Source organism: Hyphomicrobium sp., assembly GCF_051860585.1.
Classification (GTDB): Bacteria; Pseudomonadota; Alphaproteobacteria; order Rhizobiales; family Hyphomicrobiaceae; genus Hyphomicrobium_C.
On sequence record NZ_JBHYDS010000002.1, the window covers coordinates 57,314 to 141,533 of the forward strand.

The 84,220-nt window shown below is 65.0% G+C and carries 71 protein-coding genes, 1 pseudogene and 1 riboswitch; of the genes and pseudogenes, 43 read left to right on the plus strand and 29 right to left on the minus strand.

The window, feature by feature from the left end:
• The first annotated feature begins 25 nt into the window (after positions 1 to 25).
• From thiS to ACTIFK_RS03195, 4 genes are all read left to right on the plus strand, one after another.
• Positions 26 to 283, plus strand: a complete 258-nt coding sequence (gene thiS / locus ACTIFK_RS03180) for a sulfur carrier protein ThiS (protein ID WP_439541601.1) — start codon at positions 26 to 28, stop codon at positions 281 to 283.
• Between the two features lie 7 nt (positions 284 to 290).
• The gene (locus tag ACTIFK_RS03185) at positions 291 to 1,139 is read left to right on the plus strand and encodes a thiazole synthase (protein ID WP_439541602.1); all 849 of its coding nucleotides are present in this window, start codon (positions 291 to 293) and stop codon (positions 1,137 to 1,139) included.
• A 7-nt stretch (positions 1,140 to 1,146) separates the two neighbouring features.
• Positions 1,147 to 1,785 (plus strand): thiamine phosphate synthase, encoded by a 639-nt coding sequence (locus ACTIFK_RS03190; protein WP_439541603.1) that lies wholly within the window; start codon positions 1,147 to 1,149, stop codon positions 1,783 to 1,785.
• Between the two features lie 186 nt (positions 1,786 to 1,971).
• Positions 1,972 to 3,585, plus strand: a complete 1,614-nt coding sequence (locus ACTIFK_RS03195; RefSeq protein WP_439541604.1) for an arylsulfatase — start codon at positions 1,972 to 1,974, stop codon at positions 3,583 to 3,585.
• A gap of 212 nt (positions 3,586 to 3,797) precedes the next feature.
• On the opposite strand, the gene ACTIFK_RS03200 is transcribed toward ACTIFK_RS03195, so the two are convergent.
• Together ACTIFK_RS03200 and purD are read right to left on the minus strand one after the other, a co-directional pair.
• On the minus strand, positions 3,798 to 4,265 hold the full coding sequence (locus tag ACTIFK_RS03200; RefSeq protein ID WP_439541605.1) for a hypothetical protein: 468 nt from the start codon (positions 4,263 to 4,265) through the stop codon (positions 3,798 to 3,800).
• Positions 4,262 to 5,548 (minus strand): phosphoribosylamine--glycine ligase, encoded by a 1,287-nt coding sequence (gene purD / locus ACTIFK_RS03205; protein ID WP_439541606.1) that lies wholly within the window; start codon positions 5,546 to 5,548, stop codon positions 4,262 to 4,264. The genes ACTIFK_RS03200 and purD overlap by 4 nt, the downstream gene beginning before the upstream one ends.
• Positions 5,549 to 5,673: 125 nt before the next feature.
• On the opposite strand from purD, the gene xseA reads away from it, so the two are divergent.
• Both xseA and ACTIFK_RS03215 read left to right on the plus strand, forming a co-directional pair.
• A complete protein-coding gene (gene xseA, locus ACTIFK_RS03210) occupies positions 5,674 to 7,431 on the plus strand; it encodes an exodeoxyribonuclease VII large subunit (RefSeq protein WP_439541607.1) in 1,758 nt (585 codons plus the stop codon).
• A gap of 108 nt (positions 7,432 to 7,539) precedes the next feature.
• Entirely contained in the window at positions 7,540 to 7,767 is a 228-nt protein-coding gene (locus ACTIFK_RS03215; protein ID WP_439541608.1) for a DUF2093 domain-containing protein, read from the plus strand.
• Positions 7,768 to 7,818: 51 nt separating this feature from the next.
• Here the strand turns inward: ACTIFK_RS03215 and lpxK are convergent, their stop codons facing one another.
• Both lpxK and ACTIFK_RS03225 read right to left on the minus strand, forming a co-directional pair.
• A complete protein-coding gene (lpxK, locus tag ACTIFK_RS03220; RefSeq protein WP_439541609.1) occupies positions 7,819 to 8,862 on the minus strand; it encodes a tetraacyldisaccharide 4'-kinase in 1,044 nt (347 codons plus the stop codon).
• Positions 8,852 to 10,891, minus strand: coding sequence for a glycosyltransferase N-terminal domain-containing protein (locus tag ACTIFK_RS03225; protein WP_439541610.1), 2,040 nt, complete (start codon positions 10,889 to 10,891; stop codon positions 8,852 to 8,854). Before ACTIFK_RS03225 ends, lpxK begins: the two co-directional genes overlap by 11 nt.
• Positions 10,892 to 11,184: 293 nt before the next feature.
• On the opposite strand from ACTIFK_RS03225, the gene ACTIFK_RS03230 reads away from it, so the two are divergent.
• Entirely contained in the window at positions 11,185 to 11,865 is a 681-nt protein-coding gene (locus ACTIFK_RS03230) for a fused DSP-PTPase phosphatase/NAD kinase-like protein (protein ID WP_439541611.1), read from the plus strand.
• A 22-nt stretch (positions 11,866 to 11,887) separates the two neighbouring features.
• On the opposite strand, the gene ACTIFK_RS03235 is transcribed toward ACTIFK_RS03230, so the two are convergent.
• The gene (locus tag ACTIFK_RS03235) at positions 11,888 to 13,714 is read right to left on the minus strand and encodes an ABC transporter ATP-binding protein (protein WP_439541612.1); all 1,827 of its coding nucleotides are present in this window, start codon (positions 13,712 to 13,714) and stop codon (positions 11,888 to 11,890) included.
• A gap of 101 nt (positions 13,715 to 13,815) precedes the next feature.
• Positions 13,816 to 14,088, minus strand: coding sequence for a DUF4170 domain-containing protein (locus tag ACTIFK_RS03240; RefSeq protein WP_439541613.1), 273 nt, complete (start codon positions 14,086 to 14,088; stop codon positions 13,816 to 13,818).
• 705 nt (positions 14,089 to 14,793) lie between these two features.
• On the opposite strand from ACTIFK_RS03240, the gene ACTIFK_RS03245 reads away from it, so the two are divergent.
• Positions 14,794 to 16,422 carry an acyl-CoA synthetase gene (locus ACTIFK_RS03245; protein ID WP_439541614.1) on the plus strand — a complete coding sequence of 543 codons (1,629 nt, stop codon included), beginning with the start codon at positions 14,794 to 14,796 and terminating at the stop codon, positions 16,420 to 16,422.
• Between the two features lie 665 nt (positions 16,423 to 17,087).
• Here the strand turns inward: ACTIFK_RS03245 and ACTIFK_RS03250 are convergent.
• The gene (locus ACTIFK_RS03250; RefSeq protein ID WP_439541615.1) at positions 17,088 to 17,261 is read right to left on the minus strand and encodes a YdcH family protein; all 174 of its coding nucleotides are present in this window, start codon (positions 17,259 to 17,261) and stop codon (positions 17,088 to 17,090) included.
• A 269-nt stretch (positions 17,262 to 17,530) separates the two neighbouring features.
• On the opposite strand from ACTIFK_RS03250, the gene ACTIFK_RS03255 reads away from it, so the two are divergent.
• The 3 genes from ACTIFK_RS03255 to ACTIFK_RS03265 all read left to right on the plus strand — a co-directional run bounded on the left by ACTIFK_RS03255 (position 17,531) and on the right by ACTIFK_RS03265 (position 20,502).
• Entirely contained in the window at positions 17,531 to 17,737 is a 207-nt protein-coding gene (locus tag ACTIFK_RS03255; RefSeq protein WP_439541616.1) for a YdcH family protein, read from the plus strand.
• Positions 17,738 to 17,822: 85 nt separating this feature from the next.
• The gene (locus ACTIFK_RS03260; protein ID WP_439541617.1) at positions 17,823 to 18,836 is read left to right on the plus strand and encodes a ligase-associated DNA damage response exonuclease; all 1,014 of its coding nucleotides are present in this window, start codon (positions 17,823 to 17,825) and stop codon (positions 18,834 to 18,836) included.
• Positions 18,837 to 18,843: 7 nt separating this feature from the next.
• Positions 18,844 to 20,502 (plus strand): cisplatin damage response ATP-dependent DNA ligase, encoded by a 1,659-nt coding sequence (locus tag ACTIFK_RS03265; protein ID WP_439541618.1) that lies wholly within the window; start codon positions 18,844 to 18,846, stop codon positions 20,500 to 20,502.
• A gap of 355 nt (positions 20,503 to 20,857) precedes the next feature.
• Here ACTIFK_RS03265 and ACTIFK_RS03270 read toward each other — a convergent pair whose 3' ends face one another.
• Together ACTIFK_RS03270 and ACTIFK_RS03275 are read right to left on the minus strand one after the other, a co-directional pair.
• Complete coding sequence (locus tag ACTIFK_RS03270) at positions 20,858 to 22,618, minus strand: L,D-transpeptidase family protein (protein ID WP_439541619.1); 1,761 nt, start codon at positions 22,616 to 22,618, stop codon at positions 20,858 to 20,860.
• Positions 22,619 to 22,712: 94 nt separating this feature from the next.
• Complete coding sequence (locus ACTIFK_RS03275; RefSeq protein ID WP_439541620.1) at positions 22,713 to 24,320, minus strand: class I SAM-dependent methyltransferase; 1,608 nt, start codon at positions 24,318 to 24,320, stop codon at positions 22,713 to 22,715.
• A 348-nt stretch (positions 24,321 to 24,668) separates the two neighbouring features.
• On the opposite strand from ACTIFK_RS03275, the gene purE reads away from it, so the two are divergent.
• The 4 genes and pseudogenes from purE to ACTIFK_RS03295 all read left to right on the plus strand — a co-directional run bounded on the left by purE (position 24,669) and on the right by ACTIFK_RS03295 (position 28,684).
• Positions 24,669 to 25,163, plus strand: a complete 495-nt coding sequence (gene purE, locus ACTIFK_RS03280) for a 5-(carboxyamino)imidazole ribonucleotide mutase (RefSeq protein ID WP_439541621.1) — start codon at positions 24,669 to 24,671, stop codon at positions 25,161 to 25,163.
• Positions 25,160 to 26,236 carry a 5-(carboxyamino)imidazole ribonucleotide synthase gene (locus tag ACTIFK_RS03285; protein ID WP_439541622.1) on the plus strand — a complete coding sequence of 359 codons (1,077 nt, stop codon included), beginning with the start codon at positions 25,160 to 25,162 and terminating at the stop codon, positions 26,234 to 26,236. Before purE ends, ACTIFK_RS03285 begins: the two co-directional genes overlap by 4 nt.
• Before the next feature lie 267 nt (positions 26,237 to 26,503).
• Positions 26,504 to 26,818: pseudogene (gene rpsU / locus ACTIFK_RS03290) on the plus strand (30S ribosomal protein S21); the annotation flags it as partial.
• Positions 26,819 to 27,058: 240 nt separating this feature from the next.
• The gene (locus ACTIFK_RS03295) at positions 27,059 to 28,684 is read left to right on the plus strand and encodes a zinc metalloprotease HtpX (RefSeq protein ID WP_439541623.1); all 1,626 of its coding nucleotides are present in this window, start codon (positions 27,059 to 27,061) and stop codon (positions 28,682 to 28,684) included.
• Positions 28,685 to 28,687: 3 nt separating this feature from the next.
• Here the strand turns inward: ACTIFK_RS03295 and ACTIFK_RS03300 are convergent, their stop codons facing one another.
• A complete protein-coding gene (locus ACTIFK_RS03300; RefSeq protein ID WP_439541624.1) occupies positions 28,688 to 29,518 on the minus strand; it encodes an alpha/beta hydrolase in 831 nt (276 codons plus the stop codon).
• A 146-nt stretch (positions 29,519 to 29,664) separates the two neighbouring features.
• Between ACTIFK_RS03300 and ACTIFK_RS03305 the strand changes: the two genes are divergently transcribed.
• Positions 29,665 to 30,252, plus strand: coding sequence for a LysM peptidoglycan-binding domain-containing protein (locus ACTIFK_RS03305; RefSeq protein ID WP_439541625.1), 588 nt, complete (start codon positions 29,665 to 29,667; stop codon positions 30,250 to 30,252).
• Positions 30,253 to 30,404: 152 nt separating this feature from the next.
• Positions 30,405 to 30,812 carry a hypothetical protein gene (locus ACTIFK_RS03310; RefSeq protein WP_439541626.1) on the plus strand — a complete coding sequence of 136 codons (408 nt, stop codon included), beginning with the start codon at positions 30,405 to 30,407 and terminating at the stop codon, positions 30,810 to 30,812.
• Positions 30,813 to 30,951: 139 nt separating this feature from the next.
• Here the strand turns inward: ACTIFK_RS03310 and ACTIFK_RS03315 are convergent, their stop codons facing one another.
• Together ACTIFK_RS03315 and ACTIFK_RS03320 are read right to left on the minus strand one after the other, a co-directional pair.
• Positions 30,952 to 31,479 carry a hypothetical protein gene (locus ACTIFK_RS03315; protein ID WP_439541627.1) on the minus strand — a complete coding sequence of 176 codons (528 nt, stop codon included), beginning with the start codon at positions 31,477 to 31,479 and terminating at the stop codon, positions 30,952 to 30,954.
• A gap of 99 nt (positions 31,480 to 31,578) precedes the next feature.
• Entirely contained in the window at positions 31,579 to 32,223 is a 645-nt protein-coding gene (locus ACTIFK_RS03320) for a TetR/AcrR family transcriptional regulator (protein WP_439541628.1), read from the minus strand.
• Between the two features lie 427 nt (positions 32,224 to 32,650).
• Here ACTIFK_RS03320 and ACTIFK_RS03325 point away from each other — a divergent pair, with 427 nt between their 5' ends.
• Complete coding sequence (locus tag ACTIFK_RS03325) at positions 32,651 to 35,431, plus strand: cadherin-like beta sandwich domain-containing protein (RefSeq protein ID WP_439541629.1); 2,781 nt, start codon at positions 32,651 to 32,653, stop codon at positions 35,429 to 35,431.
• 134 nt (positions 35,432 to 35,565) lie between these two features.
• On the opposite strand, the gene ACTIFK_RS03330 is transcribed toward ACTIFK_RS03325, so the two are convergent.
• The 4 genes from ACTIFK_RS03330 to ACTIFK_RS03345 form a co-directional block, all read right to left on the minus strand.
• Positions 35,566 to 36,972 (minus strand): NAD(P)(+) transhydrogenase (Re/Si-specific) subunit beta, encoded by a 1,407-nt coding sequence (locus tag ACTIFK_RS03330; protein ID WP_439541630.1) that lies wholly within the window; start codon positions 36,970 to 36,972, stop codon positions 35,566 to 35,568.
• A 38-nt stretch (positions 36,973 to 37,010) separates the two neighbouring features.
• Positions 37,011 to 37,382, minus strand: a complete 372-nt coding sequence (locus ACTIFK_RS03335) for a proton-translocating transhydrogenase family protein (protein ID WP_439541631.1) — start codon at positions 37,380 to 37,382, stop codon at positions 37,011 to 37,013.
• 56 nt (positions 37,383 to 37,438) lie between these two features.
• A complete protein-coding gene (locus ACTIFK_RS03340; protein ID WP_439541632.1) occupies positions 37,439 to 38,575 on the minus strand; it encodes a Re/Si-specific NAD(P)(+) transhydrogenase subunit alpha in 1,137 nt (378 codons plus the stop codon).
• Positions 38,576 to 38,726: 151 nt separating this feature from the next.
• Entirely contained in the window at positions 38,727 to 38,870 is a 144-nt protein-coding gene (locus ACTIFK_RS03345; protein WP_439541633.1) for an aa3-type cytochrome c oxidase subunit IV, read from the minus strand.
• Between the two features lie 212 nt (positions 38,871 to 39,082).
• Between ACTIFK_RS03345 and ACTIFK_RS03350 the strand changes: the two genes are divergently transcribed.
• Complete coding sequence (locus tag ACTIFK_RS03350) at positions 39,083 to 39,904, plus strand: hypothetical protein (RefSeq protein WP_439541634.1); 822 nt, start codon at positions 39,083 to 39,085, stop codon at positions 39,902 to 39,904.
• On the opposite strand, the gene ACTIFK_RS03355 is transcribed toward ACTIFK_RS03350, so the two are convergent.
• Positions 39,901 to 40,488: a DUF1285 domain-containing protein gene (locus tag ACTIFK_RS03355; RefSeq protein WP_439541635.1), complete on the minus strand. Its 588-nt coding sequence runs from the start codon at positions 40,486 to 40,488 to the stop codon at positions 39,901 to 39,903. The two genes, ACTIFK_RS03350 and ACTIFK_RS03355, sit on opposite strands and share 4 nt — an antisense overlap.
• Positions 40,489 to 40,722: 234 nt before the next feature.
• Between ACTIFK_RS03355 and ACTIFK_RS03360 the strand changes: the two genes are divergently transcribed.
• The 4 genes from ACTIFK_RS03360 to ACTIFK_RS03375 are packed head-to-tail and all read left to right on the plus strand — an operon-like array spanning position 40,723 to position 47,846.
• A complete protein-coding gene (locus tag ACTIFK_RS03360) occupies positions 40,723 to 41,724 on the plus strand; it encodes an AAA family ATPase (protein WP_439541636.1) in 1,002 nt (333 codons plus the stop codon).
• Between the two features lie 5 nt (positions 41,725 to 41,729).
• Entirely contained in the window at positions 41,730 to 42,737 is a 1,008-nt protein-coding gene (locus ACTIFK_RS03365) for a DUF58 domain-containing protein (protein ID WP_439541637.1), read from the plus strand.
• Positions 42,734 to 45,679 (plus strand): DUF4159 domain-containing protein, encoded by a 2,946-nt coding sequence (locus ACTIFK_RS03370; protein WP_439541638.1) that lies wholly within the window; start codon positions 42,734 to 42,736, stop codon positions 45,677 to 45,679. Before ACTIFK_RS03365 ends, ACTIFK_RS03370 begins: the two co-directional genes overlap by 4 nt.
• Before the next feature lie 46 nt (positions 45,680 to 45,725).
• On the plus strand, positions 45,726 to 47,846 hold the full coding sequence (locus ACTIFK_RS03375; RefSeq protein ID WP_439541639.1) for a hypothetical protein: 2,121 nt from the start codon (positions 45,726 to 45,728) through the stop codon (positions 47,844 to 47,846).
• 783 nt (positions 47,847 to 48,629) lie between these two features.
• Here ACTIFK_RS03375 and ACTIFK_RS03380 read toward each other — a convergent pair.
• Positions 48,630 to 49,886: a threonine ammonia-lyase gene (locus ACTIFK_RS03380; RefSeq protein ID WP_439541640.1), complete on the minus strand. Its 1,257-nt coding sequence runs from the start codon at positions 49,884 to 49,886 to the stop codon at positions 48,630 to 48,632.
• A 62-nt stretch (positions 49,887 to 49,948) separates the two neighbouring features.
• Between ACTIFK_RS03380 and ACTIFK_RS03385 the strand changes: the two genes are divergently transcribed.
• Entirely contained in the window at positions 49,949 to 50,887 is a 939-nt protein-coding gene (locus ACTIFK_RS03385) for an NAD(P)-dependent oxidoreductase (RefSeq protein ID WP_439542065.1), read from the plus strand.
• A 95-nt stretch (positions 50,888 to 50,982) separates the two neighbouring features.
• On the plus strand, positions 50,983 to 51,378 hold the full coding sequence (locus ACTIFK_RS03390) for an MAPEG family protein (protein WP_439541641.1): 396 nt from the start codon (positions 50,983 to 50,985) through the stop codon (positions 51,376 to 51,378).
• A gap of 18 nt (positions 51,379 to 51,396) precedes the next feature.
• Here the strand turns inward: ACTIFK_RS03390 and ACTIFK_RS03395 are convergent, their stop codons facing one another.
• The 3 genes from ACTIFK_RS03395 to ACTIFK_RS03405 form a co-directional block, all read right to left on the minus strand.
• Positions 51,397 to 51,891 (minus strand): Lrp/AsnC family transcriptional regulator, encoded by a 495-nt coding sequence (locus ACTIFK_RS03395; RefSeq protein ID WP_439541642.1) that lies wholly within the window; start codon positions 51,889 to 51,891, stop codon positions 51,397 to 51,399.
• A gap of 106 nt (positions 51,892 to 51,997) precedes the next feature.
• The gene (locus ACTIFK_RS03400; protein WP_439541643.1) at positions 51,998 to 52,609 is read right to left on the minus strand and encodes a uracil-DNA glycosylase family protein; all 612 of its coding nucleotides are present in this window, start codon (positions 52,607 to 52,609) and stop codon (positions 51,998 to 52,000) included.
• A 28-nt stretch (positions 52,610 to 52,637) separates the two neighbouring features.
• On the minus strand, positions 52,638 to 53,381 hold the full coding sequence (locus ACTIFK_RS03405) for an MBL fold metallo-hydrolase (RefSeq protein ID WP_439541644.1): 744 nt from the start codon (positions 53,379 to 53,381) through the stop codon (positions 52,638 to 52,640).
• 248 nt (positions 53,382 to 53,629) lie between these two features.
• Here ACTIFK_RS03405 and ACTIFK_RS03410 point away from each other — a divergent pair, with 248 nt between their 5' ends.
• From ACTIFK_RS03410 to ACTIFK_RS03435, 6 genes are all read left to right on the plus strand, one after another.
• Positions 53,630 to 55,264, plus strand: a complete 1,635-nt coding sequence (locus ACTIFK_RS03410; protein WP_439541645.1) for a sensor histidine kinase — start codon at positions 53,630 to 53,632, stop codon at positions 55,262 to 55,264.
• A 166-nt stretch (positions 55,265 to 55,430) separates the two neighbouring features.
• Entirely contained in the window at positions 55,431 to 55,604 is a 174-nt protein-coding gene (locus ACTIFK_RS03415; RefSeq protein ID WP_439542066.1) for a DUF1289 domain-containing protein, read from the plus strand.
• A gap of 2 nt (positions 55,605 to 55,606) precedes the next feature.
• Entirely contained in the window at positions 55,607 to 56,314 is a 708-nt protein-coding gene (locus tag ACTIFK_RS03420; protein ID WP_439541646.1) for a retropepsin-like aspartic protease family protein, read from the plus strand.
• A 92-nt stretch (positions 56,315 to 56,406) separates the two neighbouring features.
• Positions 56,407 to 56,985, plus strand: coding sequence for a retropepsin-like aspartic protease family protein (locus ACTIFK_RS03425; protein WP_439541647.1), 579 nt, complete (start codon positions 56,407 to 56,409; stop codon positions 56,983 to 56,985).
• Between the two features lie 281 nt (positions 56,986 to 57,266).
• The gene (locus ACTIFK_RS03430) at positions 57,267 to 58,766 is read left to right on the plus strand and encodes a phosphomannomutase/phosphoglucomutase (RefSeq protein ID WP_439541648.1); all 1,500 of its coding nucleotides are present in this window, start codon (positions 57,267 to 57,269) and stop codon (positions 58,764 to 58,766) included.
• A gap of 203 nt (positions 58,767 to 58,969) precedes the next feature.
• Positions 58,970 to 59,602 carry a hypothetical protein gene (locus ACTIFK_RS03435; RefSeq protein ID WP_439541649.1) on the plus strand — a complete coding sequence of 211 codons (633 nt, stop codon included), beginning with the start codon at positions 58,970 to 58,972 and terminating at the stop codon, positions 59,600 to 59,602.
• Position 59,603: 1 nt separating this feature from the next.
• Here the strand turns inward: ACTIFK_RS03435 and ACTIFK_RS03440 are convergent, their stop codons facing one another.
• The 3 genes from ACTIFK_RS03440 to ACTIFK_RS03450 form a co-directional block, all read right to left on the minus strand.
• A complete protein-coding gene (locus ACTIFK_RS03440) occupies positions 59,604 to 60,461 on the minus strand; it encodes a sulfite exporter TauE/SafE family protein (protein ID WP_439541650.1) in 858 nt (285 codons plus the stop codon).
• A 10-nt stretch (positions 60,462 to 60,471) separates the two neighbouring features.
• On the minus strand, positions 60,472 to 61,491 hold the full coding sequence (gene dusA, locus ACTIFK_RS03445; RefSeq protein WP_439541651.1) for a tRNA dihydrouridine(20/20a) synthase DusA: 1,020 nt from the start codon (positions 61,489 to 61,491) through the stop codon (positions 60,472 to 60,474).
• Positions 61,492 to 61,695: 204 nt separating this feature from the next.
• Positions 61,696 to 63,213, minus strand: coding sequence for an FMN-binding glutamate synthase family protein (locus ACTIFK_RS03450; protein WP_439541652.1), 1,518 nt, complete (start codon positions 63,211 to 63,213; stop codon positions 61,696 to 61,698).
• Positions 63,214 to 63,484: 271 nt separating this feature from the next.
• Between ACTIFK_RS03450 and ACTIFK_RS03455 the strand changes: the two genes are divergently transcribed.
• The 9 genes from ACTIFK_RS03455 to ACTIFK_RS03495 all read left to right on the plus strand — a co-directional run bounded on the left by ACTIFK_RS03455 (position 63,485) and on the right by ACTIFK_RS03495 (position 73,355).
• Positions 63,485 to 63,631 carry a hypothetical protein gene (locus tag ACTIFK_RS03455; RefSeq protein WP_439541653.1) on the plus strand — a complete coding sequence of 49 codons (147 nt, stop codon included), beginning with the start codon at positions 63,485 to 63,487 and terminating at the stop codon, positions 63,629 to 63,631.
• A 1,211-nt stretch (positions 63,632 to 64,842) separates the two neighbouring features.
• Positions 64,843 to 65,865 (plus strand): sulfate ABC transporter substrate-binding protein, encoded by a 1,023-nt coding sequence (locus tag ACTIFK_RS03460; RefSeq protein ID WP_439541654.1) that lies wholly within the window; start codon positions 64,843 to 64,845, stop codon positions 65,863 to 65,865.
• Between the two features lie 402 nt (positions 65,866 to 66,267).
• Positions 66,268 to 66,879, plus strand: coding sequence for an RBBP9/YdeN family alpha/beta hydrolase (locus ACTIFK_RS03465; RefSeq protein ID WP_439541655.1), 612 nt, complete (start codon positions 66,268 to 66,270; stop codon positions 66,877 to 66,879).
• 203 nt (positions 66,880 to 67,082) lie between these two features.
• Positions 67,083 to 68,462, plus strand: a complete 1,380-nt coding sequence (locus ACTIFK_RS03470) for a porin (RefSeq protein ID WP_439541656.1) — start codon at positions 67,083 to 67,085, stop codon at positions 68,460 to 68,462.
• Positions 68,463 to 68,735: 273 nt separating this feature from the next.
• Positions 68,736 to 69,365 carry a helix-turn-helix domain-containing protein gene (locus ACTIFK_RS03475; protein WP_439541657.1) on the plus strand — a complete coding sequence of 210 codons (630 nt, stop codon included), beginning with the start codon at positions 68,736 to 68,738 and terminating at the stop codon, positions 69,363 to 69,365.
• A 233-nt stretch (positions 69,366 to 69,598) separates the two neighbouring features.
• Positions 69,599 to 70,429 (plus strand): sulfate ABC transporter permease subunit CysT, encoded by an 831-nt coding sequence (cysT, locus tag ACTIFK_RS03480; protein ID WP_439541658.1) that lies wholly within the window; start codon positions 69,599 to 69,601, stop codon positions 70,427 to 70,429.
• Positions 70,429 to 71,322 (plus strand): sulfate ABC transporter permease subunit CysW, encoded by an 894-nt coding sequence (gene cysW, locus ACTIFK_RS03485; protein WP_439541659.1) that lies wholly within the window; start codon positions 70,429 to 70,431, stop codon positions 71,320 to 71,322. Before cysT ends, cysW begins: the two co-directional genes overlap by 1 nt.
• Positions 71,322 to 72,407, plus strand: a complete 1,086-nt coding sequence (locus tag ACTIFK_RS03490) for a sulfate/molybdate ABC transporter ATP-binding protein (RefSeq protein WP_439541660.1) — start codon at positions 71,322 to 71,324, stop codon at positions 72,405 to 72,407. Before cysW ends, ACTIFK_RS03490 begins: the two co-directional genes overlap by 1 nt.
• A gap of 6 nt (positions 72,408 to 72,413) precedes the next feature.
• Positions 72,414 to 73,355: a CysB family HTH-type transcriptional regulator gene (locus ACTIFK_RS03495; RefSeq protein WP_439541661.1), complete on the plus strand. Its 942-nt coding sequence runs from the start codon at positions 72,414 to 72,416 to the stop codon at positions 73,353 to 73,355.
• A 9-nt stretch (positions 73,356 to 73,364) separates the two neighbouring features.
• Here ACTIFK_RS03495 and ACTIFK_RS03500 read toward each other — a convergent pair whose 3' ends face one another.
• The 3 genes from ACTIFK_RS03500 to ACTIFK_RS03510 all read right to left on the minus strand — a co-directional run bounded on the left by ACTIFK_RS03500 (position 73,365) and on the right by ACTIFK_RS03510 (position 77,831).
• Positions 73,365 to 74,465: an SAM-dependent methyltransferase gene (locus tag ACTIFK_RS03500; protein ID WP_439541662.1), complete on the minus strand. Its 1,101-nt coding sequence runs from the start codon at positions 74,463 to 74,465 to the stop codon at positions 73,365 to 73,367.
• A 232-nt stretch (positions 74,466 to 74,697) separates the two neighbouring features.
• A complete protein-coding gene (locus ACTIFK_RS03505) occupies positions 74,698 to 76,068 on the minus strand; it encodes an HlyD family type I secretion periplasmic adaptor subunit (protein ID WP_439541663.1) in 1,371 nt (456 codons plus the stop codon).
• Positions 76,065 to 77,831 carry a type I secretion system permease/ATPase gene (locus ACTIFK_RS03510; RefSeq protein ID WP_439541664.1) on the minus strand — a complete coding sequence of 589 codons (1,767 nt, stop codon included), beginning with the start codon at positions 77,829 to 77,831 and terminating at the stop codon, positions 76,065 to 76,067. The genes ACTIFK_RS03505 and ACTIFK_RS03510 overlap by 4 nt, the downstream gene beginning before the upstream one ends.
• On the opposite strand from ACTIFK_RS03510, the gene ACTIFK_RS03515 reads away from it, so the two are divergent.
• Positions 77,830 to 78,018 (plus strand): hypothetical protein, encoded by a 189-nt coding sequence (locus ACTIFK_RS03515; protein WP_439541665.1) that lies wholly within the window; start codon positions 77,830 to 77,832, stop codon positions 78,016 to 78,018. The two genes, ACTIFK_RS03510 and ACTIFK_RS03515, sit on opposite strands and share 2 nt — an antisense overlap.
• 160 nt (positions 78,019 to 78,178) lie before the next feature.
• On the opposite strand, the gene ACTIFK_RS03520 is transcribed toward ACTIFK_RS03515, so the two are convergent.
• A complete protein-coding gene (locus tag ACTIFK_RS03520; protein ID WP_439541666.1) occupies positions 78,179 to 79,591 on the minus strand; it encodes a DUF6513 domain-containing protein in 1,413 nt (470 codons plus the stop codon).
• Between the two features lie 57 nt (positions 79,592 to 79,648).
• A complete protein-coding gene (locus ACTIFK_RS03525) occupies positions 79,649 to 80,404 on the minus strand; it encodes an adenosylcobinamide amidohydrolase (protein ID WP_439541667.1) in 756 nt (251 codons plus the stop codon).
• A gap of 140 nt (positions 80,405 to 80,544) precedes the next feature.
• Positions 80,545 to 80,779: riboswitch (cobalamin riboswitch) on the plus strand.
• Positions 80,780 to 81,110: 331 nt separating this feature from the next.
• Here ACTIFK_RS03525 and ACTIFK_RS03530 point away from each other — a divergent pair.
• The gene (locus tag ACTIFK_RS03530) at positions 81,111 to 82,967 is read left to right on the plus strand and encodes a TonB-dependent receptor plug domain-containing protein (protein WP_439541668.1); all 1,857 of its coding nucleotides are present in this window, start codon (positions 81,111 to 81,113) and stop codon (positions 82,965 to 82,967) included.
• Positions 82,968 to 83,165: 198 nt separating this feature from the next.
• The gene (locus ACTIFK_RS03535) at positions 83,166 to 84,065 is read left to right on the plus strand and encodes an energy transducer TonB family protein (protein WP_439541669.1); all 900 of its coding nucleotides are present in this window, start codon (positions 83,166 to 83,168) and stop codon (positions 84,063 to 84,065) included.
• Positions 84,066 to 84,220: the final 155 nt, after the last annotated feature.

The following is an 84,220-nucleotide window of genomic DNA, read 5'->3' on the forward strand; positions in this document are numbered from 1 at the left end:
GCTGCTTTCGAGCGCCTACCTGATCATGGAGGCGCGAACCACCACGGCCGAGGACATGGACACCACCGCCACCAAGACCAGAGAGCGCGAGATCATCGTCAACGGCCAGCCGCTGGCGACCGCGGCCGCCACGCTGGCGGACCTCATCCACGAGCAAGGCTTCGCCGGCGTCAAAGTTGCGACTGCGGTCAATGGCGATTTCGTGGCCGAGCGCCTGCGCGCCGGCACGCCGCTTGAAACGGGCGACCGCATCGAAATCCTCACCGTCCGCCAAGGCGGCTAGGCACGTCATGAACCAGACCGAGCCTCTGCGCCCAGCCGCGGCGTCACCCGATCGCAAGCCACTCTCCTTCTACGGCGTGGACGTCGCCTCGCGGCTCCTGCTCGGCAGCGCGCTCTATCCGTCGCCCAAAATCATGAGCGACGCCATCCACGCCTCGCGCGCCGGCATCGTCACCGTCTCGCTGCGCCGGGAACAAGCGCGCGGGCGCACCGGCACGCGCTTCCTCGATCTCATTCGCGCGCTACCGGTGCACCTGCTGCCGAACACCGCCGGATGCCGCACCGCGCGCGAAGCCATCACGACCGCCGAGATGGCGCGCGAGCTTCTGGAAACCGATTGGATCAAGCTGGAGGTGATCGCTAACGACGACACGCTCCAGCCCGACCTCTTCGGACTAGTCGAAGCTGCGACCGAACTTGCCAAGCGCGGCTTCAAGGTCTTCCCGTACACGACCGAAGACCTCTCGGCCGCCGAGCGCCTCGTCTCCGCTGGGTGTCGCGTCCTGATGCCGTGGGGCTCTCCCATCGGCACCGCGCGCGGCCTGTCGAACCCGCATGCGTTGAGAACGCTCCGCGCCTATTTCCCCGAGCTTCCGCTCGTCATCGATGCCGGCATCGGCGCGCCCTCCCACGCCGCGGCCGCCATGGAACTGGGCTACGACGCGGTGCTCCTGAACACCGCCGTCGCCCGCGCGCACGATCCGGTCCGCATGGCCGCCGCCTTCGCCGCCGCCATCGACGCGGGCCGCGAGGCGTTCGAGGCCGGATTGATCGCGCCGAGCGACCGCGCCTCACCCTCCACGCCCGTCGCGGGCACGCCGTTCTTCGATTTCGGCGCCGGCGATGAGAGCCGATGAGGCGCCCATGACAACGCCCCGCGCCGCCGCTCTCGCAGCCTCTCCCGACGTCTTCTATCCGATCGTGCCGACCGCCGCCTGGGTCGCGCGCCTGGTTCCGCTCGGCGTGCGCACGATCCAGCTCCGCGCCAAGGACATCGCGCCCGAAGAGGCGAGACGCGAAATCGCGGCCGCCATCGAGATCGCCCGGACCGCCGGCTGCCGGTTGATCGTCAATGATTTCTGGCAGGCCGCCATCGACCTGGGCGCGACGGATGTCCACCTCGGCCAGGAGGATCTCGCCGAAGCCGATGTCGCCGCGATCCGGCGCGCGGGCATCGCGCTCGGCCTCTCGACCCACAGCGAAGAGGAACTCGAAACCGCCCTCGCGGCCGAGCCGAGCTACGTCGCCCTCGGTCCCATCTACGAGACAAAACTCAAGGCGATGAAATGGGCCCCGCAGGGCCTGGAGCGCATTGGCACATGGAAACGGCGCATCGGCGCGCTACCCCTCGTCGCCATCGGCGGCATTACGCCCGAGCGCGCGACGGCGGTGAAGGCAGCCGGCGCCGACAGCATCGCCGTCATCACCGACTTCATGACCGCGCCGCATCCGGAAGCGCGCGTGCGTCTGTGGCTCGATTGGGCGGCAACCGTCCGCGCTTGAGCTCCAGCCAACGCCCTCGTTAAGGTCCGCGAGTGACCCAAAGCGGACAAAGGGGTTCTATCGATTATCTGAGGCGTTGGACGAGGATCTTCACCAACAACCTGCCTTAGAACTTGCCGCCTAGAGCTCTGACGTTCAATCTTATATCGCGGCTGGGGAGCTGCCATATCGTGCCGGAGGCCAGATATGGGCAATTGGATGGTGGGCGCGCAAGGAGCGTCAGCCAGTAGAGCGTTGCTCGCGTCGCTCGTCATCGCATGCCCCAGCATCTGCTTCGCTCAGGCGTCCACTCTGAGCAAGGCCGTGCGTACCAGTGAAAGCATGGAGCCAGCGCTCGCTCGGCCCGAGCAGGATCAGGCCGCACGTAAGATGCTCGCTGACCTGCAGGCAAAGACCGGCAAGCGCCCCAACATCGTGTGGCTGGTGATCGATGACATGGGCTGGGGAGATCCCGGCGTTTATGGTGGTGGAGCTGCTATAGGTGCTGCCACGCCTAACATCGACCGGCTGGCTCATGAGGGTCTCAGGCTTACATCGTGCTACTCGCAGCCGACCTGCACCCCCACACGCTCAGCAATCCTCACCGGACGGCTGCCCGTGCGAACTGGCCTCACGCGCCCGATCCTCGCCGGCGACAAGCTCACCAAGAACCCTTGGGCTGACGAGGTCTCGCTGCCGAAGCTATTGAGCGATGCCGGCTACACAACCGTGCTCTCCGGGAAGTGGCACGTCGGCGAAGCCGAAGGAATGCGCCCGCACGACATCGGCTTCGACGAGTTTTACGGCTACTACCCTGCACAGAAGGAGCTTTCACAATCTTTCGACAAGCGGCGATATCCCGACCTCGTGCTCAACCCGGAGCGGCTGGCGCAGTTGCACGAGACCGGCGCAAGCGAGGCGCTCGTTCACGGTTTCAAGGGCGGCAAGACGCAAGAGGTCTCGAAGGTCACTAGCATCGAGGACGTCGCAGAGGCCGACAGGAAATTGAAGGAGTTCACGGTCGCCAAGATCAAGGATCTTGGAAAGGACGAGAAGCCGTTCTTCCTCGAACACGCTTTCATGAAGGTGCATGCCGACAACTTCCCTTCCAAGGACTTCGAAGGAAAGAGTGCCAGCAAGTACCCCTACAAAGATGCGGTCATGGAAGTCGATGCCTACGTTGGCGAGATCGTAGCGGCGCTCGATGAAGCCGGTCAGCTCGACAACACCTTGATTTTCGTCACGTCTGACAACGGTCCTCAGATGGATAGCTGGCCCGACAGTGGTTACTCGCCATTCCGGGGTGCGAAGACCACGCCTTGGGAAGGTGGCGTGCGCGTGCCCGGCATTGCCTACTGGAAGGGAATGATCAAAGCAGGTCGCGAGAGCGACGACCTGTTTGACCTGATGGACCTGTTCAATACGTCATTGGCGATTGCGGGCGCTTCAGACAAAATTCCGACGGACCGCTACATCGACGGAATTGACCAGACCTCGTTCCTTCTGGTCGACGATGGTCGGTCGTTGCGGGAGAAGGTCTACATCTGGGCACAGGCAGATCTGATGGCGATGCGCATGTACGAGTACAAAATTCACGTGAAGGTGGTCGAGGCAAAGGCGCAGTGGCTCTGGACCGATATGTCGACGATCACCGATGTTGGCTTGGCGCCATGGCTATTCAATCTCTACATCGATCCCAAGGAAGAGTACCCGGTCGGGCACCGCCAGAATGCCTGGCTGGCTTCGATGGCGGCAGAGCTGAAGGCTCATGCGGCGACTTTCAAGAGGTACCCGCCGAAGAATATTGGGTTGGGTCAATAGCTGGGGCGCGTAATACGTCAGCCTAGCGGTCCGATGTCGGCATGTGGACTTGTCTTGCTTCGGGCGCTGACGTCCGGCCTAACGGCTATCCGCTCCTGGCCCAAAGCGGACATCATCCGAGAGGATCAACGTCGCAACCATGGGGGTAGGCCGCATATGTGATTTGCGCACACAGAACCCCGGCCTTCGTTTCTAGAAATGAAAGGAAGTCGCTACCGCAGCGGCTCCCAGGCCGGGTCGTCGAACAGCGTGCCGTACCGCGCCAGTGCATCGTCGATGAGCACGATGCCGTCGATCGGCTCCGTCGACGCGTCCTTTCCGGCGATGGCCGCAGCACCTGCGGAAATATCCTGCACTAGCGCCGTCAGCGAGTCCCGCGGTTCGCCGATCAACATCGTCCCCGCTTCGATCCTGCCGAGAGACGCCTTGATCTTTTCCTGGAAGGTCCGCCCCGCGGCAGGCGACAGCCTGCGGTGCGTGACGAGCGAATGAATATCGAGCGTCAGGTCGCGAATGATCTTCATCTCGGTGATCAGCACCGGATCGGGGCGGATCTTTTTCTCTTCGGCGATCATGTCCTCGCCGAGACCGAACGCAGGTCCCATCAGCGACGGGAGAAACAACCCGGCGACGCAGAGCGCAGCCAGAACATGGAGCCCGGTTCGCAGAGACGCAATCATCCGCGCCTGCCTTTCTCGCGCGCAACCGCGCGCCAGCCGATGTCGTGACGCCAGAACCCGCCCGGCCAGTCGATCTTCGCGATGGCCGCATACGCGCGCTGTTGCGCCTCCGCCACCGATGCGCCGACAGCCGTGACGTTCAGCACGCGCCCGCCATCGGCGAGGACGCGGTCACCGTCCCGTTTTGTGCCCGCATGGAAGATTTCCACGCCCGGCGTCTGCCGTGCCGCATCGAGCCCGCGAATTTCGGTGCCCTTGAGCGGCGACCCAGGATACCCCTTGCCCGCAAGCACGACGGTCAAGGCCGCATCGTCCCGCCAATGCAGGTCCAGTTGGCCGAGCCCGCCGTCCGCCGTCGCGAGCATCGCGGCCAAGAGATCGGAATTGAGCCGCACCATCAGCACCTGCGTTTCGGGATCGCCGAAACGGACGTTGTATTCGATCAGCTTCGGCCCGTCGGCCGTGATCATGAGCCCGGCGAACAGCACGCCTTTGAACGGTGTGCCGCGGGCCGCCATCGCCGCCACCGTCGGCCGGATGATCTCGCGCATCGTGCGTTCGACCAGCGCCGGCGTCATGACAGGAGCTGGTGAGTAGGCGCCCATGCCGCCGGTGTTCGGCCCGGTATCGCCGTCGCCGACCCGCTTGTGATCCTGCGCCGTCGCCAGCGCCACCGCATCGCGTCCGTCGCAGAGCGCAAAGAAGCTCGCCTCCTCCCCGTCGAGAAATTCCTCGATCAGGACCTCCGCACCCGCCGCGCCGAACGCCCCCGCGAAACACGCGTCGACCGCGGCATCCGCCTCGGCCCGCGTCGTCGCCACGACGACGCCCTTGCCGGCCGCGAGCCCGTCCGCCTTGACGACGATCGGCGCCGGATGCGTGTCGAGATAGCAGCGCGCCGAATGCGCATCGCTGAACCGACCATAGGAGCCGGTCGGAATGCCCGCCTCGCGGCAGAGATCCTTGGTGAACCCCTTCGAGCCTTCGAGCTGGCTCGCGGCCCGCGAGGGACCGAAGTGCTTGACGCCGACGGCCGCCAGCGCATCGGAAAGGCCGGCGACCAGCGGCGCCTCCGGCCCGATGACGACGAAGTCGATCGCCTGGTCCTTGACGAAGCGCAAAACCGCACAGTGGTCTGCCGTATCGAGCGCGACGCATTTTGCAACGTCCGCGATGCCCGCGTTCCCCGGCGCGGCATAGAGCCTGGTCAACAGCGGGCTCGCATTCAATGCCCACGCGAGCGCGTGCTCGCGACCGCCTCCGCCGATGAGAAGTACGTTCATGTGTGCGAAGGGTCCTTATTGTCGTTGAATTTTCTTGGCGTGTTCCATCCTGATGTCAAAACCGGCATCAAAATGCAAATGACGCTGTATCATGCTTGCTCCCCTCACCAAGCAAGGACCGATTCGTGGCCGCTTCTTCTCCCGCCGGAAACGTCGCCGAATTCACTGTCTCCGAGCTGTCAAACGCGGTCAAGCGCGCGCTGGAAGATGGTTTCGGACATGTCCGCCTGCGCGGCGAGGTGTCGGGATATCGCGGCCCGCACGCCTCCGGCCATTGCTATTTCTCCCTTAAGGATGACAAGGCGAAGATCGACGCCGTCGTCTGGCGCGGCGTCTGGAGCAAGCTGAAGATCCGCCCCGAGGAGGGCATGGAGGTCATCGCCACCGGCAGGATCTCCTCCTTCCCCGGCTCATCGAAATATCAGATCGTCATCGACAGCCTGGAGCCCGCCGGCCTCGGCGCGCTGATGGCGCAGCTCGAGGAGCGCAAGCGCCGGCTCGCCGCGGAAGGCCTCTTCGCGGATGCGAGAAAACGCCCGCTGCCGCATCTACCCAAGGTCGTCGGCATCGTCACGAGCCCGACCGGCGCCGTCATCCGCGACATGCTCGCCGGTTTCCGCGAGCGCTTCCCGACGCGCGTGATCGTCTGGCCGGTCCGCGTGCAGGGTGACGGCAGCGCCGCCGAGATCACCGCCGCGATCCGCGGCTTCAACGCGCTCGATCCAGCCGGGCCCATCCCCCGGCCCGACGTGCTGATCGTCGCGCGTGGCGGCGGCAGCCTGGAAGATCTGTGGGGCTTCAACGACGAAGCCGTCGTCCGCGCCGTCGCAGAAAGCACAATTCCCGTCATCTCCGCCGTCGGCCATGAAACCGATTGGACGCTGATCGATCTGGTCGCGGACGCGCGCGCGCCGACACCGACCAAGGCCGCCGAATGGGCCGTTCCGAAGCATTCCGACCTGCTGCAGGAGACAGGCAAGCTGTCGCTCCGGCTGACGATCGCCGTCCGCCGCGTTCTCGAAGCCCTGCGCCGCGACCTGAAATCGGCCGAGCGCGGCCTGCCCCGCGCCGAGGACCTTGCCTCCCTCCCGCGGCAAAGGCTGGATTCGATCGCGCATCGCCTGGACGGCGCGCTGCGCGCTCGCGTCCAGCGCGGCCACACGCGTTTCGCCCAAGTCGCAGGGCGGCTCCCGAGCCCCCGCTCGCTCGTCGCCCAGCCGCGCCAGCGGATCGACACAGCCGGCGCCCGCCTCGGCCGCGCGCTGGCGTCCAACACGCAGACCCATCACACGCGCCACGTCCGCGTCACCTCCCGCCTGCACACCGGCCTGCTCGCGAACCGCCTCGCCCGCGCGGCCGACCGGCTCGATAGCTTCGAGCGGCGCGCCCGCGAATGTCTGCGCCAGACGGCCGCCGTCCGCCGCGCCCACCTCCAGCATGCCGCCGGACGCCTTCAGCCCGCGCCGGTCCGCCACCGCATCGACCGCTGCGGCGAACGCCTCGACACCCTCGCCTCCCGCGCGCGCCGAGCCATGTCGGCCGGCCTCGACCGGCGCCACAGGCAGCTCGACGGCCATGGCAAGTTGCTGGGCTCGCTCGGCTACCAGAGCGTGCTGGCCCGCGGCTTCGCCCTCGTGCGCGACGGCACGGGCGCGATGATTCGGCAGGCCACCGCCACCCACTCGGGACAAGCGATCCAGATCGAGTTCGCCGACGGCCGCATCGCCGCCGAGGTCAAGGGACCAGCCGGACCGGACCGCCCATCTTCCGGAACGACGTCTTCCGGAACGACGTCTTCCAGCGCGCCGTCTTCGGCCGAGGGCGAAAAAGCCCCGTCCACCCCGCGTCAACGCGCGACAAAAGGCCAAGGCAGCCTGTTCTGAGGCCGATTCCGCCGCCCAAGCCTTGACGGCGTCCCTCCAATTGGCAATTTCATGCGCGAGGCCGAGGGCGGTACAGTCCCGAGGCAAAGGATTCCGGGACACAGAGTGATGAACCGCTTCGACAAGCTCTTCGGCATGCGCGGTGAAGCCCAGGTGCGCTACCTGGACGGCGAGTTCCAGGTCGTGGCGCCCGGCGACTACGTGGTCTGCGCGGTGACGGGACAGAAGATCGCGCTGCCGGACCTGCGCTATTGGAGCGTCGAGCTGCAGGAGGCCTATACGTCCGCCGACGTCTCGCTCAACCGATACCTCGAAGCGGTGCGCAAACCCGCCTGATCGTCAGCCGCGCCTCAGCGCCTGATCCGTGTCGGCCTATCGCATCCAGCTTCAACGCCGCGTGACCGTCTTGAGGGCTCCGTCGATCAGCGCGTCGAGCCGCAGCAGATCTTTTTCGTCGAACGCAACGCGAATGGGAAGCGTACGCGATCGCGCGGCGAGTTCGGCGCGCGCGCCCGCGGCGCCCTTGAGCCGTATGGCATCCTTTTCGGTCGTCACCAGATCGGCGTCGAGACGGTCCGCTTCCGCGATCAGCGCGCGCGCATCCTGCTCCGAAAAGGCATGATGATCGGCAAAGGCGCGGCGCACCATCGCCTGCGGCCCGAAGCTTTCGACAAGCTCGAAAAAGCGCTCCGGATTGGCGATGCCCGCGTAGGCGATGACGATGCGCTCCGCCAAGCCGCCCAGAGGCGCCACCGGCAAGACATCGGCCTGCAACACCGGACCATGAAAACGGCTCCGCAGCCGCTCGAACAGGCCGCCGTCCTCGGCACCCGCTCCGCCCATCACGACGATAGCGTCGACCAGGCCGAGCTGAAACCCGAGCCGCGCCCGCAGCGGCCCAGCCGGAATCACCCGGCCGTTGCCGAGCCCGCGCTGAGCGTTCACGACGGCGAATGAAAGATCCTTGGCCAGCGAAGGGTTCTGCAATCCGTCATCCATGATCACGGCGTCGATCCCGCTGCTCTCCGCAATCGCAAGAGCGGCCGCCTTCCGGTCCCGTCCGACCATGACGCGCGCATCCTGCGCGATCAGCAATGGCTCGTCGCCCACCTCCCGCGCCGTATGACGTTCGGCATCGACCCACACCGGGCCTGTGAGCGAACCGCCGTATCCGCGCGACAGGCACGCCGCTGTCATATCCCGCTCGCGAAGCCGCTCGATCAGGAAGCGCGTCAGCGGCGTCTTGCCCGTGCCGCCCGCCGTGAAATTACCGACGCAGATGACGGGCAGCCCGCATTGAAACGGCGTTGCCTTGGCGAAACGGCGCTCTGCAAGCGCCGCGTAGATGTGTTCGACTGGCGTCAGCAGGCGCGCGGGAAGGCTCTCCGCCCCGTCGCCGGCGTACCACCACGATGGCTCATCAAGACGCACGGCGCGCCTGCGGGCTTTCGGGCAGCATGGCCAAAAGCGCTTCCACCGTGCGGTCCAGCGCACCCGCCAGCGACGCAACCGCCGACTGTGCGCCGTCGCGCATGCGCGCAAGCTCCGCCTCGTCCGTCAGAAGTGTGGACACGGCGTCCGCGAGTTGCTCAGCGGTCTCGACTTCGCGCGCACCCTTGTGGCGCAGGAGCGCTTTGTAGAAGTCGCGGAAATTGGTCCAATGGGGACCCGTCAGCACGACCGCGCCGTGCGCAATGGCCTCGACCGGGTTCTGCCCGCCGTGGGCAATGAGCGAGCCTCCGATGAACGCCACAGGCGCGAGCGAATAGAATGTCCCGAGTTCGCCGATGGTGTCGGCGATGTAGATGTCCGTATCGGCGGCCGGCAAATCGCCGGTCGAGCGCAGCACCACGCGCAGCCCTTGCCCGCCGAGCATGTCCGCGATGGCCTTCCCGCGGCCCGGATGGCGCGGCACGAGGATGGTGCAGAAGCCCGGAAGCTTCTCCGCGATGAGCTTATGGGCGCGCCCGACGATCCCTTCTTCCGGATCGTGCGTGCTGGCCGCAACAGCCACCGGCCGCCCGCCGAGCGCGCGCTTGAGGCGCTCGAGTTCGTTCGTATCGACGACGGGAGGCGGTGCATCGATCTTGAGGTTGCCGAGCGCCTGCACATGCCGCCCGCCCAATTCCTGGAACCCGCGCGCCATCGGCTCGTTCTGCGCCAGCACGAGGTCGAAACGGGAGAACAACGGCCGCGAAACGCTGCTGAGACGCTTCCACCGCTGCGCGCTGCGCGTCGACATGCGCGCGTTGACGAGCGCGAGGAGAACGCCCCGCGCCGACGCCTCGATGATAAGGTTGGGCCAGATCTCGCTTTCGGCAAACACCGCCAGATCAGGCTTCCAGTGATCCAGGAATGCCCGCACGTAGGCCGGCACGTCGAGCACGATGTATTGGTGGAACGCGCGCGGCCCGAGGCGCTTCTGCGCCAGCGCCGCCGAGGTCAGCGTGCCTGTCGTCAGCAGCACGGAAAGATCGGGACGCTCGGCGAGCAGGCGCTCGATGACCGGCAGCACCGCGTTCGTTTCGCCGACGCTGGCTGCGTGAAACCACGCCAGCGGACCGGCTGGACGCGGCCGGCTCGCCCGCCCGTAGCGCTCGCCGCGCCGCGCGGGATCTTCCTTGCCCTGCCGGGAACGCCAGCTGAGCAGCATCGGCGCCGCCATCCCGAACGCGGCCGTCGCACCGCGGTAGACCTTGAGTGCGTGGCCCGGCTGAATGGGCCCGGTCGCCGGTTCCGGCGGGACAGGCGGCGTCACCCGCGCAACATTGCCGCCGACCAGCGCATACGCGCGATCCGTCACCCGGTTGAGTTCCGCTTCGACTTTCCCTTGGTAGATCACGAGAGCGTCCGCGTCCGCTTCGGCCGGAACCCAGATCGGCTCGCCGATGACATAGGCCAGCTTGGAAAACGGCAGATTGATCGTCATCCGGCTCCAGGTCGGCAAGGCGACGAACTTCGAGGTCGCGACCGCGAACGGCACGATCGGCCGTCCCGAGAACTTCGAGATTGTGACGATGCCGATGCCCGAACGGCGCGCCGGCCCGGGCGGCACGTCGGCCGTCATCGAGAAGGTGCTGTTGCCTTTTAGCAGCCGCACCGCCGTGCGCAGCGCATAGGCCCCGCCACGGTCGCGTTTCCGGTTACCCGCGCCCGCGCCCTGCACCACCTCGATATCGAACTCGCCAAGCAGGGCCCGGATCAGCACGGCGTCTTTGTGCCTAGCCGCAATGGCCGACACCCGGTAGGCGCGCCCGTGCAACTCGCGCAGCGTCGGCATGAGCGAAAATTGCCCGTGCCACATCGCCAGGATAAACGGGTGGTACTCTTCCAGCAGCCGTGGTGCGTCAGGCGGTTCGATGACCACCGTGGAGGTGGCGCGCACGAACCGCGTAAAGCGCGCGGCGCGCCGGCCCACAAAGCTGCGAAATTTCGAGTCTTGCTGTGGCGATTGTGCCATCGATCGGCTTCTCTCGCCCTTTTTCGGTGGGGCCGCCTCGCGTCGCCCCCGCGTCCAGTCCGGCAATTTTCCTATAGTGAATAAGCGAGTGACGCAACCATCTGCCCGCTGATGCCAACATGGGGTTCGACAGGGCACACAAGATGATGGTACCCCACCGGATGAACGTGGCCGCGCCCCAATTGCCGCGGAGTGCTAGGGGCGGGCTGAGAGAACGGCTGGATTTCCGAACGCAGATGTCATCCATCACGAAACGGGCACGGCGCGCAATTCGCCGCTCTGCTTCAGCGGGGATGAAAACAGCTTCCTCGGTTCTTCCCGCGTCATGGCAGACCCGCGCCGCGCCGCTTCTTCGCTACGGCGACATGCTCCTCTTCGACCACCTTTTCATCCGCTTGGTCTTCCCGAACCGCCACAAGCTCTCGGATGAGGCTTGGCGGGCGGCACAGCCACTGCCGCACCAGATCCGCGATGCGGCGCGGCGCGGCGTCCGCACGATCGTCAACCTTCGCGGCCAGGTTGACACCTCCACCTACGCCATCGAGACCGAAGCCTGCCGGGCCGCCAACGTGACGCTGCGCGACTTCCGCATCCGCTCACGCGCCGCGCCGAGCCGCGCTGAGGTTCTCGCCGCACGCGAGCTGTTCGCAACCGTCGAATACCCGATCCTGATGCATTGCAAGTCAGGCGCGGACCGCGTTGGCCTGATGAGCGCGCTCTATCTGCACACGCGCCGCGGCGTCCCGATCGACGAAGCGCGCCGCCAGCTCTCGCTCGCGTATGGCCACATCCGCCACGCCGACACCGGCGTCCTCGATCACTTCCTCGACGCCTATGTCGAATACGCCGCCGAAACGCCGATCGAATTCTACCAGTGGGTGGAAACGGTCTACGATCCGGACGAGGTCACGCGCCGGCTGCATTCGCTCCGCTGGGCCAATCGGATTGTCGACGGCATCTTCCGGCGCGAATAAGCGAACAGCCGAACACCCAATCCTAATTGAGCGGAATCCCAGGCGGCGGGGTGTCGGAATCGGAATCCGAAAGCAACTGCGCGCGCACGAGCCGTGAGTATGCGCCGCCCCGGCTGACCAGTTCGGAATGCGTGCCTGTCTCGATGATCGTGCCGGCATCCATGACGCAGATCATATCCGCGTTCTGGACCGTCGAGAGCCTGTGCGCGATCACGATCGACGTCCGCCCGCGCGTGAACTCCGCGAGCGCCTGCTGCACCAGCCGTTCGGACTGCGTATCGAGCGCGCTCGTGGCTTCGTCGAGCAGCAGAATGGGCGCGTTCTTGAGGATCGCCGCCGCCAGAGCAAGACGCTGGCGCTGGCCGCCCGAAAGCCGCACGCCCCGATCGCCGATCACCGTGGCATAGCCCTGCGGCTGGCTGAGAATGAATTCGTGCGCCGCTGCGGCTTTCGCGGCCGCTACGATCTCATCGTCCGTCGCGTCGAGCTTGCCGAGCGCGATGTTGGAGCGAATGGTATCGTCGAACAGCGTCACGTCCTGGCTGACGATGGCAACCGCATGGCGCAACGACGCCAATGTCACTTCGCGGATGTCCTGTCCGTCGATGCGGATGCTTCCGCCCGTCACATCGAACAGCCTCGGTACCAGATTGACGATGGTCGATTTGCCGGCGCCCGAGCGCCCGACCAGCGCAACCGTATGCCCGCCCTTGACCTGAAGCGAGAAATCCGTGACGGCCGGAATGTTCGCGTCGCCATAGTGGAACGACACGTGGTCGAACGTGACGTCTCCCACGCCGAGAGCGAGCGGCTTGGCGCCCGGCAGATCCCGGTTGGACGGCTTCTCGTCGAGAATCTCGTAGATGCTCTCGATGGCCGCCAGTCCCTCCTGCAGACGGGCCATCAGACCCCCGATAGCCTTGAGGGGCTGCGCCGCCATCAGCAGCGCTGCCGTGAGGCCCATGAAGTCGCCGACGGTCGCCGCCCCGCTCGATATGCGCCAGTAGGCGACCCAGATGACCCCGGCGACCGCAAGACCGCCCAGCGCTTCGAGCAGCGACTCGAGGCGCGCCTTGACCTGCACGCCCTTGATCTTCAGGCGGAACACTTCCTCGAAGCTCCGGCTGACGCGGTTCGACGCGAACTCCTCGAGGCGGAACGACTTGATCAGCCGCGTCGCGCCGAGATTTTCCGCGAGCAGCGATGTCATGCCGCCGAGTTCGGCCTGCGTCTGCGTCGAATTCCGCCGCACGCGCCGCGCGATCGTCGCGATCGGAACCACTGCAAACGGATACACGCCCAGAACAACGAGCGAGATCATCCAGTCGAGATAGAACATCGAGCCGACCAGCGCGACGACCGAGAGCGTGTCGCGCATGATGGAGTTCATCGAGGCGAGCGACGCCTGCTGGATGAATTGCATGTCGTTCGTCAGCTTCGACAGCAGGCGGCCCGGCGTGTCGCGCGTCAAGCGCGCGTAGTCCGCGTTGATGAGGTGGCGGAACGTATGGTTCTGCATGTCGGTCTGCAGCCGCAGCACGATGCGCTGCGTCTTCACGGTCTGCATGTAGAGAAACGCGCTGCGCGCGGCTGTGATGCCGATAATGCCGACCAGCACCCACGGCAGCCACGTCACGTCGCCCTTGAGCAGGCTGTCGAACGAGAACTTGATGACCATGGGGTAGGCGCCCGTCGCGGCGGCAAGCCCGGCCGTGAGCGCCAGAGCGACGAGAAGCTCGCGCCATCTCGGGCGCACCCAGTCTTCCAGAAACCGCGACAGCAGCAGGCGCGACTGCGCATCGAAGGCCACCCCTCGCGCGCGGTCCTTTTTCAGTTTCTTCTGGTTCACGAGCGCCATCCTGAATTCAAGCCCTTATGCGTCGCGCGGGCAGGCGCGAAAGCTCGACCGGTGCGGCCGCGCACCCCAGCTTGCAATCCGGAACATGGCGGTTAGGCCCCAACTTTGGACCCTGAGCGTCCGGCAAGAGCCGCGGGCTCAAGAAGATGATGCATATGCACGATGAAGTAGCGCATCGACGCATTATCGACGCTCTTCTGGGCTGCGGACTTCCACGCCGCATAGGCTTCGGCATAATTCGGGAAGATGCCGACGATATCGAGTCCATCGAGGTTGGTGAACTCGATTCCCTCGAGATCCTTCAATTCGCCCCCGAAGACCAGATGCAGCAGCTGCTTGGGAACTGTTTCGCGATCGGCGCTCATTGTCGTCTCATCTCCTGGACCGACGGTCGGCACGGCCCCTTCGGTGTCTTCCTGCACTAACGGCGCGACGGGTTCAAGGCGCAGTGGCCGCGCGGAAATCCATCGTCCTCGATCGCCGCGCCAAAACTGGCGCTTTCTAGCATCTTGGAGGATCCGCCGGCGGACTGTAGCGGCGCACGCAATTACGCGAAATTAAGCAGTCTTTTTAAGGGGATCTCTATCTCCCTATGGCACATTTGAAGCATGGTCGCGCAAGACGGCTGCTCAGAAGTTGACAGGGTAATCAAAGGCACGGCGCGGACAGAGGGAAACCTTGCCGCGCCGAAGTCTTATCGGGTGGCACACCACCGCCGGGCCGGGGCCCACCCCGCCGGCGTCTAGAGCAGCGCCCACGGTGTCATCAGCACCAATATGGCCACCACCCAAAGCGCGAAAACTTCCGCCTTTCGTTCCGTCACTTTCGCCTCCCTGCAGGGCGCCTGACGACACGCTGCCGGGAGTCTACTGGGCGCGCGGCGGCTTTCAAGTCCGATCGGCGTTTTACGCACCCATTCGATGAAGCGTATGGCGCGCAATCCCCTCTCCCGGCGAGCGTGAACGGCCCACAGGGGCGCCGCTTATTTATATCGCAGCGCGGAACGGCGTTGCCCGCGCGCGTGCCCTTCGTTAGCGTTGCGGGAAACGCCAGATCAAGAACATCCGCACATGATCGAAAACCCCTATGCCATCGGCCTCGCCAAGAACCCGGCGAACTATCAGCCGCTGACCCCTTTGGGCCTGCTGGAACGCGCCGCGTCGGTCTATCCGAACCACACGGCCATCATCCACGGGTCGCAGCGCATCAGCTACGCCGAGTTCTACGCCCGCGCCCGGCGCTTAGCGTCGGCCCTCGCCGGCCGCGGCATCGGCCCCGGCGACACGGTGTCCGTGATGCTGCCGAACACGCCGGCGATGCTTGAAGCCCATTACGCCGTACCCATGACCGGCGCGGTCCTCCACTGCCTGAACACCCGCCTCGACGCGCCGATCGTTTCCTTCCAGCTCAATCACGCCAGCACCAAGCTGTTGATTACGGACCGCGAGTTTTCGCCCCTCATGAAGCAGGCGCTGGCCCTCTCCAAGGTCCGCCCATTGATCGTCGACTACGACGATCTCGAGTTTCCCCAGCGCGGCGAGCCGCTGTCCAGCCTCGACTACGAGGACTTCGTCGCGGGCGGCGATCCCGACTATCGCTGGCGCATGCCCGCCGACGAATGGGATGCCATCAGCCTCAACTACACCTCCGGCACCACCGGCAATCCCAAGGGCGTCGTCTACCACCATCGCGGCGCAGCCCTCATGTGCTACGCCAATGCGCTCGCCACCGGCATGACGCGCCACCCGGTCTATCTCTGGACCCTGCCGATGTTCCACTGCAACGGCTGGTGTTTCCCGTGGACGATCTCGCTCGTCGCCGGAACGCATGTCTGCCTGCGTTGGGTGCGCGCCAAAGCGATCTACGACGCCATCGTCGACCACAAGGTGACGAACCTGTCCGGCGCGCCGATCGTGATGTCGACGCTGCTCAATGCCAAGGACGACGAACGGCGCGAGATCACCCACCGCGTCGCGTTCAACCACGCCGCCGCCCCGCCGCCCGAACAGGTGATGGCGGCGATGGACGAAGCGGGTTTCGCGCTCACCCATCTGTACGGCCTCACCGAGACATACGGTCCGGCGACGCTCAACGAATGGCACAGCGCCTGGGACAGCCTCCCGAAAGCCGAAAAGGATGCGCTGCGCGGACGCCAAGGCGTGCGCTATCCGGCGCTCGAGCAGCTCACGGTCATGGACCCGCTGACCATGACACAGGTGCCGGCCGACGGCGAAACCGTCGGCGAGATCATGTTCCGCGGCAACATCGTCATGAAGGGCTACCTGAAGAACCCCGAGGCCACCGCCGAAGCCTTCGAGGGCGGCTGGTTCCATTCGGGCGACCTTGGCGTGCTGCATCCGGACGGCTACATCCAGATCAAGGACCGCTCGAAGGACGTGATCATTTCCGGCGGCGAGAACATCTCCTCGATCGAAGTGGAAGATGTGCTCTACAAGCATCCCGCCGTCGCGCTCTGCGCCGTCGTCGCCAAGCCGGACGAAAAATGGGGCGAGACCCCCTGCGCGTTCGTGGAGTTGAAGCCCGGCGCGGCCGTTACGGAAGCGGAGCTGATCGATTGGTGCCGCGAGCATCTCGCCAAATTCAAGGCGCCGCGCCGCGTCGTCTTCGCCGAGGTGCCGAAGACGTCGACGGGGAAGGTGCAGAAATTCAAACTGCGCGAGATGGCAAAGACCGCCTGACGACAACGACCGCTACCGAGAGCAACCGCGACCTACCCGTGCCATCGCGGCTGACCCTTCCCTCATCTTGCCAAGCAAATCTCCACCCAAACGTCATCCCGGCGAAGGCCGGGACCCACGCCAGATTCCATTTCTTCAACGTCGCTTTGGCGAACGCCGTAGCCGCGGTGGGTCATCCCTCAACCGACGAGTTCGTTGATGCTTGCGTGGGTGCCGGCCGTCCATGCGAAGCATGGCTCCACCATGACGCCGGCATGACGGAGATAAAGCAGCTCTCCGCGGTGTGGTGGCAGCCATGGTTGGTGGGAGTGTTCGCTAAGAGCCGGCAGCACATATCAACTGCGGTTGCAGAACAGTTTTCCGCATCGCACCCAGAGCAATAAACATGATGGCTGACGCTCCAGCCGAGCGCGATCTCGGCGTCATGCGCACAGCCGTGATCCGCGTCAAACGACCCATGCTACGAAATGGCACGGCTGTGACCGACGCAGGCTCACCGCGCGCAAGCAGCCGTTCGCACCACGCGATCAGACTGGCCAACGCACAAAACGTGCGCCTCGCCTGACTGGCGTGACCGAAAACGATAGGGCTATGTCGGGGATTGGAGGCTGGAACGTGCGATCACGGCAGTCTGAACTGCCGCGCTCGCAGTTCCTAAAAGACCTCTAATGCCGGGTGACTTCCAAGCGGAGGATTTCGTCTTTGAGTTTCAGTTTTTCTTGTTTGAGCCGACGGATCGCGAGGTCGTCGGAACCTGGGCGGAGCGTCTCCTCTTCAATCCGACGCTCGAGTTGCCGATGCTTTTCTGAGAGTTCCTGCAGATGAGCCGATAGCGCCATCCTGACCTCCTTTTCAAAGCTTAAGACAGAAGCATTGTTACAGATATGCCACGATTTGTCCAACGTAAGAGCGGTTGTTACAAACGTTTCATTAAAGCGCCCCGCGTTCGCAGTCGCGCCGTAAGCGTCCGTTATTTCAGGATGATTGCTCCGCAGACAGTGCGTGTTGCTTGCGCGGTGAAACAAATGAGAGGATAGTCCCGCGCGCCCGCCCTGAGAATTTTAACCTCGAGCGTGCGAGCGGGCCAAAAATCTAAACGAGCAACGACATGCAGCGTCAGAACGACAGGGAGCTTCGCGATGAGCTGGTTAAGCTCCGCGCCGAGCACCGATTGCTGGATGACGAGATCCTCAATCTCGAGATCGCAGGCTCTGTCGATCAGCTCACGATCCGGCGCCTGAAGAAGAAGAAGCTCGCCCTCAAGGATCAGATCACCAAGATCGAAGACCGGCTCCTGCCCGATATCATCGCCTGACCCGCACCTTGCGGGCGGATTTGCGGCACTTGAAACCTCTCCCTCGGGGCCCACGTTCATTCGTCCCGAGTGTAGGGAGAAATTGATGCGCGCCGCCGGTATCGATCAATGGCTCTACCCGACCCCGCGCGGTCTCTTCTGTGCGCCGGCCGGCGTCTATATCGACCCTGCCCAACCGGTCGAACGCGCGATCATCACCCACGGCCACAGCGACCACGCCCGCCCCGGCCACGGCGCGGTTCTCGCGACCGCCGAAACGGTCGAGATCATGAAGGTGCGGCTTGGCGAAGAGGCCGCCGGCCGATTCGAAACCACGGCCCTCGGAGTAGCGACCTCGATCGGCGGCGTCATCGTCCGCCTCGTCCCTGCGGGCCACGTGCTCGGCTCGGCGCAGGTCGTCCTCGAATGGAACGGCCAGCGCGCCGTCGTCTCGGGCGACTACAAGCGCTGCCCCGATCCCACCTGCGCAGCCTTCGAACCAATCCCCTGTGACGTGTTCGTCACCGAAGCCACGTTCGCGCTGCCGGTCTTCCGCCACGAAGTGGCCGCGAGCGAGATTGGCCGCCTGCTCGCCTCCATGCGCCGCAATCCCGAGCGAGCGCATCTCGTCGGCGCATACGGCCTCGGCAAATGCCAGCGTGTCATCCGCCTCGCCCGCGACGCAGGTTACGACGCGCCGATCTATCTGCACGGCGCGCACATCGCGATCACCGAACTGTATCAGAGGCTCGGCATCGCCCTCGGCGACATCCGCCCAGCCGCCGACGCCAAGCCCGCGGACCTCGCTGGCGCCCTTGTCATCGGCCCGCCGTCCGCGATTGCCGATCGCTGGTCGCGCCGCTTTCCGGATCCCGTTACCGCGTTCGCATCGGGCTGGATGCGCATAAAGGGCCGCGTCCGCCAGAGCGGCGTCGAGTTGCCGCTCGTGATCTCTGATCATGCGGACTGGCCCGAGTTGATCGACACCATCATCGAGACCGGCGCCGAGGACATCTGGGTGACGCACGGCCGCGACGACGCCCTCGTGTACGAACTCACCCGCCGCGGCCTCAAGGCGCGAGCGCTCGCCCTCGTCGGCTTCGACGACGAAGGGGAGTAGCGACCAGGTGCAACCATTCGCCCTCCTCCTGGACACGCTCACGACAACACCGTCGCGGAAAGGAAAGCTTGCCCTCCTCACCGAATATTTCCGCGCCGCGCCCGATCCCGATCGCGGCTTCGCCCTCGCTGCGCTGACCGATGGATTGTTTCCACGGTTGCCGTTGCGGCGCAGCCTTGCGACGCTGCTCGAAACGCGCGTCGATCCCGTGCTCTATGCCCTCTCGCGCGATTACGTTGGCGACACCGCCGAGACGGTCGCGCTGATGTGGCCGGAACCCGACGATCATCCGCCGCCCCCACGTCTGGCAGAAGTGGTCGCCGCCATCGCCACCGCCGCACCCTCCGAAATCGCCGCCACGCTCGGCCACCTGCTCGACCGCCTCGACACGCGCGGCCGTTGGGCCCTTCTGAAGCTCGTCGGCGGCGCCCCGCGCGTCGGCGTCTCGGCACGCCTCGCCAAGACGGCGCTGGCTGAGTTGGGCGCAAACGCCGGTCCCACAATCGGCGTCTCGGACGTCGAAGAAATCTGGCACGCGCTCGAGCCGCCCTACACCGATCTCTTCCTCTGGCTCGAAGGCAAGGGTCCGCGCCCCGACGCCGGCGGCAAACCCGTGTTTCGCCCGCTCATGCTGGCGCACGCCATCGAGGATCAGGACTGGGCGAGCTTCGCGCCCGAGGACTTCGCAGCCGAATGGAAGTGGGACGGCATCCGCGTGCAGATCGCGGCGCACGGCGGCCGCGTCCGCATCTTCTCGCGCACCGGCGACGACATCTCGCGCTCATTCCCCGAGATCTTCTCCGCGTTCGAGGGACGCGACGTTCTGGCCGACGGCGAATTGCTTGTCGCCCGCCGTGGCGTCGTCGCGGCCTTCAACGACCTGCAGCAGCGCTTGAACCGGAAGGTCGTGACCGGAAAGATGCTGAAGGACCATCCCGCCCACGTCCGCCTCTACGATCTCCTGATCGTCAACGGCGAAGACCTGCGCGAGCTGCCGTTTCGCGAGCGCCGCATGCGCCTCGAAGCCTGGCACGGCGCCGATGGCCCGCCGCTCACCGACATTAGCCCGCTGGTGCCGTTCGAAACGCGCGAGCAGCTCGACGCGCTCTGGGCCGACGCGCGCGAAGCGAGCATCGAAGGCTTGATGCTGAAGCGCTGGACGAGCCCGTACCTGTCGGGACGTCCCCGCGGCCACTGGTTCAAATGGAAACGCGCGGCCCTCACGCTCGATTGCGTGCTCATGTACGCCCAGCGCGGCTCGGGCAAACGCTCGTCCTACTATTCAGACTACACGTTCGGCGTCTGGCGCGAGATCGAAAACCCGGAGGCGGAAAGTCCACGCGGCGATATCTTTCCGGCGCACGAGTTGGTGCCCGTCGGCAAGGCCTACTCCGGCATGACGGACGCCGAGCTGATCGAGATCGATCGCTTCGTGCGCAATCACACGGTGGAGCAGTTCGGGCCGGTCCGCGCGGTGGAGCCGCACCTGGTGCTGGAAGTCGCGTTCGATGCAATCTTTCCGTCCGCGCGCCACAAATCCGGCCTCGCCATGCGCTTTCCACGCATCCACCGCATCCGCTGGGACAAACCGGCCGCAGAGGCCGACACGCTGCAAACTGCGCAACGGCTCGTCATGCCTACCGGAGACGCCTTGCTGTCATCCTGACACCGGAAAATCGCTTCCGCCTCTGCCTGAGCCGGCAGGAAGGGCGAGCTTGTCCGATTTCGATAATAACGTATACGCCCCCTCACCCTGTCCCTCTCCCCAAGGGGAGAGGGTACGCAAGGCGCTACCCCTCGTGCCTACGGACTCCTCTCCGCTCGGGAAGAAGGATGCAAGGTGCGGCCCCTCGCGCTGACGAACTCCCTCTCCCCTTGTGGGAGTGGGTACGCAAGGCGCTTACCCCTCGTGCCTACGGACTCCTCTCCGCTCGGGGAGAAGGATGCAAGGTGTGACCCATCGTGCTGACGAACTCCCTCTCCCCTCGGGGAGAGGGTTGGGGTGAGGGGCCGGGAGACGCTTAAAACCCGCTGCCGAAGAACCCGCTGAAGAAGTCGTCGTTGGCGGATTGCGAAACCCGCGCCGGCCTCTGCTGTGGCTTATCCGCGAGATGCGTACGGTTCGGCTCGACCGGCGCCAGATGATCGCGCCCCTTGGCGATCTTGTCCCACTGGCCTTCGAGCGCCTGCGTCACGCGCTTCTCATGGCCGTAGATGTCGCTGTAGGTCTTGAGCGCCCCGCCGTCATCCACCCACGCCGTGAAATAGGCGAGGTGCATGCGGATGCGCTTCTCCATGACGATCTCGTTGTTCATCGGACCGGTCTTGGCGAGATCCTGCACCTTGCCCGGATCCCAGCCCTTGTCATGGGCGAGGATGATCTCCGCGACGCGCAGCGGATTGCGCAGCCTGAGGCAGCCGTGGCTCAGCGTGCGCTGCTTGGAATTGAACATCCACTTGTCGGGCGTGTCGTGCATGAAGATCGTGTGCTGGCTTGGGAACGAGAACTTCACGTAGCCCATGACGCTCTTGCGTCCCGCCGGCTGCACGACTTCGTAATTGCGGATGTCGAGATTGCGCCAGTCCATCGTGCGCCAATCGAGGCGGCGTCCGTCTTTCGTCTCCACCTCGAGCCCGTACTGGCGCATGAGGCCGCCGCCGCGCAGCAGGCTCGGCCACAGCTCGTTGACCTTGATGCTCTCCGGCACGCGCCACATCGGGTTCAGCACGATGTTCTTGAGCGACCGCGTGAAGATCGATGTCTGCTTGCCGATCTCTCCGACGACGATGCGCTCGGTGTGGATCGTCTGGCCGTCCTTGACGATCTCGATCATGTAGGCCGGCACATTAGCCATCAGATACATCTCGCCGAGGTCGTCGTGCATCCAGCGCCACATTTCCATGTTGGCCTGCAGCTTCTTCGCCAGCGCATTGGGCTTGCCCTTGCCGCCCTTCGCCAGCGCTTCGGCATACTTTTCCTTGAGGCGCTTGAACTGCGGGTGCTGCGGATGCGTGCCGGTCAGGTACGCGCCCTTGTCCGACGCTGCCGCCAGCCCGTCGAGCACCTTGTCCGGCGCTATGAGCTGCGGCTTGCGGTCGAGATTGGAATTGAGATCGCCGGCCGGATTCATGATCCGCCCGCCGCGCGCAAAACGCGCGTACTTCAGCACGGCGAGCGACAGCTCGACTTCCGCTCCCGCCTCCGCTTCGGGCGACAGATGACCGGCGCCCGCTTCCGATGCATCGAGCTTCGGCGCGACGAAATCTGCGGGATCGAGACCCCATTCCGCCGCCGCGCCGAACACATCGGCAATGGCGTTCGCGTCGGCAACAAAGCCCTTGTCGTCGGTCCAGAGCGGCTGGTAGCCGCGCGCGCCGTAAAACGCGATCAGGGCCGCGCGCTCGTTCTTCTCCTCGTCGGAGCCGGTCTCGGGGATGACGTGCAAGCGCGCCTTGAGCGCGACGCCGAATGGGGTTGTCGGATCTGCTGCCGGAACGGCGGGCGCGGCAGCAGCATCGCTTGGCGAACTCGGCGCAGCGGCGGGAGCCTGATGAGCAGCGGCCGGAGCTTGCGGCGCGGCGGACGGCTCACCAACGCCATCTTGCCGGTCTTCGGGTTTGACGTCTTCGGGCCTGACCGCGGCCGCATCCGATTCGGCCGACATGGCGGACGCGGGCCCGGCGGTCGCAAACTGCTGAGGAGGCGCCGTTTGCGCATGCACGTCCGCGTTGGCGCCAGCGAGCAGCACCCACGCGATTGCAAGCAGACACAAGCGACCCATCCACGCCTCCGACTCTTTCAACGACCTTAAAACCAAGACTTTGTGAGCACCAAGGCAAGCCGCGCCCGCCCTGCCAGTTATGCGCGGAGTGTGGTTATGCCGCCGCAATGCTCAACCCGGCGGAAACCACGGCATCATCGCGAGAACGCTCAACGACGCCCATGGCGTCGAGCAGCGGCAGCCGTTTTTCGGCGAAGTCCTGCCCCATGGCCGACAGCTCGGAGATGTTCTCGGTTGCCGTCGGGATCGGCTTCCCGTCCCGCATAAGCCGCTGGCCTTGTTGCTCCATCGACGGCCAGATGTCGACCGCCCACTCCTGTGGCGTGCTCCGTCCGCGCGCGATCGAGCGCAGGAACAACTGCTGGATGCGCCCGATGGAAACGCCGGCGCCGGTCACCGGACTAGCGATGAAGCCGACTTCGCCCGAGAACACGGCCCGCTCGATGAGCGCCTTGTTGAGCGCCCGCGTGAGCGGCCTTGCCGCCTGGATCTGCCGCTCGTCGTACGCCGCGCTTGCGTGGCCGAGACCCGTCAGCACGAACAGCGCCTGCGCCATCTGTGCACCCGAAACAGCCCGAAGCGTCGGATGCGCGGCCAATTCCGCGAAGCTCTTCGGCGCGTGCCGCCCCTCGGCCAGCGCCGCCACGATCGGCCGGTAGACATCGCCCTGCAGCTGCGCTTCGCCCACGGGCCCCGTGATCTTGTACTGCACATCGCGCTCCGGCGTGATCAGCATGAACCGCCAGCTTTTCAGCAGGTCGATCTGCTGCGCCTGCGTCATCGTCCGCGGACCTTTGACGAAGATATCGCGACGGAATTGCTGGTTCTCGCAGTAATCGCGCACCGATTCCTTCAGCATCGGATGCGCGATCGAGGCGAGCAGCTGCTGCTGCGGGGCCGTGAGATGCAGGGCATCGATGTGGGAGACGAGATTGGACGACGCCGCGAACGTCAGCTTGGCCTGTTCCAGATAGCCGGCCGCTTCCGAGAACGGCATCGGATGCCAATCGGCGTTGAAGAACTCGTGCGCCAGATAGTTGCGGTTGTGGGTCTTGATGCCCTTGAGGCGCTCGGCGACCGCCGGATTGGCGCGGAAATAGAGCGCGTTGCTGTCGATGACCTTTTCCGCGAAATCGACCGCCGCGTCGATGCGCGAGCCGAGCCCGTTCGCTTCCCCCGTCGCGAGATTCAGATGTAGCGACATCAGGTGGCGCAACGGGATCGCCGGCGACCAACCGGGCGTCGTGTTGTAGCTCATGTACAGGATGCCGCCGACGGCGAGCCGGTTGCGGGCAATGTCCGCGATGACGCGCCGGTTCTCGTCCGATATCCAGCTCCAGATCCCGTGCAGCACGATGACGTCGAACTCCGGCAAGTCGTCCCGCGCGCGCAGCTCTTCGAACGACTGATCGAGCGCGCGCACGTTGGCGCCCGAGGCCTGTGCCAGCTCGCGCGCGTTGGCGGCCTGGGTCGGATTGAAATCCGTCCCCCAGAATTCGCCTTCGTTCGCCGCGGCGTGAATGTTGAGCGAAAGCCCCTGCCCGAAGCCCAGTTCGAGATAGCGCACCGGCCGCCCGACGCTGTGCGCCTGCAGCCGCGACAGCATGGCCAGCTCGAGGTTGAGCGGGCTCATTTCCCGATAATAGCCGTGCGTGTAGTCGAGCTCGGATACGTATCCGGCGGTCCAGGAAGGGGATGTCATGTGTCTACCGTAACCAGGAGTTCCCCGTGGCGACGCCGCACGCCGCCTGCGACGGGACGGCAGGCCGCGGAAAGATAGGCGATTCGTGCACGGACGGGAAAAGCGGCATGGCATTGAGCGAAGCATCGCGACTCCTTAAGGCCCACCCTGTTCCTTAAGGCCCGCGCTGTTCCTTAAGGCCCGCGCTGTTCCTTAAGGCCCGCCTGTTCCTTAAGGAAAGACCGTGTATTCCTGGCCTTTCGCCTTGCAAGCCATGCCGTCCTCCTCTAAATGCCCCGTTTCCCGATGGCCTCGGCCCGGCAAAGCCTGTGTTGACGGCCGCCCGAGCCCCGTTGAACTGTAAGGTCAATGACCCAGCGAAACGCCGAAGTGGGACTGATCATGGGCAGCCAGTCCGACTGGCCGACCATGAAACGCGCCGCCGCCGTCCTGGACGACCTCGGCGTTGCCTACGAGGTCAAGATCGTCTCGGCCCATCGCACGCCGGACCGCCTCGTCTCCTATGCGCGCTCCGCGGCGGACCGCGGTCTCAAGGTCATTATCGCGGGCGCAGGCGGGGCAGCCCATCTCCCCGGCATGACGGCGTCCATGACCCTGCTTCCGGTGCTTGGCGTGCCGGTCCAATCGAAGAGCCTCGCCGGCCTCGACAGCCTCTATTCGATCGTCCAGATGCCGGGCGGCATTCCGGTCGGCACCATGGCCATCGGCGAAGCGGGCGCGACCAACGCCGGTATTCTCGCCGCCCAGATCCTTGCCCTGTCCGACAACGACCTCGCCGCGCGCCTCGCGGCTTTCCGCGCCCGCCAGACCGCGAGCGTCGCAGAAGAGCCCGAGCGCGAATGACCGCACTTCCTCCCGGCGCGACGATCGGCATTCTCGGCGGTGGCCAGCTCGGCCGCATGCTGGCGCTCGCCGCCGCGCCCCTCGGCCTCAAGTGCCACATCTATTCCGACGTTCATGGCCCCGCCTGCGACGTGGCGGCCGCCTCGACCATCGCGCCCTACGAAGACACGGCCGCGATCCGCGCCTTCGCGTCCGCCGTCGACGTCATCACCTATGAATTCGAGAACGTGCCGCTCGAGGCCGCGGCCGCCGCAGAAGCCATCAAGCCCGTTCGTCCGGGCCCGAAAGCCTTGGCCGTCGCGCAGGACCGCCTCGAGGAAAAGACCTTCATTCGCGGCATCGGCATCCCGGTCGCGCCCTTCGCCGCCGTCGACAGCGAGGCGTCGTGTGCCGACGCCGTCCGCATCATCGGCGACGCCGGCATCCTGAAGACGCGCCGCCTCGGCTATGACGGCAAGGGTCAGGTGCGCGTCAAATCCGGCGCCGATCTTCCAGCCGCATTTTCCGCGCTCAAGGGCGCGCCCTCCGTGTTCGAAGGCCTCGTGCCGTTCGCGTATGAAGTGTCGGTGCTGGTCGTTCGCTCGGTCGCCGGCGACATACGCTTCTACGACATCCCGCTCAACACGCATAAGGACGGCATCCTAGACACATCGACCGTGCCCTCGCCCCTCCCCGCCCATCACGCGGCGCGCGCTCAGGACATCGCGGGCGCCATCGCCACCGCGCTCGGCTATGTCGGCGTGCTGGGCGTCGAGCTCTTTTATCTGCCGGACGCGGCCGAGCCCCTGGTGGTGAACGAGATCGCGCCGCGCGTGCACAACTCCGGCCACTGGACCATGGACGCCTGCCTTTGCAGCCAGTTCGGCAATCACATCCGGGCCGTCGCCGGCTGGCCCCTGGGTCCGACAGATCGCCATTCCGACGTCACCATGACGAATCTGATCGGCGCGGACGTGAACGCCTGGGAGCAATTCGCCGCCGAGCCGGACACGGCCGTGCATCTCTACGGCAAGCCAGAGGCCCGTCCTGGCCGCAAGATGGGCCACATCAACCGGCTGAAGCCGCGCCGCTAGGCGGTCGCGCGGGCCCCTGCCAAATCGCCAAATCCCCCGTCACGGCGTGGGTACGCGGCGTGCGGACGCATATTTCGTCGGCCCACACAGCAAAATCAGGCCCGGCCCTTGCGAAATTGCGCCAAATCCTTAAGACCGCCCGTGGACAACGGCCGCGACGTTTGATAGAAGCCAGCCAAATCCATTCTGCTCGAAGCGCCGTGGGGTCCGCCCCCGGAGCTTGGGGCTTGTATTATTTCTGAGATCCATAAACTCTAGAGGTCACCTTTGCAGGTACTCGTTCGCGACAACAACGTCGACCAGGCCCTCAAGGCGCTCAAAAAGAAGATGCAGCGCGAGGGTATTTTCCGTGAGATGAAACTCCGGAACTATTTCGAGAAGCCGTCTGAGAAGAAGGCGCGCGAAAAGGCTGAAGCCGTTCGTCGCGCCCGCAAGCTTGCGCGCAAGAAGTTGCAGCGCGAAGGCCTCCTTCCCGGCAAGCCCGCAGTTGTGCGCGGCGGCCCTGGCGGCGCCCGCGGTCCTGGTGGTCCCGGCCGTGGTCCTGGCGCAGGTGGCGCTGGCGCTGGTGCTGGCGGTGCACGTCCGAGCGGCGGTGGCTTCGGCGGTAGCGGTGGCTACAGCGGCGGCGGTGGCGGTGGCGGCGGTGGCGGTTACGGCAGCCGCTAAGTCGACCACGGCTCTACGAGCCCGATAGAATTTCAAACGCCGTCGGATGAACATCCGGCGGCGTTTTCTGTTGCGCGCCGGCGACGCTGATGCGCCATCGTGGAAAGTCGAAAAACGCGTCTGGCTCTCATTCATCCGCTCGCTTATCGTCCGTATATGGCCAAACTCTATTTCGCTTCCCTCATCACCCTCTCGCTCCTCACCGCCATGGTGGCGGGCGTGGTGATCGCCGCGCTCGTCGCAATGGGCTCGCTCGACGTCGGCTTGGCCCTCGTCATGGTGTTGATCATCAATTCGGTGATCTTCTTCGTCAGTCCGTGGCTCACGGACCTGATGCTGAAGTGGATCAACAAGATCGCCTGGATCGACGAGTCCGACCTCAAGGTTCGTTATCCGCACGTCCACCGCATCGTCAACGACGTCGCTCGCGAATACCGCTTCAAGGCGCCGTCAGTCGGCATCATCCCGGACCGCAATCCGACCGCGTTCACGTACGGCATCTTCCGGCCCGGCGCGCGCATCGTGCTCACCGACGGCATCTTCGAATTCCTGAACGAGGAAGAGACGCGCGCGGTCGTCGCCCATGAGCTGGGCCACATCGTCAACCGCGACTTCCTCGTCATGACGGTCGCGGGCACGCTCGTGCAGATGCTCTACGTGATCTATTCGAGCCTAACGCGGACCAAGTCCGGCGGTGGCGATTCCAAGGGCAAGAACCAGCTCTTCCTCATCGGCATCGCCGCCTATGTGATGTACCTGCTCGGCACCTACATCCTGCTCTACCTGAGCCGCACGCGCGAATACCTTGCCGACAGCTTCGCCGCCGAGCGCGTCGAGGCGCGCCATCTTGCCAACGCCCTCGTCAAGATCGCCTACGGCATCGCGGAAGCCACCGACAGCGACCAGACGCGCGAGCTTCTCGCGTCGACCCGCCACATGGGCGTCATGGACTTCAAGGGCGCGAGCCAGCTTGGGCTCGTGGTCGAGGCCGCAAAGAAACGCCCGGACGCGACGGCGAGAGCGATGCTGTTCGACATCTACAATCCCTGGGCCAAGCTCATCGAGCTGACATCCACGCATCCGCTCACCGGCAAGCGCATCCAGGCCCTCGCGGCCATCGCGCGCAACAAGCGCCAGCCGTTCCAGGACATCGACGTCGAGGCGGCAGCCCACGCCGCCAACGTCAATCCGGCGGCACTGTGGCGCAAGTTCCTGCGCGAGCTCGCCCTCCCGATCCTGCCGACCCTCACGCTCATCATTCTCGTCGGCGTCGGCCTCGCGACGGGAGCCGCAAGCATTGCGCTGATGGCCGTGCCTGCGATGCTTCTCGTCTGGGCCGCCCTGATCCCGATCATGTATCCCTTCACGCAGCCGGTGGACACCGATGTGGTGGAACTCATGGGCGACGTCGCGGCCTCGCCGATGGTTGGCCGTCCGGTCCGCCTGCACGGCGAGGTCATCGGCCGCGCCAACGCCGGCTCCATCATCGGAGAGGATACGATTTTCGCCGATGCGTCCGGCCGCACCACGATCGATTTCCGCTCGCTCTGGGGTTCCGCCGGAGACATCTGGGCAGGCTGGCGGCGCGTCAAGCCGCACATCGGCGCCAAGGGTGAAGTCACGGGCTGGTTCCGCCGCGGCATGGGCGGCTACATCATCATGAGCGAGCTCAAGACGACTGCCGGACGCCTGAAGGCCTATCCCTACCTCGTCGGCGTTATCGTTCCGCTGGTGATCTACACCGTGCTCGCGCTGATCGGCATCGCGACCTACGACGGCTGATCTCTAGGGCGCTTCGGCGGTCAGCTTGCCGGCGCGCAGCCGGTCGATCCACGCGTAGAGCACGTCGTAGGACCCGTAGCGGTAATGGTCCGCGTGGCCGGCGCCGGGAAACGTCTTGATTTCCTTCGGTGCGTTGGCGAGATCGAACACCTCGCGCCCTTCTGAAACGGGCACGATGTCGTCTTCCTCGCCATGCAGAATCAGCAGCGGCACTGTCACGGCTTTGATGTGCTGGCGCGTGTCGTAGCGGTCGGTCATGAACCAGCGTCCCGGAATGGCCGGATAATGCAGCGCGGCCAGATCCACCATCGACGTATAAGGCGCATCGAGCACCACGCCCGCGACCTTGCGCGCGCCCGCCACCTGTACCGCCACGCCCGTGCCGAGCGACTCCCCGTACACGATGATGTCGTCCGCCGGCACGCCTGACGCGACGAGCGCATCGTAGGCCAGCTTGGCATCGGCGACGTTCGCCGCTTCCGACGGCGATCCCGTGCTTCCGCCGAAGCCGCGGTACGTCATCATGAACACACCGAGCCCCTGCGCCATGTACTTCTTGATGCGCTCGATGCGCGTTTCGAGCGATCCGGCATTGCCGTGGAAATAGAGCATCGTCGGACGCCCCGGCTTGGCCTTCGCCTGCCACACGAGCACGCGCGCGCCGTCCGGCGTCTCGATCCACCGCTCCGTCACGCCCGTGAGCCCCGCGCGCACCGGCGTGAAATACTCGGTGTCGGGAAAATACATGAGCCGCTTCTGGAGCCCGTTCACCGCCAACGCCAAGAGGCCCATCGCCACCGCCACTCCAACCAGAATTTTGAAAACCAACCTCAAACTCGGCCACTCCCTGCGCGTCCGCCCCAGCCTCCCGCAGCCTAAGAAAGTACGCCGCAAACGCGGCTGCGGATCGAAGTCTTTAAGACGTCATTAACCTAAAGCTGTGCTTTTAGAGTCAATATGCGTTTGCGGAGTATTTAGTCATGCGTTTCCGTTTGGGCTCGGTCCGCGCTCCTGCGCTGATCCTGTCGATTATGAGCGTCGCTCTCACCGGCTGCAGCGCCGGAAGTCCCGAAAATTCCGTATCGACCGCAGGTCTCGCGCCCGTTCGCGATGAGCCCGGTTACGCCGCCAATCGCGGCCCAGGCAGCCCCTACGCTTTGCCGCCGCGCCAGGGCGAGCGCTCCTACTCGGCTGCGCGCCAGTACTCGGATCCAGGCTCCCCCACCCCGCGCGAATACGCGGCCTACGACAGCGGTCATACGTACGCGAATACCCAAACGATCCAGACGGGCAGCGTCGGCGCAACGAACCGCGGGCCCTACGCCTACGAGCCGGATACGCGCTGGCGCCAGCCCGCCAACCTGCCCCCACGCCAGGCCGCGTATGCTCCCCAGCCCGCCTATGCCCCGCAGTCTCCGAACATGATCGAAGTCCGCGAAGGCGATACCCTGTTCGGCCTCTCGCGACGCTACAACGTGCCGGTGGGCGACATCGTGGCCGCCAATCGCCTTCCGAACGAACGCATCGCCATCGGCCAGCGCCTCGTCATCCCGACGCGCTACCGCTAGCGGACTGCCGCCGGGCGATTTTCAGCGTTAATTTCCTGACATGAAAACAAGGGCGTGCGGTGATCCCCGCACGCCCTTCGCGTTGACCTGCTTGCGGAGTCACGCCACTCTTTCCCGGTGTAAAAAACAAAACACACAGGGGAGCTACGAGAATGGCAGCACGCAGCGGCACGACTTCGATGAGCATAATTATTCTTGTCCTGATCGCGACGGCAGTCGGAACGTTGGTTGGCGTGGCGTTGGATGGCGTTGTGCCCGGCACGCGGACGCTGGCCATCGCAGCCGGCTTTATCGCCACGGTGATCGCATCGATTGCACGCTATAAGCTCGTGTTTCTTGGCGCGGGCATGGGCACCGACGAACGCAAGGTGCCGATGGTCCTCCTCGTCAACGCGGCCATCGCCTCGATTGCGGGCAGCCTCGCCGCGCACGATCTCGCTGGCATCATCGCGAGCCCGCCCTCGTCGGCCATCATCGGCACCTTCGCCGGACTGCTCTCGGCGGTCCTGATGGCGATGCTCATGATCACCTACCACACGAACTCTGCGACGACGCGCTAACGCGGCCGATCGCGCGCCGGGGACCCTTTAAGCCCCGGCGCGCGTTGCGCGGCGTTCGTACTGGATCCGGACGGCAACAACATCGAGGCCGGCGCGCGGAGCTGAGAACGGATCGCAACGCGCCAGACCCGCATCTCCATCATCGCGAGAACGAATACGCGACCGGCTCGCTGTCGGGCTTGTCGAAACAGTTGAGGATGTAAGCCTGCCGCTCGGCACCGGGAAGATGGCCGAATTTGGAGCCGTTGCTTGTTGCAAAGAACGGCGCAAAACCCTCCACGTCCTTGCGTGAGAACAGCCCGGCCCATCGCCCATAGTTGGCCGACCAGCAATCGGCATCGCGCTCGCTCTGCAGCGTCGGTTTGATGATGTGTCCGAGCACATGGTGCGCGCACTCGTGCATGAAGAAGAAGATCTGCAGCTTGGGCGGCAGCTTGGCGAGACGCTCGCTGTCGAGCTGGATGATCGGAACGCGCGCGACGATCGACGCGCGCCCCACGTCGCCGAGTTCCGTCGTCTGCAGCGTTCGCACCACGGTGCCGCGGAAATCGTGGCACCGCATCGGATAGCCGGCGATCAGCGGCTGCACTTCGAGCCCTGCGGCCATCGACTGAGGCACGCCACCGCCCACAACAAATAGGAACACCAGGAATGCGAGTGCTTTCATGCGAGCCTTTGCCGATGCGCGCGTGCTGAACCCAACCTCATACGCAGCCTAAAGTCTCTCCGATCTGCGCAGCAAGGGGATAAGTCGCCGCTGGCGATGTCACGGCTGCTCGTCCTTCGCCTCGGCAAGCCGCAGTTCCAGCACAGATACGAGCAATTCAATGGCTTCGCGGCGGAACCCCTCATAGACCGCACCATCCCGCGCCCGATTGTAGAAAATCGAAGACGTGCCTTCGAGCACCGTGCCCAGCACATAGAGCGAATCCCGAAGTCGGAGGGCGCTTGGTGACCGGGATGTCACCCCCAGCGACCGCATGCAGACATCGACGGCGCCGTCGTAGAGGCCGGCAAGTCCTTCCGCCACCTTGGGATTGTGCGTCGCCATCGCCCACAGCTCAAGCAGAACCGGCGCCGTCTCCGGATCGACGGCATCGTCCATCAGCCACGTCACGAGCCGCCGGATCTGACTTTCGCCGGGGCTGTCGAGCGACGCCGCCAGGGCATCGAAGCGCGCGCGATACCGCTCGAGAATGGCCTCGAGCATCGCCTCCACGAGCTTGTCCCGGGAGGGATAATGGTGCGTGAGATTGCCGTACACGACCTCCGCCCGCGCGGCCACTGCCTGCAGCGTGAAGCCGGAAAACCCCTTCTCCGCGAGCACGGCAATGGCCGCGTCGATGATTTTGGTGCGGGTTGCCGCGCCGGTGCGGTTGGGCCGGCCCGATGGCTGCGATGTGGTGGACATGACCGACGTATTCCACGCCTGAAAGTGGGTCGCAAGTCACCGCGCAACCCGAGACAGTCACACCGCTGAACAATTGTTCGGTTGTTCTACCTAAAACAGTTGACCGGTATTACAACCAATTCTAGGCAGAAATAGCAGTAAAGCGTGATTCGATCCGACCCCGGCGCGGCAGCGGACGGTGCCGGGTCAAGCGCAGCGTACCGACCGAATTCCAATTTTCAATCGATGACCGATCTGCAAACGGGGCGTTTGCGGAAACGGGTGAGGTTTGTCTGCGGCCACCGCATTGCGGGCCGCGAGCGATGCCGGGGGGCACATGAGAAGTCACGGGCGCGGGATTTTCGGAGTCATCGGTCGCAGCGCACGCGGCGTGACCTCGCGGTTGTCGAGGTTCGCGTCAGTCTTTGCCCTTGCCGTTGCAGCTTTCTTGGCAGCGCCGACGCTTGCTTATGCGTCGCCCGGCTGCAATGCGCTCATTGGCACGCGGGGACCGAGCTTTGCCGTCACCGGATCCCAATCTGGCACGGGCTTCACTGCCGGTGACGTCGTCACGGTGACATTTGTTGCCGGCGTCGGATCTGTCACTCTCTACGACAGTGGCACCTTCGCGGCATTGACCGGGATGCTCAGTGCTCCCGGCTCCCAAACCTACACTGTTCCGTCCGACACGACGGCCAGTTTTTTTGTTGGCGGCAGCACCTTGGGGAGCACCGAGGTGAGCTGGTCGTGCGCCTCCGTCGTGTCCAGCAATGCGGACTTGTCGGGCCTTGTCCTGTCTCCCGATACATTGAGCCCGGCATTTTCCAGCGGCACGACGAGCTACACGGCGTCGGTCACGAGCGGAACGTCGTCGATCACCGTGACGCCGACGAACGACGACACCAACGCAACGACGACGGTCAACGGCACTCCGGTCGTCTCCGGCAACGCGTCCGGCAGCATTCCCCTCAACATCGGCGACAACACCATCACTGTTGTCGTCACGGCCGAAGACGGCACCACGACGAAGACGTATTCGGTGACGGTAACCCGCGATGCTTCGAGCATCGCCGATCTCTCAAACCTCTCGCTGAGCCAAGGCTCCCTATCCCCGACCTTTTCCGCAAGCACGACGGCTTACACCGCGTCGGTCGCAAGCTCGGTGACGTCGATCACCGTTGCGGCAACACTTGTCGAACCCAACGCCACGATCACGGTCAACGGCAATCTGGTTACCTCCGGCAACCCCTCAGGCGCCATCGCGCTCAACGCCGGCGACAATACGATCACCGTTGTGGTCACGGCTCAGGACGGCACGACGACCAAGACGTTCACCGTGACCGTGAACCGCGCACTGTCCGCCAATGCCGATCTGTCCAGCCTGTCATTGAGCCAGGGCTCGCTCTCACCGGCGTTTCGCTCAGGCACCACGAGCTACACGGCTTCGGTCGCCAACTCCGTGACCTCATTCACGATCAAACCGATGGTGGACGATGCCGGCGCGACCGTGACGGTCAATGGCTCATCTGTCGCCTCCGGCAGTCCGTCCGGCCCGATCTCGCTCAACGTCGGCGCAAACACCATCCCGATCGTCGTGACAGCAAGTGACCACACGACAACGAAAACCTATAGCATCGTCATCACGCGCGCCGGCACATCGACGATCTCGTTCACACCCGCAAGCGGTCTCCTGAAGCACGCGATGGCGGGCGAAGACTACACCGCGGGCATTACCACCACCGCGAATGCCGCCAACACGCCGATCTTCACGATCAGCTCAGGCGCATTGCCTCCCGGTATGATCCTCAATGTCTCGACAGGCGAGCTGAGTGGCCCGCTGGCGGCAAACGCCCTGGGCCTCTACACATTCACGATATCTGTTACGGATTCGGCCAATGGTGGAGGCTCAGTAACCTATGCGCTGCTTGTCGTGCCGACAGCCGTGACCGTGGCCGACAAGGTTCAGACTGTTCCGGTAGGTTCGCCCCCGCCCAACGTTTACCTCAACCGCGACGCAACCGGCGGACCGTTCACGTCGGCCCAACTGGCGAGCGTCCAGCCCGCGAATGCCGGAACGGCGACGATCATCCAGGGAGAGTTGGCACAAGCCGGACCGCCGGCGGGACCGTTCGGTTACTACCTGAAATTCACGCCCGCGCCGGGTTACACCGGCACGGTGAAGATCGGCTACAAGCTGATCAGCGCCCTCGGCACCTCCAACACGGGCACGGTCAGTTATATGATTGCCGCCAATGCCGCCGCGGTTGCGAGCGACGTTGACCGCGATGTCAAAAGTTTCGTGCAGGCACGCCAGAACCTCCTGTCCTCTACGGTCAAGACACCTGGCCTCGTCGAGCGGCGTCGCATGACCAAGGCTGCCGATGGCCTATCGACACGCGCGACACCCAATGGCGACGGCGTGAAGCTCGGCGTATCCACCAGCCTCGCCGAGCTGCGCGCCGCCAGCAGCGGCGGCAAAGCGGGCGCGCAGCCGGCCAACATCTGGGTCGATGGCACGCTGCTGGCGCATCGGCGCGACGACACGAACGGCGAATGGGGCAGCTTCGGTATGCTGTCGGCGGGTGCCGACTACCTGCTCTCGCCGAGCCTGCTCGTCGGCGTATCTCTGCACCTCGATCGCATGACCGATCCCACGAGTGCTGGCACCGAACTCTCGGGCAACGGCTGGCTGGCGGGTCCCTACGTCTCGCTCGAAATCGGCCGCGGCGTCTTCTTCGACACCAGCCTGCTCTATGGCGGCTCGTCGAACGATATCGACACGGCATTCTTCGACGGCAGCTTCGAGACCGCGCGCTGGATGTGGTCCGGCGAGGTGTCGGGGCAATGGAGCATCGACGACGGAACGACGGTCACGCCGCGCCTCAGGGCGCTCTACCTCAACGAGCAAGCGGACGGCTACGACGTGGCCGACGGCATCGGCGGCGTCATCCTTCTCGACGGCTTCACGCAGGAGCAACTCCGCTTCAGCGTCGGAGCCGACGTCGAGAGACAGGTGCTCCTCGAAAACGGCCTGGTGCTGACACCCAGCTTGGGCATAACAGCGGGCGTGGCCTCACTCGACAACAGCGGGCTGTTCGGCTCGCTGAGCACCGGCCTCAGGCTCTCCGACGGGATGAGCTGGGATGTCGAAGGCGCGCTGCTGTTCAGTCTCGAAGGCGACGGCGAGATCGCCACAGGCGGCAAGCTCGGTGGCAGCGTCCGGTTCTGATGTGACGACGCGCAATCGTCGCGCCGCCCCGGACAGGCCCGCTGCTAAAACCGACCCGGGCTATCCGGACACCGCTAAACAAAAAGGCGCGCCGAACGGCGCGCCTTAAACTTTTCGAAGCGTAGAGGCGCGGATCAGTGCGCCATCGCCTTGGCGATTTCCTCGGTCATCTTCTTCGCGTCGCCGAGCACCATCACCGTGTTGTCGCGATAGAACACCGGGTTGTCGATGCCCGCATATCCTGAAGCGAGTGACCGCTTGTTGAAGAACACCGTCGCGGCCTTCCACACCTGCAGCACGGGCATGCCGTAGATCGGCGAGGTCTTGTCGTCCTCGGCGGCCGGGTTCACGACGTCGTTGGCGCCGATGACGTAGACGGCATCCGCTTGTGCGAATTCCGAGTTGATGTCCTCGAGCTCGAACACTTCGTCGTAGGGCACGTTCGCTTCCGCGAGCAGCACGTTCATGTGACCGGGCATGCGGCCCGCCACCGGGTGGATCGCGTACTTCACCTCGACGCCGGCCTTCTTCATCGCATCGCCCATCTCGCGCAGCGCGTGCTGGGCCTGGGCGACAGCCATGCCGTAGCCCGGCACGATGATGACTTTGGAGGCGTTCTTCAGGACATAGGCCGCGTCTTCGGCCGAACCAAGCTTGACCGGCTTTTGCTCTCCGCCGCCGCCGCCAGGTCCCGCCGTCTCGCCGCCGAACCCGCCCGCGATCACCGAGATGAAGCTGCGGTTCATGCCCTTGCACATGATGTAGGACAGGATCGCACCCGACGAACCGACCAGAGCGCCCGTAATGATGAGCGCGATGTTGCCGAGCGTGAAGCCGATGCCGGCGGCCGCCCAGCCCGAGTACGAGTTCAGCATCGACACGACGACCGGCATATCCGCGCCGCCGATGGGGATGATGATGAGCACGCCGAACACGAGCGCGATGGCCGTGATCGCCCAGAACAGCGTCGGATCGCCGCCCGAGATGCAGAACTGGTAGATGAGATATGCGAGCCCGCCGAACAGCGCGAGGTTCACGATGTGGCGCAGCGGCAGAATGATGGGCGCGCCCGACATGCGCCCCGAAAGCTTGGCGAACGCGATCACCGAGCCCGTGAATGTGATCGCGCCGATGGCGAGACCGAGGCCCATTTCGACGAGGCTGGCGGCGCCGATCTGCCCCGGCTGTCCGATGCCGAACGCATCCGGCGCGTAGACCGCGGCGGCGGCGACGAACACGGCGGCGAGACCGACGAGCGAATGGAACGCGGCCACCAGCTCCGGCATCTGCGTCATTGGGATCTTCTTGGCGATCACGGCGCCGATCACAGCGCCGATGCCGAGCCCACCGAGGATCAGCGCCCACGTCAGCGTCTCTTTCGGATCGGACACGGCGAGCGTGGTCAGCACGGCGATCGTCATGCCGATCATGCCGTAGAGATTGCCTTTGCGGCTGGACTCGGGATGCGAGAGCCCGCGCAGCGCGAGAATGAACAGCACACCCGAGACGAGATAGAGGGCGGCAGCGATGTTGGCGGTCATGACGGAGAGTCCCTCTACTTCGCGGCCTACTTCGCGGCCTACTTCGCGGCTCTGTCTTTTTTCTTGTACATGGCGAGCATGCGGCTCGTGACGAGGAAGCCGCCGAATATGTTGATCGAGGCCATGACAAGCGCCAGGAAGCCGAAGATGCGCGCGAGCAGCGTGCCTTCCGTGATCGCCTCGACGCCGACGGCAAGCAGCGCACCCACCACGATCACGGAGCTGATCGCGTTGGTGACGCTCATGAGCGGCGTATGCAGGGCGGGCGTGACGCTCCAGACGACGTAGTAGCCGACGAAGATCGTTATCACGAACACCATCAGGCGATAGATGGCCGGATCGACCGGGCCGCCGACCCCTTCAGCGGATGCCATCGCAGCCGTCGGCAAAAGCGCCGCCAGTGCTGCCATCGGCAAGAGCCACCTCAGGATTGAGAAACTGCGACGTGGCTGCATGGCTCGGCTCCTCAGGCAGGTTGCGGGGCGAGGCTGGGATGGACGATCTGACCGTCGCGGGCCACGAGCGTGCCCTTTACGATCTCGTCGTCCCAGTTGATGGCGAACGTCTTGTCCTTCTTGTCGAAGAACAGCTCCAGGAAGGCGTAGAGGTTCTTGGCATAGAGGCTCGACGCGTTGACCGGCACCGATGCAGCCAGGTTGACCGCGCCGACGATCGTGACGCCGCCCACCTCGACCGTCTGGCCGGGCACGGTTGCCTCGCAGTTGCCGCCGCGCTCTGCCGCGAGATCGATGATCACCGCTCCCGGCTTCATGTTGTCGACCATGGCGCGCGTGATGAGACGCGGCGCCGGGCGGCCCGGAATGAGCGCCGTCGTGATCACGATGTCCTGGGTCTTGAGATGGTTGGCGACAAGCTCGGCCTGCTTGGCCTGATACTCGGCCGACATCGGCTTCGCATACCCGGCCGCCGTCTGCGCCTGCTTGAACTCGTCGTCCTCGACCGCGACGAACTTCGCGCCAAGCGACTGAACCTGTTCCTTCGTCGCCGGGCGCACGTCGGTTGCGGTGACGACGCCGCCGAGACGGCGCGCCGTGGCGATCGCCTGCAGTCCCGCGACGCCGACGCCCATGATGAAGATCTTGGCCGCGGGCACAGTGCCGGCAGCCGTCATCATCATCGGCAGCGCCTGGCCGAACAGCGACGCCGCATCGACCACCGCCTTGTAGCCCGCGAGGTTCGCCTGGCTGGACAGAACGTCCATCGACTGCGCGCGGCTGATGCGCGGCATGAATTCCATCGAGAAGAGATTGACGCCCGTGCCGGCGAGCGGCTCGATGCCGGCGCGGTCGTAAGGGTCGAGAATGGCGGCGGCGATGGCGCCCTGCTTAAGCTGCCGCAGTTCGTCCGCCGCCGGGCGGCGGACCTTGAGCAGGATGTCGGCCCCTGCGAGCGCGTCACCGGCCGACCCTGCGATTTCGGCGCCGGCCGCCGTCAGCGCGTCGTCCGAGAAGCGCGAGCGAAGGCCCGCTCCGGACTGGACGCGAACTTTGGCCCCGAGCGCCGTGAATTTTTTGACGGTCTCCGGCGAAACGGCGAAGCGTGGCTCGTCCGGCCCTTCGGCCGTCACTGCTATGGTAACCATCGAAGCATCCCGTGGACAGGCTCGCGTTTAGGCCGGCGCGCCGGCCCGGTGGCATCCTCAACGGCAAGGATGGTGTGCAATCCGGCCGGAAGCGGCGGCGCGGGCCGATGATGGACCGCGCACCGGTTCCGGAACCAGACTGTCGCAGAGACTAGACGAGGAAGAACGCCATGCCAGCGAGCAGCACGACGAGAAACACGATGATGGCTTTCGACCAGCCGAGGAAGTTCGCGTAGGTGCGATTGTGCTCGGCGTAGTCCATGGCCGGATGCCCGCCAGACGTGTTAACCCCCATAGTGTCCTCCAAGTGAGATTGTTGCTTCGTTGCAATGCTTGGTACCGCAAGCGCCGCGGCCCTTCAAGCCTGCCGCGCACCGGCCGAGCGCTCCTTCGGCCACTAGGCCGGGATACGCCGTCCGCGGATCGGTTCAAAAGCCAAATTCTAGGCTCATTCGAATGTCACACCCCAAAACCTCGCAGTAGCCCGACCAAAGGCCAAGGAGCGCCATGATCCCACGCGTCGCTGCCATCCGCGCCCGGTATTGCCGCCTCCCCGGCGGAGCCGCCGCATGGGCCTTGTACGCCCTTGCGATATCGACGCTTCCGGCCGCCGCCCTCGAGCAGTCGGACGCGGAAATGGCCGCTCTCAAGGCCTGCGAGAAGCAGATCTGCACGATGATTCTCGGCAAGCAGCCGAAGGGCGCCGACCTCGCCTGCGGCGTCCAGAAGACGTGGGCCAAGTCCAGCCTAGAAGAGGGCAACAACAAGGGCGTGTCCTGGGGCTTCGGCGACGCGCGCTGTTCGGTGGATCTGAAATTATCCCGGGCCGAAGTCGTCAACGCCCTCACCAAGCCGAAGCACAAGGTGTTCGTTCCGGCCCACGACGTGAAATGCGTGATCGAGCGCGACGGAGCGCTTCAGCCCGTCACGGCGCGCCTCGCACCCAAGCTCGTGTTCAAGAACGGCAAGGCGGAAAAGGTCTGGATCAACCTCGAAAGCATCGAAGGCCCGGCGGACGTGAAATCCACCATCTCGGCCGCCGCCAAGCTCGAGGATTCGATCGGCGTCTTCCATGGGCCGATGATCAAGCAGATCAACAAGTTCATGTATCAGCAGTGCGCCAAGCGCTACGGCCCCGGCGCTGTCGCGCAAGACCCCGCCAAGAAGAAGGCCGACGCCACTAAGAAGCTCGCCGCGAAGAAGTCCGCCGACCCAGCCGCCGTCAAACCTGCGCCCGCCGCGGCAGCGGCCGCTGGCGCCGCGCCGGCCGCGAAGCCGCCCGCTCCCACCGCGAAACCGGCGGCAGAGGCCGCACCGAAAGCGCCTTAGCCGCCGGAGCCTTCAGGCAACAGAAAAAACGCGCCGTCGCTCCAGATGCCGGCCCGGCCGGCGTCATCTTCGGCCGCCAAATCGGCGAGTTCGACAAGGTCGTAGACCAGGCTTCGCGACACCAGCGCTTCGAGCCGTCCGCGAACGCGGACATAGGGCTTGAGACCGTCGTCCGCCGCGCCTGTGCCGAATCGCAGCGGATGCTCGGCCCCGCAGCGCACGACGTCGTCCACATTCGTCCGGAACATCAACACTTGGCCGCGTCCGCTCCCCGTGACTTCGAGTTCAACGGCCACGAACGGCGCATCCTCGACGGCGATGTCGATCTTCTCGGCAGGCGTGACCAGATAATACCGCTCATCCGGATCGCGCCGCAGCACACGCGCGAACAGCTTCACGAGCGCCATGCGGCCGATCGGACTGCCGCGATAGAGCCACCCGCCATCGCGTGCGATGGCGAGCCCGATGTCGCCGCAATGGGGCGGATTCCAAGTTTCGACGGGCGCGGCCCCTCGCGCCTCCGCCTCTTTGAGCAAGTCTGCAAGCTTGTCGATCACGCGCGCGCTTTCGCCGGGAACCGGCATTCCGTGTTGTCGCTGAGAACCTTAGAGCAAACGGCCATCGTCCGGGCAACTTGCGCCTCCAGGTTGGCCCTCGCCCGCGTCAATGGGTATACTGGCCGCTGGAGGGCAATTACGGAGGTTTAACTTGACCGCGCCCCCTGCCAGCCGGTCACAATCAGCCCCATACGCGCCCCCCACATGCGCTAAGCGTCGTCACCGCGCCCCCAGCAACTCGCGATCCGGACAAAAATCTTCATGAGCACCGTGATTCAGACTGACGAAGCCATCGTTCCGCGCTTGGAAGCCGCGGCCGAACGGGTGAAGCGCGCGCACAAAGCCGCCGCCGCCGTCATCTTCGGCCAGGACGTCGTCATCGAACGAACGCTGATCACCATCCTCTCCGGCGGCCACGCGCTACTCATCGGCGTGCCCGGTCTCGCCAAGACGCTGCTCGTCGACACGTTGGGCCGCGTGCTCGGCCTCGACGCCAAGCGCATCCAGTTCACGCCCGACCTCATGCCGTCCGACATCATCGGCTCGGAAGTGCTCGAAGAAACTCCCGGCGAAAGCCGCCGCAGCTTCCGCTTCATCAAGGGTCCGATTTTCACGCAGCTGCTGATGGCCGACGAAATCAACCGCGCCTCGCCCAAGACGCAGTCGGCGCTGTTGCAGGCCATGCAGGAGCATCATGTCACCGTCGCCGGCACGCGCCACGACACACCTCAGCCGTTTCACGTCCTCGCGACCCAGAACCCGCTTGAGCAGGAAGGCACCTATCCGCTTCCCGAAGCGCAGCTCGACCGGTTCCTGTTGGAAATCGACGTCACCTATCCGGATCTCGCCGCCGAGCGCCGCATGCTCTACGCCACCACCGGCAGCGAAGAACGCCACGTCGAATCGGTTCTCAACGCCGGCGAGCTCCTGAGCATCCAGCGCCTCGTGCGCCAGATCCCCGTGCCCGACAAGGTGGTGGAAGCAATCCTGAAACTCGTACGCTCGGCGCGCCCCGGCACCGGCGCCAGCGCCGACACCGATCGCTTCGTCGCCTGGGGCCCCGGCCCGCGCGCCAGCCAGGCCTTGATGCTCGCCGTGCGCGCCAAGGCGCTGATCGACGGCCGCCTCGCGCCCTCCATCGACGACGTCATCGATCTCGCCGAACCCGTCCTCAAACACCGCATGGCGCTGTCGTTCGCGGCCCGCGCCGAAGGCGAGGAGCTTGGACCCTTGATCCTGCGTCTCGCCCACGCGGCGGAGTGACGGGGATGGCAGCACCCCGCGGGGCGCGCCCGGGAAGTTCTGATGACACCGGCGACGGGCGCATCTTCACGCTCGAACGCGACGCGCACAGCGTCGCCGAGCGCCTGCCCGATCTGTTGCTGGAAGCCGATCGCATCGCCCAGACGGTCGCGCACGGCATCCACGGCCGCCGCCGCGCAGGACCGGGCGAAACGTTCTGGCAGTTCCGCACCTATGAATCGCAGGACGCCGCCCAACTCATCGATTGGCGCCGCTCGGCAAGCTCCGACCATCTCTACGTGCGCGAGCGCGAGTGGGAGGCCGCCCATACGCTGTGGCTGTGGCCTGATCTTTCGCCGTCGATGAATTTCAAGAGCCACCTGTCTCAGCTCACAAAGCGTGACCGCGCGCTGATCCTGATGCTGGCCTCGGCCGAGCTTCTGGTCCGCGGCGGCGAGCGCGTCGGCCTGCTCGGCGTGACGCAACCGACATCGAGCCGGCGCGCGTCCACGCGCCTCGCCGAAGCCATCGCCGCCCACAGCGCGACCGCGCAACTGGCCTCCGGACAACCCTCGAAAGAACGTATCAGCCGCTTTTCGAGCGTGATCCTGTTCAGCGACTTTCTCGATCCCGTCGAGAGCATCCGCGAGCACGTCGAGATGCTGGCCGCACGCGGCGCCAACGGTCATCTCGTCCAGATCCTCGACCCCGCCGAGGAAACGCTCCCCTACGAGGGCCGCACCGAATTCCTCGGCCTCGAAGGCGGCGAGAGCTGGATTGCCGACCGCGCCGAAAGCCTGCGCGGCCGCTACCAGGCGCGTCTCAAGGCCCACCGCGAAGAGTTGCAGGCACTCGCCGTGCGTCTCGGCTGGTCGTTCCTCGTCCATCACACCGATCGCCCGGCGACGGAGCCCTTGCTGACGCTGATCATGCGGCTCGAAGGCCGGGAAGGCCATTACCGCTGGCAGACGCCTGCGGCTTCGAAAGAACCGGCCTCCGATGAGCCGCCGCGCCGCCCCGGAGTAAAATCATGAGCTTCGGCGCGTTGGCGTTTCTCAATCCCTGGCTGTTGGCCGCGCTTGGAACGCTGCCGCTGATCTATTGGCTGCTGAAGACGGTTCCCCCGCGCCCGAAGCAGGTCGCGTTCCCGGCGACCCGCATTCTCGTCGGCCTCGAAAACGAAGAGAAGACGCCCGCCAAGACGCCATGGTGGCTGCTCCTGATCCGCCTGCTCGCCGCCGCCCTCGTCATCCTCGCGCTCGCCGAGCCGGTGCTCAATCCCGTTCGCGATCGCGCCCTCACCGGCGCCGGTCCCGTCGTCCTCGTGATCGACAACGGCTGGGCCGCCGCCTCCGGATGGGAACGGCGCACGGCCCTCGCCGAGGAAATCCTGTCCGACGCGCATCGCCAGAACCGCGCCGTCGTCATCGCCGAGACCGCACCGGCAACGAAAGTACGGACCATCAAGCTCGAGGCTCCCGCCGACGCGCGCGCAACCCTCGCCGGAATGGAGCCACGCCCTTACGCTCCGGACCGCAAGGGCACACTCGCGACGTTGAAGGACCAACTGGCCGCGCTCAAGATTGCATCTCCAAACATTCTCTGGCTCGCCGACGGCATCGACCATCGCGGCGACGCGGCGAGCTTTGCCGACGGCCTCGTCGCGTTGGCCGGCGATGGCGGCTTCTCCATCGTCGAGGACACCGGCGGCCACGAACCGTTGGGCCTGACGGCCGGCGTCGGCGCAGACGGCAAGCTCATCGCCAGCGTGGTGCGCACGGGCGGACCGGCGCGCGAGGGCCGCATCGACGCCTTCTCCGCCCGCGGCCAGCGCCTGGGCGAAGCACCCTTCTCGCTTGCCGCCGGAGCCGGCGCGTCCGAGGTGACGTTTGGACTGCCGCTGGAATTGCGCAATCAGGTGACGCGCCTCGAAATCGCGTCCGAGCGGTCCTCGGGCGCCGTCAGCCTGCTCGACGGCCGCTCGCAATGGCAGCGCGTCGGCATGATCTCAGGCGAAAGCCAGGAGCAGTCGCAACCCCTGTTGGCCCCGCTCTATTACCTGGAAAAGGCCGTCCAGCCTTACGCGGAAATCATCCGGCCGAAAGACCACAACCTCGCCAAGGGCGTCGAGGCGGTGTTGAAAGACAAGGCGAGCGTCCTGATGCTGGCCGACATCGGCACGCTCTCCGGCGAAGTGAAGGATCGCGTCCGCGCCTGGGTCGAACGCGGCGGCGTCCTCGTCCGCTTTGCCGGCCCGCGCCTCGAAAGCGGCGGCGACGACTTGCTTCCCGTCGCGCTTCGCATGGGCGGCCGCACGCTTGGCGGCGCGCTGTCGTGGTCGAACCCGCAGCCGCTCGCCGCCTTCGACGACGCGAGCGTGTTCGCCGGCATCCCCGTACCGAAAGACGTGACCGTCAATCGTCAAGTTCTCGCCGATCCCGCGCAGCTCACGCCCGCCATCAAGGTCTGGGCCCGGCTCGCCGATGGCACGCCGCTGGTCACGGCCTCGACCATCGGCGCCGGACAGATCGTGCTCTTCCACGTCACCGCGAATTCGGACTGGTCCAACCTTCCGATTTCGGGCCTGTTCGTCGAGATGCTCCGCCGCGTGACCTCGCTGGGGAGCTTGGCGCCGGTTGGCGCAGCGGAAGGCACCGAAGCGGACACGGCAGCCCCCGAACAGCCCCAGAACGGCACCGTCGAAGCCTTCGCTCCTGTCCAGACGCTGGACGGCTACGGTGTGCTGCGCTCACCCCCGCCGACGGCCGAAGCCATTCCCGCCGCGAAGATCACATCAGCCGAGGCTGGCCTTACGCACCCGCCGGGTTACTATGGGGCTCAGGGAGCGCCGCGCGCGCTGAACGTCCTGGCGGCCAAGGCAACCCTCTCGCCGCTTCCGCCGCGTCCCGCAGGGGCCACCCGTATGCTGTACGACAGCCTCCCATCCACGCCGCTTGCACCCGCCCTGCTGTCGAGCGCGCTTGCGCTCGTGTTCGCCGACATCCTCGCCGTGCTGGCGCTCCTCGGCGTGATGGGTGCCGCGCTGCGCTGGATCAAGCCGCGCACGCCGGCCGCCGCCGCGCTCCTGGCCCTCTCCCTGTCCGCGTCGGCCATGTTCGGCGAGCAGGCCCGCGCCCAGACACCGCCACCCGCACCGGATGCGGCGACGTCCGCGCCCGATGCATCTTCCACCCCGGACGCTCCTGGCGCGCCGCCGAGCGCCGCCGTCGCCCAGCGCGCGACGGAGAACGTGACGCTCGGCTACGTGCTGACCGGCGATCCTGGCGCGGACGCGACAAGCAAGGCGGGCCTGTCCGGCCTGTCGCGCATCCTGGCCGTCCGCACCGCCGTCGAGCCCGGCGAACCGCTGGCCGTCGACATCGTCAAAGACGAGATCGCATTCTTTCCGGTTCTCTACTGGCCCATCCTCGACAGCGCCCGCCCGCTGCCGCAGCCCACGCTGGCCAAGATCGACGCCTACATGAAGCAAGGCGGCATGATCATCTTCGACACCCGCGACTATGGCACCGGCCTGCCGACGGGCTCGGGCTTCGAAGGGCGCAACGGCATGGCGTTGAAGCGCGTGCTCGGCTCCCTCGACGTGCCGCGCCTCGAACCCGTGCCCGAAGATCACGTGCTGACGAAATCGTTCTATCTGCTGCGGTCGTTCCCAGGCCGCTGGGAAGGCGGCCAGCTTTGGGTCGAAGCGGGCGCTGGCGCGGCTGCCGACGGCGATGGGCGCAAGGCCCGGCGCGCCGATGGCGTCACGTCGATCATGATCACATCCAACGACTTCGCGTCCGCCTGGGCGCTCGACGCAAACGGCCGGCCGCTCTACCCCGTCGTGCCCGGCGGCGAAAGCCAGCGCGAGATGGCGCTGCGCACGGGCATCAACATCGTCATGCATGCGCTGACCGGCAACTACAAAGCCGATCAGGTGCACGTCCCCGCGCTGCTCGAGCGCCTCGGACAATGAGACAACTGCAAACGGCCGCGCGGTGCCCCGCGTGGCGGAGTAAGCCATGAACTGGTCGATCGATATTGCGCCGCTGGTGCCCGTGCCCCTGATCTGGGCAGCCGGGCTTGCAGCGCTGGCGCTCGTCGCCGTTCTGATCTTCCGCAAGAGCCGCGGCGCGCTGTGGCGTGGCCTCGCCCTCGCCGCCCTCATCGCCGCCCTGTTGAACCCGACCCTGCGCGAAGAGGAGCGCGAAAGCCTCGCCAACGTCGCCCTCGTCGTCATGGATGAAAGCACCAGCCAAGGCCTCGACAAGCGTCCCGAGCAGAAGGCGGCCATCCGCAAGGATCTTGAGAAACGCCTGGCGGGGATCAAGAACCTCGAGGTGAAGTGGGTCACGGCCGCCAAGCAGGACACCGCCATCGGCCAGGGCACACAGCTCTTCGCCGCGCTTACGCAAGCCCTCACCAGCACGCCACCCGATCGCATCGCTGGCGTCATCCTCGTCACCGACGGGCAAGTCCACGACGTTCCGAAATCGACCGCCGCCCTCGGGTTCGATGCGCCCATCCACACGCTGCTGACCGGCACGCCGGACGAGTTCGACCGCCGCATCGAAACGCTGGAAGCCCCGCGCTACGGCATCGTCGGACAATCGCGCGACATCAAGATCGCCGTCCGCGAGAGCGGCAAATCGATGAGCGCCGGCAGCCCCGCCACGTTGAAGGTGCGCCGCGAAGGACGCCCCGACGAAGTCCGCACCGCCTCAGTCGATCAGCCCGTCACCATCGAGATGCCGTTCCCGCACGCGGGCAACAACATCGTCGAAATCGAGCTGGAAACCGCGCCGGGAGAACTGACACCCGCCAACAACCGCGTCGTGCTCGTCGCCGAAGGCGTCCGCGAGAACCTGCGCGTGCTGCTCGTCTCCGGTGAACCGCACGCCGGCGAGCGCACCTGGCGCAATCTCTTGAAATCCGACGCCGCCGTCGACCTCGTCCACTTCACCATTCTGCGTCCGCCCGAGAAACAGGACGGCACGCCGATCAACCAGCTCTCGCTGATCGCCTTCCCGACCAAGGAACTGTTCTCGGACAAGATCAAGGATTTCGATCTCATCATCTTCGATCGCTATGAGCATCGCGGCATCCTGCAGCTGATCTACTACGACAACATCGCGCGCTACGTCGAAAGCTACGGCGGTGCGGTCCTCGTCGCGGCAGGCGATGACTACGCCGGCATGACGAGCCTCTACCGCACGCCGCTGTCGCCGATCCTGCCGGCGGCACCTACCGGTCGCGTGCTCGAGGAACCGTTCCGCGCCAAGATCACCGAGGAAGGCTTCCGCCATCCCGTGACGCAAGGCCTCGCAGGCGCCAACGCCCTTCAGCCGAACCGCGAAGCAACCTGGGGCCACTGGTTCCGGCAGGCCGAAGTTCGCCCCGATCGCGGCCGCGTCATCATGGAAGGCGCCAAAGATCAGCCGTTGCTCATACTCGACCGCAAGGGCAAGGGCCGCGTCGCGCTCCTCACCTCCGATCACGCCTGGCTCTGGGCGCGCGGCTACGAAGGCGGCGGACCGCATACCGATCTGCTGCGCCGTCTCTCGCACTGGCTGATGAAGGAGCCGGATCTCGAGGAGGAACGCCTGATCGCGTCCGCTCGCGGCCTCAAGCTCACGATCGAGCGCCGCACGCTCGAGGACAAGGTCGCCCCGGTCACGATGTCGGCGCCGGGCGGCGAGCGCTCCGAAGTGACCCTCGAACGCGACCGGCCGGGCGTCTGGAAGACGACGCTCGATGTGAAAATCCCCGGTCTCTACAAGGTCGAAACGGTGGGCACCTCGGGACCGCTGACCGCCGTCGCGCATGCAGGCGTCGAGGATCCCCGCGAGATGAGCGAAGTCGTCGCGACCGAGGCGAAGCTGAAACCCCTGACCGAGCAGACGGGCGGCGGCGTGTTCTGGACCCGCACCGACCGCGCGTCCGCGGGCGACGCCGTCACCGTGCCGCGCGTGAGCCTCATGTCGGGAGCACGCGTGCTTGCCGGCTCCGGCTGGATGGGACTGCGCGACCGCGAGGCATTCGTCACCAAGGGCGTCAAGCTGACGCCGATGTTCACCGGAGGCTTCGCCCTCGCGGTGCTGCTCGCGCTCATGGCGATGGCATGGTGGCGCGAAGGCCGCTGATCTCACCCTCTCCCCGTTTTGCCTTCCTTCAGCCGCTCACCCGAGGAAGCTTGCGTGGGCCCCGACCTGCGTCGGGGTGACGGAGAGTTTACGCAGTCCGTTGTCCTAATATTTCCGTCATGCCGGCGTCATGGCGAAGCCATGCTCCGCATCGACAGCCGGTACCCACGCAAGCTTGCCAAGAGCAGGCCGCTAACATGCTTGGTGCCAGACGCCGCAACGTCTCGCCCGCTGAACCTTGCTTAGGCCCCGACCTACGTCGGGGTGACGTTGAGTTTAGGCACGCCACTGATCTCCCCCTCTCCCCATTCGCCCTTCTCTTGCGAATGGGGAGAGGGTCGGGGTGAGGGGCAGCCGCTTGCGCCGGGCCTAGACCTGCCTGCCGAACGTCACGCCCGCTGAACCTTGCGTAGGCCCCGACCTACGTCGGGGTGACGCAGAGTTTAGGCAGTCCGTTGACCCGAATAAATCCGTCATGCCGGCGAAGGCCGCTGATCTCCCCCTCTCCCCATTCGCCCTTCTCTCGCGAATGGGGAGAGGGTCGGGGTGAGGGGCAGCCGCTTGCGCCGAGTCCAGAACCTGCCCCTCACCGTCATGGCGAAGCCATGCCCCGCATGGACGCGGGGAGGGGTTCAGAGCGGGGGGAGATAGAAAAACTTACGCGTGTTCTTCGGCTTCGCCCCACCCCGCGCTTTCGCGCGACCCTCCCCGTCATGGCGAAGCCATGCTTCGCATGGACGGAGGAGGGCAAAAAACTGCGGATCTGTTTGATCGGCAAATGAGCTAACCCAGCGCGGGCGGCGCGCCGGTGCTCTTCACGATCACCCGGTAACCGACCGCTTCGAGCTGCGCCAGCACCGCTTCGAGATGCGAGCGATCCCGCGTCTCGATGACGAGATTGAGTTCGGTGCCGCGCGCGGGCAGATCGGTGAACACCCGCTGATGATAGACCTCGACGATATTTGCGCCCACGTCGCCGAGCACGCCTGACACGCGCGACAACTCGCCCGGCCGGTCCGGAATGTCGATCGTGAGCCTCGAGAGCCGCCCCTCGCGCGCGAGTTCGCGCGTGAGCACGCTCGCGAGCAGCCTCGGATCGATGTTGCCGCCGGTGAGAACGAGGCCGACCTTGCGGCCGGCCCAGCGCTTGCGGTCGGCCATCAGCGCCGCGAGACCCGCAGCGCCCGCGCCCTCGACAACCGTCTTCTCGATGATGAGCAGCGCAAACGTGGCCCGTTCGAGATCGGTTTCGCTGACGAGCACGATGTCGTCGACGTACTTTTGCACGAGCCGCGCCGGAATGGCGCCGGGATGCACCACCGCGATGCCCTCCGCCAGCGTGTCCCCGCGCGCCGGAAGCTGCGTGCCCTTGATCACGTTGTACATCGACGGATAAAGCGCGGCCTCGACGCCGATGATTTCGATGCTGGGCTTGATCGCCTTGGCCGCGACTGCGATGCCCGCGATCAAACCGCCGCCGCCCACCGGCACGAGGATCACGTCGAGCTCCGGCACCGCTTCGAGCATTTCCACGCCGACCGTGCCCTGCCCGGACACGACCAGCGCATCGTTGTAGGGATGCACGAACACCAGCCCGTGCTCCTCGCCATAGGCGCGGGCAAAGCGCGCCGAATCTTCCAGCGTCGCGCCTTCCAGGATCACGCGCGCGCCCCAGCGCTTCGTATTCTCCGCTTTGACCGCGGGCGTACCCTTCGGCATCACGATCGTCGCCGGAATGCCGAGACGGCCGGCATGATAGGAAACGCCCTGCGCATGATTGCCGGCCGACATCGCGATCACACCGCGCCGCCGCTCGTCGTCGGTCAGCGCCGACAGGCGCACCAGCGCGCCGCGCTCCTTGTAGGACGCCGTGAACTGCAAGTTCTCGAACTTGAGCCAGATCTCCGCTCCAAGTTCGTGGCTGAGCGAGAAGCTCCGGTCGCAAGGCGTTTTGACGACATGCCCCTCGATGATGCGCGCCGCCCGTGCGATGTCGTCGGGCGTCACGGTCGGGAGAACGTCGTCGGTCGTGTCGGCCATTGGATCCTTGCCTTGATGTTGTCCGCGGGGCATTGACTGCGGGAGCAGAGGCGCTGCCTTCAATACAGCAGTGGCGCCGCCTCGATACACCGGATCGCAACTTTAGCAATAGGCTCAGACGCATGGCCAAAGTGGCATGGATCGGCTTGGGCGTCATGGGATACCCCATGGCGGGGCATCTGCGAGCGGCGGGCCATACGCTGGCTGTCTATAACAGGAACGCCGCCAAGGCCGAGGCATGGGTTGCGGCCAATCCTAGCGCCACGCGCCACGCCACGCCCGCCGAAGCCGCGCACGACGCCGACCTCGTGTTTACGTGCGTCGGCAACGACGACGATTTGCGCCAGGTCACAGTCGGACCCGATGGCGCATTCGCCGCCATGAAGCCCGGCGCGATCCTCATTGATCATACGACGGCCTCGGCGGATGCTGCGCGCGAACTTCATGCCGCAGCTCAAGCGCGCGGGCTCGCCTTCATCGATGCTCCCGTCTCCGGCGGCCAGGCCGGCGCGGAGAGCGGCAAGCTCACCGTCATGTGCGGCGGCGACAGCGACGCCTATGCCACGGCGGAACCGGCGATCCGCTGCTTTGCCCGCGCCGTGCGCCTCATGGGACCGGCCGGATCGGGACAGCTCACCAAGATGGTCAACCAGATCGCCATCGCCGGCCTGCTGCAGGGTCTGTCGGAAGCCATCGCCTTTGCCGAGAACGCAGGCCTCGATGTGGCGGCCGTGATCGACACCATTTCGAAGGGAGCCGCGCAATCCTGGCAGATGGAGAACCGCTGGCAGACCATGCACGAGCGGCGCTTCGACTTCGGTTTCGCTGTCGACTGGATGCGCAAGGATCTCGGCATCTGTCTGGCCGAGGCCCAGCGCAACGGCTCGAAGCTGGACGTCGCCACCCTCGTCGATGGCTACTACGGCGAAGTGCAAGGCGGCGGCGGCGGCCGTTGGGATACGTCGAGCCTCATCGCGCGCCTGCCGTCGAACAAGGCTTGAGAACCGCCGCGCAGTCACGAATTCTTCTCAAATCGCCGTCACCAATAACCGGCGCCCTCGCAGGCACGACGACGCCGAACGGATAGGTCAACACCATGCCCATCACGGCCCTCTATGCGTCGCTGCTGGCCTTCCTCTTCCTGCTGCTGTCGGCGCGCGTCATCTCCCAGCGACGCGAAGCCCGGGTCGAGATCGGCCACGGCGAAAGCCGCGAGTTGATGCGCCGCGCCCGCGTCCACGCCAACTTCACCGAGTACGTCCCGATGGCGCTCGTTCTGCTCTTGTGCGCCGAAAGCCTCAAGGCTCCCGCGCTCGCGCTGCATGTGCTTGGCTTGGGGCTCGTGACCGGTCGCGCCGTTCATGCGTACGGATTGTCTCAGAACCCGCACAACTTCCGGCTCCGCGTTCTCGGCATGTGGATGACGCTCGCCACCATCGCGCTCCTGGCGACGCTCTGCTTCGCCCTCGCCGGCCTGGACCTGATCGTCTGAGGCGGCCTGGCGCGCGCGTTACGTCCCGCTTTTGCGCTTGTCGGACGGCGGGCGCGCGAACGTCAGCGGCAGCGCCGTCGTATGCTTGATCTCTTCCATCGCGAAGGCGGACGACACTTTCGCGATCTCCACCTGCGAGATCAGCTTTTTGTAGAACACGTCGTAGGCCGCGATGTCCGGCACGGCGACGCGCAGCAGATAATCGACATCGCCCGACATGCGGTAGAATTCCACGACCTCCGGAAATTCCGCCACCGCGCCATGGAACCGTTCGAGCCACGCCAGGCTGTGCTTGTCCGTCTTGATCGAGATGAAGACGGTGACGCCGGCGTTCACCTTCACCGGGTCGAGTACCGCGACGCGACGTTGAATGACACCCAGCTCCTCGAGTTTCTGGATCCGCCGCCAGCACGGCGTCGTCGAAAGCCCCACTTCCTTGCCGATCTCGGCGACGGGGCGCGTGCAATCCTGCTGCAGGATGGCGAGAATCTTGACGTCCATTTCGTCGAGCATGTACGACCGGCCGGAGTGGATGAATTTTCTACCTTTTGCGCCGATGCAAGATCATTTTTTCGCGTGCCGCGGTCAAGCGATTTGTTGCGCGCAATTTTTAACCCTTCTAGAGCAGTCCCCGCACCTCCCGCTGCAGAGTCGGCACCAGTTCGGCGTCGAACCAGCTGTTGCGGGTCAGCCAGGCGTTGTTTCGCCAGGACGGATGCGGCAGCGGAAAGAAGCGCGGCGACCCCGGGCGGGCCAGCACACGCTCGTAATTCCGCACCGTCTCCGCGAGCGGTCCCGCCTCGCGGCCGAGGTGCCACTTCTGCGCATAAAGACCAACGAGCAACACCAGTTCGAGTTGCGGCAGCAGTGAGAACAGCCGGGGTCGCCAGTGCGGCGCGCATTCCCGGCGCGGGGGCAGGTCGCCTCCGGCGCGGTCCTGCCCAGGGAAGCAGAAGCCCATCGGCAGCACCGCGATCCGCGCCTCGTCGTAGAATTCCTGTTCGCTGACCCCCATCCAGGCGCGCAGCCGCAGCCCGGACGCATCGCTAAACGGAACGCCCGACGCGTGCACCCTCGTGCCCGGCGCCTGGCCGACGATGGCCAACCGCGCCGTCGCGCTCACGCGCAGCACCGGTCGCGGATCATGCGCCAACGGCGGCCCGATGGGATTTTCGATGCACAAACGGCAGCGGCGAATGTCGCCCACCAGCTTGGAAAGCGCGCGTGTCACGTCTCGCCTCGATTGCGACGTCGATCCCTCAGATATCGAACTCGAGGCCGTCGTGTGCAATGGAAACGCGCTCATGCCGCATCGCGTTCTGGTTGGCGAGCGCTTCCGGCCCGAGGTGGGTCAGCAGGATGTGCTTCGCCTCAAGCCGCGGCAGGTTGGCTTTAATGGTCCGCCAATTGAGGTGGAAGCGCGCCTCGCGCTCGAACGCAAAGCATTCGCAGATGAAGAGGTCGGTTCCCTGCGAAAGCGGCACGAGGTTCTCGACCCACTCCGTATCGCCCGAGAACGCCAAGGTTTTGCCGTCCACGTCGAACCGCAGCCCATACGAGGTCGCGCCGGACGGATGACTAACGACGAACGGCTTGACCGTCACGCCGCCCTCCGAAAGCGGCACATAATCTTCGTAGGTGCGAAACACGAGGGGAAACGGCCGGTTGCACGCGGACGTGCCCGGGAACAGCGCCTCGGTCGCGGTGACATACCGCTCCTCGATGCCAGCCGGCCCGACAACGGTGAGGGGCGCTTCCCGCTTCGCCACGTGCACCGCGTGGATCATCCACCAGATCAGGCCGGAGAAGTGGTCGCCATGCAAATGGCTGACGAAAATCGTCGAAATAGAATTCGGATCAAGGCCTTGCCGCTCTAGCCCGATGAGCGCCGTCGCCCCGCAATCGATCAGAAACGCGCCGGATGCATGAGCGACATGAAAGCAGGTTTGGAGGCGTCCGCCAGAACCGAACGCATCGCTCGAGCCGATGATCGAAAGTTTCATGCCCGCTCCCGGACGCGCCACTGCCAGTTAATCGTCCACCATGCAGCCTAGTCCGTCCCCGCGCCTGTTCCCAAGGGAACAGACGCCGCGGTTGCCCGGGCATCGCGGTAAACGCAACGTTAGCGAATTCTGAGGGACAGTAGCGGCGGGCAGGCCCACGCCTAACACTCCCGAACCGCTCGCGACAAGTTTTCAGTTGCCGTGCGCGGATGATGGAGGTCGGCTGGTGTGGCCCGCACGGCGGGAGCATGGATAAAGAAACGCGTTCTCAGATACTTGCCGAACTCCGGAGCCGTCACGCCGCGCGCAAGCGCGCCGATGAGGACGTGAAAGCCGCGCGCGATCGCCTGACGCGGGGAACCGAGATCAAGCCCGAGTTCGAATACGAGCTGATGGGCCTGTTTGCGCGCAACGAGTTGAGCGCCGCCGTCACGATCTGGGCCTTGGCCGCAATTTTTTCGCTCGCCTCGATGTTTTGGGCGCCTTGGGCCGAGGGCTGCCTCTGGCTGATCCTCGTCATCGTGTCGAAAGTCGCGCTGCTGGAGCTGTGCCGCCGTTACGTCGCCCACGCGCGCCCCGACAGCGACCTCCGCCGCTGGCGGCGCATGTTCATTCTCGCCGAGCTGTTCTGCGGCATCGTCTGGGCGGGCTTTGCGCTTGTCGGCATCGGCGAGACATCGGCTACGTTCGAAACGGCAGTCTTCTCGTCGCACGTTTTCATCTTCGCCTCGCTGATCGTCCTGCTCGCCGTGCGCATGACGTTCACGTCGCCGATGATGAGCCTGCTCTACGTCGGCACCATCCCGATGACGTTGGCCGTATCGGCGCGCCTCATCATGCTGCAGGAGCCCTTCTATTACGCGCTCGCGACGATGGCCGTGGGTGTGCACATCTACTTCGTGTTTCTCGCCAAGGGCCTCCAGCAAACCACTCTGCAGATGCTGGCCTTCCGCGCCCAAAAGGACATCCTGATCGCCGAACTCGATGAGGAGCGGCTCGTCAGCGAAGAAGCACGCCGCCGCGCCGAGGCCGGCAGCAAGGCGAAATCGCGTTTCCTCGCCACCATGAGCCACGAGCTTCGCACGCCGTTGAACGCCATTCTCGGCTTCTCGGAAGTGATGAAGGACGAGATGTTCGGTCCGCACACGACGCCCGTCTATCGCGAGTACGCCAAGGACGTCTTCGACAGCGGCCGCCACCTCCTCCAGCTCATCAACGAGATCCTGGATCTCTCCCGCATCGAGGCCGGCCGTTACGACCTTGTCGAGGAGCGCGCGCACTTGGGCGACATCGCCCAGGATTGCCAGCGCCTCCTGATGCTGCGTTCCAACGCCAAAGGGCTCACCGTCACGCTGGCGATCGCGGCCGATCTTCCGCAGGTCTGGATCGACGTGCGCGCCATGCGCCAGATCTGCCTCAACCTGCTGTCGAACGCGATCAAGTTCACGCCGAAAGGCGGCAGCGTCGTCATCACCGTCGCGCCGACCGCCGATGGCGGGCAGTTCCTCGCCGTGCGCGATACGGGGCCAGGCATTCCCGAGGACGAGATCCCGCGCGTTATGCAGGCGTTCGGCCAGGGCTCGCTGGCCCATGAGGCGGCTGAAGGCGGCACCGGCCTCGGCCTGCCAATCGTCAAAAGCCTGATCGAGCTGCACGGCGGCGCATTCGATCTCGCCTCCGAACTGCGCAAAGGCACCGAAGTGCGCGTCACGCTGCCGCCGAAGCGCGTACTGGCCAGCGTCTCCCCGCTGCAGCCTTTGGGCGCCGAGCGCCATCGGCAGGCGACCCCGCCGCCGACGCGTCAGCCGCGCCTCCGCATGACCGCGCCGCACGGCGGAGCGGGCGCGCCACCGCCGCCGTCGCGGCCCCCGCGCGTCGCATAATGCGGCCCCCGCGCGTGGCATAGTGCTTGGGTCCCGCGGGTGGCCTAGTGGCGCCTCCACGCAGAGCCTGAGCCTGTTTTGCCGCGGACCGGCGCGTTGAGGGAGCCGCCCGGACCTCCTAGATTGCCGTCTGCTCCTGACCATGACCCACGACACCGAGAAGAAGATGGAATCGCCCTGCATCGCCATTTGCGTCATCAGCCTTTCTGACGGCCTGTGCGAAGGGTGCCGCCGATCTCGCCATGAGATCGCCCGGTGGTCCTCCTACAGCGACAGTGAACGGCGCGCGATCATGCAGGAATTGAAAACGCGCGGCCCGCCAACCCGCACAACACGGTAGCAATGCTCGCCATCCTCCTCGCCATCCTCGTCGGACTGGTCGTGCTCTTCTGGACCCTCAGCGGAGATCCGGGTGAACTGTCCGCCGTCGCGAGCGAGCATGCGGGCTACATCGTCGGCGTCCTGGCCTTGGGCGGGCTCTACCTCGCCACCTTGAGCGGCGACTACCAGGGTCGCGCCCGCGACGCGGTGCGCCACGCCGTCGTCTGGATCGGCATCGCCCTGGCCCTCGTCGTCGCCTACACCTATCGCGAGGACCTGAAGACCGTCGTCACCCGCGTCGCCGGCGAAGTTCTGCCGCCCGGGCATTCGATCCTGATCGAAACGACGCCGACTGGCGAGCAGGCCGTCCGCCTCCGCCGCCAGGACAACGGCCATTTCGTCGCCCGCGCCGCGGCCAACGGCGCCAGCATATCGATGCTGGTCGACACGGGAGCCTCGACCGTCGTCCTGACCCCCACCGACGCCGAGCGCGCCGGGATCGACACAGCCTCCCTCTCCTTCACCACCCCCGTCTCGACCGCCAACGGCACCACGTTCGCCGCGCCCGTGCGCCTCAAATCCGTCTCGGTCGGCCCCCTCGAGGTCCGCGACGTCGAGGCCCTTGTGGCCAAACCGGGCGCCCTCAGCGAGAACCTGCTCGGTATGAGTTTCTTAAAGCGTTTGCGCTCCTATGAGTTTTCCGGCGACTTCCTGACGTTGCGCGGCTGACGCCTTCGGCGCGCCTTCCGACAGTCAAAAGCCCGCCAGAACTGGTCTTACAGGGCCGCCCGAAGGCGGACCCAGCGTGGAGCGTTGCGTTCATGGCCCTTTCGTCCGGTACGCGGTCGTTGTTCGGCGAGCTTGCAAGCTGGGGGGCCGCCGCCGCCATCCTCATCGTCGGTGTCGTCCACTACGACACGCTGCGCGGCGGCCTCAACGAAGCCCTCGGCATCGCGGATCTGCCCGCCACGTCCGAACCTCAATCCGCGAACGCCCTCGTCGAAAGCACCAGCACCCCCGTCTCACACAGCGGCCGCGAGGAACTGCGCGCCCAGCAGGACGGCCACTACTACGCCCGCGCCGAGGTTAACGGCCGCCTCCTCGACGTGATGGTCGACACCGGCGCCTCGATGGTTGCATTGACCTACGAGGACGCCGAGCGCGCCGGCCTCAACCTCAAGCCGTCCGATTTCACCGGCCGCGTCAGCACCGCCAACGGCACGGCCGCCGTCGCCCCCGTCATGCTTGACCGCGTCAGCATCGGCCACGTCCAGGTCCGCAACGTCCGTGCAGCGGTCTGCGAGCGCGGCAAGCTCGAAAAGACCCTCTTGGGCATGAGCTTCCTGTCCCGCCTGGAACGGGTGGACATCAACCAGGGCCGCCTGACCTTGATCGAGTAACCTTGATCGCGTGACGCCAACCGAACGACGCGGCCTCTGAACATTTTCACGCCCGATACGTTGTAGCTCGGCCGCCCGGGGCGTCTTGGGCGGGGTGTCTTTGGGCGGACGTCATGATCGTGCATAATAAGCGACGCAGACGGACATCACTGTGCGAAGCACCGAATTGACTGCGCGCCGCACTGGATTTTGCCGTATTCCCGCCTCATGAGCCGCACGTGGCGCCCTCGCACGTCTTCCCGCCCACGCCACCGGATTCCGCACATTTAAAAGGCCCCTGAATGTTTCCCAAACCCCGCGCCGATCTCGTCCCCAACTCCGCCGATTTCGAACGCCTGCCGCTGGTAAAGCCGACCGGCTTCCGCGAGTACGACGCGCGCTGGCTGTTCCCGCAAGAGATCAACCTGATGGGGCTCAACGCAATCGGCCTCGGGCTCGCGGTCCTGTTCGACGAACGCGGCGTGAAAAAGCGCATCGTCGTCGGCCACGACTATCGCTGGTATTCGGGCTCAGTGAAGCAGGCGCTCATCAACGGCCTTCTCGCCGGCGGCTTCGAAGTGCACGACATCGGCCTCGCTCTCTCGCCGATGGCCTACTTCGCCCAGTTCGAGCTCGAAGTCGAAGGCGTCGCCATGGTGACGGCGTCCCACAACGATAACGGCTGGACCGGCATCAAGATGGGCCTTTCGCGTCCCCTCACCTTTGGCCCCGACGAGATGGGCCGATTGAAGGAGATCGTGCTCTCGGGCGACTTCAAAACGGGCACAGCCGGCCGCTATATCTTTGTGCCCGATCTCGCCGAACGCTACATGCAGGACCTCGCCAAGCGCCCGCGCTTCAAGCGCAAGATGAAGGTGGTCGCCGCGTGCGGCAATGGAACGGCGGGCGCCTTCGCCCCGCAGGTGCTCGAAGCCGTCGGCCTCGAGGTCGTGCCGCTCGATGCGGATCTGGATCACAGCTTCCCGCGCTACAATCCCAACCCCGAAGACATGAAGATGCTGCACGCCATCGCCGACGCGGTGGTGAAGCACGGCGCCGATGTCGGGCTCGGCTTCGATGGCGACGGCGACCGCTGCGGTGTGGTCGACAACGAGGGCCACGAGATCTTCGCCGATACGGTCGGCGTCATGCTCGCCCGCGACCTCGCGACCCAATTCAAGAACCCGGTCTTCGTCGCCGACGTCAAGTCGACCGGCCTGTTCATGACCGACCCTGTTCTGCAGGCGTCGGGCGCGAAGGCGCTCTACTGGAAGACCGGCCACTCGTACATGAAGCGCTATACCTTCGAGCAGAAGGCGCTCGCGGGTTTCGAAAAGAGCGGGCACTTCTTCTTCCAGCCGCCGCTCGGACGCGGTTACGACGACGGCCTCGTGGCGGCGCTGGCGGTCTGCGACATGCTCGAACGCGCCGAAGGAAAAACCATCGCCGACCTGCGTCGCGCGCTGCCGAAGACCTACCAGTCGCCCACCATGTCGCCGCATTGCGACGACGAGAAGAAATACGGCGTCGTCGACAAGGTCGTCGCCGACTACGAGGGCATCGCCAAGAACGGCGGCACGATTGCGGGCCAGACGATCCGCGACCTCGTCACGGTCAATGGCGTGCGCGTCACGCTCGCGGATGGCACGTGGGGCCTCGTCCGCGCCTCGTCGAACAAGCCTGAGCTGGTGATCGTCGTCGAAAGCCCGGTCTCGGAAGAAAACAAGATCGCCATGTTCCGCGATATCGAAGCCCGCCTCGCCAAATTCCCGGAGGTCGGCGAATACAATCAGAAAATCTGAGCCGGCTCCAACTCTCTTCCCACCCATCGACTGAGACGGGTTCAACTCAGACGGGTTCGGCCGCTGGAATTGAGAAAATTTTAGACGCCGATTTAAGATTCCATCCACCGGCCGCGCTGAAATCGCGTCTGCCCGTTGCACCCGTTAAACGAACGCACGCATCTCCTTGGCCATGATCGCGGCTTCGGCAGGGAGCGCGTGCGATGACGTTGGGGAAACAGACGAAATCTCAGACGCAGGGCTTCGGCAGGCGCTCCGTCACGGCGCCGGCCAAGGCATCCGCCAAGGCCTCCGAACGCCCGGCTCCGCAGCGTCAGCCCACGGTCTCCGCCAGGCCGGAGCAGCGAACGCACGATGCGCTCGGCCAGACCGCCAAGTCCGTCGGCGAGCAGGTGAGCACGTCCGCATCGCGCGGCAAAGCCTACCTCAAGGCTTGCCTCGCTGGCACGACGGCCTTCATCGCCGTGCTCTTCATGCTGACAGGCGTGGACAACCGCGTCTTCGAGGCCGGGCCGATGCTCATCGTCCTCGCCGTCCCGGTTCTGCCGACTCTCGCGCTCATCCTGTACATTCCGACGGTAGTGCTGTCCGATGTCGCCCGCCTGCTGTCGGTTCCGCGCGGCTGGGCGGATCTCGCAATCGGTTTCCTGCTTGGCGCGGGTCTCGGCGTCGGCATCGCCACCACCAGCCCTGATGAAAAATCGATGATCATGGCCATCGCAACCACGGCCGGCGGCCTCATGGGCGGCTTCGCGTTCTGGCGCGCCCAGGGCTATCCCGGCACGTCGTCCGGCACGGCCGCGGCGCTCGACCTGACTTACGAGAAGCTGACGTAGATCACAGCGTCGAGATGAACAGCCGCGTCGCGACCAGCGCCAGAAACGCCGCGAAGGCGAGTTCGAGCGCGCGCCGCGAAATGCCGTGCGCCACGCGCACACCGAATGGCGCCGCAAACACGCTCGCCGGAATGATGATCGCCGCGCCGATCAAGCTGACGAAGCCGAGGCTCACCGGCGGCAGCTCAGGATTTCCCCACCCGGCCCAGATGTAGCCGATCAGCCCCGGCACCGCGATCAGCGGCCCGAACCCGCTCGACGTTGCGACGGCGCGCAGGATCGGCCATCCGCACAGCGTAAACAGCGTGACGAGGAACATGCCGCCGCCAATGCTCATCAGCGTCGAGACGAGGCCGATCGCGAACGCCGCAAACCGGATCAGCGCGTTGTTGGGCACGGCATCAGCGATGCGCCAATCCTCGCGCCCCAGCGCCATCTTCACGGCGAGCAGGCTGCCGCACACGATCCACACCCACTTGAGAGCGCCGCCGCTGACGCTCGACACAAGCGCGACGCCCGCCAGCACGCCCGCGACCACGAACGGCGCCAGCCGCCGCACCACCGCCGTGTCCACCGATCCCTTCGCGAGATGGGCCCGAAACGACGAAATCGCCGTCGGCACGATGACGGCGAACGACGTGCCGAGCACCATGTGCATGCGGATGTCGTCCGGCACGTGGAGAAACGTGAAAACCTCATAGAGGATCGGCACGAGAATGCCGCCGCCGCCGATCCCGAGCAGACCCGCGAGAAACCCCGTGGCGAGGCCGCCCGCGAGCAGCGCGATCACGAGCCAGAAAAGCGCGCCGTCGGTGAGATCGAAGACCGTGAGATCGAAGACCACGAGATCAAGGACCATCGGAGCGGACCTACTCCGCCGCCTGCGCGGCCTCGGCGGCGCCCGCGCGTTCGCCCTTGCGGCCTTCCGCAATCGCGATCGCTTCGATCAGCACGTCGAGGCCCGGCCCCCCTCCGACACCATTCTCGGACAGGTAGCGCCGGAACTGACGCGCTCTCGGCTGCCCATGATAAATCCCGAGCACATGGCGCGTGATGGAATTGAGCCGTCCCCCGGCCTCGAGATGGCGCGCAACATAGGGCAGCAGGCGTTCCAGCACCTCGCCTCGCGACAGCACAGACGCATCCGAGCCGAAGAACGCCGCATCGACTCCTGCGAGGAGATACGGCGTCTGATACGCAGCGCGCCCCAGCATGACGCCGTCCACGTGCTTGAGATGCTCGGCACTCGCCTCGAGCGTTTCGATGCCGCCGTTGATCACGATGGTAAGATCCGGGCGCGCAGCCTTCAACCGGTAGACGCGCGCATAGTCGAGCGGCGGCACCTCGCGGTTTTCCTTCGGCGAGAGACCGTTCAACCACGCCTTGCGCGCGTGCACGATGAAGGTCGTGATCCCCGCTGCCGACACCGTTTCGATGAAGCGCGTGAAATCCGCTTCGCTGTCTTGATCATCGATCCCGATCCGGCATTTTACGGTGACGGGAATGGCGACCCGTGCCGCCATGCCGGCAACGCACCGCGCCACGAGATCCGGCTCCGCCATCAGGCAGGCGCCAAACCGGCCCTCCTTCACGCGCGACGACGGACAGCCGACGTTGAGATTGATTTCGTCGTAGCCGAGCGCCTCGCCGATGGCGGCCGCATCCGCAAGCTTGGCGGCATCGGACCCGCCGAGCTGAAGCGCCAGCGGCCGCTCGTCCGCGCCGAACCCCAGCAGCCGCGCGCGCTCGCCGTGGATCACGGCGTCCGCCGTCACCATCTCGGTATAGAGGCGCGCATGGCGCGACATCTGGCGGTGGAAGAACCGGCAATGCCGATCCGTCCAATCCATCATGGGCGCGATGCAGAATTTGTGAGTTAGGTGGTTCACAGTGCTCGCAATTTCTCCGAGGGGCTGTCCCCAATTCAGGATTGGAGAGGCAGAGAAGTGCCCGACTTCGCGCGATACTTCAATCCGGTATCGCCGGTCATGAGCGCGCAGGAGCGCCCATTTCATTAAGACGTAGCGCCCGCCGCGAATGCAAATCCGCAATTCCGACGAGGGCGCACAAGGTGGATCGGCCGGTGAAGCGCGCTAAATGGCCGGCCTTATGGACCGTGTCGAGCGGATTGGCGGATAGAGTTCGTCCAACGGAACCGAACGCCCGTTCGACTGAACGATCCTGCAATGAAACCGCTTCAAGGCGCGCGGATGCCCGACCCCGCAGGAATGAGCGATGGTGTTGAGATCCTTGGTCATCTTGTCGACGAAATTCTTGACCCGCACCGCCTTGTCCATCGGATTCAGGCCGCGTTGCAACCGCAGATCATGAGTAGTGATACCGGTCGGGCAGGTGTTTTTGTTGCATTTGAGGGATTGGATGCAACCGAGCGCGAACATAAAGCCGCGAGCGGAATTCACGCTGTCTGCGCCGGCGCAATAGGCCCAACCGACTTCTGCCGGCGTGATCAACTTGCCGGAGCAGAAAACCTTGATGCGGTCACGCAGCCCATAAGCGCAAAGCAAATCGACGACCATCGGGAGCGACTCGCGGATAGTCAGTCCGACATTATCCATGAGCGGCATGGGCGCAGCGCCTGTGCCTCCGTCACCGGAATCGATGGTGATGAAATCCGGCGCGCTCTCGATGCCGCGACGGTGGATCTCCTCGAACATCGTTTCCAGCCAGCCATACGCCCCAATAACCGATTTGAACCCGACCGGCTTCTGCGCGATGGCCCGGATGTAGCCAATGCGGTCAAGCAACTCCGTGACGTTGCCGATCTCCGGATGGCGATTGGGAGATATGGAATCCCGATAAGCCGCGATGCCGCGGATCTTTGCAATTTCCGGAGTGACCTTGACCGCCGGCAGGATGCCCCCCTTGCCGGGTTTGGCGCCCTGGCTCAACTTGAGCTCGAACATGCGAACCTGCGCCAGACCTGCGACCTCAGCGAGCTTTGCGTCATCGAGCATGCCATCGCTCGTGCGCACGCCATACTTCGCGGTTCCGATCTGAAACACGATGTCGGCGCCGCCTTCCAGGTGGTAGGGAGCAAGACCGCCCTCTCCCGTATTCAACCAGCATCCCGCCGACTTCGCCCCGAACGACAACGCTCTGACAGCCGGCTTCGAAAGCGCGCCGAAACTCATCGCGGACACGTTGATGATCGAGTTGAACTCATAAGGGTGACGCGTCGCGGGGCCGACCAAGATCGAAGGTGTCTCGACGGCATCCTCGTCGAGAGTGGGGAACGGGCAGTTGATGAAAATAACCGTACCGACGGGCGTCAGGCTTCTCGTTGAGCCGAACGCGACCGTGTTGTCTCCGCCGGACGCGGACAGGTTCACCCAATCGCGTTCTGCACGATTGAACGGCAGCTCCTCGCGGTCCTGAGCGAAAAAGTATTGCCGGAAGAACTCACCGAGCGTGGTGAACAAGTAACGAAAGCGGCCGATGACAGGGTAATTGCGCCGGATCGCATCCTTGGTCTGGGTGATGTCGCGCAAAAACAGAACGACGATCAGAAGGGCGAAGAGGCCGACGACGAAAACAAACAACGAGGACAGATATCCGAGGACTTCCGACGTGAGCATGCTGAAAGGATTCATGCGCTGCCTCCCGCGAGGGCCCCGCCATTGCAAGAGAGAAATCTCCGGGCGCGGGTTGCACTAAGTACGGGCGGCTGGTGTTGTAGTTTCGCAGGCCTGCGTCGGCGCTATAGGCAGGTTGCCAACAGCCGTGCCTTAAGACCAAGCCTCGTAGGACTTTTTCTCGCTTGAGATATCGTGAAGGCGATACGCTTTCGGCCCCTTCCCCGGCCGGCGCAAGAGGCGTATTATCTGAACCTGCACATTTCGAACCGAACTCGACGGGCCGCACATGATCAACGGGCTCCGCGTGCTTCTCATCCTTGGCTGCCTCGCCGCCGTGATGGTGGCGGGACATCCGGCGCGCGCGACGATCCAGGAAGAAAGCTGCATGGAGCCGGATGTCGAATATCCGGTCCCCTGCGACGACGACGATTAAAGACGACGGTGATCGAACAAGTCGGACGAGCGCGGCTCCGCGTCCCCGAAGGACGAGCCCGACTCCGCTACTCCAGACGCCAGCTCCACTGCCATGTTGACAGCATTTCCCTTGTTTCCGGCAATCGCCTGGAACGTGCGGAGACGTGACGCGTTCCCGTGCCAACACAGTTGCAACACGGGACACATTCCCATGCTCGACGATGCGCTGAACGAAACGCCCACGCGTCACGAACGCAACACGCGCGAAACGATCCCGGCAGCAAACGGGAATCGCCGCATAGGCCCTGTTTTCCGCGCATACCCTTGGGTTAAACGGGCTCTCGGCGCGGCCGCATTCGCCCTTTTGGCCGCGTTGCCTGTCGCGCTGCACGCCGTCCCGGCCGCAGCCCAGACCGGAGGCAGCTCCGGCGGGTCGAGCGGCGGCGGATCGAGTAGCGGCGGAGGTGGAGCCGGATCGCCCAGCGCCTCTCCGGGTGCAGGCGCTGGCGTAGGCGGCACAACCGGAGCCGGAACTCCGTCCGCGCGTTCGCCATCAACGACGATGCCCGCAGCCCCGTCGGGGCCACAAGCCAATTCCCCCGCCAACCCGCCCTCAACGGTTCCGCCACGCGACACCGGAATCTCCCCCGTCCCTTCCGCTGGCAACGCCGAACCGAATTCGCCCATTTACCGTCGGGATCAGGAAGCTTCCCCAGTCGAACGCGTCCCCAGCGGAGACCCGACCGCGGCGGGGAACCGGCAACCACAAACCGGCGAGATCCCCGACAGCACAGGGAACGCCGCTGCAAACGGCACGAGCACCGGCACCAGCGGTGACGACCTGGGCGGCACAGAAATCGAAGCGTCGAGGAATGCCTCGTCGATCAGCGATGAACCGAACCGGATCAAGCGCGGCGGCGGCGCCGCAGGTGCAAACATGGAAGAGTGCATGAAAATTTGGGATCCCACGACGCACATGTCCAAGGACCAGTGGCGAACCACCTGCCAACGTCTCGGGCGTTAACAAGAACAAGCAAGAGAGCCGTGGGCGCGCTACGGAAACCGGCCTGCAATTTGAACGGCATACGCGGCCACGCTAGCTCTTAAGGACAGAGCGCCTGTCCGTCATCTTCCGCAATCTTGATAAGCTCAGCAGGTCTTCTTAGTTCGTTGGGACGGAACAGCCGCCTACCTTTGGCCTCAGTTAACGATTTCCAGAGGAAGGACCCCATGTCGATCACCCGTATTTCGCGCCGAGCCGCTATTGCCCTCGGTATCTCGGCAACGCTCGCTGGCGCTACGTTCGCCGCCAATGCAGTCGAGCTCCTCAACGTCTCCTACGATCCGACGCGCGAGCTCTACCAGGAGTACAACGCCGCGTTCATCAAGCATTGGAAAGCCGAGACCGGCGAAGATCTGACGATCAAGCAGTCGCACGGCGGCTCGGGCAAGCAGGCCCGCGCAGTCATCGACGGCCTCGAAGCCGATGTCGTAACCCTCGCTCTCGCCGGCGACGTCGACCAACTCGCCTCCAAGGGCCAGTTGATCTCCGCCGACTGGCAGAAGAAGCTGCCGCAGAACTCCGCGCCCTACACCTCCACGATCGTGTTCCTGGTCCGCAAGGGCAACCCGAAGGGCATCAAGGATTGGGCGGATCTCGGCAAGGAAGGCGTCGAAGTCGTAACGCCGAACCCGAAGACCTCGGGCGGCGCGCGCTGGAATTATCTCGCAGCCTGGGGCTATGCGCTGAAGGCGGACGGCGGCAGCGAGGAGAAGGCGAAGGATCTCGTCACCAAAATCTACAAGAACACGAAGGTTCTGGACTCGGGCGCTCGCGGCTCGCTGACCACCTTCACCGAGCGCGGCATCGGAGACGTGCTGATCTCGTGGGAAAACGAAGCTTATCTCGCCACCAAGGAACTCGGCCCCGACAAGTTCGAGATCGTGACGCCGCCCGTCTCGATCCTGGCTGAGCCCAGCGTGACCGTCGTCGACAAGATCGTCGACAAGAAGGGCACCCGCAAGGTCGCCGAGGCCTACCTCACCTACCTCTATTCGCCGGAAGGCCAGGACATCGCTGGCAAGCACTACTACCGCCCGCGCGATGAGAAGGTCGCCGAGAAGTACAAGAGCCAGTTCTCGCCGGCCAAGCTGTTCACCATCGACGAAGTGTTCGGCGGCTGGACGAAGGCAACCGAAGTCCACTTCAAGGATGGCGGCTTCTTCGACCAGATCTACGGCTCGAAGAGCTAACGAACGTCACGGATCCTGCCGCTTCGGCTCGCCTCTCTCTCCGAGAGCAGCCGGCCGGGGCGGCAGGCCCCACTTCGAACCCTCACCCTCCTGCAATCCCTGCACCCGATCAAGCTGCGAAACCGCGCAAACGCAATCCACCCGACGTTCGACATTCGATTTCAGGAGCAACCGGCCATGGCCCCATTGAGCGCGACAGCACTTGTTTTCGCAGCCGCAGCGGGCCTCGCCATGACAGCCCTGCGCACCCGAATTCTTCACGGCCGTTTGGCGGCCGTTGTTCTCCCGACGACCGCGAAGACCGAGATGTCGTCGAACACGTTGTCCCAGCTCTGTCGATGCTCGCGCGCAGCCTGACGCAACCCGCGACGACATCCACACGAGCATTGCAGGACACCCATCATGACGACCACCCTGATCATCCCGGGCCTCAACTCCAGTGGCCTGGCCCATTGGCAAACTTGGTTTGAAACCCGCTTGCCCGACGCCGTCCGCGTCGTCCAGAGCGACTGGAAAAGCGCCGATCTTCCGCAATGGTCGAGCCGCGTACGCCGCGAAATTTCTCGTCAAAAAGGCCCGATCCTGATTGCCGCGCACAGCTTTGGCGTCCTTGCCGCCGTGCAGGCCGCCGAGGACTACCGCGAGCGCATCGCCGGAGCTCTGCTTGTTGCTCCGGCCGACCCCGACAAATTCGGCATTTCCGATCACTTGCCCCAAGGCCCGCTGAGCTTTCCGACCACGATCGTCGCCTCCCTCAACGATCCGTGGCTGAGCATCGACAAGGCGCGACGCCTTGCTGCGCAGTGGGGCTCGACTTTCATCGACATTGGCGCCGCCGGACACATCAACGCCGACACCGGGTTCGGCCCCTGGCCGTACGGGTTGGCGCTACTTCAGCAGTTCGGTTCGCAGAGCGCCCCTGTTGTCGAAATACCCTCGAGCGCATCGGCCTCGTGGCAATCGGCGCAGAACGTTCTCAGCCACCAAATTGGGGCCAGCTCGAAAGCGGCCTGAAGAGATCGAAGGTGTGAAAACGCCCACGATAACGGACCTAAATCTCGCCAGAGCAACAGTTTCGAGACAATAAAACAACACCGGCAGATCAATACGAAAGGGCAACACAAACAGCACTTGAGACTCACCGCAGGAATCAAGAAAAATACAATAAATATCAGAACGTTATAGCAGATCACATATCCAACATAGTGGAGACGAAGATGGTTGGGGGAGTTTGGGCACGCGGGGGAGCGCTGGCGGTATTGACCGCCGGACTGCTCGCCTCTGCAAGCATGACCACGGCGAGCGCTGCGGATCTCGGGGGAGATTGCTGCGCGGACCTGGAAGAGCGGATCGCCGAGCTTGAGGCGACCACCGCTCGCAAGGGCAACCGCAAAGTCTCGCTTGAGATCTACGGTCACGTCAACCAGTCGGTGCTCTATTGGGACGACGGGTTTGAAGACAACGTCTATGCCGTCACGAACGACAACGCGCGCACGCGCGTCGGCTTCCGCGGCAAGGCAAAGATCGACTCCGACTGGGAAGCTGGCTACCGCCTCGAGATCGGTATCCGTACCGCAAACTCGAAGCGCTTCACGCAAAGCAACCCGATCGGCAACGACACGGCGACCGACGTTGGCCTGGATACACGCGACGCTTATTGGTACGTCAAGAGCAAGACGTACGGCGCTGTCTCGCTCGGCACGCAGGCTGCGGCAACCGACGCCATCACCGAAACCAACCTGACCCAGACCAAGGACTTCTCGAAGTACTCGGACGTCGAGGACACGGGTCTCGGCCTGTTCCTGCGCTCGAGCGGCGGCGGACTGTCGGCGCTCTCCTATCGCCGCCTTCTGATCGACTCCGGTGACCAGCCCGGCGACGGCGATCGCCGCCAGGACTCGGTGAAGTACGAATCTCCGACGTTCGCCGGCTTCTCGGCTTCGGCCTCGTGGGGTGGCGACGACTACTGGGATCTCGCTCTGCGTTACGCCGGCGAATTCGGCGGCTTCAAGGTTGCAGCCGGCATCGGCTTCTTGCAGATCACCGACGGTCCCGAAACGAAGCATGAGTGCCAGTCGCGCGGCGGCGGCATTCCCCGCGACGAGGATTGCCAGCACTTCGGCGGTTCGTTCAGCGTCGTGCACGACGCGACGGGCCTGTTCGTGAACGCCGGCGCCGGTACCGTGACCGACGACGTGCTCAACACGACGGCGCGCTTCGCCGGCACAAATGCCGATGACCAGGCCAGCTTCTGGTCGGTCCAGGCGGGTATCGAGAAAAAGTGGCTCCCGCTCGGCAAAACCACGATCTACGGCGAGTACTACGACTATAACGGCGGCGCCATCAATCGCGGTGTTGCGGCTGGCGACGCGATCAACATTGCGGGCTTTGGGGCGTCCTCGATTTGGAACACCGGCCTGCAGGTCTACGGCTTCGGCTTCGCTCAGGGCTTGGACGCCGCCGCGACCGTGCTCTACGTGTCTTATCGCCACGTCTCGGCCGACTTGACCTTGCGTGACAATGCCACTGGCGTCTTGGGCAATGCCGATATCGAAGATCTCGATCTCGTCCAGGCCGGCGCGATCATCAAGTTCTGATACCGCTTCTCCCGGTCTTCAGACGAAGGAAGGGGCCGCGCCGCAAGGTGCGGCCTCTTCTGTTTTGGCATTGACCTGATCGGTTGAAAACATGTGGCCAATCGCGTGGCGCTCCTCGCCAGTCCTGAAACCGGTTCGCCGCCGTCGCCGTCTTTGCTTTTCCCCACGCATACGCACCTATTTGCATAAGCTCAGAAGATCTTCTTGGTTCTGTCCCATCGAGCGCCCCATTAGCGTGTTCACATGTCGGAACCACAATCCCAAAATATCCAGATGCCGCCTGCACGACCACGCGCCAAGCAGGCGAGCGCTTCAAAGCCGGTCGACCCGGCGACCCAGGTCGCCAAGCTGGTTGGCGACAGCCTGCGCGCGATCCGCCGTCAACAGGGCCATTCCCTCGACACGTTGGCGCGCGCGTCCGGCGTCAGCCGCGCCATGCTCGGCCAAATCGAGACCGGCAAAAGCGCGCCCACGATTACGCTGCTCTGGAAGATTGCCAAGGCACTCGGCGTGCCCGTCGCCATGCTCATCGCTCCGCAGGATGAGCCCAGCTATCAGATCGAGCGCAAGGATTCGGCACGCGTCGTCAGCGCCGGCAACGGCCGGTTCGAGGCGCGCCAGATTGCGCCAGCGGACGATCCGGCCGAGACGGCCTTCAAGCAGCTCCGTATCGGCCCCGGCCACCGGGAGCGCATCGCCGCATCGCGCACCGCAACCCGCATCAGCCTGGTTGTCGGTCGCGGCACCCTGGAAATCACCGTCGGTGACGAGCCTCCCATGCGTCTCGCAGAAGGCGATGCCGTTTTCTTTTCTTCGACGCTCAAGCACACGCTTTCCAACATCGGCCCCGAGGAGAGCATTCTCTACCTCGTGGTCTCGCCACAGCGCTCGTGTCGTTCCTGACATTTGCCCCGCGGTCTTCGCCGCGGCTTAGCGCTAATCCCTATATCGAATGCACTTCTTATTGTTTGGCCGTGCGTGGGCTCCATCATAGTCCTACGCACAGATGACTATCTCAGAGGGGGAGACGATGCGGTTCAACACCAGAGCGGTCGAAATGATCGTCGCGTGGAGCGGGCTGATCGGCTCCCTCGCCGTCGTCGCCGCCATCGCCTTGACTTGACTAGGAACCTAACATGCCGCGTGCACACAGGGTCTTGCCGGGGTTCGGGCTTTCGCTCGGATTTACGCTCGCCTACCTCTCGCTGATCATTCTCATTCCGCTCTCGGCGGTGTTCATCAAGACGGCGGGCATGGAGCCCGCGCGATTCTGGCACGTGGTCACCTCGGATCGCGTGGTGGCCTCCTACAAGCTGTCGTTCGGCATGTCGCTGCTGGCCGCCGCGATCAACATGGTGTTCGGCCTGCTGTTGGCCTGGGCCATCGTCCGGTACTCGTTTCCGGGCCGCAAGCTGATCGACGCCCTCGTCGACCTGCCCTTCGCCCTGCCCACCGCCGTCGCCGGCATCTCGCTGACGGCGATCTATGCACCGAACGGCTGGATCGGACAGATCCTCGCGCCCTTGGGCATCAAGATAGCCTTCGGACCGGCGGGCGTCTTGGTCGCTCTCATCTTCATCGGACTGCCGTTCGTGGTGCGCACCGTGCAACCGATCCTGGAAGATTTCGAATCCGAATTCGAGGAAGCGGCCGCTTCTCTCGGCGCATCACGCTTCCAGACTGTCCGACGCGTCGTGCTGCCGGCACTCGTGCCGGCCCTGCTGACCGGCTTCGCGCTCGCGTTTGCCCGCGCCGTCGGGGAGTACGGCTCCGTCATCTTCATCGCCGGCAATATTCCGATGGTCTCGGAAATCACGCCTTTGATGATCATCACGCGGCTTGAGGAATTCGATTACGAGGGCGCTACTGCGATCGCCAGTGTCATGCTGCTCGTGTCGTTCGTGCTTCTCCTGGTCATCAACAGCCTGCAAGGCTGGATGTCTCAACGCGGCCGGAGGGTCTCATAATGTCTGGCGCTGCAGCAACCTTGTCCGGCCGTGCCTCGCGCGAGACCCGTTTCGAAAGCCGGGTGGCCACGCGTGACAGCACGTGGGTGAAGACGATCGTTCTTACCGTTAGCCTGTCGTTCTTCGCGCTCTTCATCCTGCTGCCCCTGGTCGCCGTCTTCGTCGAAGGGTTGCGCAAGGGTTTCGGTCCCTATTTCGCCGCGCTCGTCGAGCCGGATGCCGTCTCCGCGATCAAGCTCACGCTGCTCGCGGCCGCGATCGCGGTGCCGCTCAATCTGATCTTCGGCCTCGCCGCCGCCTGGGCCATCGCGCGCTTCGAGTTTCGCGGCAAGCAGTTCCTCATCACGCTCATTGATCTTCCATTCTCGGTTTCGCCCGTCGTGGCGGGTCTCGTCTACGTGCTCGTGTTCGGCGCTCATGGCTGGTTCGGAAGCTGGCTGTCGGACAACAACATCCGCATCATCTTCGCCGTGCCGGGCATCGTGCTGGCCACCATCTTCGTGACGGTTCCCTTTGTCGCCCGCGAGCTCATCCCACTCATGCAGTCGCAGGGACGTGAGGAGGAAGAAGCGGCCATCACGCTCGGGGCCTCCGGCCTCAAGACCTTCTGGCGCATCACGCTGCCGAACGTGAAATGGGCCCTCCTCTACGGTGTCATTCTCTGTAACGCCCGCGCCATGGGCGAATTCGGCGCCGTGTCGGTCGTCTCAGGCCATATCCGCGGCGAAACGAACACGATGCCGCTCCATGTCGAAATCCTCTACAATGAATACCAATTCGCAGCCGCCTTCGCTGTTGCTTCTGTTCTCGCCCTTCTCGCTCTGGTGACCTTGGCACTCAAGACCTATGTCGAATGGCAGACCGAACGCAACGCCGCTCCGGAGAGCAAATAATGAGCATCGAGATCCGCAACATCGTCAAAGCCTTCGGGAATTTCCGGGCTGTCGACAACGTCTCGCTCGATCTGCCGAAGGGTGAACTCGTCGCCCTCCTGGGCCCGTCCGGCTGCGGCAAGACCACGCTTCTGCGCATCATCGCCGGACTTGAGAGCGCCGACGAAGGCCACGTTCTATTCGAAGGACAGGATGCCACGTGGAAGCATGTTCGCGAGCGCCAGGTCGGCTTCGTGTTCCAGCACTACGCCCTTTTCCGCCACATGAGCGTGTTTGAGAATGTCGCGTTCGGCTTGCGCGTCAAGCCGCGTAAGACCCGCCCGACCGAAGCACAGATCCGTGAGCGCGTGCTGCGCCTGCTCGATCTCGTCCAGCTCGAGTGGCAGAAGGACCGCTTTCCCGCCCAGCTCTCCGGCGGCCAGCGCCAGCGCATCGCGCTTGCACGCGCCCTCGCCGTGGAGCCGCAGGTGCTGCTGCTCGACGAGCCGTTCGGCGCGCTCGATGCCAAGGTCCGCAAGGAGCTGCGGCGCTGGCTGCGGCGCCTGCACGACGAACTTCACATCTCGTCGATCTTCGTCACGCACGACCAGGAAGAGGCTCTCGAGGTCGCTGACCGCATCGTCCTGATGAACAAGGGCCACATTGAGCAGATCGGCACCCCACGCCAGATCTACGAAGAGCCGGCAACCTCGTTCGCCTACTCGTTCATCGGCAACGTCAACGCGTTCCGCGGCAAGGTCGAAGGCGGCTACGTCCGCGTCGGCTCGGATCTCCTGCCCCACACCCGCACCGATCTGTCGGACGGGCAGCCGGTGGTCGCCTACGCGCGTCCGCACGACACCGAGATCGTCGCCGACGGCCCGGCCGCCAACGGCGTCGCCGCGCGCGTCAATCGCGTTCTCACAAATGGCAACATCTCGCGCGTCGAATTGATCGCCAATGGTCCAGACCGCGGCGTCGCGAAGGATTATTTCGAGGTTGAGATTGGCGCGGAGGAGCTGGCCCAGCTTAAGCTTGCCAGTGGCCAGCGTGTGCGCATACAAAGCCGCCGGCTCAGCGTGTTCGAAGATCAGCCACTAGGATAATCCTCCGTGAACTTCCAGCAGCTTCGCATCATCCGCGAAACCGTTCGGCGCAACTTCAACCTCACCGAGGTCGCGAACGCTCTCAACACCTCTCAATCCGGCGTGTCCAAACACATCAAGGATCTCGAGGACGAGCTCGGCGTCGAGTTGTTCGTACGCCGCGGCAAGCGCTTCCTCGGGCTGACCGAGCCGGGGCGGGAGCTTGTTGGCATTGTCGAGCGCATCCTCCTCGACACGCAGAACATCAAGAAGCTCGCCGAGCAATTCTCGAACAAGGATCGCGGCCAGCTCTCGGTCGCGACCACGCACACTCAGGCGCGCTATGCGCTGCCGGCGGTGGTCACCGCCTTCAAGAAGGAGTTTCCGAAGGTCAATCTCGTGCTGCACGAAGCGAGCCCGATGGAAATCGTCTCGATGCTCCAGGATGGCCGCGCCGACATCGGCATCGCCACCGAAGCGCTGCAGGATGTGCCCGAGTTGGCGGCCTTCCCGTATTACTCGTGGCACCACGGCGTAATCGTGCCGCCGTCGAGCCCCCTCGCCTCGGAAAAGAAACTGACCCTCGACGCAATCGCCGACTGGCCGATTGTCACCTATCAGCAGGGCTTCACCGGACGGGCGCGGATCGACGAAGCCTTCGAGCGCGCCGAGGTGGTACCGGACATCGTCATGACCGCCCTCGATGCGGACGTCATCAAGGCCTACGTCGAATTGGGCCTCGGCATCGGCATCATCGCGTCGATGGCCTTCAGCGCCGAGCGTGACCCGCATCTGCGCCTGCTCGACGCCCGGCACCTGTTCGCCGCCAATACCTCGCGCATCGCCGTCCGCCGCAGCACCTATCTGCGCGGCTACGCCTATCGCTTCATCGAGCTGTGCTCATCGGATCTGACCGAGGCGAAGATCCGCGACCAGGTGAATGCCGGCAAGCCCGACGGCGCGCACTGAGCCGCCGACTTACGAGCTTCCGGCGCCGGCCGTCACGCGCTGGCTTGGAGCCTGAACGGCCGCCGCGGCCGGGCGCAAAAGGTACTGATTGACGCCCCAATCATTGCCGCGGCGATGTCCGAACAGCCCTGCCGTCGCCAGGAAGAACACCCGCCAGCGCCGCTGCCACAACGGCGCATCCGCTCCGTAGGCGTCCTCAAAGATCGCTCGGATCTCGGCGCCATGCCGATCGAAGTTCCGCAGCCAGTCTTCCGCAGTGCGCGCGTAGTGCTCTCCGCCCCACCGCCAGCTCTGCTCGACCGTGACACTCGATGAGAATTCATGGATCAGCCGCTCGCTCGGCATGAGACCGCCGGTGAAAAAATGCTGGCCGACCCAATCCCCCGGGTCCGTATGATCGAAACGGTAAGGCGTCGTCGAATGGGCGAACACGTGAAGCAAGAAGAGCCCATCGGGCGCCATCCACGTCCGCACGCGCGCCAAAAGCTCAGCCCAATTCGAGATATGTTCGAACATCTCGACCGACACCACCCGGTCGAAGCGCTGCGACGGCGCAAACACGTTGGCGTCCGCCGTGACCACGCGCAGGTTTCGGATGCCGCGCTCGGCCGCGCGCGCTTCGATATACGCGCGCTGCGAATTGGAGTTCGAGACGGATACGATCTTTGAAGCGGGGTAGTGGCGCGCCATCCAAAGAGAGAACGCGCCCCAGCCGCAGCCTAGCTCCAGCACCGTCTGGCCGTTGCGCAACGCCGCGTGGCGCGCGGTTTCGCACAGAGCCGCCTCCTCGGCTCCCTCTAGCGTCGTCTCCGGCGACGGATAGAGGCAGCACGAGTATTTCCGCTGCGGACCCAGCACCAGTTCGAAGAACGCCGCCGGCACGTCGTAGTGCTGCGCATTGGCTGCATCGGTATGCGCCGCGATAGGAAAACCTGCCATGGCGCGCGCAAACGTCGCTGTCGCCGACGGATCGGCGTTGACCAGCAATTGGCGCCTGCGCCCCACGAGCGCCCGGACAGCCAGCCGCAACGCCGCATCCGGCACCGGCATCTTCTCGATGGCGCGAATGGCCGCGGGGATCAGGCCATCGCCCGAAGCTTCATCAGGCATCGTGAGTACATCCCGGAAAAACGCGTTCGTGCGCTGCTGATAAGCCCGGTACGGGTCTCCGTACCGGCGCACCATAGGCTCTTCCGGCGGAGGCACCCCCGAGACGTAGCGAAGCAGCCAGCCTGTCGCGACCGGCGGAGAAGCCAGCCAATACGGCTCTTCGAAAAAATGTGGGAGCTTCTGCCCCGGCACCCGCGATGTCAGGCTCTACCGGCACCGGCGTGCCGACGCCTCAGCGCTCGCGGAACGCGCGCACGAACTGGTCTTCGAGCGGTTTGAGGATGTAGGACAGCGCCGTCCGGTCGCCGGTCTTGATGAGCACTTCAGCCGGCATTCCAGGCACGAGATGTTTGCCCTCGAGATGTTCGGCGGCGTGTTCCTGGAGCGAGAGGCGCACGACGAAATAAGCCGCAACCCCCATCGGCACGCCCGCACCCGACGCGGGCCGCCCTTGATTTTCGATCGTCAGATCCGCCGAGACACGGGTGACCTCCGCGTCGAGCTCAGGTGTCGTGCGCTGATCGAACGCGGCGAACCGCACACGCGCATGCTGGCCGACCTGGATCTGCGCGATATCCTGCGGCGCCACCTTGACCTCGATCACGAGACGGTCGGCATTCGGCACGATCAGCATGATCTGCTCGCTGGGCCCCACCACGCCGCCCACAGTATGGGCCGCGAGCTGATGCACGATGCCGTCCTGCGGCGAGACAAGATGCACGCGCTTCAACTGATCCTCAGCCGCAATCCGCCGTTCCGAGAGCTCCGCCCGCTTGGCCTGCAATTCCCGCAGCTCCTTGCCGACGTCGGATTTCATATCCTGGTCGAGTTGCAGGATCTGAAGATCGGTCTCGGCGATCTTGCCGTTCGTCTGCGCGATCCGGGACCCGACCTGCGCCACGCTCCCCTCGATCTGGGCCACGAGACGCCGCGAGGCCGTGATCTTTGTCACGTTGATGAGTTTCTGCCCCTCAAGCTGCTCGAGGCCGCCGAGTTCGAGCTTGGCCAGCTCGAATTCCCGCTTCCCGGCGCGCTGCTCCGCGAACAACCCGTTGACCTCTTCCGCAAGCTGCTCGATCCGTTTCTCAAGCTGCTTCTTGAGACCTTCGCGGCCCGAGCGCCGGCTTCGGAAAAGCTCCTCTTCCGTGCTCATGATGTCGGAGAGATGCGGCTCGTCTTTGCGCGCGAGAATTTCTTGCGGATAGACGAGAGCGTCCGCGCCCGACAATTCCGCGCGCATCCGGGCATAGCGCACCGCAAGTTCATCGAGCTGCCGCGTCACCAGTTGCAGATTGGCGGTGAGCACGGTCTCGTCTAGCCGCAAAAGCAGATCGCCGGCCTTGACCTTCTGGCCTTCCGTGACCGCGATTTCCGCGACCACGCCGCCGGTTGGATGTTGCACCTTCTTGACGTTGCTATCGACGACCACGAGGCCGGAAGCCACCACCGCTCCCGATATCTCGGTCTCAGCGAGCCAAACGCCGGTGGACCCAAGCAGGCCGATGACCGTCACGAAGCCGAGCAGCAGATTCGCGCGCACGCTCCACCCGCCGACGGCTTTGTCGGCGTGCGTACCGTCATCCACGGGCGCCTTGCTTTTCATGGAGTGTTGCCCAACCCCGACTGCACGACCTTGAGCGCATTGCCCTGCTGTGTCGCGTGCGCGATCAAAGGTGGCGGCTTCGTGATGCGCGCCAGCACCTCCTCCTTGGCGCCAAAGGCCACCTGCTGGCCATCGGACAACGCAAGCACCATGTTCAGCGAGGCCAGCGCCGAAGCGCGGTGCGCGACAACGACAACGATCCCCCCGCGTTCGCGGACGCCGACGATGGCCCGCGTCAGGCCTTCATCGCCCTTGGCATCCAGATTCGAGTTCGGTTCATCGAGAATGACGAGGAAGGGATCGCCGTAGAGCGCACGCGCTAGGCCAACGAGCTGGCGCTGCCCCGCGGAAAGCTTTAGGCCGCCCTCGCCGATCGGCGTCGCGTAGCCCTCAGGGAGACGCACGATCATGTCGTGCGCTCCGGAGAGCTGGCCAGCACGCACGATAGTCTCGCCCGCCGCATCGGCATCGAGGCGCGCGATATTCTCTCCGATCGTCCCCTCGAAAAGCTCGATATCCTGGGGCAGATAGCCAACGTGGCGACCGATTTCCTCGCTGCTCCATTGATCCAGCGTCGCGCCGTCGAGCCGGACGGAGCCCGCGCGCGGCAACGTCGGCCAGACGCCGGCCAGACCTCGCACCAGCGTCGATTTGCCGGATCCGCTCGGCCCGATCACCCCCACGCCGTCGCCGGCCCGAAGAGCGAATGCGATGTTGGTTAGGGTCGGCATCTGCTCGCCCGGAGGGGCAATCGCGATCCCTTCCACGGAGAGCATCTTCGTCGGCGCCGGAAGCCCCGTGCTGGTGGCCGTCGTGGGCACCTGCGCCAGAATCCCGTCGAGCCGCTTGGCGCTGATCCTCATCAGCGCAAAGCCTCGCCAATGCGCGATGGCCAGCTCGATTGGAGCGAGCGCGCGCGCCATGACGATCGAGCCGGCGATGATCGCGCCGCCCGACACCTGATCGTGGATCGCGAGGTAGCCTCCGAGCCCGAGCATGCCGGACTGAAGCAATAACCGCATGACCCTGGAAAGCGCGCCGAGCGAGTTCGAAACGTCGCTCATGCCGAGATGATCACCGAGATAGCGTTCGTTGATGCGGTTCCAGCGCATCGCGACCTGACGGTCGAACCCCATGGCCTTGACGACTTCGGCGTTGCGCTGCGCGGCGAGTCCGAACGCGAGCCTCGCTCCCGAGCTTTTCGCCGTCGCCTCGGCCGGAGCGCGTGTCCTGTATTCCGTCAGCGCGGCCAGCGTGACGAGCATCACCGCACCCCACAGCGCGAACAGCCCCATCACGGGGTGCAGGATGTAGACGAGAGCGAGATAGACCGGCAGCCACGGCATGTCGAACAGCGCCGTCGGCCCGACGCTTGAAAGGAACGCACGCACTTGGTCGAGGTCGCGCACCGGCTGCAGCGCATCGCCGCCCTGGCGCGTTCGTAGCGGCAGCAGCAACACCGCATCGAGCACGCGGCGGCGGAGCTTCCGATCGAGCTCGACGCCGACCCGGGTCAGAATGCGGATGCGCACGTAGTCGAGCAGCCCGAAGGCGATGTAGAGTATCACCAGGAGAACGGTGAGGCCGATCAGCGTCGGCACGCTGCGCGACGGCAGCACGCGATCGTACACCTGCAACATGTACATGGAGCCCGTAAGCGCCAGCACGTTGATGACGCCTGAAAAGATGCCGACGCCGATAAACGCGGCTCTGGTAAGTCTCAGCTCCTTCTTGATGGTCGGCGGAGCGGCTTTGAAAAACATGGATCAGGCCATCCGCACAACATTGCGGCGGCACTCGGCCGCCGGCTGGGGTTCCGCATTGGTGCATGCAGCCCGCAAATCGTGGCCGCGCGGCGCGAATTCGGGGGCTCGGTTGACCGTAACGATCATTGAAGCGCTTGAACTCGAAACCGATAACAACCGTAAGCAAATAAGTAATTCGGCATGACCCGAACGGCGCCCCTTTTGAATGAAGGGCGAAAAGCACTGTACACATATTTTGGCGGAAACGACTAGAGGAAGGCAGATCGCGGACAAAGTCCGTGGCACTTGGGCCGCAGGACGTCGAACCCGGTGTCCACAGCGACCGTCCAAACCGGTGACAAGGCTCAATCCCCGGCTTTGGTGTCCCGTTTCAGGGTCGCGCCAGCCTCTTTGAACTTCATGAGATGCGCGTCGTCCGCCGACCCCCTGGTCTCCGCCACGATCCCGAATTCCAGCGGCTCGTCCTGCGCGTAGCGCTTGCCGAGCCGGTAGGCGATCTCCGCCCGCGCCGTCTCGACGCCGAGGTAGAACGCGTGCCCCGCATCCGCCCGCGTATCGAGATGCGGAAACAGCTTGAACGGGTCGTCGGCCACATGGTGACCGGCCTTGTTGTAGATGTGGATACCGTCCTCCGCGACCTCGATGCGGTAGTTGGCATCGCGGATCTGTCCCGCCAGCGTCTTGATCTCTTCGGAGGTCGTCGCGAACCCCTTGCGGTCGCGCAGCGCCATCAAGCCGCCGCCGAAGCCTTGCGGCAGCGAATTGGCCTTCTTGGCGGCATAGAATTCGCGCCGCGCCCGGTCGAATTCGCGGATGGCCGTCCGGCAATGCGGGCTGACTTGCACGGCGAGCACGGCCGTGATGTCGAGCTCCGAGCAGAGACCCATGAGCACGGCATTGATACCGGTCGTATCGGCGTCCGTCAGCTCGGTCACATTGCCGATGCCCATCAGGATCGGCACATCCGGCCGCCGCTTGCGCAGATCGATGTAGCGCGCGACCGAGGCCGCAAACCCATAATGGATCGGATCGAGAATGGGATCGGCGTAGTAGGGCTTTCCCTTCGCGATCATGATGTCGATCACGCGGTCGAGCGAGTCCATGTCCGCCGTGCCCGCCGACACGAGGATCGGAACCGCAGGCCCCTCGTCGGCGATCGCGATGGTCTTCTCGGACAGGCTGAGCAGGAAATCCGCGCCAGCCTTCGTCGCCCGCGACAGCTCCTCCGCGTTGAAGGAATCGACGCTCACCCGCACGCCGTCGGCATGCAGCGCCGCGATGGCCTCTTCGAGATGCGGGAATGGACTGTCCGGCAAGCACCCGAGATCGATGACGTCCGCACCGTCCGCGCGCATCGCCCGCGACCGCTCGACGATCTGCGCCGGGGTCAACAGAGTTGCATCGACGATCTCCGCGAAGATCGTCATGTTGTGCTGCGAGAGGTCGACCTGCTCTTTCGCGTGCCCGAGATACTCCGGCAGATCCGCGACCTCGTCCGGCCCGCGTTCGAAGCGCGTGCCGAAGTGGTCCGACAGCCGGTCGAGATCGCCGCGAAAACGGCCCGGCATGACGACGCGATCCGCCCCTTCCGGCAAGGTCAGCCGCCGCTCCACGATGTCGGTCGTCATCAGCGCCGCAACCTTGACGCCGACGTTGGCGACGATGGGTTCGAGCGTATCGCTTGCCACCTGGTCGGCGACGCGCTGCACGCGTGGCTCCGCCAGCGACCCCGTTACAAGCACCACGCGCTCGGCCATCTTCAGCCTCTCAAATTCCGAATCGAATGTCCTTATTGCGCGCCTCGGGCCCAGGTCTCAAGTGCGCTTGGCCGTGCGCGAGCGGTCAAGCCCGAAGAAATGCTCACGCCACACGGCGATACCCTCCCGCATGACGTGGTAAACGGCCCTGCCGACCGCCTCTCCGATACCCGTGTGAAGCCCGGCGAAGTTTGCGGCCTCTCCGTCCGACGGCGCCGCGACCACGATGCAGTCCGTACCGGTGCCCGTCACCTGGACCCCGGCGCGCGGAACGAACGCCTCGATCACGGCCAGCGTGCGCGCTTGCGTGACGATCGAGACCGTCTCGATCATCGCCGCCTGCGAGAGCGCCTGCGAGACATGCAGCAGAATGTTGATCGTGCCCGGCACGCGCACCGGCTCGGTCGAGCGCTGCCCCACGCGCTCGCCGTTCGAGAGTCCGACCGTTGCAAGGCATGTCGCCGTGCAGCCATCGACAGTCGCCTGAGCGAGATGGTGCTGCGCGATGGAGCGCGAGGTGACCAGCGTCACGGCATCGGAGAGATTGGCATCTGAAAATTGACGCCCGATCCAGACCAGCGGATCGGCGCCGGGCGGAAGATCCGCATTGCGCACTTCGAGCCATGCCACCTGCCGCGCGGTCTGAAATCCGGGTTTGGTCAGGGACCAGCTCAGCATCGCCTGCGGCGCGCCGAACGAGGCGACCAGGAACGGTGCGCGACAAGAGAGCGCAAACGGCAACCGCGGCCCGCCATCAAGTGATGATGATTGGGCCTGACCGCCCGGCTGGTTTTCGTCCGCATTGTCGAGCAATTGATGCAATTTCCTTCTGCAGAACGAAGCGGCGGATTGCACTCCGCGCGTGCCGTCCACGATGTGCCACGTCTGTATCCTAAATGAAACGACGCTCGACCCGTTTGTGCAAAGCACCTTGACAGACGGCCACACATGCGGCGCTTTAGAGGCGTGACGGTGTTGCCACGCATGCAAGTGCGTGGATGACTAAGAGGGAACACGGTGAGACGCGCCTGTTGTTTGGCGTAAAGTGTCGATCCCGTGGCTGCGCCCGCAACTGTTAGCGGCAAGTCCTTTCCAACGACGCCACTGAGGCTCTCCGGAGCTTCGGGAAGGCTGGAAAGCGACGTTTGAGCCGTGAGCCAGGAGACCTGCCTTCACAAGTCGCCCATCCTCCGTGCGGTGCGCTCGGTGGAACGGTTACCCGTAGTGGCGGCTGATGTGCAACCGATTGGGAGCAACGTCAGGCATGGCACGGGGTATCGATCACCCTCTGAATTAGAGACGACGGCTCGACGGAGACCAGCAGCGCAAACCGTGGCGAAATCGCCAGGATTTGCACAGCGGTCGCATTTTCGAGCCTGTTGCGCGCCGCACCTTACGGGGCTCCCGTCCATCATTCGCGACGGGGGATTCTTTGTCTTATTCAGATTGCAGCACCACGAGACGAACGCCGAGAAGCATCGCCAGGCAGGCTCTCCTCTCCTCGGCAGCCGGACTTGCCGTGCTGGCCGTCATCGCACCGGCTCACGCCCAGGGCGTGACCCAGCTTGAAGGCATCACGATCTACTCCGCCAACCGCACGCCGACGGACGCCGCCAAGGTCGGCTCGTCCGTCGAGGTGATCACGGAGAAGGAACTCGCCAAGCAGTCCCGCACCTATGTGAAGGACTACCTTGAGCAGCTTCCCGGCGTGAACTTCTCCCAGAACGGCCCGCCCGGCTCGACGACCTCCATCAGCTTGCGCGGCGCAAACGGCTCTTACGTCAAGGTGCTCATCGACGGCATCGACGTCAGCGATCCATCCGCCACCACCACCCAGACCGCCTTCGAGCATCTTCTGGTCGGAGACGTCTCGCGCATCGAAGTGCTGAAGGGCTCGCAAAGCGGCCTCTACGGCGGCGATGCGGTTGCCGGTGTTATCAGCATCGAAACCAAACGTGCGACCAAGCCGGGCTTCTCGCAGAGCGGGGGCGGCGAATACGGCGCTTACAACACCTTCCGCGGTGCCTATAACGCCGGCTACGCTGCTGCCGACGGCAGCAACATCTCGTTCACGTTCCAGGGCGTCGACACGGACGGCTTTTCCTCCGCCGCCGTCGGCACCGAAGACGACGGCTACGACAACATGACGTTCTCGGGCCGCGGTGAATATTTCATCTCGCCGACCGCCAAGGTGTTCTTCGCCGCCCGCACGCTCGACGCGACGTCCAACTACGACGGCTTCCCGCCGCCGTTCTTCTCGCTCAACGACACCTTCGACCGTGGCGACACGGTGCAGCACGCCGGCCGCGTCGGCACCGAATTCTCGCTGCTCAATGGCGCGTTCGTGAACACGTTCGCGCTCCAGGGCACCAAGATCGAGCGCGACAACTTCTCGGGCGCCGTTTCGACGGGCTTCTTCGACGGCGATCGCATCAAGGGTGAATACAAGGGCGTCCTGACGTTCAACGACAAGCTGTCGTTGCTCGCCGGCGCGGATTGGGAGGAAACGGGCGCGCTGAACCAGGGCCTCGCCTCGCGTCAGTCGGCCGAAGTCACCGGCGCCTACGCGCAGCTCATGATGGAGCCGATCGACGGGCTCGTCCTGACCGGCGGTGGCCGCATCGACGACCACAGCAACTTCGGTCAGTTCAACACCTATCGCGTGACGGCCGCGTATCTGATCCCGGGCACGGAAACCAAGCTGCACGGCAGCCGGTCGACGGGCTTCCGCGCGCCGAGCCTCGACGAGTTGTTCGGCTCGTATGGCTTCGCGCCCGACTACGGCAATCCTAACCTCGATCCGGAAGAAAGCGAAAGCTGGGATGCCGGCATCGAGCAAGGCTTCCTGAACGGCCGCTTCAAGATCGGCGCGACCTACTTCTCGCTCGATACCGACAACCTCATCACCTACAATTTCGCATGTGGCGCGCCGGGCGCCCTGTGCCTCGTCAACGTTCCGGGCACGACGACGCGCGAGGGTGTCGAACTCTCGGCAGCGGCCATCGTGACGGAAGGTTTCACCATCACGGCCGGCTACACCTACGTCGATACCGAGCAAGCCGACGGGCAGCGCCTCGTGCGCGTTCCGCGCCATAACCTCGTGCTCGGCTTCGATCTCCAGCCGATGGACAAGGTCGAGCTGAACGTCACCGCGAAGTATGTGGCCGACGTCGTCGACAACGACTTTCCGGTCGCCACGCCGCTCGACGACTACTTCTTGCTGAGCGCCAAGGCGTCCTATGAGTTCACGCCAGGGTGGAAAGCCTACGTTCGCGGCGAGAATCTTCTCGACGAGGACTACCAGACCGTCCGCGGATATGGCACGGCAGGGGCATCCGTCTACGGCGGCGTAACCATGGCGTTGCCGAACGATTGACGAACCGAATGGGCAAGGAGGCTCGGGTCGGCGCTGTGCTGCATCACACGCTGGTCCGGGCTTCCTTGATCCCTACCTTCCAACGCGCTACCGGCAGGACGCCGTTTCGCAGAACCTGCCCAGCGCGTACGCTAGAGCGGTGTGAAACACGCCAAGACACGCGTGAAGCACCTAAGAGACGTGTGAAGCACCCAGGAGATGACGACGACCGATCCCGCCGAGAGCGTACCGAGCCGCACCACCGCGATCGTCCTGAGCGCGACCTTCTCGCTTGCGCTTCACGGCAGCGTGCTGGCTGCGGCGCTCGTGTGGCTGGACACCAATCCGGGAGCCGTTCCCGCGCCAACTGATGCGATCAGCATCGAACTCTTCCAGACCGAGGTCATCGAGGCCGTCGCGCAAGCGCCATCGCTCGCCGCCGCGGCATCGCCCGCATCCGTCGAAGCCGAGGCCGGCGCCCAGCATGACGCCGCCGCAGCGGCAGCAGTCATGGACATCGCCAAACCCGCGCCCGCGGAGGAGATGGCGGCCGTCGCGCCGCCGGCGCCCGACACCGCCGAGGACGCGCCGAAAGGTCTCGAGGTGCTGCAGGGCACGGTAGAAACCCCCGACGCGGCCGGAAAAGAACAGGCGCGTCCCACACCGGTGAAGGCAGAAGAGCGTCCCCGCAAACAACAGGAACGCCAGAGCCTCGAAAAAGACCGCCCACAAAAAACGGCGAAGCTCACCGAGCCGGAAGCAATCGACAGATCCGACGCGAAAGCGAGCAAGAAAGGCGGCGCGCCCTCCAAGGCCAACAAAGGCTCGGCAGCCGCCAAGGCGCGCGTCTCCGGCAGCACCGGCTCGGCGGTCAACTATGCCGCCATGGTGCGCGCCCGCGTTGCCGCGCGAAAACCCGGCGGCGCCGGCCGACGCGGCACCGTGGTCATCTCCTTCGGCGTCACGAGCTCAGGCGGGCTGGGCTACGCCAGCATTGCGCGCTCCTCGGGCGACCCCAGCCTCGATCGCAGCGTCCTGGCGGCAGTCCGCGGCGCGTCGTTCCCCGCTCCCCCGCCCGGCGCCGGAACGCGCTTTGCCGTTCCCTTCTACTTCCGCTAAAGCGCCAACCCTCCCTGCTCCCTACCCCTGCTGCCTACTGCCTACTGCCTACTGCCTACTGCCTACTGCCTACTGCCCACTGCCCACTGCCCACTGCCCACTGCCCACTGCCCACTGCCCACTGCCCACTGCCCACTGCCCACTGCCCACTGCCC

Bases quoted from the DNA above. Each gene is read 5' to 3' on its own strand.
- ACTIFK_RS03465 (WP_439541655.1), top strand. From the start codon at position 66,268: ATGACGACCACCCTGATCATCCCGGGCCTCAACTCCAGTGGCCTGGCC.
- ACTIFK_RS03470 (WP_439541656.1), top strand. From the start codon at position 67,083: ATGGTTGGGGGAGTTTGGGCACGCGGGGGAGCGCTGGCGGTATTGACC.
- ACTIFK_RS03390 (WP_439541641.1), top strand. From the start codon at position 50,983: ATGCCCATCACGGCCCTCTATGCGTCGCTGCTGGCCTTCCTCTTCCTG.
- ACTIFK_RS03310 (WP_439541626.1), top strand. From the start codon at position 30,405: ATGGCAGCACGCAGCGGCACGACTTCGATGAGCATAATTATTCTTGTC.
- ACTIFK_RS03425 (WP_439541647.1), top strand. From the start codon at position 56,407: ATGGCCCTTTCGTCCGGTACGCGGTCGTTGTTCGGCGAGCTTGCAAGC.
- ACTIFK_RS03460 (WP_439541654.1), top strand. From the start codon at position 64,843: ATGTCGATCACCCGTATTTCGCGCCGAGCCGCTATTGCCCTCGGTATC.
- ACTIFK_RS03250 (WP_439541615.1), bottom strand. From the start codon at position 17,261: ATGGCGCTATCGGCTCATCTGCAGGAACTCTCAGAAAAGCATCGGCAA.
- ACTIFK_RS03350 (WP_439541634.1), top strand. From the start codon at position 39,083: ATGATCCCACGCGTCGCTGCCATCCGCGCCCGGTATTGCCGCCTCCCC.
- ACTIFK_RS03285 (WP_439541622.1), top strand. From the start codon at position 25,160: ATGACCGCACTTCCTCCCGGCGCGACGATCGGCATTCTCGGCGGTGGC.
- ACTIFK_RS03240 (WP_439541613.1), bottom strand. From the start codon at position 14,088: ATGAGCGCCGATCGCGAAACAGTTCCCAAGCAGCTGCTGCATCTGGTC.
- ACTIFK_RS03490 (WP_439541660.1), top strand. From the start codon at position 71,322: ATGAGCATCGAGATCCGCAACATCGTCAAAGCCTTCGGGAATTTCCGG.
- ACTIFK_RS03255 (WP_439541616.1), top strand. From the start codon at position 17,531: ATGCAGCGTCAGAACGACAGGGAGCTTCGCGATGAGCTGGTTAAGCTC.
- purD (WP_439541606.1), bottom strand. From the start codon at position 5,548: ATGAACGTACTTCTCATCGGCGGAGGCGGTCGCGAGCACGCGCTCGCG.
- ACTIFK_RS03380 (WP_439541640.1), bottom strand. From the start codon at position 49,886: ATGGCCGACACGACCGACGACGTTCTCCCGACCGTGACGCCCGACGAC.
- ACTIFK_RS03245 (WP_439541614.1), top strand. From the start codon at position 14,794: ATGATCGAAAACCCCTATGCCATCGGCCTCGCCAAGAACCCGGCGAAC.
- ACTIFK_RS03370 (WP_439541638.1), top strand. From the start codon at position 42,734: ATGAGCTTCGGCGCGTTGGCGTTTCTCAATCCCTGGCTGTTGGCCGCG.
- ACTIFK_RS03305 (WP_439541625.1), top strand. From the start codon at position 29,665: ATGCGTTTCCGTTTGGGCTCGGTCCGCGCTCCTGCGCTGATCCTGTCG.
- ACTIFK_RS03195 (WP_439541604.1), top strand. From the start codon at position 1,972: ATGGGCAATTGGATGGTGGGCGCGCAAGGAGCGTCAGCCAGTAGAGCG.
- ACTIFK_RS03505 (WP_439541663.1), bottom strand. From the start codon at position 76,068: ATGAAAAGCAAGGCGCCCGTGGATGACGGTACGCACGCCGACAAAGCC.
- ACTIFK_RS03535 (WP_439541669.1), top strand. From the start codon at position 83,166: ATGACGACGACCGATCCCGCCGAGAGCGTACCGAGCCGCACCACCGCG.
- ACTIFK_RS03340 (WP_439541632.1), bottom strand. From the start codon at position 38,575: ATGGTTACCATAGCAGTGACGGCCGAAGGGCCGGACGAGCCACGCTTC.
- ACTIFK_RS03190 (WP_439541603.1), top strand. From the start codon at position 1,147: ATGACAACGCCCCGCGCCGCCGCTCTCGCAGCCTCTCCCGACGTCTTC.
- ACTIFK_RS03360 (WP_439541636.1), top strand. From the start codon at position 40,723: ATGAGCACCGTGATTCAGACTGACGAAGCCATCGTTCCGCGCTTGGAA.
- ACTIFK_RS03315 (WP_439541627.1), bottom strand. From the start codon at position 31,479: ATGAAAGCACTCGCATTCCTGGTGTTCCTATTTGTTGTGGGCGGTGGC.
- thiS (WP_439541601.1), top strand. From the start codon at position 26: ATGGAGGCGCGAACCACCACGGCCGAGGACATGGACACCACCGCCACC.
- ACTIFK_RS03450 (WP_439541652.1), bottom strand. From the start codon at position 63,213: ATGAATCCTTTCAGCATGCTCACGTCGGAAGTCCTCGGATATCTGTCC.
- ACTIFK_RS03455 (WP_439541653.1), top strand. From the start codon at position 63,485: ATGATCAACGGGCTCCGCGTGCTTCTCATCCTTGGCTGCCTCGCCGCC.
- cysT (WP_439541658.1), top strand. From the start codon at position 69,599: ATGCCGCGTGCACACAGGGTCTTGCCGGGGTTCGGGCTTTCGCTCGGA.
- cysW (WP_439541659.1), top strand. From the start codon at position 70,429: ATGTCTGGCGCTGCAGCAACCTTGTCCGGCCGTGCCTCGCGCGAGACC.
- ACTIFK_RS03345 (WP_439541633.1), bottom strand. From the start codon at position 38,870: ATGGGGGTTAACACGTCTGGCGGGCATCCGGCCATGGACTACGCCGAG.
- ACTIFK_RS03215 (WP_439541608.1), top strand. From the start codon at position 7,540: ATGAACCGCTTCGACAAGCTCTTCGGCATGCGCGGTGAAGCCCAGGTG.
- ACTIFK_RS03225 (WP_439541610.1), bottom strand. From the start codon at position 10,891: ATGGCACAATCGCCACAGCAAGACTCGAAATTTCGCAGCTTTGTGGGC.
- ACTIFK_RS03320 (WP_439541628.1), bottom strand. From the start codon at position 32,223: ATGTCCACCACATCGCAGCCATCGGGCCGGCCCAACCGCACCGGCGCG.
- ACTIFK_RS03275 (WP_439541620.1), bottom strand. From the start codon at position 24,320: ATGACATCCCCTTCCTGGACCGCCGGATACGTATCCGAGCTCGACTAC.
- ACTIFK_RS03200 (WP_439541605.1), bottom strand. From the start codon at position 4,265: ATGATTGCGTCTCTGCGAACCGGGCTCCATGTTCTGGCTGCGCTCTGC.
- ACTIFK_RS03500 (WP_439541662.1), bottom strand. From the start codon at position 74,465: ATGCCTGATGAAGCTTCGGGCGATGGCCTGATCCCCGCGGCCATTCGC.
- ACTIFK_RS03435 (WP_439541649.1), top strand. From the start codon at position 58,970: ATGACGTTGGGGAAACAGACGAAATCTCAGACGCAGGGCTTCGGCAGG.
- ACTIFK_RS03270 (WP_439541619.1), bottom strand. From the start codon at position 22,618: ATGGGTCGCTTGTGTCTGCTTGCAATCGCGTGGGTGCTGCTCGCTGGC.
- ACTIFK_RS03475 (WP_439541657.1), top strand. From the start codon at position 68,736: ATGCCGCCTGCACGACCACGCGCCAAGCAGGCGAGCGCTTCAAAGCCG.
- ACTIFK_RS03405 (WP_439541644.1), bottom strand. From the start codon at position 53,381: ATGAAACTTTCGATCATCGGCTCGAGCGATGCGTTCGGTTCTGGCGGA.
- ACTIFK_RS03375 (WP_439541639.1), top strand. From the start codon at position 45,726: ATGAACTGGTCGATCGATATTGCGCCGCTGGTGCCCGTGCCCCTGATC.
- purE (WP_439541621.1), top strand. From the start codon at position 24,669: ATGACCCAGCGAAACGCCGAAGTGGGACTGATCATGGGCAGCCAGTCC.
- ACTIFK_RS03410 (WP_439541645.1), top strand. From the start codon at position 53,630: ATGGATAAAGAAACGCGTTCTCAGATACTTGCCGAACTCCGGAGCCGT.
- ACTIFK_RS03365 (WP_439541637.1), top strand. From the start codon at position 41,730: ATGGCAGCACCCCGCGGGGCGCGCCCGGGAAGTTCTGATGACACCGGC.
- ACTIFK_RS03230 (WP_439541611.1), top strand. From the start codon at position 11,185: ATGAAAACAGCTTCCTCGGTTCTTCCCGCGTCATGGCAGACCCGCGCC.
- ACTIFK_RS03295 (WP_439541623.1), top strand. From the start codon at position 27,059: ATGGCCAAACTCTATTTCGCTTCCCTCATCACCCTCTCGCTCCTCACC.
- ACTIFK_RS03330 (WP_439541630.1), bottom strand. From the start codon at position 36,972: ATGACCGCCAACATCGCTGCCGCCCTCTATCTCGTCTCGGGTGTGCTG.
- ACTIFK_RS03440 (WP_439541650.1), bottom strand. From the start codon at position 60,461: ATGGTCCTTGATCTCGTGGTCTTCGATCTCACGGTCTTCGATCTCACC.
- ACTIFK_RS03395 (WP_439541642.1), bottom strand. From the start codon at position 51,891: ATGCTCGACGAAATGGACGTCAAGATTCTCGCCATCCTGCAGCAGGAT.
- ACTIFK_RS03510 (WP_439541664.1), bottom strand. From the start codon at position 77,831: ATGTTTTTCAAAGCCGCTCCGCCGACCATCAAGAAGGAGCTGAGACTT.
- ACTIFK_RS03335 (WP_439541631.1), bottom strand. From the start codon at position 37,382: ATGGCAGCACTGGCGGCGCTTTTGCCGACGGCTGCGATGGCATCCGCT.
- ACTIFK_RS03355 (WP_439541635.1), bottom strand. From the start codon at position 40,488: ATGCCGGTTCCCGGCGAAAGCGCGCGCGTGATCGACAAGCTTGCAGAC.
- ACTIFK_RS03515 (WP_439541665.1), top strand. From the start codon at position 77,830: ATGGATCAGGCCATCCGCACAACATTGCGGCGGCACTCGGCCGCCGGC.
- ACTIFK_RS03520 (WP_439541666.1), bottom strand. From the start codon at position 79,591: ATGGCCGAGCGCGTGGTGCTTGTAACGGGGTCGCTGGCGGAGCCACGC.
- ACTIFK_RS03430 (WP_439541648.1), top strand. From the start codon at position 57,267: ATGTTTCCCAAACCCCGCGCCGATCTCGTCCCCAACTCCGCCGATTTC.
- ACTIFK_RS03260 (WP_439541617.1), top strand. From the start codon at position 17,823: ATGCGCGCCGCCGGTATCGATCAATGGCTCTACCCGACCCCGCGCGGT.
- ACTIFK_RS03420 (WP_439541646.1), top strand. From the start codon at position 55,607: ATGCTCGCCATCCTCCTCGCCATCCTCGTCGGACTGGTCGTGCTCTTC.
- ACTIFK_RS03415 (WP_439542066.1), top strand. From the start codon at position 55,431: ATGGAATCGCCCTGCATCGCCATTTGCGTCATCAGCCTTTCTGACGGC.
- ACTIFK_RS03185 (WP_439541602.1), top strand. From the start codon at position 291: ATGAACCAGACCGAGCCTCTGCGCCCAGCCGCGGCGTCACCCGATCGC.